Below are 80,955 nucleotides of genomic sequence, written 5' to 3'. Positions count from 1 at the left end.
CAGCTCGCCACTTTCGCAACCAGCCGCCGAATCCGTTTCAGCGAAGCCTTCGATTATGCACCGACTTTTCAATCAGCGTCAACTTCGAAGAAGCTTTTTTCACCCAACCAACTCGCAATCAGCTCCGAAGAACCCATCGCTTCAAACACTTTGCAGTGACTGTCAGCCGAGCCCTCAATTATGCACAGTTTTTAGCACTTCGAGCAAGGAGGAGAAGACTTTTTGTCGGATGGCCTGACGCCACCAGTAGCCTCTGCACACAAGACAACAAAAAGCCCGGGAATCCCGGGCTTTGGTCTGCAATGCGTTGCCAGAAACCGATCAGCTCTTCACTTCGAGCTGGTTGTCGACAGAGGTCACGCCTTGCACGGCCTTTGCAATCTCCTCGGCGCGCGCCTTGGCAGCCGCCGTCGGTGCGGGTCCCCTCAGGCTTACAGCGCCGCCCTTGGTGTCGACGTTGATCTTGATGGCGCTCAAATCCGGATCCTTCGCCAGACCTGCGGACACAGAGGCCGTGATAGCGGCATCGTCCACCGTCGCGCTCACTGCGGCGCCTGCCTCCTTCGCCGCTTCCTTCACGTTCGCCATGCCATCCTTCACTTCGGTGGTCGTCCCGGAGGCATCGACCTTGGCTTTGGCTTCCTTGACAGCTTCGCCCGTCTTGGCAGCAGCTGTCTGCGCGGCCTGTTCGGTCCTGGCGACGGCGCTGTCGAGCTTCTCGCCAGCACTGCGACTGTCCGACTTGTCGCACGCGGCTAGCGCAAATGCTGCTGTAGCGGCGAGCACAACAAGCAATGCGCGCTGATGCGGCATACCGATGGATGGGGGGTGTTGCTCTTGCTTGCTCATGGAGCCTCTCCTTGTCGATCTCGACGGATCGCTGCGTCAATCGCGCTCAAATGAAAAAAGAGGCTGCACGCGCCCGTCAACGGGCACATGCGACCCCTCGTCCCGTCACAGCTTGTCGGCACCGGTCTTGATGGCGTCCTTGGCCTTTTCCTTCACGTCGCCATAGGTCTTCTGCACCTTGCCGGCGGCCTGATCAGCCGCGCCTTCGCCCTGGAGCTTCTCATTGCCCACCACCTTGCCGGCAGCTTCCTTGACTTTGCCCTTGGCCTCTTCAACCCGTCCTGCCACTTGGTCCTTGTTCATGTCGCTTTCCTTCCTGCGTAGGTGAAATATGTGAGCCGGGATGACTCACTGACTTCAATCTAAGTTGCTGCTGGCAGCAACGAACGCCGCCGGAAGCCCGAAGCGGTGTAGGACAACAAGGCTCAGGCGGTGACGATCCATCCTTCAAGCGCGTCGAAAGCCTGCGGCAACCCGAATCCTGGCCCGGCACTGCTGGCGCGCTGCAACCCCCACGCAGCCTGCAAGAGGCAAAGCACGGCGTCGATGCCGTCGCCACGGGCATCGGCCACCAATTCGGTCCGTTGCCCGGCGTGGACGGCCAGTCGCAAACCAAGCCGGCTTGTACCGACTTCGAGCGCGGCGAGCAGGTCGGTGCGCGCCGCAAGGCGCTCGGGCGTCTGCTTGGCCAGGTCGTCGCTCTTGTAGCTGCGCCGTGCGATCAGCTCGCGCGCCAGCAGACCTGGATAGGCCTCCAGCGCGACACGGTCGTCGCGGTCGCCCGCGTGCAGCCCGGGAATGCGCGCGCCGGACGCCAGCAGGCGAGGCACGCCGGCGTGGAGCATGTAGGCCACAGGCGGGTTCACCCATTTCATCGACGGGCTGGAACCCGCAGGCCCATCGGCGGCGCGGTGCGCAAACTTGCTGCCCACAGGCCGGCCCGCACAGAAGGCGGCGAAGGTGTCGCGGATCTCCGCACGGCTCAAGCCGGCGTAGTGCGCCATCAGCGGCGCCCATTGCGTCGGCCAGCCCAGGTGTTCGACCAGTTCTCGAGGCAGGCTGAACGGGAAGTCGAAGCCGCCGACCCAGGTGGGCGTGGCGCACAACCAATCGCCCCACGCATCGAGCGTGTCGAAGCGTTGCACACTGGTCAGAACGACGCGCTGGGCATCGGCAATTTCGCCAACGGCCACCACGATGGGTTTGCGCCGCGTCGGTGCGCTCGAGAAATCGCAGCCGAACAGCACCACGGCATCAGCCCAGTGCCAGCGCCACCACGCCAGCGGCGATGAACAACGCACCCATCACACGCAGGAACCGGTCGCCCTCGCGCAGCAGGTGACCGCCAATCAACGCCGCGAACAGCATCGACACCTCGCGCGCCGGCGCGACGTGGGAGATGGGCGCCTGCTGCACCGCATAGAGCACCAGCACGTAAGACACGGGGCTGACCGCCGCCACCAGCAGCGCGTACTTCCACTGTTCGCGCCACATGCGCGCGGTGGTCGCGCGGTCCTTCAACGCGACAGGCGCCAGCAACACCATGCGCACCAGATTGCCGAAATAGTCGAGAAGGATCGGCGACATGGCCAGGAACTTGACGGCGTAACTGTCCGCGACGGTGTACGCCGCAATGAAGCCGCCGGTGAGCACACCGTAACGAATGCCCTTGTGCACGCGCTCGCGTTGCACCGGGTCCTGCGCCTTGCGCCAAAGCTTCGGGCCGCCGGCGACGAGGAACACACCGATCACCACGCCTGCGATGCCCGCCACGCCGAAGAGGCTGATCTTCTCGCCGAGAAAGAGCACCGCCACCAGCGACGACAGCAAGGGCCCCGAGCCGCGCGCGAGCGGGTAGACCACGGTCAGGTCCGACCGACGGTAGCCGCGCAGCAGCACGATGAAATAGAAGATGTGCAGCACGCCGCTGAGCACCACGAAGCCCCACTCTGTCAGACCCCAGCCCGGCACCACGTTCCAGCCCAGCGTGATCCCCACGGGCGCCCAGATGAGCATGTTGAACACGCTGGTCTGGAAGCTGAAGCGCGCGTCGCCGTTCGCCTTCTTGGCGGCGATGTTCCAGCCGGCGTGAATGACCCCGGCAAGCAGGATCAGCGCGAATGCGGAGAGCGGCACCCCTGGATCAGTGGCGGCCGACGATGGCAGCGGTGGCCATCAGTTCCTCGAGCAAGGCCAAGGAAACCTTGCCCGAGACCTTGTACGGGTCGAGTTCGGGCTTCTCTGAATACTTGAGCAGCGTCGAGGCATTGAGCTTCGACAGGTTGACCTGCCCCATGGTCCATCCACCGAAGCGGCGTTCGGAGATTTCTTCGTAGTGCAGCAACACCACGTCCTTGTGGCGCACGTCGCGCTGGATGTGGCCGTAGAGGTCGCTGATGGCGTCGCGCCCGCCTTCGATGGCCTGGAGGAAAGTGCCCGCACCGTAGCAGAGGATACCGGTGATGCCGCATGCCGGGTTGTGCGTGCGCGATTTCGCGAGGATCGCATCGATGGCCGCAGGGCTGGTATCGACGGCACGGCTGGCGTAGAGAAGTCGGACCAGCATGATCAGTTCTTTCTCGGCATGAGGGACAGGAATTCGCGGCGCAGGCTCGGGTCTTTCAGGAACACGCCGCGCATCACGGAATTGATCATCTTGCTGTCCATTTCCTTCACGCCGCGCCAGGCCATGCAGAAATGTTCGGCTTCCATCACGAGTGCAAGGCCGTCGGGCCGCGTCTTTTCCTGAATCAGGTCGGCGAGCTGCACGATCGCCTCTTCCTGGATCTGCGGCCGCCCCATGACCCATTCGGCAAGCCGCGCGTACTTCGACAGGCCGATCACGTTGGTGTGCTCGTTGGGCATCACGCCGATCCAGAGCTTGCCGATGATCGGGCAGAAGTGATGCGAGCAGGCGCTGCGCACCGTGATTGGGCCGACGATCATCAGCTCGTTCAGGTGCTCCGCGTTGGGAAACTCGGTGAGCGCGGGCGGCGGCACATATCGGCCGCGGAACACCTCGTTCACGTACATCTTGGCGACGCGGCGCGCGGTGTTGTCGGTGTTGTGGTCGTTCACGACGTCGATGACGAGGCTTTCGAGCACGCCCTTCATCTTGACCTCGACCTCGTCGAGCAGCGCCTCCAGCTCGCCCGGTTCGATGAACTCGGCGATGTTGTCGTTGGCATTGAAGCGCTTGCGCGCCGCATTCAGACGCTCACGGATCTTGACGGAGACGGGGGTGCCCTCGTCATCGTTTTTTCGATCGGGGAGCGGTTCGACGTCGGTTTTCCTCAGCATGGCGGGGATCGTACCAGTGAATGACTCGAGAGGATTCCGGCTGCAACGCGCGCCCCCTCTCGGAGCAATGCTATCAATTAAGTAGCGTGAAATCAGCGACCAACGGCAGATGGTCGGACATGCGGGCCCAGATCGGCCCGCGCGGCACCGCGCAGGCCAGCGGCGTCAGCTTGCGTCCGTAGACGAAGTCGAGCTGCGCCACCGGCAGGCGCGAGGGATAGGTGAGCGTGCGCGGGCCGCGCAGGTCGCTGGCGTCGCGCAGCCCCATGGCATTCATGGCGTAGCGCATGCGCGCACCCCAGTCGTTGAAGTCGCCCGCCACCACGATGGCCTGGTCGGGCGGCACTTCGCGGTCGATGAACTCGCGCAGGCGGGCGATCTGCCGCACCCGGCTGCCCTTGATGAGCCCCAGGTGCACCACGATGGCATGCACGGGTTGCCCTTCCACCTCGATCACCACGTGCAGCAGGCCACGCTGCTCGAAGCGGTGGTCGGAAATGTCCTGGTGGCTGGTGCGAATCACCGGCCAGCGCGTGAGCAACGCATTGCCGTGCTCGCCGTGGCGGGTGACGGCATTGGTCTCGTAGACGGCGGTGTAGCCCTCGGGTGCAAGAAAGTCCGCCTGCGGCATCTCCGGCCAGCGCGCGAAACGCACCGCAGCCTGCCGGTTCATCTTGCGCACTTCCTGCAAGCAGACGATGTCGGCGTCGAGCTGCTCGATGGCATGGCCGAGGTTGTGGATCTCGAGCCTGCGCGCGGGCCCGATGCCCTGCACACCCTTGTGGATGTTGTAGGTCGCGACCCGGAGGGTATTTGCTGCTGCTGCGGGCTGGTTCATTGCACAAATTCTGGCAGCAACAGAATGGCTTCGGCGTTCGACGGGGAAAAACAGGCTTCGGCCGCCTCCCGGTACGGCAACCAGCGCCAGTCGGTGTGCTCGCGCGGCGCGAGCGTGGGGGTCAGGCGTTCGGGCACGCAGAGGCCGAACAGGTGCTCGGTGTTGCGCGTCACGCCGGGCGCATAGCGGGCGCGCCATTGCGGATAGATCTCGTAGACGTTGCGCAGTTGCCAGTCGAGCAGTTGCGGGGCCAGCACCGTGCCCTCGCCGCATTGGAAGCCGGTTTCCTCGGCCACCTCGCGCGCCGCGGTGAGCGCCAGCGGTTCGTCCGCTACATCCTTGCTGCCGGTGACCGACTGCCAGAAGTCGGTCTCGGCATCCGCACGCCGGATCAGCAGCACATCGAGCGCCGGCGTATGAATGACGACCAGCACCGACTCCGGGATCTTCCAGGGCCGGGGGCTGGTCGTCATGGCCGCATCAGACGGGTTGGGGCGTGTTGCGCAGCTTGATGTGCAGTTCGCGCAGCTGCTTCTCGTCGACGGGGCTGGGGGCCTGCGTCAGCAGGTCTTGCGCGCGCTGGGTCTTGGGGAAGGCGATCACGTCGCGGATCGACTCGGCACCGGTCATCAGCATGACGAGGCGGTCCAGCCCGATGGCGATGCCGCCATGCGGGGGCGCGCCGTACTGCAGCGCGTCCAGCAGGAAGCCGAACTTGAGCTGCGCGTCCTCGGCGCTGATCTTCAGCGCGCGGAACACCTTGCTCTGCACTTCCTCGCGGTGGATACGCACCGAACCGCCGCCCATCTCGATGCCGTTGAGCACCATGTCGTAGGCCTTGGCGATGCACTTCTCGGGCGCGGTGTCCATGAGGTCTTCATGGCCGTCCTTCGGTGCGGTGAACGGGTGGTGCACGGCCGACCAGCGCTGGCCGTCCTCGTCGAACTCGAACATCGGGAAGTCGACCACCCACAGCGGTGCCCAGCGGTCGTCGAACAGGCCGCTCTTCTTGCCGAAGGGGCTGTGGCCGATCTTCACGCGCAGCGCGCCGATGGCGTCGTTGACGACCTTTTCCTTGTCGGCGCCGAAGAACAGGATGTCGCCGTTGCGCGCACCCGTGCGGGCAATGATCTCGGCCAGCGTGGCGTCGTCCAGGTTCTTCACGATCGGGCTCTGCAGGCCTTCACGGCCGGCCGCAGCGTCGTTGACCTTGATGTAGGCCAGGCCCTTGGCGCCGTAGATCTTGACGAATTCCTGGTACGCGTCGATTTCACCGCGCGACATGCCGCCCTCGGCACCGCCGCCGGGCACGCGCAGCGCGACGACACGGCCGCCGACCATGGTGGCGGCGTTCGAGAACACCTTGAACTCGACGCGTTTCATCAGCTCTGTGAGCTCGGTGAATTCGAGCTTCACGCGCAGGTCGGGCTTGTCCGAGCCGTACTTGAACATCGCGTCGCCGTACGTCATGGTCGGGAACACCGGCAGGTCGATGCCCGCGGCGTTACGGAACACATTGCGGATCATGCCTTCGAACATCTCGCGGATTTCTTCTTCGGCGAGGAACGAAGTCTCGATGTCGATCTGCGTGAATTCGGGCTGGCGGTCGGCGCGCAGGTCTTCGTCGCGGAAGCACTTCACGATCTGGTAGTAGCGGTCGTACCCAGCCACCATCAGCAGCTGCTTGAACAGCTGGGGCGACTGCGGCAGCGCGAAGAAGCTGCCGTCGTGCACGCGGCTGGGCACGAGGTAGTCGCGCGCGCCTTCGGGCGTGGACTTGCCCAGCATCGGCGTCTCGATGTCGATGAAGCCGTTGGCATCGAGGAACTTGCGCGTTTCCATCGTCACCTTGTAGCGCAGCATCATGTTGCGTTGCATGGCCGGGCGGCGCAGGTCGAGCACGCGGTGCGTGAGGCGGGTGGTTTCCGACAGGTTGTCGTCGTCCAGCAGGAACGGAGGCGTGACCGAGGGGTTCAGCACCTTCAATTCGTGGCACAGCACTTCGATCTTGCCGCTCTTGAGGCTGTCGTTGGTGGTGCCTTCGGGGCGCGAGCGCACCAGGCCCGTGATCTGCACGCAGAACTCGTTGCGCAGGTTTTCGGCCACGGCGAACGTGGAGGCGCGATCGGGGTCGCACACCACCTGCACGTAGCCTTCGCGGTCACGCACGTCGATGAAGATCACGCCGCCGTGGTCGCGGCGACGGTTGACCCAGCCGCACAGGGTGACGGTTTGGCCCAGCAGGGCTTCGGTCACGAGACCGCAATAGTGAGTACGCATGGCCATGGAGATGACTTCCGGCGCCGTCGTGGCGCGTTCGTTTTTATGAGTTGGATGGCTTGATGGGCAAGGCGGCGGGACCGCCCGGGACGACCACACCCATCGAGACGATGTACTTGAGCGCTTCGTCCACGCTCATCTGGAGTTCGATGCAGTCGCTGCGCTTGAGCATCACGAAGTACCCGCCCGTGGGGTTGGGCGTGGTCGGCACGTAGACGCCGAGGTAGTCGCCGCCGCCCAGGTGCTCGACCACGTCGGCGCCGGGCGTGCCGGTGACGAAGGCGATGGTCCAGGCCCCTTCACGCGGCCATTGCACCAGCACCGCCGTGCGAAAGGCGTTGCCGTTCTCGGAGAACAGCGTGTCCGAGACCTGCTTGACGCTCGAATAGATCGAGCGCACCACCGGAATGCGCCGCACCACGGCGTCGCCCCAACCCAGCAGGCGCTTGCCCACGAAGTTGCTGGCGACGGCGCCGACCACCAGCAGGATCGCCAGCGTGAGCAGCACGCCGAGGCCGCGGATGTTGTTGTCGTAGAGCCAGCGCTGCCAGGCCCCGGGGAGCACCCAGAGCGTCTGGTCCAGCGTGTCGATGATCCACTTCAGCACCGCCAGGGTGATGAACAGCGGAACGATCACCAGCAAGCCGGAGAACAACCATTTGCGCAGGGCGAGCATGGCGGTCGGGGTACCTGGTTCAGTCGCCGCTCTTGGCGGCAGGTGCCGGCGCGGGGGCCGGTGCGGCGGGCGCGGGGGCCGCTGCAGGCGCCGGGCTCGGCGCGGCGCCGGCGGAAGACGACTCGCCGGACTTGGCGCTGTCGCTCGACACGGGCGCAGTGGCCGGCTCGGCCTTCTTGCCGCCGCCGTCGCGGAAATCGGTCACGTACCAGCCCGAGCCCTTGAGCTGGAAGCCGGCGGCCGTGACCTGTTTTTCGAATGCGCTCGCGCCGCACGCCGGGCACACCGTCAGCGGCGCGTCGGACATCTTCTGCAAAGCGTCTTTGGCAAAGCCGCAGGCGCTGCACTTGTAGGCGTAAATGGGCATGGGATTGGGTTCAAAAAAGCGGCGCAGCTGCCGCTCGCAAAGCCCTCGATTATAGGGCCGCCCCCGTCAAAGGGCGTCCCGACCGAGGGCCGGGCCCCTGCTTCAGGCCGGCTCCGTCGCCAACGGACGGTGCGGCGTGTGCGTGTTGGCCACCCATTGCGGCATCAGCGAGCCGGCGACCATGCCCACGAAGGCACACAACACCCCCGCCAGCTGGGCCGGGAACACGCCGCCCCAGGGCAGCGCCAGGAACAGCAGCCACACACCGATGCCCAGGACGATCGAGGCGATGGCACCTTGCGTGGTGGCTCGGCGCCAGTACAGCCCGCACACCAGCGGCACGAAAGCCCCCACCAGCGGCACCTGGTAGGCGCCCGACACCAGTTCGTAGATCGGCGTTCCCTGCATGCGAATGGCGTAGGCCAGCACCGCGGCGCTGAACACGAGCACCGTGATGCGCATCGTCAGGAGGTTCTGCCGGTCGGTGCCGGCGGGGCGGAACTGGCGCCAGATGTTCTCGGTGAAGGTGACGCTGGGCGCGAGCAAGGTGGCCGAGGCAGTCGACTTGATGGCCGAAAGCAGCGCACCGAAGAACAGCACCTGCATCACGAAAGGCATCTTCTGCAGCACCAGCGTGGGCAGCACCTTCTGCGGATCTTCCTTCAGCAGCACGGCCACCTCCTCCGGCATGATCAGCAGCGCGCTGGCCACCAGGAACATCGGCACGAAGGCAAACAGGATGTACGCCACGCCGCCGATCACCGGCCCGCGCTGGGCCGCCTTCACGCTGTTGGCAGACATCACGCGCTGGAACACGTCCTGCTGCGGAATGGAGCCCAGCATCATCGTGATGGCGGCCGCGAAGAAGAACACCATGTCGTGCAGATTGGGCTCCGGCCAGAACTTGAAGAGGTCCTTGCTGACCGCAAAGGCCACCACCTTGTCGGCCCCGCCGGCCATGTTGCCCGCGAACACCGCGATGACGGCCAGGCCGGTCACCAGGATGATCATCTGCATGAAGTCGGTCACCGCCACCGACCACATGCCGCCGAACAGGGTGTAGGCCAGGATCGAGACCACCCCGATCACCATGCCCATCGGGATGCCGATGGCACCGGCCGACAGCAGGTTGAACACCAGCCCCAGCGCCGTGACCTGCGCCGACACCCAGCCCAGGTAGCTCAGCATGATGATCAGCGAACAGGCCACCTCCACGGTGCGGCCATAGCGCTCGCGGTAATAGTCGCTGATGGTCAGCAGCGTCATGCGGTAAAGCTTGCCCGCGAAGAAAAGGCCCACCAGGATCAGGCAGGTGCCCGCGCCGAACGGGTCTTCGACCACGCCGTTGAGCCCGCCTTCGATGAACTTGGCCGGAATGCCGAGCACCGTTTCGGAGCCGAACCAAGTCGCGAACGTGGTCGTCACGATCATGAAGAGCGGCAGGTGCCGCCCGGCAATGGCGAAGTCGGTGGTGTTCTTCACCCGCTTGGCCGCGTAGAGGCCGATGGCGATGGTGACCAGCAGATAGACGATGACCAGCGTCAACAACACGGCGAAAACTCCTCTAGAACAGACTCACACGCACCAGCAACTGCATGGCCAGCAACCCCAATACAAAACCTATGCCACCGTAGACGATGGTCTGGAGCAACCTGTTGGTGCGTTTTTGCTCGGCCAGCAGTTCGAGCAGCTCGCGGCGGTTGTCGGCGGGGCGATTTTCCAGGAAATCGTGCAGCAGTCGCGGAAACTGGGGCAGCAGCTTCGCGTAGCGCGGCGCCTCGGCCCTGAGCTGCTGCAGCAGCTTCTTGGGCCCGATCTGGTCGACCATCCACTTTTCCAGGAAGGGCTTGGCCGTGGCCCAGAGATCGAGATCGGGGTCGATGTTGCGCCCGAGGCCCTCGATGTTGAGCAGCGTCTTCTGCAGCAGCACCAGCTGGGGCTGGATCTCCACATGGAACCGGCGCGAGGTCTGGAACAAGCGCATCAGCACCATGCCCAGCGAAAGCTCCTTCAGCGGCCGGTCGAAGTACGGCTCGCACACGGTACGAATGGCGGCCTCCAGCTCGTCGATGCGGGTGCCCACGGGCACCCAGCCGCTTTCCAGGTGCAGCTCGGCCACGCGCTTGTAGTCGCGCCGGAAGAAGGCCACGAAGTTCTGCGCAAGGTATTCCTTGTCCGACTCGGTCAGCGTGCCGATGATCCCGAAGTCCAGCGAGATGTAGCGCCCGAAGGTCTCGGGCTCCAGGCTCACCTGGATGTTCCCCGGATGCATGTCGGCGTGGAAGAAGCCGTCGCGGAACACCTGCGTGAAGAAGATCGTGACGCCGTCGCGCGCCAGCTTGGGAATGTCGACGCCGGCCGCGCGCAGGCGGTCCATCTGCGCGATGGGCACGCCCTTCATGCGCTCCATCACCATGACCTCGGGGTGGCAGAAGTCCCAGAACATCTCCGGAATCATCACGAGGTCGAGCGAGGCCATGTTGCGGCGCAGCTGGGCCGCATTGGCGGCTTCGCGCACCAGGTCGAGCTCGTCGTGCAGGTACTTGTCGAACTCGCCCACCACCTCGCGCGGCTTCAGGCGCTTGCCGTCGGCCGACAGGCCCTCGACCCAGCCGGCCATCATGGCCATGAGCGCCAGGTCCTTTTCGATCACGCCGCGCATGTTGGGGCGCAGCACCTTCACCGCCACTTCGCGCACCTCGCCCTGGTTGGTGCGGATGGTCGCGAAGTGGACCTGAGCGATCGAGGCACTGGCGATGGGAATTTCGTCGAACTGGACGAACACGTCGCTCACCGGACGGCGGAAGGCGCGCTCGATGGTCGCGATGGCCACGGCCGAGGGGAACGGCGGCACGCGGTCCTGGAGGAACGCGAGCTCGTCGGCGATGTCGGGCGGCAGCAGGTCGCGGCGGGTCGACAGCACCTGGCCGAACTTCACGAAGATGGGGCCAAGCCGCTCGAGCGCCTCGCGCAGCCGCTGGCCGCGCGGCGCGTCGAGGTTGCGTCCGACGGAGACGATGCGTGCCACCACGCGCAGCCAGGGCTTCTGGAAGCTCGTGAGCACGAGCTCGTCGAGGCCGTAGCGCAGCGCGATCCAGACGATGAACAGCCCGCGGTAGAAGCGCCTCATTCGGCCGTGCCCGCCGAGCCGGCCTTCGCGTTGCGGTCGCCGACGAACTGCCGCAGCGCGCCCGCGACGCGACGCACGCCGTTGCCCAGCGTGTGCGCGGGCACGTCGCCGATCACGCGGGCGAGATCGTCCTCGACGTCCCAGCGCACATGGTCGACCAGCCAGTTGACCTCTGCGGCCAGCTGCACGTCGCCGATGATCTGCACGGAAGGCTTGTCGCCGCGCAGCGTGGCACGGGCGATGTCGAAGGGGGAGTCGTCGGTGACGGTCAGCGTGAGCTCGGGCACCGAGCCTGCAGGCGCCAGGTCGAGCAGGCCGGCAGGCGTGGCCACCAGTTCCATGGTGACGAAGCGCCATTGGAAGCGCACCACCCGCCCCTGCTGCCGCAGCAAACGCTGCTGCGCCTCGGGCTCCTGCTGCAGCACATGGTTCAGGAACAGGACGACGCGGTGCTGTATTTCGTGAACCGCCCAATCCGGGGGCTGAAGGCGCTCGCCGACGCGATTGAGAAGGTCGCCGAGAAAAGAAAATGGGGACGATGGTATGGCCATGTCCCCATTATCCCGTCTGTGCCGCGGCCCTGCGACGGCCACGGCTCAGGTTTTTCTTACTGCAGCGCCTGCACGCCCGCCACCAGCCAGCCGCCGTTGCCGCTCGTGGGCTTGGTCATGTTCCAGACTTCCCGGAACGGACCCGGGCCGGTCGATGCGTCTTCACGGATCATGCCGGAGAACTCCACGCTGGCCATGTAGGCCTCGGGCAGCTCTTCGATGCCGAGCAGCTTGGCGTCGAGCATCACGACTTCGGTCTTGTTGGAGACACCACCAGTGTGGCCGGCACGGTCGGCCAGTTGCGTGCGGATTTCCTCGACCATGCTGTCGGTCATCATGGAACGCAGCATCGACACGTCGGCGCGGTCCCAGGCGTCCTGGAGCGTCACGAAGTTGCGCTTGGCAGCCCCGAGGAAGCCGTCGACGTCGAAGCCCGCGGGAATACCCCAGGACTGCGAACCGCCGAGTGCGGAACCGATCATGCTGCCGCCGGCTGCGGCGCCCGCTGCCGAGAGGCTGCTGCCGTGCGGTGCGTCATTCGAGGGCGTGGCGTCGAACGACGTTGCATTGCGCTCCCAGGGACGCGCCGATGCGTCGTTGCCGACGTTGGCCGGGCTGTATTGCGCCGGGGCGCTGGCGTTGCCCGGGCCGGCACCTGCGCCCTGGAACGCGAAGCCACCCTGGCGGCTGGCGCCCGAAGCTTGCGAGCGCGCCTTGAACATGCGCCATGCCATCACGCCGGCCAGCACCAGCAGGCCGATCAACAGGATGTTGCCGAAGCCGGCGCCCAGGCCCAGCGAACTGGCGAGCCATGCGAGGCCCAGGCCGGCCGCGAGACCGCCGAGCATCGCGCCCCACGGACGCTTCGGTGCCGCGGCCGCGGGTGCGGGCGTTGCAGGCTTGGCTGCCGCGTTGTTCGCGTTCTGCTGCGCCGGCGCTGCCGGCGGCGTGGCCTGGCGTTGCGTCACGTTGGACGACTGGCGCCCGAACGACTTGCCACCGCCCATGCGAGCAGCCTCGGCCTGGACACTGCCAAGAACCAAAGCTGCCGCCAAAAACAAGGTACCCAAACTCTTCATGTCGTCTCCTCTCGAGCGAAAGATTCGCCTCATCAGCATTTGATTCCAACATGGAGGGCAGCAATGCCACCCGTCATGTTGTGATAGTCCACATGTCCGAAACCGCCCTCTTTCATGAGGGTCTTGAGCTCCTCTTGCGAGGGGTGCATCCGGATGGATTCGGCCAGGTAGCGATAGCTGGCGTCGTCACCGGCCACGAGCTTGCCCAGGCGCGGCAGCACGTTGAAGGAATACCAGTCGTACGCCTTCGCGAGCGGCTTGGCGACCTTGGAGAACTCCAGCACGAGCAGCTTGCCGCCCGGCTTGATCACGCGGTTCATTTCCTTGAGCGCGGCGTCCTTGTGCGTCATGTTGCGCAGGCCGAAGGCCACCGTCACCACGTCGAAGTGGTTGTCGGGAAAGGGGAGCTTTTCCGCGTCGCAGACCGTGGTGGGGAGCGAGACGCCGGCGTCGAGCAGGCGGTCGCGCCCGGTGCGCAGCATGGCCTCGTTGATGTCGGTGTGCACGACCTGGCCGGTGGCGCCGACCTTCTTTGCGAAGGCGAGCGCAAGGTCGCCGGTGCCGCCCGCGATGTCGAGGACGCGCGAGCCTTCACCCACGTTCGCGACCATAACGGTGTAGGCCTTCCAGGCGCGGTGCAGGCCGGCCGACATCAGGTCGTTCATGATGTCGTAGCGGGAAGCGACCGAATCGAAGACACCGCGAACGCGGCGGGCCTTCTCGCTTTCGTCGACTGTTTCGAAGCCGAAGTGTGTGGTACTCATGCGACCGATGTTAGGCCGGAAGCCTTCACATCAAGCCGACGACCCCGCGGGCACGGCGGGCATTCGTTGCTTTTTTTGTCCCGCCCTTCCTGGGCGTAGGGCTATGGCGCCAGTCGCTGTACCGGGGTTTCGCGCGATTTCGCGGCCTCAGTGGCTGCTGCAGGCGGAGCCGCCCTTGTCGATCATCGGTGCGTCGCGCGCGATGCCCGCCTCGGCCAGGCGGCGCTCGTAGGTGGCCCACAGCTCGGCCTGCTTCGCGCCCAGTTCGTAGAGCAGGTCCCACGAGTAGATACCGGTGTTGTGGCCGTCGCTGAAGGTGGGCTGCACCGCGTAGTTGCCGACCGCCTCGAGGTCGACGAGCTCCACATCGCGCTTGCCGGTCTGCAGGATCTCCTGGCCCGGCCCGTGGCCCTGCACCTCGGCCGACGGGGAACAGATGCGCATCAGCTCGAACGGAATGCGAAAACTCGCACCGTCGGAGAAGGCCACTTCGAGCACGCGCGACTGGCCGTGCACGGTGATCGATTGCGGCGTCGGTGCGCCCGGTTTCAAGCCTGCCATCGGAAACTCCTTCAGAAAGGCCCGCGAGCCAAGCGCTCGATCATCGCAGCCTCGGCGGCGGGCAGGCACTCGGCGATCGCGGCCTCTTTCGCGGCATTGCGCTCGCGCTGCACCGGCGCCCACACCGAACCCGGGAAATGGCTGTCGTCCGCAAAGCGCGCAATCACATGCCAATGCAGATGAGCCACCATGTTGCCGAGTGCGGCGATGTTCATCTTGGTCGGTTTCAGGCGTTCGCGCAGGCACTGCTCGACCACCACCACCGCCTCCATGCACAACGCGCGGTCGGCTGCGTCGAGGTCGGAGAACTCCGGCGCATGGTCGCGCCACACCACGCGATAGAAAGCCGGAAAGCCCGCCTCCTCCGCATGGATGACGCGCAGCTTCGCGCCCTCGAACACCAGGCGGCCACCGGCGCCTTCGCAGAGCACGCACCCTTGCATCCTGGTCACACCAGCACCCGCTCGATCCCGCCCTGGTTGGCAGCGGCCACGTACGTCGGCATCCAGTCGGCGCCGAGGAGCTTGTTGGCCATCTCGACCACGATGTAGTCTGCTTCGAGCAGGCCGTTGTTCAGGTCGTTGCCGTAGCGCGAGAGGCCCTGCAGGCAGCTCGGGCAGCTGGTGAGGATCTTCACGTTGTCCTTCTCGCCGACGGCACCGGCGTCGCGCAACGCGGCCTCGCCCTTCTTGAGCTCCTCTTCCTTGCGAAAGCGGATCTGCGTCGAGATGTCCGGCCGCGACACGCCCAGCGTGCCCGACTCGCCGCAGCAGCGGTCGTTCTTGAGCACGTTGTCGCCGACCAGCGCCTTCACCGTCTTCATCGGGTCCTGCAGCTTCATGGGCGAATGGCAGGGGTCGTGGTACAGGTAGCCGCCACCACCGGCACCGGCCAGGATGATGCCCTTTTCGAGCAGGTACTCGTGGATGTCGATGATCCGGCACCCCGGGAAGATCTTGTCGAACTGGTAGCCCTGCAGCTGGTCGTAGCAGGTGCCGCAGCTCACCACCACCGTCTTGATGTCCAGGTAGTTGAGCGTGTTGGCCACCCGGTGGAAGAGCACGCGGTTGTCGGTGATCATCTTCTCGGCCTTGTCGAACTGGCCGCTGCCCCGCTGCGGATAACCGCAGCAGAGATAGCCTGGCGGCAGCACCGTTTGCACGCCCGCGTGCCAGAGCATCGCCTGCGTGGCCAGGCCGACCTGCGAGAACAGCCGCTCCGAGCCGCAACCCGGAAAGTAGAAGACCGCTTCGGTCTCCGAGGTCGTCGCCTTCGGATTGCGGATGATCGGCACGTAGTCCGCATCCTCGATGTCGAGCAGCGCGCGCGCCGTCTGCTTCGGCAGGTTGCCCGGCATCTTCTTGTTGATGAAGTGGATTACCTGCTCCTTGATCGGCGCCGGACCCAGCGTGGCCGGGGGCGCGCCGGTCTGCTTCTTCGCCAGGCCGCGCAGCAGGTCGTTGGCCAGGCGCTGCGCCTTGAAGCCCACGCCCACCATGCCCGCGCGCACCGCCTTGATGGTCTGCGGGTTGGTCGCGTTCAGGAAGAACATTGCGGCCGCGTTGCCCGGCCGGAAGCTCTTCTGGCCCATCTTGCGCAGCAGGTTGCGCATGTTCATCGACACGTCGCCGAAGTCGATCTTCACCGGGCACGGCGTCAGGCACTTGTGGCACACGGTGCAGTGGTCGGCCACGTCCTCGAACTCTTCCCAGTGCTTGATGCTGATGCCGCGCCGGGTCTGCTCTTCGTAGAGGAAGGCCTCCACCAGCAGCGAGGTCGCGAGGATCTTGTTGCGCGGGCTGTACAGCAGGTTGGCGCGCGGCACGTGCGTGGCGCACACCGGCTTGCACTTGCCGCAGCGCAGGCAGTCCTTCACGCTGTCGGCAATGGCGCCGATGTCGCTCTGCTGCATGATCAGCGACTCGTGGCCCATCAGGCCGAAGCTCGGCGTGTAGGCGTTGGTCAGGTCGGCATGCAGCGTGACGGCCTCACCCGCCGGCGCGCGCAGCAGCTTGCCCTTGTTGAAGCGGCCTTCGGGGTCGACCCGGGCCTTGTATTCGGTGAACGGGCGCAGCTCTTCGTCGGTCAGGAACTCGAGCTTGGTGATGCCGATGCCGTGCTCGCCCGAGATCACGCCGTCCAGGCTGCGCGCCAGCGCCATGATGCGCACCACCGCGGCATGCGCGGTCTGCAGCATGTCGTAGTTGTCGCTGTTCACGGGGATGTTGGTGTGCACGTTGCCGTCGCCCGCATGCATGTGCAGCGCGACCCACACGCGGCCCTTGAGCACGCGCTGGTGGATGGCCGTGCACTCGGCCAGGATCGGCGCGAACTCGGCGCCCGAGAAAATCTCCTGCAGCGGCTGGCGCAGCTGGGTCTTCCAGCTTGCGCGCAGCGAATGGTCCTGCAGCTGCACGAACTGCGCATCGACGTTCTGCAGCCAGCCGGCCCAGAGCGCGCGCACCTCGTGCACCAGCGCCACGGCCTGCGCCACGCGGTCTTCCAGCAGCTCGGCCGCCGGGATCTCGTGCGCGTCGTCTGTCTTGCCCAGCGGCAGGTTGCCGCGCGTGAGGAAAGTTTCGAGCGCGTCGGTGAGCGCAAGCTTGTTCTGCAGCGACAGCTCGATGTTGATGCGCTCGATGCCGTCGCTGTACTCGGCCATGCGCGGCAGCGGAATCACCACGTCCTCGTTGATCTTGAAGGCGTTGGTGTGCTTGCTGATGGCGGCCGTGCGCTTGCGGTCGAGCCAGAATTTCTTGCGCGCCTCGGGGCTGATGGCCACGAAGCCTTCGCCGCTGCGCGAGTTGGCGATGCGCACCACTTCCGAGGTGACGCGGGCCACATCGTCGGCGCTGTCGCCCGCAATGTCGCCGAACAGCACCATCTTCGGCAGGCCGCCGTGCTTCTTCGACTTGGTGGCGTAGCCCACCGCCTTCAGGTAGCGGTCGTCCAGGTGCTCCAGGCCGGCCAGCAGCACGCCCGAGCGCTTCTGCTCGGCGAACATGAAGTCCTTGATCTCGACGATGCTGGGCACCGCGTCCTTGGCGTTGCCGAAAAATTCGAGGCACACGGTGCGCGTGTGCGCGGGCATCTTGTGCACCACCCAGCGGCAGCTGGTGATGAGGCCGTCGCAGCCTTCCTTCTGGATGCCCGGCAGGCCCGAGAGGAACTTGTCGGTCACATCCTTGCCGAGGCCCTCCTTGCGGAAGCTGCGGCCCGGAATGTCGAGGCGCTCGGTGCGCAATTTGGTCTTGCCGTCGGCGGCGTAGTACTGCAGCTCGAACACGGCGCTCTCGGCGTCGTGGATCTTGCCGAGGTTGTGGCCGATGCGCGTGACCTCGAGCCACTCGGCCTGCGGCGTCACCATGCGCCACGAGGCGAGGTTGTCCAGCGCCGTGCCCCACAGCACGGCCTTCTTGCCGCCCGCGTTCATGGCCACGTTGCCGCCGACGCACGAGGCCTCTGCCGAGGTCGGGTCGACCGCGAACACGAAGCCAGCGCGCTCCGCCGCGTCGGCGACGCGCTGCGTGACCACGCCGGCCTCGGTCCAGATGGTGGGCACGGGGTCGGCCAGTCCCGGCAGCGGCATGTGCTCGACCTCGGTCATCGCCTCGAGCTTCTCGGTGTTGATGACCACGCTGTTCCAGGTCAGCGGAATCGCGCCGCCGGTGTAGCCGGTGCCGCCGCCGCGCGGAATGATGGTCAGGCCCAGCTCGATGCAGCCCTTGACCAGCAGGGCCATCTCGGCCTCGGTGTCGGGGCACAGCACCACGAAGGGGTATTCCACGCGCCAGTCGGTGGCGTCCGTCACGTGCGACACGCGCGACAGGCCGTCGAACTTGATGTTGTCCTTGGCCGTGAGGCGGCGCAGCACGCGCGTGGCCTTGCGGCGCAGGGCGGCGACGTCGCGGAAGTTGGTGTCGAAGGCAGAAACGGCGTCGCCCACGAGGCGGGTGAGCTCGCCCACGAACTGGTCGCGCGTCAGGTCGCTGTCGGGGGTGCGGCGCTTCTGGACTTCGCCCAGGCGGTGCTTCAGGGCTTCGACCAGCTGGCCGCGGCGGCGCGGGTTGTCGAGCAGGTCGTCGACCAGGTAGGGATTGCGCTGGACCACCCAGATGTCGCCCAGCACCTCGTAGAGCATGCGGGCCGATCGGCCGGTGCGGCGCTCGGCCCGCAGGGTCTGCAGCAGTTCCCAGCCGCGTTCGCCCAGCAGGCGAATCACGATCTCTCGGTCGGAGAAGCTGGTGTAGTTGTACGGGATCTCGCGCAGTCGGACAGGCTCTGCGGCCTGTGCCAACAGCGTGTTCAACGCGGTCGGAGCATTCATCGGGTGGGGCGCCTCGGCCGGGCGCTGCGCACCCATAGCCGGGCTGGGGATTTTAGGGCAGGCCTCGGGGTCTTGCCTCGGGCGGGGCGCTTGCCCTTGTGCCAGGGGCGCCGGCGGGGAGTTGATGCCGCCGCCCTCACCCCGACCCTCTCCCCAAAGGGACAGGGGGCAAGTCAGGGGCTCAGAACAGCACGCGGCTGCGAATCGTCCCGTTCACCTTTGCCAGCTTCTCCAGCGCGAGGTCGGAAGAAGCAGCCTCGATGTCCATCACCACATACCCGACCTTCTCGTTCGTCTGCAGGAACTGGGAGGCGATGTTGATGTGGTTGTCCGAGAAGATCTTGTTGATCTCCGACAGCACGCCCGGCACGTTGCGGTGCACATGCAGCAGCCGGTGCTTGCCCGGGTGCGCCGGCAGCGCCACCTCGGGGAAGTTGACGGACGAGGTCGAGGTGCCGTTGTCGCTGTACTTGACCAGCTTTTCAGCCACTTCCAGCCCGATGTTGGCCTGCGCCTCCATGGTCGAGCCGCCGATGTGGGGCGTCAGGATCACGTTGTCCAGCCCGCGCAGGGGCGACAGGAACTCGTCCTTGTTGCTGCGCGGCTCCACCGGGAACACGTCGATGGCGGCGCCCAGAAGCTTCTTGGCCTTCAGGGCGTCGGCCAGCGCGTCGATCTCGACCACCGTGCCGCGCGACGCGTTGATCAGGATGGAACCCGCCTTCATGGCCGCGATTTCGGCCGCGCCGATCATCCATTGCGTGGCCTGCGTCTCGGGCACGTGCAGCGTCACGATGTCGCTCTGCCCCAGCAGCTGGTGCAGGTCGCGCACCTGGCGCGCGTTGCCCAGCGGCAGCTTGGTGACCACGTCGTAGAAGGCCACGTGCATGCCCAGCGCCTCGGCCAGGACCGACAGCTGCGCGCCGATCGAGCCGTAGCCCACGATGCCCAGCGTCTTGCCGCGGATCTCGAAGGCGTTGTCGGCCGACTTGAGCCAGCCGCCGCGGTGCGCCACCGCGCTCTTCTCGGGCACGCCGCGCAGCAGCAGGATGGCCTCGGCCAGCACCAGCTCGGCCACGGAGCGGGTGTTCGAATACGGGGCGTTGAACACCGCCACACCGTGCTCGCGGGCGGCTTCCAGGTCGACCTGGTTGGTGCCGATGCAGAAGCACCCGGCTGCCACCAGCTTGTGGGCGGCGGCGAACACCTCGGCGGTGAGTTGCGTGCGCGAGCGAATGCCCAGAAAGTGCACGTCGGCGATCTTGGCCTTCAGTTCCGCGTCGGGCAGCGCGCCCGGCAGCGACTCGATGTTGGTGTAGCCGGCGGCGCGCAGCACCTCCAGCGCCGAGGGGTGGATGCCCTCGAGCAAGAGGAACTTGATCCTGCTTTTGTCGAGGGAAGTTTTGCTGCTCATGGCGGTCTCGCGGAAGCCCCGGCCGTGGCGACAAGCTGGGCCAAAAAAGGGAGGGCGATGCTAGCATGGTGCGCTGCACCATGCAGGGCCGCGGGCCGCCCCGGGCTTGATGCAAACAGGGCCAAAGGGGTTTCCCCGATTGGAAGAAACCCGTGGTCCGTGCGCCAATGTGACGCGGCTGTGTCACGCACATGCCCTAGCATCCGCGCTTTCTCTTTTTCCCTTCAGGAGTCTTCATGCGATTCAAGACGCTCGCGCTGGCATCGGCGCTGGCCGCGACCACGCTGTTCAACGTGGCACACGCCCAGACCGAAATCCAGTGGTGGCATTCCATGACCGCCGTCAACAACGAGTGGGTCAACGACCTGGCCAAGCAGTTCAACGAGAGCCAGAAGGAATACAAGATCGTCCCGACCTTCAAGGGCACGTACGACGAATCCATGACGGCCTCCATCGCGGCCTTCCGCGCCGGCAACGCACCGCACATCCTGCAGGTGTTCGAAGTGGGCACCGCCACCATGATGGCCAGCAAGGGCGCGATCATTCCCGTCGGCCAGGTCATGAAGGACGCCGGCGAGAAGTTCGACCCGGCCGCCTACATCCCCGCCGTGGCCGGTTACTACACCGCCCCCAACGGCCAGATGCTGAGCTTCCCGTTCAACAGCTCGACCACCATCTTCTATTTCAACAAGGACGCCTTCAAGGCGGCCGGCCTGCCCACCGACAAGGCCCCCTCGACCTGGCCCGAAGTGGTGGCCGCGGCCGCCAAGCTCAAGGCCAGCGGCCACAAGTGCCCGTTCACCACCGCCTGGCAGAACTGGACGCAGGTCGAGAGCTTCTCGGCCTGGCACAACGTGGAATTCGCGAGCAAGGCCAACGGCCTGCAGGGCCTGGACGCACGGCTGAAGGTGAATTCGCCGCTGCACCAGCGCCACATCGAGAACCTGGCCAGCATGGCCAAGCAGGGCCTGTTCGTCTACAAGGGCCGCGGCAACGTGCCTGAAGCCTCGTTCGTGTCGGGCGAGTGCGCCATGATCAACACGTCGTCGGGCTTCTACGGCAACGTGGCCAAGAACGCCAAGTTCGCCTACGGCCTGGCTCCCCTGCCCTACTACCCGGACGTGCCCGGCGCACCGCAGAACACCGTGATCGGCGGCGCCAGCCTGTGGGTCATGTCGGGCAAGAAGGCCGCCGAATACAAGGGCGTGGCCAAGTTCTTCAGCTTCATCTCGACGCCTGAAGTGCAGTCCGCCAGCCACAAGCGCACGGGCTACCTGCCCGTGACCACGGCGTCGTACAAGCTCACCGAAGACTCGGGTTTCTACAAGCAGAATCCCGGCACCGACGTGGCCGTGACGCAGATGATCCGCAAGGTCACCGACAAGAGCCGCGGCATCCGCCTGGGCAACTACGTGCAGATCCGCGCCATCGAGGACGAAGAGCTGGAACAGGTCTGGAGCGGCAAGAAAACGGCCAAGGAAGCCCTGGACGCCATCGTGACCCGCGGCAACGAGCAGCTCGAACGCTTCCAGAAGGCAAACAAAAGCTAACGATTGAAGTTCGGGCCTCCGTGTCCGGCTAATATCGCCCGCCCGCGTCCACTCTTGTAGAAGAGTGGACCCGGCGGGATTTTTTACGTAGAGGGGTACGAGGGGCTCATGGAAAAACGCGTCTTCTTTCGCTCGGGCTGGTTGCCCTGGCTGCTGCTGACACCGCAAATGGCGGTGATCCTGGTGTTTTTCTTCTGGCCGGCGGGGCAGGCCGTGCTGCAGTCGCTGCAGCAGCAAGACGCGTTCGGCACATCGGTCGAGTTCGTCGGGTTCGACAACTTCAGGCACTTGTGGGGCGACTCGAGCTACGCCGAGTCGTTCAAGACGACGGCCGTGTTCTCGGTGCTGGTGGCCAGCATCGGCATCAGCCTGTCGCTCGTGCTGGCCGTGTTCGCCGACCGCATCACGCGCGGCGGCACCTTCTACAAGACCATGCTGATCGTGCCGTACGCCGTGGCGCCGGCCGTGGCGGCCGTGCTGTGGGTCTTCATGTTCTCGCCCTCGCTGGGCGTGGTGGCCTATGCGCTGGGCAAGATCGGCATCAACTGGAACCACCTGCTCGACTCCGGCCACGCCATGACGCTGATCGTCATGGCCTCGGTGTGGAAGCAGATTTCCTACAACTTCCTGTTCTTCCTGGCCGGCCTGCAGTCGATTCCGAAGTCGCTGATCGAGGCCGCCGCCATCGACGGCGCGCGCCCGTGGCGCCGGTTCTGGACGGTGCAGTTCCCGCTGCTGTCGCCCACCACGTTCTTCCTGCTGGTGATCAACGTGGTCTACGCCTTCTTCGACACCTTCGCGATCGTCGATGCGGCCACCCAGGGCGGCCCGGGCCAGGACACCACCATCCTGGTCTACAAGGTCTACCACGACGGCTTCAAGAGCCTGGACCTCGGCGGTTCGGCCGCCCAGTCGGTCGTGCTGATGGTGATCGTGGTGGCGTTGACCATCATCCAGTTCCGCTACGTCGAGAAGAAGGTTCAGTACTGAAGATGAAACAACAACAGAAAACCCCAACCGGCGGAGCGCGACATGGTTGAAAGACGCGGCACACAGGGCATCCTGGCCCATGTGGTGATGATCCTCGGCGTCCTGATCGTCGCCTTCCCGCTGTACCTGGCGTTCGTGGCTTCCACGCACACCGCGCAGGAGATCGTGCAGGCGCCCATGCCGCTGCTGCCCGGCTCGAACATGATCGACAGCTACAAGGGCGCGCTCTTCGGGCGCGAGAACAGCGCGGGCTCCAACGCCCCGGTGGCGCACATGATGTGGGTGAGCTTCGTGACGGCCATGGTGATCGCCATCGGCAAGATCTCGATCTCGCTGCTGTCGGCCTTCGCCATCGTGTATTTCCGCTTCCCGTTCAAGAAGATCTGCTTCTGGGCCATCTTCGTGACGCTGATGCTGCCGGTGGAGGTGCGCATCCTGCCGACCTACAAGGTGCTGTCGGACCTGAACATGCTGAATTCGTACGCGGGCCTGACGGTGCCGCTGATCGCGTCGGCCACGGCGACCTTCCTGTTCCGCCAGTTCTTCCTGACCGTGCCGGACGAGCTCACCGAAGCCTCTCGCATGGACGGCGCGAGCCCCATGCGCTTTTTCTTCGATGTGCTGCTGCCGTTGTCGAAGACCTCGATTGCGGCGCTGTTCGTGATCCAGTTCATCTACGGCTGGAACCAGTACCTGTGGCCGCTGCTCGCGACCACGAGCGAAGACATGTACCCCGTGGTGGTCGGCATCAAGCGAATGATTGCCGGCGGCGACGGGCAGAACGAATGGAACGTCGTGATGGCCACCGCCATTCTCGCGATGCTGCCACCCGCGCTGGTGGTGATCCTGATGCAAAAGTGGTTCGTCAAGGGCCTCGTGGACACTGAAAAATAACTATGGCTGCTCTCTCTCTTCGCAACGTCATCAAGCGCTACGGCCACGGGCCCAAAGCCAACCAGGTCATCCACGGCGTGAGCGCCGAGATCGCCGACCATGAATTCATCGTGATCGTGGGCCCCTCGGGCTGCGGCAAGTCGACGCTGCTGCGCATGGTGGCCGGCCTGGAAGAAATTTCCGCCGGCGAGATTGCCATCGGCAACAAGGTCGTCAACCAGCTCGAACCCTCCGAGCGCGACATCGCCATGGTGTTCCAGAACTACGCGCTCTACCCGCACATGAGCGTGTTCGCGAACATGGCCTACGGCCTGAAGATCGCCAAGGTGCCGGTGCCCGAGATCAAGGTGCGGGTCGACAAGGCCGCCAAGATCCTCGAACTCGGCCACCTGCTGGAGCGCAAGCCGCGCGAACTCTCCGGCGGCCAGCGCCAGCGCGTGGCCATGGGCCGCGCCATCGTGCGCCAGCCGCAGGTGTTCCTGTTCGACGAACCGCTGTCCAACCTGGACGCCAAGCTGCGCGCGCAGACCCGCCTGGAAATCCAGAAGCTGCACCGCGAGCTCGGCATCACCTCGCTGTTCGTCACGCACGACCAGGTCGAGGCCATGACGCTGGCGCAGCGCATCATCGTGATGAACGGCGGCGTGATGGACCAGTTCGCCACGCCCGAGGAGGTGTACAACCGCCCCGCCACCACCTTCGTGGCCAGCTTCATCGGCTCGCCGCCGATGAACCTGCTCAGGCAGGCGCCGGGCGTGCGCCCGGGCCAGATCCTGGGCATCCGCCCCGAGCACATGAAGCTCGACGAAAGCGGCTGGACGGTGCAGGTCGAGCAGGTCGAGCTGCTAGGCGCCGAGCGCCTGGTGTACGGGCGCATCGGCGAGGAACAGATCATCATGCGCACCGACGAGGGCGACCGTCCGCCGGTGCCGGGCGACACCGTGAAGATCGCGGCGCGCGAAGAAAAGCTGCACTGGTTCGACGCCGGTTCGGGCAAGCGCGCGGACTGAGCCATGGCTTTGTCTACACCCTGGCCCTACCCCCGCTGGGTCGCGCACCGCGGCGCCGGCAAGCTGGCGCCCGAGAACACGCTGGCGGCCTTCAGGCTCGGCGCCTCGCACGGCTACCGCATGTTCGAGTGCGACGCCAAGCTCAGCGCCGATGGCGTGCCGTTCCTGATGCATGACGACAAGCTCGATCGCACCACCGGCGCCAAGGGCACCGGCGGGGCCCAACCCTGGAGCGCGCTGTCGCAACTGGATGCGGGCAGTTGGCACTCGCCCGGCTACGCGGGCGAGCCCTTGCCCACGCTGGAGAACCTCGCACGCTTCTGCCTGGCGAACGACCATCTGCTCAACATCGAGATCAAGCCCACGCCCGGCACCGAGCGCCAGACCGGCGAAGTGGTCGCGCAGCAGGCCGCGCAGTGGTGGCAAGGCGCGGCCGTCCCGCCGCTGCTGACCTCCTTCAAGGTCGAGTCGCTCGAAGGCGCGCAGGCCGCGCAACCCGAGTTGCCGCGCGGGCTGCTGCTCGACACCCTGTGGGCCGGCTGGCTCGAAGCCGCGCAACGACTGGGCTGCGTGGCCATCGTGTGCAAGCACACGCTGTGGGACGCGGCCGTGGTCGCGCTGGTGCACGGCGCGGGCATGCGCGCACTGAGCTACACCGTCAACGAGGAGGCGCACGCGCAGCGGCTCATCACGCTGGGCACCGACGGCATCATCACCGACCGGGTCGACCTCTTCAGCCCGGCAGGCTGAGGCACACGTCTCTTACAGGCGCTTACCTCATGGCCGCTTCTATGATGCGGCCATGAAACGGACCTCTCGCCTGGCGAGCTACTGCCTCGCCGCCCTGCTGGCCCTGTCGATGTGCGGCCTTGCGCTGGCCCAGCCCGACGCCAGCATGAACGCCGGCAGCGGCAACCCCAACAACGCAGCCAACACAGCCACGGTGGCGCCCCCGGCGCCCACGGTGGCGGAATTGCGCACGCAGTTCAACAAGATCACGACCGAGGCGGCCCGCGGCGACGGCACCGACGAGGACGCGCGCAAGCAGCTCGGGCTGATCAACGACATCGGCGCGCAGGCCGACAAGTTCGTGGCCGCACGCACCAGCGACCTCGCCGACCTCAATGCACGGCTGGGCGAACTCGGCAACGCCCCCGGCGCCGGCGCCACCGAAGACCCCGACATCACCCGCCAGCGCGCCAGCCTGACCAAGGAACGCAATGCGCTCGACGCGGACATCCGGCTCGCCAAGCTGCTGTCCATCGACGTGCGCCAGCGCGGCGCAGACCTCGTCGCGCAGCGGCGCGAACTGTTCGAGGCCCAGCTCACCGAGCGCGCGGCCTCGCCGCTCACCGGCGCCTTCTGGACCGCCCTGCGAGAGGCCTGGCCCGACGACATGGAGCGGCTGCAGGCCATGGGCTCGGCGCTCGACGACGGCTTTGCGCAGGCCCTGGCGCCCGCGTCGCGCACGCTGGTGATCGCCACGCTGGTCGGCGCGCTGCTGCTCGCTTTCGGGGGCATCTGGGGTGCCGAGCACGCGCTCACGCGCCTGGCGATGCGGGTGCTGCCTGCCGGACGGCTGCGGCGCTCGTTGCTGGTGATTGCCATCGTGGCGAGCCACATTCTGCTGGTGGCAGTGGCCGCGCACGGCTTCGTGGAGGTACTCAAGGCCCACGCCACATGGGACGCGCAGGCGCGCAAGGCGCTGCAGTCGACCGCGCAGGCGCTGACGTTCATGGCCTTCGTCATCGGACTGGGCCGCGCGCTGCTGGCCACCTCCCGCCCTTCGTGGCGGTTGCCGCCCATTCCGGACGCCACGGCCAGCAAGCTCGCCGTGCTGCCGTGGCTGGTGGCGCTGGTGGCGGCGCTGGCCTGGACGCCGGCCGAGATCAATGCGCTGGTCGACGCCAGCTTTGCAGCCGTGGTGGCCACGCACGTGCTGACGGCGCTCGTCCTCACCGCGCTGGTAGGCACCGTGATCTACCGGCTCAAGGCGCTGCGCGCCAACGCGCCGGAGGCCGGACTGCCCGAGCGGCCGATGTGGGTCGGCCTGCTGGTCGCGCTGATCGGCGTGCTGATGATCGCCATCTGGGTGCTGGTGGCCCTGGGCTATGTGGCGCTGGGCAGCTTCCTGGCCTCGCAGCTGACCTGGACCGGCATCGTGGCCGCGGCCTTCTACGTGCTGTTCAAGTTCGCCGACGACGTGTTCACGGCCGTGGTGTCGTCGCGCAGCGCCTTCGGCCAGAAGCTGCAGAAAAGCTTCGGGCTCGCGCCGCAGACGCTGGACCAGGCGGCTACGGTGCTCTCGGGCATCAGCCGGGTGGCGCTGTTCGTGTACATGCTGATCGCGCTGGCCGCGCCCCTGGGCACTTCGCCGGGCGAGGTATTCCAGCGCAGCGGCAAGCTGGGCTCCGGCGTGAAGGTGGGCGAATTCCAGCTGGTGCCGGGCGCCATCCTGAGCGCCCTTGCGGTGGCGGTGATCGGGTTCATCGTGCTGCGGGTGTTCAAGCGCTGGCTCGAACGCAGCTACCTGCCCAACACGCAGCTCGAGCCGGGCATGCAGAGCTCCATCACCACGCTGCTGGGCTACGTGGGCGGCATTCTGGTGGTTGCCTTCACGCTCTCGGCGATGGGCATCGGCATCGAGCGCATCGCGTGGGTGGCGAGCGCACTGTCGGTGGGCATCGGCTTCGGCCTGCAGGCGATCGTGCAGAACTTCATCTCGGGCCTGATCCTGCTGGCCGAACAGCCGGTGAAGGTGGGCGACTGGGTGGTGCTGGGCACAGCCGAGGGGGACGTGCGGCGCATCAACGTGCGGGCCACGGAAATCGTGCTGGGCGACCGTTCGACGCTGATCGTGCCGAACTCGGAGTTCATCACCAAGACCGTGCGCAACATGACGCTGTCCAACGCCGAGGGCCGCGTCCTGATCCGCCTGCCGATGCCCTTGACCACCGACGCGCAGCGCGTGCGCGAACTGATCCTCACAGCCTGCAGGGCGCACGAAGGCGTGCTAGAAACGCCGGCGCCCTCGCTCACCCTCGAAGGCATCGAGAACGGGCTGCTGATCTTCCAGGCCATCGCCTACGTGGCGAGCCCCCGGCTGGCGGGCGGCGTGCGCAGCGACCTGCTGTTCGTGATCCTCGACGAGCTGAAGAAGGCCTCGCTGCCGCTGGCGGTTCCGACGATGGTGATGGCGGCGACAGCGGCTGCACCGGAGCCGCTGGCCACGCCCACCGTGCCTTCTTCGACGGCGTCTCCGATTCCGGGCGTGCAAGGTTGAAAGGCGGCGCTGAAGCCGTGGGCGCATCTGGGGCCCTTGTCGTGCGCGCCATGCACGTGCACGACCTCGACGCGGTGCTGGCGATCCAGCTGGCCTGCTACGGCGCGGGGTTCGTGGAGGACGGCGCGTTGATCGCGCGCCGTCTCGCGGCCGCACCGCACACGGGCTGGGTGGTGGAACACGGGGAACACGGGGGTGGGGTGCGGGCCTATCTGACGGGCTACCCGTCGGTGGTGGGCAAGCTGACGCCGCTGCACGGCGAGTTCGAGGTGGCCGCCGCGGCCGATACGCTGTACCTGCACGACCTGGCCGTGCACCCCGAAGCCTCGGGGCTGGGCCTCGGGCCGCGGCTGGTGCGCCATGCCTGGGCCCATGCGGCGCAGGCCGGCTGGCGGCATTCGACGCTGGTGTCGGTGCAGTCTTCGGTGGGTTTCTGGCTGCGCCAGGGCTACGGAGCCGGGCAACCCGCCGGCCCCGACCAGCAGGCCCGGCTCGCCACCTACCCTGGCGATCCGGTCTACATGGTCCGGGCGCTGGACTGAGCGGCTGTCAGCGGCGCCAGCCGCGCATCGCCAGCCACTGCACCGTGCCGCAGACCGCCACCAGCACGGCATAGGTCGCCATCGTCCCGTCGCGACCGGACACCACGAGACCGGCCACCGACACGACCACCCCGGCCAGGAAGGTGAATGCGCATTGCACCCACCAGCGCGGCACGCCGGCGCGCCGCCCGCCCAGGAAACGCCCGGCCAAGGCCAGCACCAGGGCCAGGAAAGCCGCGGGTGCCACAAAATTGAGCAGGTGATTCAGGAGGGCCAGAAGGTCCATCGGGAGGGGGTATGCATGCGTCGGGTCATGCGGGCAGTGTTATGGCTGTCATAGGGAAAGCCATTTGTCCCTGCGCAAGCCAGGCGCGGCTGCTGATTTTATAATCACGCGCATGTCAGTCTGGGCTCTCGGCTTGAACCACACGACCGCGCCGCTTGATCTGCGCGGTCGTTTCGCGTTCGCGCTCGATCAGATCGCCCCCACGCTGCAGAGTTTGCGCAGCTCTTTCGGCACCGGCCGCCACCCCCAGGTCGAAGCCGCGATCATCTCCACCTGCAACCGCACCGAGATCTACTGTGCCTCGGAGCACATCGCGCTCGACCACACCTTCGGCTGGCTGGCGCAAAGCGGCGGCGTGGCCCCGGCCCTGCTGCGCTCGCATGCCTACACCCTGCATGACGACGAGGCTGCGCGCCATGCCTTCCGCGTGGCCAGCGGGCTCGACTCCATGGTGCTGGGCGAGGCGCAGATCCTCGGCCAGATGAAGGACGCCGTGCGCGCCGCCGAAACCGCCGGCGCGCTCGGCAGCACGCTCAACCAGCTGTTCCAGCGCTCGTTCGCCGTGGCGAAAGAGGTGCGCACCGCCACCGAGATCGGCGCCCACTCCATCAGCATGGCCGCCGCCGCGGTGCGCCTGGCCGGCCAGCTCTTCGAAGACCTGCGCAAGACGCGCGTGCTGTTCGTCGGCGCCGGCGAAATGATCGACCTCGCGGCCACGCACTTCGCGGCCAGGGAACCCAAGTCGATCGCCATTGCCAACCGCACGCTCGAACGCGGCGAAAAGCTGGCCTCGCGTTTCGGCGGCGAAGCCATGCGGCTGGCCGACCTGCCCGCGCGGCTGGCCGAGTTCGACATCGTCGTGAGCTGCACCGCCAGCACGCTGCCGATCATCGGCCTGGGTGCCGTGGAGCGCGCGCTCAAGGCGCGAAAGCACCGCCCGATGTTCATGGTCGACCTGGCCGTGCCGCGCGACATCGAGCCCGAAGTGAAGGCCCTCGAAGACATCTACCTCTACACGGTGGACGACCTCGCCCAGGTCGTGCAGCAGGGCCAGGCGAATCGCCAGGCCGCCGTGGCGCAGGCCGAAGTCATCATCGACGCGGGCGTGCAGAGCTTCATGCACTGGCTGGACCAGCGCGGCACCGTGCCGCTGATCCAGCAGCTCAACGCGCAGACCGACGAATGGCGCGCCGCCGAGCTGGCGCGCGCCCGCAAGCTGCTGGCCAAGGGCGAATCGGTCGAAGCCGTGCTCGAAGCCATGTCGCGCGGGCTCACGCAAAAAATGATGCATGGCGCCATGGCCGAGCTGCACGCGGGCGACGCCGCCTCGCGCGAGCAGACGGCGCAGACCATCTCGCGCCTGTTCCTGCGCAAAGAGCGTTAGCGACGCGGGCCACCGCGCGGCCCCGTGGCCGCAGCTTCCTTGCGCCCTGCAATCGCACGGCCGCAACCCCTCATTTTTCCGAGTCCCCTTCCGCCGTGAAATCCTTTCTGCGCCATCAACTCGAACGCTACGTCCAGCGCCTGGGCGAACTCGACTTCCTGCTCTCGCGCGAGGACATCATGAGCGACATGGCGCAGTACCGCACCATCTCGCGAGAGCACGCCGAGATCACGCAGATCGCCGGCCGCTACGAGCGCTACAGGCAGCGCGAGGCCGACATCGCCGGTGCGAAGGAGATGCTCGACGACCCCGACATGGCCGAGATGGCGAAGGAAGAAATTTCAGGCGCCGAGCCCGAGCTGCTCCAGCTCGAAGAGGAGCTGCAGCGCCTGCTGCTGCCCAAGGACCCGGACGACGCGCGCAACGCCTTCATGGAAATCCGCGCCGGCACCGGCGGCGACGAGTCCGCCCTGTTCGCGGGCGACCTGCTGCGCATGTACACGCGCTACTGCGAGCGCGCCGGCCTGCGCTGCGAGGTCGTGAGCGAGAGCGCGAGCGAGCTCGGCGGCTACAAGGAAGTGGTGATCCGCATCGTCGGCGACGACGTCTTCGGCAAGCTGCGCTTCGAGTCCGGCGGCCACCGCGTGCAGCGCGTGCCGGCCACCGAGACGCAAGGCCGCATCCACACCAGCGCCTGCACCGTCGCCGTGCTGGCCGAGCCCGACGAGACCGTGGCGGTCCAGATCAACCCGGCCGACCTGCGCATCGACACCTATCGCGCGAGCGGCGCGGGCGGGCAGCACATCAACAAGACCGACTCGGCCGTGCGCATCACGCACATCCCGACCGGCATCGTGGCCGAGTGCCAGGACGACCGCAGCCAGCACCGCAACAAGGCCAAGGCGCTGCAGGTGCTGTCGGCGCGCATCCAGGAAAAGGACCGCAGCGAGCGCGCCGCCAAGGACGCGGCCATGCGCAAGGGGCTCATCGGCAGCGGCGACCGCTCCGACCGCATTCGCACGTACAACTTTCCGCAGGGGCGGCTCACCGACCACCGCATCAACCTCACGCTCTACAAGCTGCTGTCCATCATGGAAGGCGACCTGGGCGACGTGCTGGACGCGCTGCGCGCCGCGCGCGAGGCCGAGCAGCTGGCCGAGCTGGAATCGAGCCTGCCGGCGTGATGGGCACCGAAAACCCGTTGCCCTCGACCGTGGCGCAGGCGCTCGCGGCGGGCGTCGCGCTGGGCGTGGACCGGCTCGACGCACAGCTGCTGCTGCTGCACGCCCTGGGCCGCGCCCCGCACGACCGCGCCTGGCTGCTCGCGCACGACACCGATGCGATGCCCGGTGCCGCGTGGTCCGCGCTGGCCGCGCAGCTGTCGCGCCGCCTGGCGGGCGAGCCGGTGGCCTACCTGCTGGGCGAAAAGGAATTCCACGGCCTCGACCTGCGGGTCGATGCGCGCGTGCTGGTGCCCCGCCCGGACACCGAGACACTGGTCGAATGGGCCCTGCAGTGCCTCGAAGGCCGCGCCGCGCCGCGCGTGCTCGACCTGGGCACGGGAAGCGGCGCGATCGCGCTGGCCCTGCAGCACGCCCGCCCCGACGCACAGGTCGATGCGGTCGAAGCCAGCGCCGACGCGCTTGCGGTGGCGCTGGCCAATGCCCGGCGCCTCGGCCTGCCGGTGCGCTTCGCCCAGGCGAACTGGCTCGATGGCGCGGGCAGCGGGTACACGGTCATCGCCAGCAACCCGCCGTACATCGCCGCTGGCGACCCGCACCTGCCCGCCTTGCGCCACGAGCCGGTTTCCGCGCTGGTGGCGGGGGCCGACGGCCTCGACGACATCCGCCGGATCGTGCAGCACGCCCCCGATCACCTCGCACAAGACGGCTGGCTGCTGCTCGAACACGGCCACGACCAGGCCCCGGCGGTGCGGCAGCTGCTCGCCGGGCGCGGTTTTGCCGACGTGCAAAGCCGCGACGACCTTGCCGGCATCCCGCGCTGCTCAGGCGGAATCTGGCGCGCGGTGAAATAATCCCCTCAGCCCACTTTTCAGGAGTTCCCCATGTCCGACGCTCAGCAACGCATCGACGATCTCGTCAAAACCAACGAACTCGTGCTCTTCATGAAGGGGAATGCGAGTTTCCCGATGTGCGGTTTCTCGGGCCGCGCCATCCAGATCCTGAAGGCGGTCGGCGTCGACACCAAGGCGCTCAAGACCGTCAACGTGCTCGAAGACGACGGCATCCGCCAGGGCATCAAGGAATACAGCAACTGGCCCACCATTCCGCAGCTGTACGTGAAGGGCGAGTTCATCGGCGGCTCGGACATCATGATGGAGATGTACGAATCCGGTGAGCTGCAGCAAGTGGTGAACGGCAGCCCCGCCTGATTTCACGAGGACTGCAATGAGCCACGATCACGGCCATTCGCACACTCACGACGACCATCCGGTCGATTCGGCCGAACCGGCCTGGAAGCACGACGGCGTGCGCGTGGTCGCGGCCAACCAGCTCGACGTCAATACCGCGCAGACGCCCGGCATGAACCGGGCGGCGGCCATCAACTTCGCGCGCGTCGGCGCACAGAAGCTGTGGGCCGGCACGGTGACCATCCACGCCGATGCCAAGACCGGCGCCCACCACCACGGCCACCTCGAATCGGTGATCTACGTGGTGCGCGGCCGGGCCCGCATGCGCTGGGGCGAGAAGCTCGAGTTCACGGCAGAGGCCGGACCCGGCGATTTCATCTACGTGCCGCCCTTCGTGCCGCACCAGGAAATCAACGCGAGCGCGACGGAGTCGCTGGAATGCGTGTTGTGCCGCAGCGATGGCGAAGCGGTGGCTGTGAACCTCGACATCGAACCCGTCGAAAAGCCCGAATCGGTGCTGTGGGTCGACCCCACGCACCCGCACGGCGGCGTCTGAGCGCTTTTCCGGGGCCGAGTCATGGCACCATGGCGCTCTTCGCCGTGCCACCATGAACCTGACCCAAAGCCTGCTCATCATCGTCTTGCTGATCGCGTTGAGCGCGTTCTTCTCCCTCGCCGAAATCACGCTGGCCGCCTCGCGCCGCCTGCGCCTGCGCCAGATGGCCGACGAAGGCGACCCGCGGGCGGAAAAGGTGCTGCGCGTGCAGGAGCAGCCAGGCCACTACTTCACCGTGGTGCAGATCGGCCTGAACGCCGTGGCCATCCTCGGCGGCGTGGTCGGCGAAGGCTCGCTCAGCCCCTACTTCGCGGTGTTCTTCGAGCGCTGGTTGAGCGTCGAGGCCTCCGCCAACGTCGCGTTCCTGTGCTCGTTCGTCATCGTGATCGCGGTGTTCCTGGTGTTTGCCGACCTGTTCCCCAAGCGCCTGGGCATGAGCAATCCCGAACAGCTCGCGGTGCGCATGGTCGGGCCGATGCAGGTGCTCATCACCACCTTCAAGCCGCTGGTGTGGTTCTTCACCCGCTCGACCGACATGCTCTTCAAGCTGCTGGGCATGCCACTGGTTCGCGACGACAAGATCACCTCGGCCGACATCCTGGCCATGACCGAGGCCGGCGCACGTGCGGGCGTGCTCGCGGTGCGCGAGCAGCAGGTGATCGCCAATGTGTTCGAGCTGGAGACGCGCCTGGTGAGCAGTGTGATGACGGCCCGCGAGAGCATCGCCTGGTTCCTGCACGACGACCCCGAGTCAGTGCTGCGTGCGCGCATCGTGGCCGAGCCCTTCTCGGCGTATCCGGTGTGCGACGGCGACATCGACCACGTGCTGGGCTATGTCGACGCAAAGGACATGTTCCAGCGCGTGCTCAGCGGCCAGCCGCTGGCCTTCGACCAGGGGCTGCCGCTGCACAAGGCGCTGGTCATTCCCGACCGGCTCTCGTTGACCGAGGTGCTCGAGCAGTTCCAGCAGGCGCATGAAGACTTCGCGATCATCGTCAACGAGTACAGCCTGGTGGTGGGCGTGATCACGCTCAACGACGTGATGAGCACGGTGATGGGCGACCTGGTGACGATGCCCGACGAAGAGCAGATCGTGCGGCGTGACGAGAACTCATGGCTCATCGACGGCATCACGCCCATCCAGGACGTGCAGCGCGCGCTGCACATCGACGAGTTGCCGCATTCGGAGGAATACGAAACGCTCGCGGGCTTCCTGATGGTGATGCTGCGCCGCGTGCCCAAGCGCACCGACAACGTGACATGGGGCGGCTACACCTTCGAGGTGATGGACGTGGACAGCTACCGCATCGACCAGGTGATGGTCACGAAGGGCTCGGGCACAGCGAAGGCGCCGGCCGCCTGACGGGCGCTACAGGTTTCAGGCCGCCGAGCGGTCCTTGTCTTTCTCGCGCTCGCGGTCCTTGTCGTTGAACGCCCAGAGCCGCTGGTTCGCGAAGACCGCGTTCGGGTACGGCGACTTGCCACGGCTGCCGTTGTAGCGGCCCAGCGTCATGTAGAGGTCGCCGTTCTCGCGGTCGAGGTAGTGGCGCAGGATCACGCAGCCGAAGCGCAGGTTGGTCTGCATGTGAAAGAGCTTGGCCGAATCGCTGTCGCCGATCACGCGCGTCCAGAACGGCATGACCTGCATGTAGCCGCGCGCCCCGGCGCTCGACACCGCGAACTTGCGGAAGTTGCTCTCGACCTGAACCAGCCCGAGCACCAGGCTCACCTCCAGCCCGGAGCGCTTGGCCTCGTACCACGCGGTTTGCAGGAACTCGATGCGCGAGGGCGCATCGGCCACCTTCTTCTTGAGCCGTTCGCTCATCTCGCCGAGCCAGCGCAGGTACGCCAGGCGAGCCTCGGTGTTCGCAAACTGGGGAACCGGGGGCGCCTTGTTGTGGATGGCCGAACTCAGCGCGGTGCGCACCGAGTCGATGAGCGGCTCCTCGATCTGCGCGCCGGCCAGGGCGGTCTGTGGCAGCGACAGCACCGTCAGGGCGCCCGCGCTCACGGCGCCGCCCAGGCACTGGCGCCGCGAGAGGCCGCCCTCAAGGCTCATGCAGCGAGCTTGCCGGTGATGAAGTCGGCGATGCCGGCCGACGGCACCTTGGTGGCTGCCGTGTCGCGGCGGTGCTGGTATTCGAGCTGGCCCTCTTTCAGGCCGCGGTCGGAGATGACCACTCGATGCGGCACACCGATGAGTTCCCAGTCGGCGAACATCGCGCCGGGGCGCTCGCCGCGGTCGTCGAGCAGCACGTCGACGCCCTTGGCGAGCAGCTCTTCGTAAAGCGCCTCGGCGGCGGTCTTGACCTCCGCGCTGCGGTCCATGCCGATCGGGCAGACCACCACGGTGAAGGGCGCGATGGCGTCGGGCCAGATGATGCCGCGCTCATCGTGGTTCTGCTCGATGGCGGCGGCAGGCAGGCGCGTGATGCCGATGCCGTAGCAGCCCATCTCGAGGAACTGCGGCTTGCCGCCTTCGTCGAGATAGGTGGCATTCATGTCCTTGCTGTACTTGGTGCCGAGCACGAACACATGGCCCACTTCGATGCCGCGCTCGATGGCCAGCACGCCCTTGCCGTCGGGCGAGGCGTCGCCGGCGACCACGTTGCGCAGGTCGGCCACGAGTTCGGGCTCGGGCAGGTCGCGGCCCCAGTTGACGCCGGTCATGTGGAAGTCGACCTCGTTGGCGCCCGTGATCCAGTCGGCCATGACGGCCACCTCGCGGTCGGCCACGAGCTTCACGGGCTTCTTGAGGTTCAGCGGGCCCAGGTAGCCGGGCTTGCAGCCGAAATGCTCGTCGATTTCGGCCAGGTTGGCGAAGCGGAAGCCCTTGTCCAGGCCCGGCAGCTTGCCGACCTTGATCTCGTTCATCTCGTGGTCGCCGCGCAGCAGCAGCAACCAGACCTGCGCGCCCTTGATGTTGCCGGCGGCGTCGACGACGTCGGTGGCCAGCACGAGCGACTTCACGGTGGTGGACAGCGGCACGCCGAGCAGCGCGGCGACGTCTTCGCAGGTGCTCTTGGCCGGCGTGGCGGTCTTCTCAAGCGCCTTGGCGGCGGCGGGGCGCGGGCCGGCCGGTGCCAGCGCCTCGGCTTTTTCCATGTTGGCGGCGTAGTTGCTGTCGGGGCAGTAGACGATGGCGTCCTCGCCCGTCGCGGCGATCACCTGGAACTCTTCGCTCAGGTCGCCCCCGATGGCGCCGCTGTCGGCAGCCACGGCGCGGTAGCGCAGGCCGAAGCGATCGAAGATGTTGCGGTAGGCCTGCGCCATGACCTGGTAGCTGGCCTTGGCGGCGTCGAGGTCGCGGTCGAAGCTGTACGCGTCCTTCATGATGAATTCGCGCCCGCGCATGAGGCCGAAGCGCGGACGGCGCTCGTCGCGGAACTTGGTCTGGATCTGGTAGAAATTCCTGGGCAGCTGCTTGTAGCTGCGGATTTCCTGGCGCGCGATGTCGGTCACCACCTCTTCGCTGGTGGGCTGGATCACGAAGTCGCGGTCATGCCGGTCCTTGATGCGCAGCAGCTCGGGGCCCATCTTCTCGAAGCGGCCGGTCTCTTGCCAGAACTCGGCCGGCTGCACGACGGGCATCGCCATCTCGACGGCACCGGCGCGGTTCATTTCCTCGCGCACGATGGCCTCGACCTTTCGGATCACGCGCAGGCCCATGGGCATGTACGTGTAGATGCCCGTGCCGAGCTTCTTGATCATGCCGGCACGCGTCATGAGCCGGTGGCTCGCGACCTCGGCGTCAGCGGGCGCTTCCTTGAGGGTGGAGACAAAAAATCGGGAAGCTTTCATCGGGATCGTTCGGATGGATTCGCTGGACTCGAAAGTGGGAAGTGGGGGACTGCTCCCCCGGAGAGACCCTGAGAGCCTGGCATCGGCAGCTTGCCGGGGACACCCCGGCATGCATAATCGACTCAGTTCAAAAATTGGGGTTTGATTATGCTCGACCGGGACGGCTTCAGGCCCAACGTCGGCATCATCCTGCTCAACCAGAGAAACCAGGTTTTCTGGGGCAAGCGCATACGTACGCATTCCTGGCAGTTTCCGCAAGGCGGCATAGACCGCGGCGAAAGTCCCGAGCAAGCCATGTTCCGGGAACTGCACGAGGAGGTGGGTCTCCATCCGGAGCATGTGCGCATCGTTGCCCGTACCCGTGACTGGTTGCGCTACGAGGTGCCGGATCGGTTCATCCGCCGTGACGCACGGGGCCACTACAAAGGCCAGAAGCAAATCTGGTATTTGCTGCAACTTGTCGGTCACGACTGGGATCTGAACCTGCGTGCCACCGACCATCCCGAATTCGACGCTTGGCGCTGGCACGACTATTGGGTGCCGCTCGACGTGGTCGTCGAGTTCAAGCGCGGCGTCTACGAGATGGCGCTCACCGAGCTTGCTCGCTACCTGCCACGGCAGGATTTCCGAAATCGCTTCCTGCGCAGCAACGTGCGCGCTCGAGAGTTCGAGCGCCATTCGCTGGACGCCGGGGCGCCCCCCGGACTGGACCTGCCGCCCGGCGGCAGTTTCGATCCGCATCCCGACATTCCTTCCGCGAGCGATGAACCTCCTTCCCACCACAAAGCGCCCTTCCTTCCGACGCAACGCTGAACGGGTGCTTCTGCTTGCCTGCTTCGGCATCCTGGCTGGATGCGCATCGGGTCAATACGACACGGACAACCCCGATTGGGCCCAGTCGGGCATGCCGCTGCCGCCCAAGCGCTACGGCACCGAGAAAGAGTGGCAAGAAACCGCCGTGCCGCCGCCGCCGGCTTTCAGCGAAAACCGCCTGCTGCACATCCAGATGCCGCCGTACATGAGCCTGACCTTCGGTGTAGACCCCAGCACGATCGTCATCACGGACGACGGCATCGTGCGCTACGTGGTGGTGGCGCACAACCGCAGCGGAAGTGCAGTCAATGCCTTCTACGAGGGTGTGCGCTGTTCGACAGCCGAAATGAAGAGCTATGCGCGCTTCAACAACGGCATCTGGCAAGAGACAGCGGCGCCGGAGTGGAAGCAGATCAACGCCATGAACTCCAGCTACACCCGTGCGCTGTCTACCCAGGCACTGTGCCGCGGCAATGCGCCGCGCTCCTCGGTGGGAGAAATGGTCCAGAACATCCGCAACCCGATTCGGGAAGTGCAGTAAACCGCGCTGCGCCGCGTCAATGAAAACGGGGCGTCGCGCCCCGTTGTCGTTTTCAGCTCGGCATCAGCACCATGTTGTCGCGGTGGACCATTTCAGGTTCGGCGACATAGCCCAGCAAACGCTCGAATTCGGCCGAGGGCTTGCGGCAGAGCAGGCGCGCTTCCACGCTCGAATAGTTGGCCAGGCCCCGAGCCAGCTCGACGCCGTCGACATCGCGCACCGCGATCACGTCGCCGCGCGAGAACTCTCCCGACACGCTGGTCATGCCGATCGGCAACAGGCTCTTGCCTTCGGCGCGCACCTTGGCTGCGGCCCCCGCATCGACGACGACGGCGCCGCGCAGTTGCAGATGGTCGGCCATCCAGCGCTTGCGGGCCTGGTGCTTGGCAGTTTGCGCCACCAGCAGCGTGCCGATGGACTCGCCGCGCGACAGGCGCAGCAGCGCGTCGGGCTCGCGGCCCCAGGCGATGACAGTGGAAGCGCCCGAACCGGCAGCGCGCTTGGCCGCGAGGATCTTGGTGATCATGCCGCCGCGGCCGATGCTGGAACCCGCACCACCGGCCATCGCCTCGAGCGCTGGATCGCCGGCGGCGGCCTCGTGCACGAACTTCGCGTCAGGGTCCTTGCGCGGATCGGCGGTGTACAAACCCTTCTGGTCCGTCAGGATCACCAGCGCGTCAGCCTCGACCAGGTTGGCCACGAGCGCACCGAGCGTGTCGTTGTCGCCGAACTTGATCTCGTCGTTCACGACCGTGTCGTTCTCATTGATGACGGGCACGACCCCCAGCTTGAGCAAGGTGACCAGCGTCGAGCGGGCATTGAGGTAGCGCTCGCGATCGGCCAGGTCGGCGTGGGTCAGCAGCACCTGCGCGCTGCCGATTTCGTTCTCGCGCAGCTTGGTCTCGTACATCTGGGCCAGGCCCATCTGCCCGACGGCTGCTGCCGCCTGCAGCTCGTTGATTTCGTGCGGCCGCGTGCGCCAGCCAAGCCGCTTCATGCCCTCGGCAATCGCGCCGCTCGACACCATGACGACCTCGCGCCCGTCGCGCACCAGCGCCGCCAGTTGCCGGCACCATTCACCGATGGCCGCCTCGTCGAGACCACGGCCCTCGTTGGTCACGAGGCTGGAGCCCACCTTGACGACGATTCGGCGGGCATCCCGCAAGGCAGTGGATCCGGAGTTCGTGGTCATTTCTGGCAGTGCGATCTTGAATGCTGCGAGTTGTGCTGCGGTCTGTCACTGGGCAGCATCAGAGGGGCGATGCTGTGTTGTCGCTCAGGCGCTCTCGGGCGGCAACGGCGTGAAGCGCGGATCGACGACGACCGGCACCTGTTCGGCCAAATGCTGCGCCTTGACCTGCTGATAGACAGCCTGCACCAGGTGCTCGCAGCCTTCGCGCGTGAGTGCCGAGATTTCGAACACGGGCCCCTTGAAGCGCAGACGCTTCACGACGTCCTTGACCCGCGCCTGGCGCTCTTCGAGCGGCACCATGTCGAGCTTGTTGAGCACGAGCCAGCGCGGCTTTTCGTAGAGTGCGGCGTCGTACTTCTTGAGTTCGCCGACGATGGCCTTGGCCTGGGCGACCGGGTCGACAGCGTCGTCGAACGGCGCCATGTCGATCACGTGCAGCAGAAGGCGCGTGCGCTGCAGGTGGCGCAGGAAGAGATGGCCGAGGCCGGCGCCTTCGGCAGCACCTTCGATCAGGCCGGGAAGGTCGGCCACGACGAAGCTCTGTTCCGGACCGACGCGCACCACGCCAAGGTTGGGGTGCAGCGTGGTGAAGGGGTAGTCCGCAATGCGCGGGCGTGCATTGGAGATGGCGCTGATCAGCGTCGACTTGCCGGCATTCGGCATGCCGAGCAGACCGACGTCGGCCAACACCTTCAGTTCGAGCTTGACACTGCGCTTCTCGCCAGGCCACCCAGGCGTCTTCTGACGCGGTGCGCGGTTGATGGCACTCTTGAAACGCATGTTGCCAAAGCCACCATCGCCGCCCTTGGCGATGGTGATGACTTCGCCTTCCTCCAGCAGCTCGAACAGGACCTCGCCCGTTTCCGCGTCGGAGATGATCGTGCCGACCGGCATCTTGAGCGTGATGTCGTCACCGGCGGCGCCGAACATGTCGGAGCCCATGCCGTGCTCTCCGCGCTTGGCCTCGTGGCGGCGCGAATAGCGGAAGTCGACGAGCGTGTTCAGGTTCGAATCGGCCACTGCGAAGACGTGGCCGCCGCGGCCGCCGTCACCGCCATTGGGGCCGCCGAATTCCTTGTACTTCTCATGACGGAACGACACGCAGCCGTTGCCGCCATCGCCGGCAGCGATGTCGATGAAGGCTTCGTCGACGAACTTCATGGGATGTCCAGTTTACAAATGAAGAAGCCCCGGCAATGCGGGGCCTCGGGTGATCGAAATGACTGCGAGGCTTACGCCGCGGGAGTCACGTTGACCGTGTGCTTGTTCAATGCACCCTTGAAACCGAACGACACATGGCCGTCGACCAGGGCGAACAGCGTGTGGTCCTTGCCCAGACCGACGTTCACGCCGGGGTGGAACTTGGTGCCGCGCTGGCGCACGATGATCGAGCCTGCGCTGATCAGTTCGCCGCCGAACGTCTTCACGCCGAGCATCTTGGGCTTGGAATCGCGCCCGTTTCGCGTTGAGCCGCCGCCTTTTTTCTGTGCCATGGAATGTGCTCCTTAGCCGGCGATCGCGCCGATTTGCAGTTCGGTGAACTGCTGGCGATGGCCTTGACGTTTCTGATAGTGCTTGCGACGGCGCATCTTGAAGATGCCAACCTTGTCGTGCTTACCGTGCGACAGTACCGTGACTGTCACCGTTGCGCCGGACACCAGGGGCGTGCCAACCTTGATTTCAGCGCCGTTTCCGACAGCCAGAACCTGATCGATCACGATTTCCTGGCCTACGTCCGCAGCAATCTGTTCTACTTTAATTTTTTCGCCGGAAGCAACGCGATATTGCTTGCCGCCGGTTTTTATGACCGCGTACATGTAAACCTCTTAGAAATTGAGTCCCCACGGCGAATTCCGCAGAGCCCAAGATTATAGCGCGGTTTGCACTCGCCGCCCAGCCACAGGCCCGGCAGCATGGGGAAGCCACGGTGGCTCCCTATAATTTGGCATTTCCGGCCCTCCCTTCATAGAAGGGGGCCGCCATCATTTCCAGCAGCGCCCCGCGCCCACGCTTTGCCAGTTCCCGCCGCCGACACCTCCCCCACCGCCACTGTGCTGGACCTGATTGCAGGCGACATGGTCGAAGTCGACCGTGTGATTGCCCACCGCCTCGACACGGGCGTGCCGCTGGTCAGCCAAGTCTCGAAATACATCATCTCCGCGGGCGGCAAGCGCCTGCGGCCTGCGCTTTTGCTGCTGATGTCGGGGGCGCTGGGCTACACCGGCGAGCAACGCTTCAACCTGGCGGCCGTGGTGGAGTTCATTCACACGGCCACCCTGTTGCATGACGACGTGGTCGACGAGTCGACCCTTCGGCGCGGCCGGGCGACAGCCAATGAGTCCTTCGGCAACCCAGCGAGCGTGCTGGTCGGCGACTTCCTCTATTCGCGCGCTTTCCAGATGATGCTGGACGCCGACAACATGCGCGTGATGCAAATCCTGGCCGAGGCCACCAACATCATTGCCGAGGGCGAGGTGCTCCAGCTGATGAACATGCACGACGCGTCGCTGGACGAAGAGGCCTATCTGCGCGTGATCCGCTCGAAGACCGCCAAGCTTTTCGAAGCCAGCACCCGGCTCGCCGCCGTGCTCGCAGGCGCCTCTGCAGACACGGAGCAGGCATGCGCCACCTACGGCCAGGCGCTGGGTACCGCTTTCCAGGTGATCGACGACGTGCTCGACTACGCGGGCGATGCCCAGGAAACCGGGAAGAACGTGGGCGATGACCTGCGCGAAGGCAAGACCACGCTCCCACTCATCTTCGCGATGCAGCGCGGCACCCCTGCGCAGAGTGCACTGGTTCGTGCAGCCATCGAGGCTGGCGACACCGCCCAACTGGGAAAAATCGTCGAAATCGTTCGCGAAACCGGGGCGCTGGATGCCTCGCGCGCAGCCGCCGCCGCCGAGGCACAACGCGCGATTCACGCATTGAAAGACTTTCCGTCCAATTTGTACGCTTCAGGTTTGCTACAATTGGCGGCTCAGTTGCTTGAGCGACGTACCTGAACACCTCACTGAGTTGGCATCTAGGGCGATTACTTTTTTCTTGCAACCATCGGGGTGTAGCTTAGCCTGGTAGAGCGCTACGTTCGGGACGTAGAGGCCGGAGGTTCGAATCCTCTCACCCCGACCAGCCTTTGGCTGGCATAAATAAATGGCCGCGCCTGTTGCTGTATGGCGATTTACAGCGCAGGAGTGTTCAGCGATGATCGTGAAGCATTTTTTCACATCTTTTGCATTCGCTGAATGGCCGCTGCCGAACTTCCCGTCAAAGAACCTGCGCAGATTGCGCTCCCAGGGCTCGCACGTGCTCTGGTTTCGGCCGGCAAGCTTCCCGCCAAGTCCGCTGAGGACATTTATCAGAAGTCGCTGAGCGGGCGCACCAGCTTCATCGCCGAGCTCACCGGCTCTGGCGCCGTCTCGGCGGCCGATCTGGCCCACACGCTCTCGAGCGCCTTCGGCGCTCCGCTTCTCGACCTCGATGCGATCGATCCGCAGCGCCTGCCCAAGGACCTGCTCGACGTCAAGCTGTGCCACGCGTACCGCATCGTCGTCCTGAGCAAGCGCAACAATCGTCTGATTGTTGCAACAGCCGACCCGTCGGACCAGCAAGCGGCGGAAAAGATCAAGTTCGCATCCCAGATGGGCGTCGACTGGGTCATTGCGGAATACGACAAGCTTTCTCGAATGATCGAAGCCGCTGCAGTGAGCGCGGCGGAGACCATCAACAACATTGTCGGCAGCGAGTTCGAGTTCGACGAAGTCACTTCCGAAACTTCGAGCGAAGCCTCCGATCAGGCGATTGCCGAAGTCGAAGACGCGCCGGTCGTACGCTTTCTTCACAAGATGCTGCTCGACGCGATCGGCATGCGGGCGTCGGACATCCACTTCGAGCCGTACGAGCACCAGTACCGCGTGCGGTTCCGGATCGACGGCGAGCTGCGCGAAATCGCCAGCCCGCCCACCGTCATCAAGGACAAGCTGGCGTCGCGCATCAAGGTCATCTCGCGGCTCGACATCTCCGAGAAGCGCGTGCCGCAAGACGGCCGCATGAAGCTCAAGATCGGCCCTGACCGCGTCATCGACTTTCGCGTGAGCACCCTGCCCACGCTGTTCGGCGAAAAGATCGTCATCCGTATTCTTGACCCCAGCAGCGCTCGCCTGGGCATCGATGCGCTGGGCTATGACGCAGACGAAAAGGCGCGCCTCCTTCACGCCATCGGCCGCCCCTACGGAATGGTGCTGGTGACCGGCCCCACGGGCTCAGGCAAGACGGTGTCGCTGTACACCTGCCTGAACCTGCTGAATCAGCCGGGCGTGAACATCGCGACCGCGGAAGACCCCTCGGAAATCAACCTGCCCGGCGTCAACCAGGTCAACGTGAACGAAAAGGCGGGGCTCACCTTCGCGGCCGCGCTGCGCGCCTTCCTGCGCCAGGATCCGGACATCATCATGGTCGGCGAAATCCGCGACCTGGAAACTGCGGACATCTCGATCAAGGCCGCGCAAACAGGCCACCTGGTGCTATCCACGCTGCACACCAACGACGCGCCGACCACGCTCACGCGGATGCGCAACATGGGCATCGCGCCATTCAATATTGCGTCCAGCGTGATCCTGATCACTGCGCAGCGCCTGGCCAGGCGGCTGTGCACCGTGTGCCGCGTGCCCACCGAAGTGCCGCGCGAAGCGCTGCTCGAAGCCGGATTCCAGCAAGAACAGCTGGACGGAACGTGGAAGCCCTATCGCCCCGTCGGCTGCTCCGCATGCAGCGGCGGCTACAAGGGGCGCGTGGGCATCTATCAGGTGATGCCGATCACGGAGGCGATCCAGGAAATCATCCTGCGCGACGGCAGCGCGCTCGACATCGCCCAGCAGTCCGAGGCCGAAGGCGTGCGCTCGCTGCGCCAGTCGGGGTTGCGCAAAGTCATGCAAGGTCTCACTTCGCTCGAAGAAGTGGTCGCCTGCACCAACCTGTAACGAACACACCGAGAAACCGGAGATCGAATGGCAACAGTGGCATCCCCCCGCTCCAAGCCCACGCACAAGGAGTTTGTCTTCGAGTGGGAGGGCAAGGACCGCAATGGCAAGATGGTGCGCGGCGAACTTCGGGCCGCCGGCGAGAACCAGGTGCAGGCGGCGTTGCGCCGCCAAGGCGTGCTTGCGTCGAAGATCAAGAAGCGCCGGATGCGCTCGGGCAAGGCCATCAAGCCCAAGGACATCGCGATCTTCACGCGCCAGCTGGCAACGATGATGAAGGCCGGCGTGCCGTTGATGCAGTCCTTCGACATCGTTGGACGCGGCAACGCGAACGCCAGCGTGGCCAAGCTGCTCAACGACATTCGCACCGACGTGGAAACCGGCACTTCGCTGTCGGCGGCCTTCCGGAAGTTTCCGAAGTACTTCGACAACCTTTACTGCAACCTGGTGGAAGCCGGCGAAGCCGCCGGTATTCTGGAAGACCTGCTGGACCGCCTTGCCACGTACATGGAAAAGACCGAGGCGATCAAGTCCAAGATCAAGTCGGCGCTGATGTACCCGACCTCCGTGGTCGTCGTGGCCTTCGTGGTGGTGGCCATCATCATGATCTTTGTGATTCCGGCGTTCAAGCAGGTGTTCACTTCTTTCGGCGCCGACCTGCCTGCGCCCACGCTGTTCGTGATGGCCATCAGCGAATTCTTCGTCTCGTACTGGTGGCTGATCTTCGGCGGCATCGGCGGAGGCCTCTACTTCTTCATCCAGGCGTGGAAACGCAATGAGCGTTTCCAGAAGGTCATGGACCGCGTCCTGTTGCGCATTCCCATCTTCGGCACATTGATCGAAAAATCGTGCGTGGCCCGCTGGACGCGAACGTTGGCAACCATGTTCGCCGCCGGCGTCCCCTTGGTCGAAGCCCTCGACTCGGTGGGCGGGGCCTCGGGCAACAGCGTCTACGGCGACGCCACGGCGAAGATCCAGCAGGAGGTTTCCACCGGCACCAGCCTCACCGCGGCCATGACCAATGCCAACCTCTTTCCCTCGATGGTCATCCAGATGACCGCCATCGGCGAAGAGTCCGGATCCATCGACCACATGCTGGGCAAGGCGGCCGACTTCTACGAGTCCGAGGTGGACGACATGGTCGCGGGCCTGTCGAGCCTGATGGAGCCCATCATCATCGTGTTCCTGGGCACAATCATCGGCGGCATCGTGGTCTCGATGTACCTGCCCATCTTCAAGCTCGGCCAGGTCGTCTGATGCTCGTGTCGAGGGAATTCGACACCGCGTTCGCCGGTGTGCTGGGGCTATTGATCGGCAGTTTCCTCAACGTCGTCATCTACCGCACGCCGGTGATGATGTACCGCGACTGGCTCGCCGACGCCGTCGCGAACCTCATGTCGTCGAAGGATGCCCCCTCGCTGTGGTCGCTGGCCTTCGGCTCGAAGGTCGCGCCCCCCGCCGGGCTGGAGGTCGCGGCCGACAGGGCCGCGGCGGTCATCGAAGCGCAGTCCCCTTTCGACCTGGCGCGTCCCGCCTCGCGCTGCGGCGCCTGCGGCCACAGGATCCGCTGGTACCAGAACATCCCCGTGCTGAGCTACCTGGTGCTGCGTGGCCGCTGCGGCGCCTGCAGGACCGCCATCAGCCCGCGCTACCCGCTGGTCGAGCTCGTCACGGGCGCCCTGTTCGCCCTGTGCGCCTGGCGCTTCGGTGTCACGCCCGCGGGCGCGCTCTGGGCCGCATTCGGCGCCTTGCTGGTCTGCCAGTTCCTGATCGATTTCGACACCCAGTTCCTGCCCGATTCGCTCAACTACCCCCTGCTGTGGCTTGGCCTGATCGGCGCGGCGGCGGGCTGGACCGGGGTGCCTTTGAGTTCAGCCGTCTGGGGCGCCGTGTTCGGCTACCTGAGCCTGTGGCTTGTGTACCATGCCTTTCGCCTGGTCACGGGCAAGGAGGGCATGGGCTATGGAGACTTCAAGCTGCTGGCTGCGCTGGGCGCCTGGCTCGGCGCCGACTACCTCATTGCGATCATCCTCGTCTCTTCGCTGGTGGGCGCCGTGATCGGTGTGACGCTGCGCGTGGCAGGCAAGCTGGCGCACAAGGACATCCCGATCGCCTTCGGCCCCTTCCTGGCCGGCGCGGGCCTCATCTGTCTGGTGGCGGGCCCGGAGGTCGTGAGGCAATGGATTCCGTTCGCCTTCCCCCTGGGCGCGTGGGTCCGTTGACGCCGGCCATGGTGCGGCGCATCGGCCTGACCGGCGGCATCGGCAGCGGCAAGAGCACGGTGGCCGGCCTGCTGGTGCGACAGGGCGCCGTGCTGGTGGACACCGACGCCATTGCGCGTGCCATCGCGCAGCCCGGGGGCGTCGCGATGCCTGCGCTGGAGGCCGACTTCGGCCCCGGCGTCATCGCCCCGGACGGCGGCCTCGACAGGGCCGCAATGCGCCGGATCGTGTTCGCCGATGCCAGCGCCAAGCGTCGCCTGGAAGCCATCCTGCACCCCCTCATCGGCACCGAAACCGAGCGCCAGGCCGCGGCGGCCGGTCACGATGCGGTGGTGGTCTTCGACGTTCCCCTGCTGGTCGAATCGGGCCGCTGGCGCACCCTCGTCGACCGGGTGCTGGTGGTCGACGCCACCGAGGAAACGCAAATGAAACGCGTGGTCGCACGCTCAGGCTGGGCACCGGAAGCCGTCGAGGCAGTCATAGCCCAGCAGGCCCCGCGCAAGGCGCGCAGGGCGGCCGCGGACGCGGTCATTTACAACGAGTCCCTGACCCTGGAGCAACTCGGGGCGCAGGTGTGGGGTCTCTGGGAACGTTGGGTTGCGGCGGGCACGCGATAATTTGGCATTGACGCCGCAGCGGCGACACGACGGTCACGTCAAACGGCGCACGCCTTAGCGCCCCTCACGATGCTTTTCAATTCGTATCCCTTCATCTTCGTTTTCTTTCCGCTGGTCCTGATCGGTTTCTTCCTGATCGGCGCGCGCAGTCCCCGAGCGGCGGCGGGTTTCCTGGCACTGGCCTCGCTCTTCTTCTACGGCTGGTGGAGCGTCAAGGCGCTGCCCCTGCTGCTGGGGTCGATCTGCATCAACTACTGGTTCGGACTGCGACTCACCCCCTCCCCGAGCCGGGAAGACAAGCACCGCAAGGCCCTGCTGATCATTGCGCTGGTGGTCAACCTCGGGGTGCTGGCGGTCTTCAAGTACGCCAACTTCTTCCTGGAAAACATCGATGCCGGCCTGGCCGCCGCCGGCTTCGCGCAGATCGATCTGGTGCACATCGTGCTGCCGATCGGCATTTCGTTCTACACGTTCACCCAGATCGCCTTCCTGGTCGACTGCTGGCAGGGCAAGGTGCAAGAGCGCAGCTTCGTCCACTATGCGCTGTTCGTGACCTATTTCCCGCACCTGATCGCGGGCCCGGTGCTGCATCACGCGCAGATGATGCCGCAGTTCAACAACCCGGCCACCTACAAATTCAACGCCAACCACATGGCGCTGGGGCTGGGCATCTTCGTCTTCGGCCTGGCCAAGAAGATGCTCATCGCCGACCCGCTGGGGCAGTACGCCGACATGATGTTCAAGGGCGTGCACGAAGGCGTTCTGCCCTCGCTGTACACCGCGTGGTTCGGCGTGCTGGCCTATACGCTGCAGATCTATTTCGACTTCTCGGGCTACTCGGACATGGCAGTCGGCCTGTCGCTGTGCGTGGGCGTGCAGCTGCCGCTCAACTTCCGCTCGCCCTACAAGTCGACCAACATGATCGAGTTCTGGCGCCGCTGGCACATCTCGCTGTCGACCTTCCTGCGCGACTATCTCTACGTGCCGCTGGGCGGCAACCGCAAGGGGCCGGCGCGCCGCTACATCAATCTTTTCCTGACGATGCTGCTGGGCGGCCTGTGGCACGGTGCTGCCTGGACCTTCGTGATCTGGGGTGCGCTGCACGGCGCGTTCCTGATGGTCAACCACTTCTGGAACGCCAAGGTGCGCCGCGGCAAGACCGGCAGCTCGGTGGCGGGCCGCGTGGTCGGCTGGTTCATCACCTTCCTGTGCGTCATGATCGCCTGGGTGGTGTTCCGCGCCGACAGCATGACGGCCGCCATCGAGATCTACAAGGGCATGCTGGGCCTGCATGGCGCGCCGGTTTCGGCTTTCAGCGAATTCCGCGTGCCGTTCCGCAAGCCCGAGTTCTTCCAGACCCTCCTGGTGGGCCTGGTGATCTGCCTGGCGCTTCCGCCCACCATCACGCTCGACCGCTGGATTCCCAACGTCGCGGGCCTGGCCGGACGGCCTCACCTGCAGCGCGTGGCCACCTGGGTCACCGGGCTGGGATGCGTCTATCTTTTTGGCCTGTGCGTGTCGAAGTTCGGCAACTACAGCCCGTTCCTCTATTTCCAGTTCTGACATGGAAGACACGACATCGGCCAAGACCTGGCTTCGCATCTTCGCCGCAGGTTTCCTGGTGTGCTGCGCGTTGCTGGTCGTCAGCTTGTTCACTCCCATTCCCTATGGCGACCTGACCCGGATCGGGCGCATCTCCGAACGCGAGTTCGGCTGGCACGCGCCGCCCCCGCCCATTCCGGACGCGGACGTCAAGACCTGGCCCATCAACGAATCCGACGTCCTGGTGATCGGCGACAGCTTCTCGGTGCGCTACGCCTGGCAGGCGTCCCTCGTGGGCGCGGGCTACAAGCTCACGACCACCCACTGGGACAACCTGGGCGGCGTGGTGTGCGGCGACTTCTCGGGATGGCTCGAGAAATCCGGCTTCAAGGGCAAGGTGGTGATCATCGAGAGCATCGAGCGCCTGCTCGAAGACCGCATCGAGAAATCCGAAGGCTGCAAGACGATGACGCACGCCTTCAAGCCCACGCCGCCGCCCTTCGAGAACCCGGCCAAGCCCGCACCCGGCTTCCAGCTGAATTGGGACGCCGAACTGCTCAGCGGCTGGTACACGTACCGCAACACCAAGGCCATCCTGCGCTCCGACAGCTGGACCAACACGCCCGAGCGCTGGGGCCCGCTGATCGATGCGCGCGTGGTACCCGACGGCTGCAAGCAGTTCAGCCACCACGCCTGCGACAAGCTGCTGATGACCGCCGAAGACCGGGTCAACGCCCCGCTGTCGGTCAAGTCCGCGCGCTTCATGAAGAACTTCGAGGACACGGCCGCGCCGTACAAGGTCCTGTGGATGGTGGTCCCCAACAAGAGCACGGTGTATTTGCAACAAAACCATGCCGACGAATTCAGGGCCGCGTTCAACCCGCAGAATATCGGGCCGGACCTTTTCGAGCTGGCGCAACAGCACCGCTTCAAGGTCATGGACCTTTTCCCCGCCAACGAGACCCATGTCTCGACCCGGGGTTACATTCTTTTCGGTCAGCGTATGCTGGAGGCTGTGCGCCAGGTGCTGCCCGCACCGCCTGCCAGACCGCAATGAGCTCGAACCTGACGTGAAAAAACGATACGCGTGATCCTCTACGAGTACCCCTTCAACGAGCGCATCCGCACCTACCTGCGGCTGGAGCACCTGTTTCGCCGGCTCGGCGAGCTGGTGCCCTCTGAATCGCCGCTGTCCCATCACTTCGCCCTGATCACGATCTTCGAGATCATGGACGTCGCCGCGCGGGCCGACCTCAAGGCCGATGTGCTGCGCGACCTGGACAAGCACAAGAACGTCTTCAACAGCTACCGCGGCAATCCGGCCATCGCCGAGGCCGTGCTCGACCAGGTCGTCGGCCAGCTCGAGCGCAACTTCACGACGCTCAACGGCGTGTCCGGCAAGGCCGGCCAGGCGCTCACGGAGAACGAGTGGCTCATGAGCATTCGCAGCCGTGCCGGTATTCCGGGCGGCACCTGCGAGTTCGACCTGCCGGCCTACTACGCCTGGCAGCATCGCCCCGCCAAGGACCGCCGCGCCGACCTCGAACGCTGGTCGAACACCCTGTCCCCGCTGGCCTCGTCGATCTACCTGCTGCTCAAGCTCCTGCGCGATGCCGATGTGCCCTACAAGGTCATCGCCACCCACGGCCAGTTCCAGCAGAACCTGCCGCAGGGCCGCAGCTTCCAGCTGCTGCGTTTGCGCATCGACCCGCGGCTGGGGTTGGTTCCCGAAATCAGCGGCAACCGTCTCATGGTGTCGGTGCGCCTCATGCGCCACGACAAGGACGACCGCCTGCACCAAAGCTCGGACGACGCGCCCTTCGAGCTGACCCTCTGCGCATGAACGCCGCGGCGGGAAGCATGAAGGCAAGCCAATGAGCAAGCTGAACGCGAACGGCGAGCGCATCGTGCGCTGCCCCACGTGCGGTGGCGACAGCATCTACGCGCCGAGCAATGCCTACCGGCCGTTCTGCAGCGCGCGCTGCAAGGGCGTCGACCTCGGCGCCTGGGCCAGCGAGGAGTTCCGCATGCCGGCCGAGGCGCCACCCGACGACGACCCCTTCGGCGATCCGAAGATCCAGTAGCAGCCGCCAGGCGCGGGCTACTTGCCGTCCGTTCCCTCGTCCAGCAGCGCGGGGTCGATGTACGTCGCGAAGCTGCGCGCATACCGCGGCCGCAGATGCCCGATGTCCTTGTAGGCCGGCGAGCCGTCGTCCGGCATGCTGCGGATGCACTGGCCGTCCGCGCACAAGGTGTCGAACGGCGCGATGACCTGCGCCCCATTGGCTTCGGCCACCTGTTTCAGCCGCGCATTGAACTGCGCCTGGTCCTGCGGCATCGGCGCTTTCAGCTGCCCGCTGGCGGCCGTCATGCCGCCGAGCCGGCTGCCCTGGATCTGCCTGAGCGGATCGAAATCCATGCCGACCGGATTGCCGAGCACCAGGTAGACCTTCTTGTGCGCCGACAGGCGCTTGAGCACTTCGCCCAGCGACTTCAGCGACAGGTCCACGCCGTCACCGCCGAGGAACGGGTGCACCGCCTTGTTGTCGTCCACGAAGTAGTTCACCGTGGGCCCGGCACCGGTGAAGTAGCAGCTCCAGCAGGCCCCGATCACCACCGAATCGATCTCCGGCTTGAGCGCCAGGTCGAGCACCGCCGCGCGCCGCTCGTCGCAGCTAGTGTCGCTGCCGCTGAACAGCCCCGGCACCGGCGGGCAGGAGCCCTTGGTCGCGAAGTAGACGGTGCGGGCCTTGCCGGGCTGCGTGCGCATCAGCTCGAGCGCGCGCGGCGCGTACTGCTCGACGTGACTGTCGCCGATCAGCAGCACGTTGTGCCTGCCGCTGCCGGCGCGATAGACGAATTGCCCGCCCAGCGCGGACTCCTCGAAGCCGCCGTAGTAGTTGTCTTCGCGCGTGGCATCGGCCACCGCCTGCAGTGCCGGGCTGTGGTTGCGCGGCAGCGGCGTGCCCAGGAACACCAGCACGCCGGCCAGCGCCAGCGCCGCGCCGCCGCCCGCCAGGCCGCGCAGCATGCCCTGCGACAGATGCAGCTTCACGAAGCGCTCCAGGAAGCGGTAGGTGGCCCAGGCCAGGACGACGGACGCCACCACCATCGCGATGCGCATCTGCAGCGAAGGCTCGCCGCCCGCGACGATGCGCGCGTACGACAGCAGCGGCCAGTGCCACAGGTACAGCGGGTAGCTGATCAGGCCGATCCACACCATCACCCGGTTCGACAGCAGGTAGCGGTTGAGCACGCCGTTCGGTCCCGCCGCGATGCAGCTCACCGCGCCCAGCACAGGCAGCAGCGCCCACCAGCCCGGAAACGCCTTGGTGCTGCGCGTCATGAAGAGCCCCAGCACGATCAGACCCACGCCGGCCACCGACTGCACATGCTTCGTCCAGGCACGCGAATCCGCGGTGCCCGCCGGCGCACCTGCGGCCTGCAGACGCATGGCCGCCAGCAGCCCGCCGGCCATCAGTTCCCATGCGCGCGACAGCGGCGAATAGAACGCGGCCGCGCGGTGCGGCTGCACCGTGAGCACGTTGACCAGGAAGGAGATCGCGGCCACGGCCAGCGTCACCCGAAGAATCGGCCAGCGCTTGCGCCAGGCCAGGCCCAGCAGCAGCGGCCAGAAGATGTAGAACTGCTCCTCGATGCCCAGCGACCACAGGTGCAGCAGCGGCTTGGTCTCCGCCGTGGCGTCGAAGTAGCCGGCTTCGCCCAGGAAAACCAGGTTGGCGAAGAAGGCGGCCCCGCCGGTGGTCTGCTTGCCCAGCTGGGAGAACTCGCCCGGCAGCAGCACGTACCAGCCGAAGGCCAGCGTGGCCAGCAGCACCAGCACCAGCGCGGGAAAGATCCGCCGGATGCGCCGCGCATAGAAGTCGCGGTAGCTGAAGTCGCCCGCGGCCAGGCTCTGCAGCAGGATGGTCGTGATCAGGAAGCCCGAGATCACGAAGAAGATGTCGACCCCGATGAAGCCGCCCGGCAGCAGGCTCGGAAACGCGTGATACGCCAGCACCGAGCCCACCGCGATGGCGCGCAGGCCGTCAATGTCCGGGCGGTACTTGGGATGCATGGCTCGCGAAGGCGCGATCAGCGCGCCGGCTGTGGCGCGGCGACAGGCGCTGCGCGCACCGTCCGGTCGAAGTAGCTGGCCTCTTCCCGCGTATAGCGCGGGCGCAGGTGGTCGGCGTCCTTGTACGCGGGCGCGCCGTCGGGCAGCGTGCGCAGGCACTGGTCGTCCTTGCACAGCACCGCCATCGCATCGATGGGTTCGGCGCCGGCGGCCAGCGCAATCGCGCGCAACCGGTCGTTGAGCTGCTTCTGGTCGGCCGGCAGCGGCGCGGTCGGCGTCGAGCGCGTGGCTTCCATGTGCGTGAGACGGCTGCCCTCGATCAGGCGCTTGGGCTCGAACTCGGGACCGCCCGGGTTGTCGAGCAGCAGGTAGACCTTCTTGTGCCGTGCCAGCTCGCGCAGCGTGAACTCCATCGAAGCCAGGGCGCGCTCGATGCCGTCGCCGCCCTGGAACGGATGGACCTTGTTGTCGGCGTCGCGGAAGTAGTAAGCCAAGGCACCCTGCCCCACGAAGTAGCAGTTCCAGCAGCCGCCGATCACCACCGAATCGACCTGCGGCCCCAGCGCGTAGGCCAGCATGGCGTCGCGCCGCTCGGCGCAGCCGATGTTCTTGTCCGCATGCACACCCGGTACGGCCGGACATGCGCCCTGGGTGGCGAACCAGGCCGACGTGTCCGCGGGCATGGCCAGCGTGCGCGCCAGTTCCATCACGCGGGGCGCGTACTGCTGGATGTGGCTGTCACCCAGGAGCAGCACCCGCTTCGGCCCGCCCCCGACCTTGTAGATCAGCTGCTCGCCGATCTGGTCGAGCTTGAAGCCGTGGTAATAGTCGGCGTCCAGCGTGGCATTGGCCACGACCTGCAGCCGGGCGCTGTTGTTGCGCGGCTCGGGCAGGCCGAAGAAGATCGCGGCGCCTGCCACGGCCACCAGCACCATGCCGCCGCCCAGCAGCTTGAGCGTGCCGGTGCCGGGACGGTTTCGCGCGAAGCGCTCCACGAAGCGGTAGGTGGCCCAGGCGAGCAGCACGCTCGCCACCATCGCGCCCGCGCGGTAGACCGGCGACGGATGCAGCGGGTCGGCCTCCACGATGCGCACGAACGCCAGCAGCGGCCAGTGCCACAGGTACAGCGGGTAGCTGATGAGCCCGATCCACACCATCACCCGGTTGGACAGCAGGTACTTGTTCAGCACGCCCGCGGGGCCGGCGGCAATGCAGCTCACCGCGCCCAGCGTGGGCAGCAACGCCCACCAGCCAGGGAACGCCTTGTTGCTGCGGATCATCACCAGCCCCAGCACGATCAGCCCCACGCCCAGCACCGACTGCGCATGGCTGCGCCATGCGTTCGGGGCCGGCGGTTTCAGCCGCATGCAGGCCAGGATGCCGCCCACCATCAGCTCCCAGAAGCGCGAAGCCGGCGAATAGAACGACGCCGCCGGCAGCGGATGCACCGTGGCCACGTTGATCACCAGCGACACCGCCGCCACGGCCAGCACCACGCGCACGATCGGCCAGCGCTTGCGCCACGCGAGCCCCAGCAGCAGCGGCCAGAAGATGTAGAACTGTTCCTCGATGCCCAGCGACCACAGGTGCAGCAGCGGCTTGGTCTCGGCGGCCGTGTCGAAGTAGCCCGACTCGCTCCAGAACACCAGGTTGGCAACGAAGGCCGAGCCGCCCACGGTCTGCTTGCCCAGCTCCGCGAACTCGTCGGACAGCAGCAGGTACCAGCCGGCGGCCAGCGTGGCCAGCAGCACCACGATCAGCGCCGGAAAGATCCGCCGGATGCGCCGTGCGTAGAAGTCGCGGTAGCTGAAATCGCCCGCCGCGAGGCTTTGGAGAATGATGGTCGTGATCAGGAAGCCCGAGATCACGAAGAAGATGTCCACCCCGATGAAACCGCCCATCAACGCCGTCGGAAAGGCGTGATACAGCACCACCGAGCCCACCGCGAGCGCGCGCAGGCCGTCGATGTCCGGACGGTACTTGGGATGCATCAATCAGTCGGTCGGCGCAACCACCGGCGGCGCCACGAACGGCAGGCCGCGCTCCTCGCACAGCCACTGCAGCACGGGGAATGCGCCGGGCAACACCGGGCTCACCGCCAGCGGCAACTGCTGCCAGGCCATCTGCTGGCCTTCGCGCATCTCGAAGTCGCCGCTCCACGCCGTCACCTTGCACCAGTGCAGGCGCACCAGCGCATGCGGGTAGTCGTGCTCGGTGACCTTCCAGACCTCGGCGCCCTCGATGGTGATGCCGAGCTCTTCCTGCAGCTCGCGCCGCAGTGCCTGCTCGACCGTTTCACCCGTCTCGATCTTCCCGCCGGGAAACTCCCAGAAGCCCGCGTAGGCCTTGCCTTCGGGACGGGTCGAGAGCAGCAGCGCGTCGTCGTCCAGGCGGATCAGCACGCCGACTGCGACTTCAGTGTGCTTGCGCGAGGCTGGGGCGGCCTGGCTCACGCGGCGCTCCGCCCGGCGGCACGGCCGGCGTAGTCGCGCGCGAACTGGTAGGCCACGCGGCCGCTGCGCGAACCGCGCTCCAGCGCCCACACCAGCGCCTCGGCCCGCGCCGCCTCGATGGCGGCCGGCGTGACGTCGAACGAAGACAGCCACTGGGCCACGATCGCCAGGTACTCTTTCTGGCTGAAGGGATAGAAGCTCACCCAGAGGCCGAAGCGCTCCGACAGCGAGATCTTTTCCTCGATCACCTCGCCGGGATGGACTTCGCCATCGTCGGTGTGGGTGTACGACAGGTTGTCCTTCATGTACTCGGGCAGCAGGTGGCGCCGGTTGCTGGTCGCGTAGATCAGCACATTGGGCGTCGAAGCGGCAATCGAGCCGTCCAGGATCGACTTCAGCGCCTTGTAGCCCGGCTCGCCCTCGTCGAAGCTCAGGTCGTCGCTGAACACGATGAACTTCTCGGGCCGCTGCGAGACCACCTCGACGATGTCGGGCAGGTCGACCAGCTCGGCCTTGTCCACCTCGATCAGGCGCAGGCCCTGCGGCGCATAGGTCTGCAGGCAGGCGCGAATGAGCGACGACTTGCCCGTGCCGCGCGCGCCCGTCAGCAGCACGTTGTTGGCCGGCTTGCCTTCGACGAACTGCTGCGTGTTGCGCGCGATCTTTTCCTTCTGGACGTCGATTTCCTTGAGTGAATCGAGCGACATCGCGGCCACGTGGCGCACCGGCTCCAGCACGCCATGGCCGGAGTTGCGGCGGCGGTAGCGCCAGGCGATGGAGGCGTTCCAGTCGGCCGGCGCCGACAGCGGCTGGGGCAGGACCGATTCGATGCGGGTAATGAGCTGCTCTGCGCGCTCGATCAGCCTCTGGAATTGCTCGTTCATCGACGCCCGCCCGACCGCCCGAAGCGCGTTGAACGCCCCCCCGGGGGGCAGCGACCACACGAAGTGCGCAGCGTGGGGGTCATCATGATCTGTAGTCGGCGTTGATGGTCACGTACTCGTGGCTCAGGTCGCAGGTCCACACGGTTTCGCTGGCGTTGCCGCGGCCCAGGCCGATGCGCACCGTGATCTCGCTCTGCTTCATCACGCGCTGGCCGTCTTCCTCGCGGTACGACGGGTGGCGCCCGCCCTTCACGGCCACGTGCACATCGTCCAGGAACAGGTCGATGCCGGTCTGGTCGAGGTCGGCGATGCCCGCATAGCCGACCGCCGCCAGGATGCGGCCCAGGTTCGGGTCGCTGGCAAAGAAGGCGGTCTTCACCAGCGGCGAATGCGCCACGGCGTACGCCACTTGCCTGCATTCGCCCGCGTCGCGCCCACCTTCGACCTGGATGGTGATGAACTTGGTCGCGCCTTCGCCGTCGCGCACGATGGCCTGCGCCAGTTGGCGGGCCACGTTCTGCATGGCGGCAACGAGCGCCTTGCCGTCGGCCGAGTCGAGCGAGGTGATGGGGGCGTGCGCCGCCTTCTGCGTGGCAATGACCACGAACGAGTCGTTGGTCGAGGTGTCGCCGTCGATGGTCACGCGGTTGAACGAGGCGTCGGCCAGCAGCGTGGCCAGCGGCTGGATCAGCGACGGGTCGATCTTCGCGTCGGTGGCCATGAAGCCCAGCATGGTCGCCATGTTCGGGCGGATCATGCCGGCGCCCTTGCTGATGCCGGTGATGGTGACCGTCGCGCCGCCGACCTGCACCTGCTGGCTGAACGCCTTGGGGATCGTGTCGGTGGTCATGATGCCTTCGGCGGCACGGGCCCAATGATTTTCCGATGCGTCGGCCAGCGCGGCCGGCAGGCCGGCTTCGATGCGATCGACCGGCAGCGGCTCCATGATCACGCCGGTCGAGAACGGCAGGATCTGCTCGGGCGCGATGTCCAGGTGGCGCGCCAGCGCGATGCAGGTGGAGCGCGTACGCATCAGCCCGTCTTCGCCCGTGCCGGCGTTGGCGTTGCCGGTGTTGATCACCATCGCGCGAATGCCGTAGCTGGCGGCCAGGTGGGCGCGGCAGACCTGCACCGGCGCGGCGCAGAAGCGGTTCTGGGTGAACACCCCGCCGACCGCCGAGCCTTCGTCGATCAGCACGACCGTCAGGTCCTTGCGGTTGGCCTTGCGCACGCCCGCTTCGGCCACGCCGATGCGGACGCCGGGCACCGCGAACAAGGCGGCGGGATCAGGGGCGGACAGGTTCACAGGCATGAAGGGTTCTCTTCGGAAGTTACGGGGTCAGGAGAGCTTGCCGTGGCACTGCTTGAATTTCTTGCCACTGCCGCAGGGGCACGGGTCGTTGCGACCGACGCGGCCGAAGGCCGCAGCTTCGGCGCTGATTGCGCCCGCACCGGCGGCCGAGAGGCGGCGCTGGCTTTCCTCGTCGACACGCACCTCGACCTCGCCGGTCTCGGTGGGCGCGGTGTAGGTGATGTTGGCGACGTTCTCGGCGCGGCTTTCGAGCGCTTCGGCGGCTTCCTCGAGCTGTTCGCCCGACTGCACGCGCACCGTCATCAGCTGGCGCGTGACTTCGTTCTTCACCGAGTCGAGCAACTGGCCGAAGAGCTCGAAGGCTTCGCGCTTGTATTCCTGCTTGGGCTGCTTCTGCGCATAGCCGCGCAGGTGGATGCCCTGGCGCAGGTAGTCGAGCGAGGCCAGGTGTTCGCGCCAGTGGGTGTCGATGCTCTGCAGCAGCACCATGCGTTCGAACTGGGTGAAGTTTTCCTGGCCGATCAGCGCCAGCTTGGCGTCGAAGGTCTCGTTGGCGTGCGCCAGCACCTTCTCGACGATGTCTTCGTCGGCGATGGCGTCCGCGGCTTCCACTTCCTTCTTGAGCGGCATGTCCAGGCCCCACTCGTTGGCGAGGCTCTTCTCCAGGCCGGCCAGGTCCCACTGCTCTTCCACGGATTCGCGCGGCACGTACTGGCGCACGAGGTCGGTGAAGCAGCCTTCGCGCAGCGCCGCGATCTGCGCCGTGAGATCGCGCGCGTCGAGGATGTCGTTGCGCTGCTGGTAGATCACCTTTCGCTGGTCGTTCGACACGTCGTCGTACTCGAGCAGCTGCTTGCGGATGTCGAAGTTGCGCGCCTCGACCTTGCGCTGCGCGCTCTCGATGCTGCGCGTGACGATGCCCGCTTCGATGGCTTCGCCGTCGGGCATCTTCAGGCGGTCCATGATCGCCTTCACGCGGTCGCCCGCGAAGATGCGCATCAGCGGATCGTCCAGGCTCAGGTAGAAGCGCGACGAGCCCGGGTCGCCCTGGCGGCCCGAACGCCCGCGCAGCTGGTTGTCGATGCGGCGCGACTCGTGGCGTTCGGTCGCGATGATGCGCAGGCCGCCCAGCGACTTCACGAACTCGTGGTCCTTGACCCACTCGGCGCGGATGTGCGCAATGTCGGCTTCCTTGGCGGCCTCGTCGCGGCCTTCGTCGTTCTCGACCGCCTCGATCATCTTCTCGATGTTGCCGCCCAGCACGATGTCGGTGCCGCGCCCGGCCATGTTGGTCGCGATGGTGATCATCTTCGTGCGGCCGGCCTGCGCCACGATGTCGGCTTCGCGGGCGTGCTGCTTGGCGTTCAGCACCTGGTGCGGCAGGCCCGCCTTGGTGAGCAGCGCGTCGATGATTTCGGAGTTCTCGATGGACGAAGTGCCCACCAGCACCGGCTGGCCGCGCTCGTAGCACTCGCGAATGTCCTGGATGGCGGCCTCGTACTTCTCGCGCGTCGTCTTGTAGACGCGGTCGAGCTGGTCGTCGCGCTTGCTGACGCGGTTCGGCGGAATGATCATGGTCTCCAGACCATAGATTTCCTGGAACTCGTAGGCCTCGGTGTCTGCCGTGCCGGTCATGCCGGCGAGCTTGCCGTACAGGCGGAAGTAGTTCTGGAAGGTGATCGAGGCCATCGTCTGGTTCTCGGCCTGGATCTCCACGCCTTCCTTGGCTTCCACGGCCTGGTGCAGGCCGTCGCTCCAGCGGCGGCCTGTCATCAGTCGGCCGGTGAACTCGTCGACGATGGTGACTTCGCCGTCCTGCACCACGTAGTGCTGGTCGCGGTGGTACAGGTGGCGCGCACGCAATGCCGCATTCAGGTGATGCATCAGCGTGATGTTGGCCGGGTCGTAGAGCGAGGCGCCCTCGGGCAGCAGCTTGAACTCGCCCAGGATGCGTTCGGCGTTCTCGTGGCCGTCTTCGGTCAGGAACACCTGGTGCGTCTTCTCGTCGACCGTGAAGTCGCCGGGCACCGTGACGCCTTCGCCGGTGCGCGGGTCGGCTTCGCCTTCCTGCTTGGTCAGCAGCGGCACCACCTTGTTGATGGCCAGGTACAGGTCGGTGTGGTCTTCGGCCTGGCCGCTGATGATCAGCGGGGTGCGGGCTTCGTCGATCAGGATCGAGTCCACCTCGTCGACGATGGCGTAGTTCAGCACGCGCTGGACCCGGTCGCCGGGCTCGTAGACCATGTTGTCGCGCAGGTAGTCGAAGCCGTACTCGTTGTTGGTGCCGTACGTGATGTCGCTGGCGTAGGCGGCCTGCTTTTCCTCGCGCGGCATCTGCGGCAGGTTGATGCCCACCGAAAGACCCAGGAAGTTGTACAGGCGGCCCATCCAGGTCGCGTCGCGGTTGGCCAGGTAGTCGTTCACCGTGACCACGTGCACGCCCTGGCCGGACAGCGCATTCAGGTACACCGGCAGCGTGGCGGTCAGCGTCTTGCCTTCGCCGGTGCGCATTTCGGAGATCTTGCCGTTGTGCAGCGCCATGCCGCCGAGCAACTGCACGTCGAAGTGCCGCATCTTCATGATGCGCTTGGAGCCCTCGCGCACGACGGCGAAGGCTTCGGGCAGCAGGGCGTCGAGGCTTTCGCCCTTGGCGACGCGGTCCTTGAACTCCTGCGTCTTGGCACGCAGCCCGTCGTCTGTGAGCTTCTCGAACTCGGGTTCGAGCGCATTGATGCGTTCCACCGTCTTGCGATACTGCTTGAGGAGCCGATCGTTGCGACTGCCGAAAATCTGGGTCAGGAAGTTGGTTGCCATGGGTGGAGATGGACGGGCACCTGAGACGACAGGCACTTCGACCGGATTCCCTAAGATATGGTGAAAGCAGTTGGGCGCGCTTTCCGTGAAAGCAAGCGGCCCTTTTTCCGGCGCGAACGTCGGCAAACCGGGCATTTTAGCTGTCTTGTTTCTAACCCCTGGATTACCCATGTATCGCCGCACGCCCCCTCCCATCTCGCTGCAGCAGGCAGCGGAAGGTTCGCCCACCCTGGGCAGCCTGATGGCGCGCGCCCGCGACACCGCCGAGCGGCTGAAAGCCGTGGAAGGGCTGATCCCGCCGGCCATGCGCGCGGCCATCCAGCCCGGTCCGGCAGAAGGCGACGTCTGGTGCCTGCTGGTCAAGGGCAGCGCCGCGGCCGCCAAGCTGCGCCAGCTGTCGCCGATGCTGGTGACCCGGCTGAAGAACCGGGGCTGGGACGTGGCGACGATCCGGATCAAGGTGCACACCGGGCGCTGAACACCAGGCGCCGATGCGATTGTGGCGTCTTATTTTTGATTTTTTGTCTGGAAGTAGATAATATTTCCAAATGACACTTTCCCATGCCCCCGCGGACGCGCGGCTCCTGCTGCTCGACAAACACCAGGTCGACGCCCTCCTCTCCCCCGACGACGTGCTCCAGGCCGTGCGCGAGGCCTTCGTGCTGCAAAGCGAGCGCGAAGGCCGCGTCTTCCCGGTGGTGCGCGAGCCGCTCGCCACGGGCGGCGTGTTCGGCATCAAGTCCGGCGACGTGCAAGCCCAGGGCCTGCTCGGCTTCAAGGCGGCAGGCTTCTGGCCCGCCAACCGCGGGCGTGGCGGCGAGCCGCACCAGGCAACGATCCTGCTGATCGACCCCGCCACCGGCCGGCCGCTGTGCGTCATCGATGGCAACACGGTGACCACGGTTCGCACGGGCGCGGCCGGCGGTCTGGGCCTGCAACAGCTCGCACGGCCCGACAGCACGCGGCTGTGCCTGTTCGGCACCGGCGTGCAGGCGCGCATCCAGCTCGACTTCGCGCTGCGCCTGATGCCCTCGCTGCGCGAGGTTCTTTATGTGGGCGTGGACGGCCGGCGCAACACCGCGTTCGAGGCGCAATTTGCCGACCGCTGCAACATCGCCCCCGCGACCGAGCGCAACAGCGCCGTCGCGCACAGCGACATCGTGATCACCGCCACGCCGGGCGGTGGCGCGCTGTTCGACCTCGACGCCGTGCAACCCGGCACGCACCTGAATTGCGTGGGCGCCGACACGAAGGGCAAGCGCGAACTGCCCGAGGGCCTGCTGTCGTTGTCGAGCGTGCGCCTGGTGGTCGACGACCGCACGCAGGCACTGCAGATCGGCGAAACCCAATGGGCGCCCGGCACGCAGAGCACCGAGCTCGGCGACCTGCTGAGCGGCAAGACGCCCTTCGTGCGCGCGCCGGGCGACATCACCGTCTTCGACATGACCGGCCTCGCGCTGCAGGACCTCACGGTCGCGCGCCGGCTCCACGTGCGCGCGACGGAAACCGGCACCGGCACGCGCATCGCGTGGCCCTGGTAGCGGTTGTCAGGCGGCGCCGGCGGCCGTGCCGCCGAACAGCTCCGTCATGAACTGCGTCGACTTCAGTCCCGTGCCGGTCAGCAGCGCGACCGTGGTCTCGCCGGCCCGGATGTCGCCGCGCTGCGCCAGCACGTCGATGGCCGCCGCGGCGGAGGCCGACGTCGGCTCCGCATAGAGACCGCTCGCCGCCAGCTGGCGCACCGCCGCTGCAATCTGTGCCTCGGTCAGCGCCACCGTCTTGCCGTTCGTTTCGCGCAGCGCCTGCAGTATTTCGCGCAGCCGCACGGGGCGCTTGATCGCCGTGCCTTCGGCGATCGTGGGCTGCACGAGGCGCTCCACCAGCGTGTCGACGCCGGCCGTGAAGCTCGCATCGACAGGAGAGCAGTTCAACGGCTGCGCCACGAAGATGCGCGGCAGCTTGCTGATCTGCCCCGCCGCCAGCAGCTCCTTGAAGCCGATCCAGCAGCCGAGCACATTGCTGCCCGCGCCGGTCGGGATCACCACGTTGTCGGGCGCGACGAAGCCCAGGTCTTCCCACAGCTCGTAGGCCAGCGTCTTCGTGCCCTGCAGAAAGAACGGGTGCCAGTTGTGGCTCGCATAGAAGATCGACGCCGACTGGCGCACCGCCTCGTATTCCGACTCCTCGCGAGGCCCCGGCACCAGCTGCACCTGCGCGCCGAAGGCCCTGATCTGCGCCACCTTCGGCGCGGGTGTGTAGCTCGGCGCGAGCACCTTCACCCGCATGCCCGCCGCCGCGCCGGCTGCGGCGATGGCCGCGCCGCCGTTGCCCGAGCTGTCTTCCAGCACCGCGTCGACACCGATCTGGCGCAGGAACGACATCATCACGGCCGCGCCGCGATCCTTGAAGCTGCAGGTCGGGTTGAACCACTCGAGCTTGAAGTACGGCTCGAGCGCGCCCCAGCGCTTCTGCACCAGCGGCGTGCAGCCTTCGCCCATGCTCGCAGGCCGCTCGATGACCACGGGCAGCGCCGCGCGGTAGCGCCACAGCGAGCGGGTGCGCGAATCGATGTCGTCGCGCCCGATGCCGGGCAGCGGCGTGACCAGCATGGGGTTGCCGTCGTCCGAGCGCCAGCGGCGTTCGGACAGTTCATGGTGCCTGCCGGTGCGGGGATCGACATAGCGGGCGCGTTCTTTCTGGGTCATTCGCGGCTCCTGGAGAAATCCGGACGATTTGGAAGGACTGGATAATACATCCAACACTAGACTTTTCGTATATTCTGGATGCTTCGTACAGAGCTGGATACATTGGGCGACATGAAAAAGCCGTCGAACAAGCACGTTCTGGAAACGCTGCGCCACCTGGCCCAGGGCCTGGGCGAAACCTTTGCACCCTTCTGCGAGGTGGTAGTGCACGACCTCGGCAACCCGAAGAACGCGATCTACGCCATCGAGAACAGCCTGAGCGGGCGCGAGGTCGGCCAGTCGGTCACCGAGCTGGGCCTGGCGCGCATCCGCGACCCGGAATTTCCGGCGGTGATTGCGAACTACGCCAACACCTTTCCCGACGGGCGCAAGGTCAAGAGCACCTCCATCGGCATCAAGGACGAGAGCGGCGAGTACGTGGCCGCGCTGTGCCTGAACGTCGACCTCACGCTGTTCCAGAGCTTCCAGGGCGCGATTGCGCAGTTCACGCGCATCGACGACAAGGACGTGCACGAGCACCTGGACACGGGCGGCGCCCATTCGGAGCGCATCCATGCGCGCATCGACGAGTTCGCGGCCGCGCGCGCCACGACCTCGCGCTCGCTAAAGCCGGCCGACCGCAAGCAGCTGGTGCAGGAGCTGAAGAAGGCGGGCCTGCTCGAAGTGCGCCGGGGCGCGGAGATTGCCGCGGCGCACATGGGCGTGTCGCGCGCCACCGTGTACAGCGACGCGAAGTAGCCGAGTCAGGCGGGGCGGTCGGGCCAACTCGGATCGCTGGCCGCGTTGGCGGTCAGCATCAGCAACACGTGCGCATCGGGCGCGACGTCGTTGCTCTCGCGCAGCTGCCGCAGTGCGGCCAGGCCGCCGGCCGCGCACAGCTCGGCGCTGACGCCGGCCGCCGTGAGCAGGCTGCGCGCCTCGCGGGCCTGGTCGTCGTTCACGACGACGGCACCGCCGCCCGTCGCGGTGGCCGCCTGCCACTGCAGGTAGGTGACGGTGGCGCCCGCGGTGGAAAGCTGCGCGGTGTGCCCCGGGTAGCTGCCATTGACGGCCCCCCCTGCCAGCACGCGCGACAGGCGCGGGAACGGCTCCACCAGCCAGAGCCTGGGCAGGCGCGCAATGCGCCCCGCGGCCAGCAGGTCGCGAAAGCCCGCGTAGATGCCCCAGGCCAGGTCGCCGCGCCCGGTGGGAATCACGATGTGGTCCGGCAAGCCGCCGTCCGCCAGGCATTCCAGCGCGATGGGCTTGTAGCCTTCGATGGCCAGCGGCGCGCTGCCCAGCGCTGGCAGGCGGTAGTTGGTCAGCGCGAAGTAGCCGGGGTGCTGCGCACGTTCGCGCACGAAGGCCCAGCGGGCCGCGTTGTGGGCAAACTCGTAGCGCCGCGCGCCCAGTGCATCAAGCTGGCGCGCATAGGTGGCCGGCATGCCTTCGTAGGTGGCCACCTCGCAGCCCAGGCCCGCGGCCCAGGCATAGTGCGCCGCCGACACCGCCGCGTTGCCCGAGGAGGCCAGCACCAGCGTGTGGGCGTCGAAGTCCAGCGCCTGCGCCACGCCCACGGCGGTCATCCGGTCCTTGTGCGAGCCGGTCGGGTTGCACGACTCGTCCTTCAACGCCAGCCGCGCCACGCCGAACTGCCGCGCCAGTTCGGGCATGTCCTGCAGCGGCGTGCGGCCTTCGCCCAGCGTAAGGCCAGCGCTGTAGGGCAGCGGCACCGCCTCGCCGCCGTCGGGCAGGTAGCTGGCGCGCAAGGCCACGTGAAAGCCGGCGTGCCGGCAGGCCGGACAGCCGTCGTGCGTCAGCGTGACCGGGTAGAGCGCATCGCAGCGCAAGCACTGCAGCCCGCGCAGGTGCGGGTTGCGCAGCGGCTTGGGCGTTCGGTCCCGCACCAACCCCAGGGTGTTTCCCGAAGGGTGCGTGTAGACATCCGGGGGAGGGACGGCGAACTTGAAGTCCAGAACGGGCGATGTCATCACGGCGGTCAGTGCAATGGAGGCGGAGCCAAATTTTATGCACCAGCGAATAAATCAGGCAGTCCTGGCGGGCCGCCCGATCACAAACTTGCAGTTGCGCATTGCCGAATGCGTGGCTTTGGCAGCCTGCAAGTTCACGTGGTCGCAGCCGCGATCACTTCCACGTGAACTCGTGGTTCAGCCCGATGACGAAGCCGCGCGTGCCCTGCATGCCCTGGAGCCGGGTGCGCGACGTGCTCACGTCCACGCTGATCAGCGGCGTCAGGCTGAAGCGCCCGCCGATGCGCGAGGTCCACGCGTTCGACGCGCGATTGCGCTCGGCGATGAGCGAGACGGTGTCGTTCAGCGCCCACTCCACGGCCGCGCCCACGCGCGAGGTGCGCACACCGGTGCCGGTGGCCCAGTCGGCGCCGACATTGGCATGGACCTGCAGGCTGTCGAGCGGCCGCCAGGTCACCGGCACGACGAACTGTCCGCCCGCGCGGCCGCCGCGCTTCAGGTCGAACACCGCGCCCATCGACACCGCCGCGCTCAGCGACGCGTCGGGCGCCTGGCCGTAGAAATTCCACTTGAGCTGCGGCCCGCCGCTGACCGAATGAAGGCCGTCCACCGAGGCGCGGTCGAAGTTCAGGCCCAGCTCGACCGCGCCGACCCGGCATGCGGGCCCGAAGTGAAACCCCGTGACGGGCTCCACGCCCGTGCGGCCCCACCAGGTTTCGTACTGGCACTGGCCCGCGTCGAGCATGCTGGCGTCGTCCACGTCGAAATGCCCCGAGGCTCGCGCGCCGGTACCGATGCCCAGGCCCAGAAGCAGGCAGCAAGACGCAAGCATCCGGCCGCATGACGGCCGGGTCGTCGTTCTTTGGCTGCTGTTGTTCTTCATCGCGCGCATCCCGGAGGCCCTCGACCCATTCTAGGGACGCGGAAAGTCGGCGCCATGACGCGCCGCAAGGGACCACCAGCGTCAGATCTCGAACTGCGGCTGCAGCTCGCGGATGCGCTTGATGGCCACGCCGGCCGCGGCCGTGCGCGTTTCCACGCCCAGCTTCACGTACACCCGCTCCAGGTGTTTCTTGGCCGTGGCCGGACTGCTGCCCAGGATCTCGCCGATGTCCTTGTTGGTCTTGCCCTTGACCACCCAGTACAGCACCTCGGCCTCGCGCGCGGTGAGCTTCAGGCTCAGGCTCATCGCCTCGATCACGCCGGTGTCGGACACCTCGCGCATGATGATCATCCACTCGTCGCCGTCGTCGTCGCTGCTGGTCTGCTGGTGCAGCCGCAGCGTGAGGCTGCCCGCACCCTGCGCGATCGACAGCGCCGGCGGCTCGATGCCGCGCTGCCGCGCATCGGGGGTGTGGCGGCGCAGCCATTCGAGCACCGCGGGCGGGGTCTCGGGGGCGCGCGTTTCGCAGTAGCGCTGCAGCAGGTCGCGCGCCAGCGCCGTCTGCCAGATCAGCCGCCCCTCGGGCAGGCGCACGGTGATGCTCGCGTAGCCGAAGGCGTCCAGCGCGTTGCGCGCCTGGCCGGCCTGCCGCGCGTCCTGCCGCGCGCGGCGCGCGCCCTGCAGGTGCACGTTCATGCGCGCCAGCACTTCCTTGGGCTTGATGGGCTTGGTGACGTAGTCCACACCGCCCGCCTCCAGCGCCGCCACGAGGTGCTCGGTTTCGGTCAGGCCGGTCATGAACACGATGGGAATGTGCGCCGTGGCCGCGTCGGCCTTGAGCCGGCGCGCCACCTCGAAGCCGTCGATGCCCGGCATCATCGCGTCGAGCAGCACGATGTCGGGCCGCGCCTGCGCGGCGCGCTGCAGCGCCTGCTCGCCGTTGGTGGCAATGAGCACGGTGTAGCCCGATTCGTCCAGCGCGTCGTGCAGCACCGCGAGGTTGTCGGGCACGTCGTCGACGATCAGCACCAGGTCGCTGTTGGCGCCCTGCTGCTCGCGCAATGTCCGGGCGAGGGGCGAGGTGTCCATGGGGGGTGGCGTCTGGATCGGGGTCATGCGGCGCTTTCAACGGCGGCGGCGAGCGCGCGGCTCATGGCTTCGAACTGGAACTGGCGCGCCAGCACGCGCTGGGCCTCGGACCAGCCCGCGCATTCGGGCTGCGCCGCGTCGATGGCGTCGAGCTGGTTCATGATGCCGCGGAAATAGCCCAGGCTCACCGCTTCTTCCAGCGCACGCAGGCGTTCCAGCGAGGGGGCCTGCAGCGCGCGCGGCGCCACCGGCGCGGGCTTGGCGGCCGCGTCGGTCCACTGCAGCCCGAGCCGGCGTTCGAGCCAGTCGAGCAGCTCGGTGTGACGCACCGGCTTGACGAAGAAATCTTCCGGCGCAATGGCCACGTCGTTGTCCAGCCCCTTGTCGAAGGCGTTGGCCGAGACGATGGCCACCGAGGCGTCGGTCAGCCCGAGCTTGCGCGCGCGGCGGATGGTTTCCCAGCCGTCGATGCCCGGCATCGCGAGGTCGACGAACATCGCGTCGGGCCGGTAGCCCGCGGCGATCAGGTCCAGCGCGTCGTGCCCGCTGGCCGCGCTGCGCAGCTCGAAGCCCAGCGGCGCGAGCACATGGCCCAGCAGGTCGCGGTCGGCCTCCTCGTTGTCGACCACCAGCAGGCGGCGGCGCGCGCCTTCGTAGCCGCGCCGCGCGCGCTGCTGCACCTGCACCGGGCGGTTCGCGCCCGCCACGGTGTCGTGCACGCGCGGGAGGAACAACCGCACGCAGAAAAGCGAGCCCACGCCCGGCGTGCTGCTGACCTTCATCTCGCCGCCCATCAGGTCGGTCAGCATCTTGGCGATGGTCAGCCCGAGCCCCGCGCCCGGCGCCGACGACGCGCCGGCGGAATTGCCGCGCGCAAAGGGCTCGAAGATGCGCTCGATCTCCTCGGCCGGCATGCCAGGGCCGGTGTCCTCGATCTCGACCGACGCGAACTCGCGCGCATAGGCCAGCCGCAGCGTGACCTGCCCCGCCGCCGTGAACTTGATCGCGTTGCCCAGCAGGTTGATGAGGATCTGGCACACGCGCTTCTCGTCCGCGCGCACCACCTCGGGCAAGGGGCCCGCGGCCTCGAAGCGAAACTGCAGCCCCTTCTCCGCCGCCTGCAGCTCGAACATGTCGGCCAGTTCGCGCAGCGTGTCGGCAAAACGCATCGGCTGTGCATGCAGCGTGAGCTTGCCGGCCTCGATGTGCGCAATGGCCAGCGTGCCTTCGATGAGCGACAGCAGGTGTTCGCCGCCGCGCTTGATGACCGCCACCGCCTGCTGGCGGTGCGGCGGCACCGAGTGGTCTTCGCCCATCAGCTGCGCATAGCCCAGGATGCTGTTGAGCGGCGTGCGCAGCTCGTGGCTGATGGCGCTGATGTAGCGGCTCTTGGCCTGGTTGGCCTGGTCGGCGGCCTGCTTGGCCTGCTCGGCCGCGAGCTTGGCGTGCTCCGCGATCTCGCGCGCCTCGTCGGCCGCCTGCTTGGCGGCCTGCAGCGCGCGGTCGGTCTCGCGGTGCAGCTCTATTTCGCGCACCAGCAGGTGCGTCTGGCGGTTCGACTCTTCCTGCGCCACCTTGCGGCTCTGGTGCGCCAGCACCAGCCACCACGCCACGATGCCCGCGATGACCAGCAGCGCCATGTAGGCCTTCAGGAAACCCGAGCGCAGCGACAGCTTCTGCACGCCGGCCAGCGCCGCGGCCACGTCGGCCTGCGAGGCCAGTTCGAGCGCGCCCTCGCCGAACGCGCGCAGCTCCTGCTGGTAGAGCACGCCGAACACCACGGCCAGCAGCGGCACGATGACCAGCATCAGCAGCAGGAAGTGCCCCAGGCCGGTGTCCAGGTAGCGCCAGCTGCGCCGCGGCAACAACCAGCGCAGCACCGCCGACCACTGCGACGACAGGCTCGCATGCGGCTTGCACAGGTCGCCGCAGCGCGCGTCGAGCGTGCAGCACAGCGAGCAGATCGCGCCCTGGTAGGCCGGGCAATGGGCCATGTCGGGCCCCTCGTACTCGCGCTCGCAGATCACGCAGTGCTGCACCTTCAGCCGCTGGTAGCTGCCGGTTTCCACGCGCGCCCAGCGCACCGCGCGCGGGCCCTCGGCGGGCGCGAAGGGGACTGCGCCATGGGCCTCGTCGGAGCCGCGCGCCAGGTAGTACTTGCCGCCCGTGGCCCAGGCGAGCAGGGGCGAGGCGACCAGCGCCGTGCCCAGCGCGATCAGCGCCGAGAACGCCTGCGCCAGCGGGCCGAACACACCCAGGTGTGACGTGATCGACAGCACCGAGGCCAGCGCCATCGCGCCCACGCCCACCGGGTTGATGTCCCACAGGTGCGCGCGCTTGAACTCGATGCCCGGCGGCGACAGGCCCAGCGGCTTGTTGATGACCAGGTCGGCCACCACCGCCATCATCCAGGCGATGGCGATGTTGGCGAACAGGCCCAGCACGTCGCCCAGCGCCTCGAACACGTTCATCTCCATCAGCATGAAGGCGATGAGCGCGTTGAACACCACCCACACCACGCGCCCCGGGTGGCTGTGCGCCACGCGCGAGAAGAAGTTGCTCCAGGCCAGCGAGCCGGCGTAGGCATTGGTCACGTTGATCTTGAGCTGCGAGATCACCACGAACAGCGCCGTGGCCGCCACCGCCCAGCCGTAGTTCGGAAACACGTACTCGTAGGCCGCCAGGTACATCTGGTTCGGGTCGACCGCCCGATCGGCCGGCACCATGTGCGTGAGCGCCAGGTAGGCCAGCAGCGCGCCGCCCAGCATCTTGCACACCCCCAGCACCACCCAGCCCGGTCCGCCGGCCAGCACCCCGGCCCACCAGCGCCCCGCTGTCGCCTTGGTGCGCGCGGGCATGAAGCGCAGGTAGTCGGCCTGCTCGCCCATCTGCGTGATGAGCGCGATGCCGACCGTGAGGGCTGCGCCAAACAGGTGCAAGTTGAAGCCTTGCGTTCCAGATCTGACACCGTTGTAGTGCGTTATGCCTGCAAACGCACCAGGATCGCGCACCAACACATAGCCGAAGGGCACCACCAGCATCAGCAGCCACAGCGGCTGCGTCCACAACTGCAGCCGGCTGATGGCCGAGACCCCGTGCGTGACCAGCGGAATCACCACCAGCGCGCACACCAGGTAGCCCCAGACCGGGGGAATGCCCAGCGCCAGCTCCAGCGCATAGGCCATCACGGCCGCTTCGAGCGCGAAGAAGATGAAGGTGAAGCTCGCATAGATCAGCGAGGTGAGCGTGGAGCCGATGTAGCCGAAGCCCGCGCCGCGCGTGAGCAGGTCCATGTCGACGCCGTAGCGCGCCGCGTACACGCTGATCGGCAGGCCCGCCAGAAAGATGATGAGCCCGGTCGCCAGGATCGCCCAGAAGGCGTTGGCGAAGCCGTACTGCACCAGCAGCGTGGCGCCCACCGCCTCCAGGATCAGGAACGACGCTGCCCCGAAGGCCGTGTTGGCCACCCGCCATTCGGACCACTTGCGAAAGCGCTGCGGCGTGTAGCGCAGGGCGTAGTCTTCCAGCGTTTCGCTGGCCACCCAGCTGTTGTAGTCGCGCCGGACCTTGACGATGCGCTGGGGAGCGTCGTCTGGGATGGCGGCTGTGTCAGTGGGATTCACACCGTTTCGGTGCATCTTTCGTGCCATCCGTACGACTTTTGGCGAACAGGGCACGACTGTTGCAAAGAAGCTTGCTTGCCCATAATGGCCGCCTCCCCCAGCCACCCGATGCCGATCCCATGGAACTGACCCCGCGCGAAAAAGACAAGCTGCTGATCTTCACCGCGGCGCTGCTGGCCGAACGCCGCAAGGCCCGCGGTTTGAAGCTCAACTACCCCGAAGCCATCGCCCTGATTTCCGCCGCCGTGATGGAAGGCGCCCGCGACGGCAGGAGCGTGGCCGAGCTCATGAGCGACGGGCGCGCCGTGCTCACGCGCGCCGACGTGATGGACGGCATCGCCGAGATGATCCCGGACATCCAGGTCGAGGCCACCTTCCCGGACGGCACCAAGCTCGTGACCGTCCACCAGCCGATCGTCTGAACCTCCGCCAAAAAGAAGAAAGACCTTTTCATGCGCCTCGCCCACACCCTCAAGACCCTCCCCCTGCTCGCCACCCTGCTGCTGCCTTTCGCAGCCAGCGCCCACGTCGGTGTCGACGGCGGCATGCACCACGGGTTCACCACCGGCTTCCTGCACCCGCTGACCGGCGCCGACCACCTGGCCGCCATGGTCGCGGTCGGCTTCTGGAGCGCCCTGGCCGCGCGCCGCGCCTGGCCCGACCTGCTGTGGGCGCCGCTCGCCTTCGCCGGCATGCTGCTGGTGGGCGCGTTGATGGGCCTGGCCGGCGTGCAGTTGCCGGCGGTCGAGCCGATGATCGCGGCTTCGCTGCTGGTGCTGGGCCTGCTGGTGGTCACGCGCGTGCACCTGCCGGCCGGCGTCGCGATGGCGGTCGTCGGCGTGTTCGCCGTGTTCCACGGCGTGGCGCACGGTTACGAACTGGCCAGCGAACAGGGCGCGGCCCTCACGCTGGCCGGCATGGTCGGCGCCACGGTGCTGCTGCACGGCGCGGGCATCGCGCTCGGCTGGTCGCTGCGCCATGCCAACGCCTGGCTGCCGCGCGTGGCCGGTGCCGCGGTGGTAGGCCTGGGTGCCACGCTGCTGGCCCAGGCCATCTGAGGCCGGCCATGATCCCCGGCGAACTCCTCACCGACGACGGCGAGCACACGCTCAACCCCGGCCGCCGCACCCTCACGCTGGTGGTGCAGAACACCGCCGACCGGCCGATCCAGGTCGGCTCGCACTACCACTTCGCCGAGACCAACGGCGCACTGGGCTTCGACCGCGAGGCCGCGCGCGGCATGCGGCTGAACATCGCCTCGGGCGCCGCGGTGCGCTTCGAGCCGGGCCAGCAGCGCACGGTCGAACTGGTCGACTACTCGGGCGATCGCATCGTCTACGGCTTTCGCGGCCTCGTTCAAGGAAAGCTCTGATGGCGACCATTTCAAGGCGTGCCTACGCCGAAATCTTCGGCCCCACCGTGGGTGACCGCGTGCGCCTGGCGGACACCGAACTCCTGATCGAGGTCGAGGCCGACTACACCCTGCGTGCCGGCGGCTACGGCGAAGAGGTGAAGTTCGGCGGCGGCAAGACCATCCGCGACGGGATGGCGCAATCGCAGCGCACCAGGGCGCAAGGCGCGGTCGACACCGTGCTGACCAACGCGCTCATCCTGGACCACTGGGGCATCGTCAAGGCCGACATCGGCCTGAAGGACGGCCGCATCGCCGCCATCGGCAAGGCCGGCAACCCCGACGTGCAACCGGGCGTGGACATCGTCATCGGCCCGGGCACCGAGATCATCAGCTGCGAAGGCAACATCGTCACGGCCGGCGGCATCGACAGCCACATCCACTTCATCTGCCCGCAGCAGATCGAGGAGGCCCTGTCCTCCGGCGTCACCACCATGCTCGGCGGCGGCACCGGCCCGGCCACCGGCACCTTCGCCACCACCGCCACGCCCGGCCCCTGGCACATCGAGCGCATGCTGCAGGCGGCCGACGCGTTCCCGATGAACCTGGGCTTCCTGGGCAAGGGCAACGCCAGCCTGCCCGACCCGCTGCACGAGCAGATCGACGCCGGCGTCATCGGCCTGAAGCTGCACGAAGACTGGGGCACCACGCCGGCAGCCATCAGCAACTGCCTGGACGTGGCCGACGCCACCGACACGCAGGTGGCCATCCACAGCGACACGCTCAACGAGTCGGGCTTTGTCGAGAACACGATTGCCGCCGTGGGCGGGCGCGCCATCTGCGCCTTCCACACCGAAGGCGCGGGCGGCGGGCATGCGCCCGACATCCTGCGCGTGGTGGGCGAGGCCAACTTCCTGCCGTCGTCGACCAACCCCACGATGCCCTACACCGTGAACACGCTCGACGAACACGTCGACATGCTCATGGTGTGCCACCACCTGGACGCCGGCATCGCCGAGGACCTGGCCTTTGCCGAGTCGCGCATCCGCAAGGAAACCATCGCCGCCGAAGACGTGCTGCACGACCTGGGCGCCATCAGCATGTTCAGCTCCGACAGCCAGGCCATGGGCCGCGTCGGCGAGGTGATCATCCGCACCTGGCAGACCGCGCACAAGATGAAGGTTCAGCGCGGCACGCTGCCCGAAGACAGCGAACGCAACGACAACTTCCGCGCCAGGCGCTACGTCGCCAAGTACACGATCAACCCGGCCATTGCGCACGGCATCGCGCACGAGGTCGGCTCGCTCGAGGTCGGCAAGTGGGCCGACATCGTGATCTGGAAGCCCGCATTCTTCGGCGTGAAGCCCTTCACCATCCTGAAGGGCGGCACCATCGCCATGGCGGCGATGGGCGACCCCAGCGCATCGATCCCGACGCCGCAACCGGTGCACTTCCGCCCGATGTTCGGCGCCTACGGCGGCTCGCTCGCAAAGAGTTCGCTGACCTTCGTGTCGCAGGCCGGCCTGGCCTCGGGCATCAAGGAGCGCTACGGCCTGGCCAAGCACCTGAGCGCGGTGAAGAACATCCGCGGCGTGCGCAAGCACCACATGGTGCACAACGGCTACGCGCCGAAGATGGAGATCGACGCGCAGACCTACGCGGTGCGCGCCGACGGGCACCTGCTGACCTGCGAGCCCGCAAAGCTGCTGCCGATGGCGCAGCGGTATTTCCTGTTCTGAATGTCAGAGGTCACGCGGCGCGAGGTGATCGCGAATCCATTGCGCGAAGGACGCTTCATCGGTGTCCCCTGCCGCAAGGCCGAGCGTCTTCAGCACGCAGTCCTCATCGGATGCGAGAAGCTCGAATCCGTTGAGGGCCAGGAAGGTTTCCATGGCCACGAACGCGGTTCGCTTGTTGCCGTCCACGAACGGGTGATTGCGGGCAATGCCGAAGGCGTAGCTCGCGGCCAGCGTTGCGGCATCGGGAGACTCGTACGTCGCCCGGTTCTGTGGTCGCCCCATGGCGGATGCGAGCATTCCTTCGTCGCGCACACCGCCCGGTCCCCCATGCTCTGCGAGTTGTTCTTCATGCACCAACTGGATCATCTGGAGGTTCAGCCAGACCCAGCGCTGGTTGGCAGCGCTCACTTGGCAAGTTCGCGCAGGACGTTGCGCCGCTTCTTCATGACGCGGCGCGCGGCTTCCATCTGGCGCTCGAACTCGTCGTCGTACGGCGTGATCGTCACCCCGCCGTTGGCGGCCTGCGTGAGGTAGACCGTGTCGCCCTTGCCCACGTTCATGCTCGCCAGGACTTCCTTGGGCAGGATGACCCCGACCGAATTGCCGATCTGAGTCAATTTGAGGGCGGACATGGGACGCTCCGTTGAACAGAAGTTATAACAAGCGTTATATTAGCCCGCCTTATTTGGAGCCGCAAGCCACCATGCTCACCGCCAACAAACTCATGCCCCAGGGCCGCGGCCTTGCACCCGTGCTGCTCAAGCGCGCCGCCACCATCGAGCTCGACTGGGACGTGCGCCAGAAAAGCCGTTTCGACGCCACCGATTCGCAGGCCCGCCAGATCGGCGTGTTCCTGCCGCGCGGCACGGCGGTGCGGGGCGGTGACGTGCTGGTGGCGGAAGACGGTTCGCTGGTGCGCGTGATCGCGGCGCCGCAGCCCGTGCTGCGCATCACGCACTGCACCGCCCACGGCACGCCCTTCGACCTGACGCGCGCGGCCTACCACCTGGGCAACCGGCATGTGCCGATCGAGCTCAAGCCCGACCACCTGAAGATCGAGCCCGACCATGTGCTGGCCGACATGCTGCGTTCGATGCACCTGATCGTGGTGGCGGTCGACGAAGCCTTCGAGCCCGAGGGCGGCGCGTATGGGTCGCACGGCGGCGGTCACAGCCATGACCACGGGCACGACCATGCGCCATCGCATGGCAGCAGCAAAGGGCCGAAGCCGCTCGTGCTCGCACCGGAACTGCTCGACGACCATGGCCATTCGCACGGCCATGACCACCACGGTCACTCGCACTGAACCAGAGCGGCGTACCACTGACATGTCCGACCCAGCCGGCGCCCACAGCCTCCTGCAGCTCATCTGGCTGGCCTCCCCCGCCCTGCCCGTGGGCGGTTTCTCGTATTCGGAAGGCGTCGAGGCGGCCGTCGAATGGGCTGGCATCGACTCGGAAGCCAAGGCTGCCGAGTGGCTCTCGGACCAGTTGCACCTGAGCTTTGCGCGCGGCGACCTCGCCCTGTTCGCGCAGGCCGTTGCAGCCTGGCGCGCCAACGACATGCCGCGCGTGCGCGAACTCAACCAGTGGGTCATGACCACCCGCGAATCGGCCGAATTCTTCCTGCAGGCCGAACAGATGGGCCGCTCCTTCGTCGAGTGGCTCAAGCTGCACCATGCCGACACGGCCGAAGTCTTTGCCGGCCTGCCCGCGAGCTACCCCGTGGCCTTCGCCTTCGCGGTGAGCCGCACCGGCGCCAGCGTGCACGACGGCTGCCTGGCCTTCGCCTTCGGCTGGGCCGAGAACATGGTCGGCGCCGCCGTCAAGGCCGTGCCACTGGGCCAGAGCGCGGGCCAGCGCATCCTGGGGCGGCTGTCGCAAGAAATACCCGCCGCCGTCGCCCGCGCCATGGCCCTGGGCGACGACGACCGCCAGGCCTTCGCCCCCCTGCTGGCCGTGCTCTCGGCCCGCCACGAAACACAATATTCCCGCCTCTTCCGAAGCTGAACCGAGCCCACCCGCCATGACCTCCGCCCTGCACCACATCCCGAATCGCACCAAGAGACTGCCCCCGCTGCGCGTGGGCATCGGCGGCCCGGTCGGCTCCGGCAAGACCACGCTGCTCGAAATGCTCTGCAAGGCGATGCGCGACAAGTACGACCTGATCGCCATCACCAACGACATCTACACCAAGGAAGACCAGCGCCTGCTGACCGTGGCCGGCGCGCTGCCGGCCGAGCGCATCATGGGCGTGGAAACCGGCGGCTGCCCGCACACCGCCATTCGCGAAGATGCATCGATCAACCTCGAGGCGATCGACCGCATGCTCGAAGACTTTCCGGACGCCGACATCGTGTTCGTCGAGTCCGGGGGCGACAACCTGGCAGCCACGTTCAGCCCGGAGCTGTCGGACCTCACCATCTACGTGATCGACGTGGCGGCCGGCGAGAAGATCCCGCGCAAGGGCGGCCCTGGCATCACCAAGAGCGACCTCTTCGTGATCAACAAGACCGACCTGGCACCCTACGTGGGCGCCAACCTCGACGTGATGGAGCAGGACACGCAGCGCATGCGCCGCCAGCGTCCCTACGTGATGACCAACCTCAAGACCCACACCGGCGTGGCCGAGGTGGTGGCGTTCATCGAAGCGCGAGGCATGCTCGCCGAAGGCTGAGCCTGCCGGGGGTCAGGGCAGGCCGAGGTAGATGCGCAGGTCGTCCTTCACCGTGCCCGCCGAGGCCACCGCCGTGCGCAGCCGTGCCTCGCTCACGCCGAACCATTGGGTCCAGTAGTCGACCTCCTTGAGGTCGGTGACATCGATGCGTTCATCGTCCTGGGGAATGCGGATCTCGGTGTCTTCGCGCATCGTCTTCTCCTGAAGAACTGAAGGTGATTAAGGGGTTGGGCAGGCAGGAAACGCAGTTTCCATGGCCGCCGCGCCGCGCCAGCCGGACGATTCCGACGCGCCGTGCAGGACATGGCCTCGCCCTCCGTGCCACCGACAAAAGCTTCCGCCAGCCGTTGGCGGCGCCGTCCTGCAAGCCGCCCGGATGCTTCGATGTTTGAATTTGGGCAACCTCTTTCAATACGGAGAAGCAACATGGAGCCTCACCACCAGCGACTGCTGAGTGTTGGCGTACCGGGCCTGAACGACGTGCTTGGCGGCGGACTGGAGCCCAACCGCCTGTACCTGCTCGAAGGCACCCCGGGCGCGGGCAAGACGACGATCGCCATGCAGTTCCTGCTCGAAGGCGCACGCCTCGGCGAATCGGTGCTGTACGTCACGCTGTCGGAAACCGAGACCGAGCTGCGCGGGGTGGCTGCCTCGCACGGCTGGGACGTGTCGCCCATCCATGTGCGCGAGATGCTGCCCACGCAGGACAGCCTGCAGCCCGACGAGCAGTACACGATGTTCCACCCCTCGGAGGTGGAGCTCAGCGAGACCACGCTGCGCATCCTGAGCGACGTGGAAGCCCTCAAGCCCTCGCGCATCGTGTTCGATTCGCTGTCCGAGCTGCGGTTGCTCTCGGGCACGTCGCTGCGCTACCGGCGGCAGATCCTGGCGCTCAAGCAATTCTTCGCGGGGCGCCAGTGCACGGTGCTGCTGCTCGACGACATGACCGCCACCGAGCACGACCTGCAGGTGCAGAGCATCGCGCACGCGGTCGTGCGGCTGGAGCAGTCGAACTCCGACTACGGCGCGTCGCGCCGCCGCCTGCTGGTCGTGAAGTACCGCGGGCAGTCGTTTCGCGGCGGCTACCACGACTACAAGATCCACCGCGGCGGCCTGCAGGTGTTCCCGCGCCTGGTGGCGGCCGAGCACGTGGCGGACACGACGCTCACCAAGCTGCCCAGCGGCATCGGGGAACTCGACGCACTGCTCGGCGGCGGGCTTGAGAAGGGCACCAGCACCCTGCTGGTCGGCGCGCCCGGCACCGGCAAGTCGTCGGTGGCGGTGCAGTTCGCCATCGCGGCCGCCCAGCGCGGCGAATCGGCGGCGCTCTTCATCTTCGACGAGAGCGTCAACACCCTGCGCGCGCGCTGCACCGGCCTGGGCATGACGCTGGAGCCCCACCTGGAGTCGGGCCGGATCCGCATCAAGCAGGTCGACCCGGCGGAGCTTTCTCCCGGCGAGCTGGTGCACGAGATCCGCGTGGCGGTGACCCAGCACGGCGCGAAGGTGGTCGTCATCGACAGCCTGAACGGCTACCTGAACGCGATGCCCGACGAGCGCTTCCTGATCGTGCAGCTGCACGAACTGCTCACCTACCTGGGCCAGTCCGGCGTGGCCACCATCCTTGTCGGCGCGCAGCACGGGCTGATCGGCATGCAGATGCAGACGCCGGTGGACGCGAGCTACCTGGCGGACGCCGTGGTGCTGCTGCGCTACTTCGAAGCCGAAGGCGAGGTGCGCCAGGCCATCTCGGTGCTCAAGAAGCGCGGCGGCGCGCATGAGCGCTCCATCCGCGCCTTCTCGATGGACAGCGAGGGCCTGAACGTGGGCGAGCCGCTGCGCCATTTCCGCGGCATCCTGACCGGCGTGCCGGTGCCGGTCGACGGCGTCGCCACGCCTTCGCCGTGACGGACACCCTCCCCCTCCAGAACCCGCAGTTGCGCGTTCTGATGAGAACGGCCACGACGCGGGACGCCGTCATGGCCTCCGCCGTGCTCTCGAGCGCCAGCATCGAGACCCAGGTGTGCGCCGATCTGCCGGAACTGCTGCGCGCGGTCGGCGAAGGCGCGGGGGCATTGCTGGTGTCCGAGGAAATGCTCTCGGGCAGCAGCGCCTCGGAGCTCGCCGCCGCGGTGGCCGCCCAGCCGCCGTGGTCCGACCTGCCGGTGCTGATCCTGGCGCGGCAGGGCGCCGATTCGCGCGCCATTTCCACCGCCATGGAAGGCATGGCCAATGTCACCGTGCTGGAGCGCCCGATCCGCGTGGCGTCGCTGGTGAGTGCGCTGCGCAGCGCGCTGCGTGCGCGGCGCCGCCAGTACGAACTGCGCCGCATCCTGGAAGACCTCAACGAGGCCGACAAGCGCAAGACCGAATTCCTCGCGACCCTGGCGCACGAGCTGCGCAACCCGATGGCCCCGCTGAGCACCGCGCTGGCCATCCTGAAGCGCAAGGCGCTGACGCCGGAGACCGCCCTGCCCTACTACGAGCTCATGGACCGCCAGCTGGAGCACATGGTGCGGCTCGTGAGCGACCTGATGGAGGTCTCGCGCATCACGCGCGGCAAGATCGAACTGCAGCCCGCGGAGCTGGCGCTCAACCAAGTGATCCGCGGCGCCGTGGAGCTCAGCCGCCCGCTGATGGACGCCGGCAAGCACACGCTCTCGCTGCACATCGCCGACGCCTCGCTGGCGGTGGAAGGCGACGGCGTGCGCCTGACGCAGGTGTTCTCCAACCTGCTGAACAACGCCGCCAAGTACACCCCCGAGGGCGGGCGCATCGATGTCTTCGTCGAGCGCGGCGACCACGGCCACGCGGTGGTACGGGTGAAGGACAGCGGCGCGGGCATTCCGGCCGCGATGCTCGGCGCCATCTTCGACATGTTCGTGCAGGTGAGCGACACCGCGCGGGCCGCGCAGGGCGGCCTGGGCATCGGCCTCACCCTGGTGAAGAGCCTGGTGGAACTGCACGGCGGCACGGTCGTCGCGAAGAGCGAGGGTGCGAACCAGGGCAGCGAATTCATCGTCTCGCTCCCGCTGCTCGAGCACGGGGTGCGGGCCGGTGCCAAGGCCCGCGCGTCGCAGGAGACCATCGCCGCGAAGCACCGCATCCTGGTGGTGGACGACAACCGCGATGCCGCGGAGTCGCTCTCGGCGCTGCTGGGGCTGCTGGGTGCGCAAACCGCCGTGGCGTTCAGCGGCGCGGACGCGCTGGAACAGGCCGAGCAGTTCAACCCGTCGTTCGGCATCCTGGACATCGGCATGCCGGGCATGGACGGCTGCGAGCTGGCGCGCCGGCTTCGGGCCCACCCGAGACTGCACGGCATGGGGCTGATCGCGCTCACGGGCTGGGGTCAGGCCGACGACCGGCTGCGCATCGCGCGGGCGGGCTTCGACCACCACCTGCTGAAGCCGGTCGATGTGGAGGCGCTGTCGGCCGCGCTGCACAAGCTCGCGCAGCGCGGGGCGGGCTGAAGCGACGCGGCGCCGCTGAAGCGGCGCGCCCGCTCAGAGTTCGCTGCCGTCGCGCAGCTGCCGGGCCTTGTACACGAGCCGCACGCTGGCGCGGCGCGGGTCGCTGACCTGCTGCACGTAGACGTCGGTGTCGTTGCTCACCCAGGCGGCGTAGGCGCTGCCGGGGTCGCGCGAGGCGAGTTCGGCGCCGAACACACCGCGGCCCCATTGCACGAGCGCCGCGAAAGCCGAAGCGCCGCTGTCCGGCATGGCCTGAGCCGTGGCCACGTACTCGACGCGACGCAACTCCGAGGCGGCAAAGAAGAAGGTCGGCTCGAACAGCAGCCCGGCCATCTCGACCGGTGCGCCGTGCCAGCTGCCGACCAGGCCGCCGCTCAGGCGCTGGGGCCGTTGCACGCGTTCGGCGGCAGGCAATGCGGCCTGCAGCGCCTCGGCCGACATGCCCAGACGCACACCCGCAGGCAGCGCCTGCGCATGCGGCGCGCCCGCTGCGAGAAGGGCCGCGCTCGCGGCAAGCGCACGAAGAAGGGTCAGGGGAGCGTAGAGGCGCACGTTCGGCATCGGGGAAAAAGCGGCGGAACCATGGGACCGCGAGTATGACGCGGAGTTCCGTGGCGCCGCTTTTTCCAGGGCCTTGCGATGCATCACTCCTCGACGAAAGCCTCTTCCCGCTTGGCCTTCACCGACGGCAGCAGCACGATGACCAGCAGCAACCCGGCCACCACCAGCAGCCCCGCGGACAGCGGCCGCGTGACGAACACGCTCCAGTCGCCGCGCGACAGCAGCAGCGCGCGGCGCAGGTTCTCTTCCATCATCGGCCCCAGGATGAAGCCCAGCAGCAGCGGCGCAGGCTCGCATTTCAGCTTCAGGAAGGCGTAGCCCACGATGCCGAAGATCGCGACCATCCACACGTCGAAGGTGTTGTTGTTCTCCGAGTACACGCCCACCGCGCAGAACAGCACGATCGACGGAAAGAGCCACTTGTAGGGGATGGTCAGCAGCTTGATCCAGATGCCGATCATCGGCAGGTTCAGCACGATGAGCATCAGGTTGCCGATCCACATCGAGGCGATCAGGCCCCAGAACAGCTCGGGGTTGCTGGTCATCACCTGCGGGCCGGGCTGGATGTTGTGGATCGTCATGGCACCCACCATCAGCGCCATCACCGCGTTGGGCGGAATGCCCAGCGTCAGCAGCGG

79 protein-coding genes and 1 tRNA gene are annotated in these 80,955 nt (G+C 66.8%); 37 read left to right on the top strand and 43 right to left on the bottom strand.

Annotated elements, in window-relative coordinates:
* Nucleotides 1-321: 321 nt before the first annotated feature.
* The 20 genes from AC1DJH_RS31165 to serA all read right to left on the bottom strand — a co-directional run bounded on the left by AC1DJH_RS31165 (nt 322) and on the right by serA (nt 20,136).
* Nucleotides 322-849, bottom strand: coding sequence for a BON domain-containing protein (locus AC1DJH_RS31165; protein WP_478188349.1), 528 nt, complete (start codon nt 847-849; stop codon nt 322-324).
* A gap of 105 nt (nt 850-954) precedes the next feature.
* Complete coding sequence (locus AC1DJH_RS31160; RefSeq protein WP_472125423.1) at nt 955-1,152, bottom strand: CsbD family protein; 198 nt, start codon at nt 1,150-1,152, stop codon at nt 955-957.
* A gap of 122 nt (nt 1,153-1,274) precedes the next feature.
* On the bottom strand, nt 1,275-2,099 hold the full coding sequence (locus AC1DJH_RS31155) for a DUF429 domain-containing protein (RefSeq protein ID WP_478188348.1): 825 nt from the start codon (nt 2,097-2,099) through the stop codon (nt 1,275-1,277).
* Between the two features lie 4 nt (nt 2,100-2,103).
* Nucleotides 2,104-2,985: an EamA family transporter gene (locus tag AC1DJH_RS31150; protein WP_472125417.1), complete on the bottom strand. Its 882-nt coding sequence runs from the start codon at nt 2,983-2,985 to the stop codon at nt 2,104-2,106.
* Nucleotides 2,986-2,992: 7 nt separating this feature from the next.
* The gene (locus AC1DJH_RS31145; RefSeq protein WP_472125414.1) at nt 2,993-3,415 is read right to left on the bottom strand and encodes a BLUF domain-containing protein; all 423 of its coding nucleotides are present in this window, start codon (nt 3,413-3,415) and stop codon (nt 2,993-2,995) included.
* A gap of 2 nt (nt 3,416-3,417) precedes the next feature.
* Nucleotides 3,418-4,149, bottom strand: coding sequence for a GTP cyclohydrolase I (gene folE, locus AC1DJH_RS31140; RefSeq protein ID WP_478188347.1), 732 nt, complete (start codon nt 4,147-4,149; stop codon nt 3,418-3,420).
* A 73-nt stretch (nt 4,150-4,222) separates the two neighbouring features.
* Nucleotides 4,223-4,987 (bottom strand): endonuclease/exonuclease/phosphatase family protein, encoded by a 765-nt coding sequence (locus AC1DJH_RS31135; protein ID WP_478188346.1) that lies wholly within the window; start codon nt 4,985-4,987, stop codon nt 4,223-4,225.
* A complete protein-coding gene (gene nudB / locus AC1DJH_RS31130) occupies nt 4,984-5,460 on the bottom strand; it encodes a dihydroneopterin triphosphate diphosphatase (RefSeq protein ID WP_478188345.1) in 477 nt (158 codons plus the stop codon). The genes AC1DJH_RS31135 and nudB overlap by 4 nt, the downstream gene beginning before the upstream one ends.
* A gap of 7 nt (nt 5,461-5,467) precedes the next feature.
* Complete coding sequence (gene aspS, locus AC1DJH_RS31125) at nt 5,468-7,273, bottom strand: aspartate--tRNA ligase (RefSeq protein ID WP_472125406.1); 1,806 nt, start codon at nt 7,271-7,273, stop codon at nt 5,468-5,470.
* Between the two features lie 37 nt (nt 7,274-7,310).
* Nucleotides 7,311-7,943 carry a DUF502 domain-containing protein gene (locus tag AC1DJH_RS31120; RefSeq protein WP_435437267.1) on the bottom strand — a complete coding sequence of 211 codons (633 nt, stop codon included), beginning with the start codon at nt 7,941-7,943 and terminating at the stop codon, nt 7,311-7,313.
* A 19-nt stretch (nt 7,944-7,962) separates the two neighbouring features.
* The gene (locus tag AC1DJH_RS31115) at nt 7,963-8,310 is read right to left on the bottom strand and encodes an FmdB family zinc ribbon protein (RefSeq protein WP_478188344.1); all 348 of its coding nucleotides are present in this window, start codon (nt 8,308-8,310) and stop codon (nt 7,963-7,965) included.
* Between the two features lie 102 nt (nt 8,311-8,412).
* Nucleotides 8,413-9,861 carry a high affinity choline transporter 1 gene (locus AC1DJH_RS31110; RefSeq protein WP_478188343.1) on the bottom strand — a complete coding sequence of 483 codons (1,449 nt, stop codon included), beginning with the start codon at nt 9,859-9,861 and terminating at the stop codon, nt 8,413-8,415.
* A gap of 13 nt (nt 9,862-9,874) precedes the next feature.
* The gene (gene ubiB, locus AC1DJH_RS31105; RefSeq protein ID WP_478188342.1) at nt 9,875-11,440 is read right to left on the bottom strand and encodes a ubiquinone biosynthesis regulatory protein kinase UbiB; all 1,566 of its coding nucleotides are present in this window, start codon (nt 11,438-11,440) and stop codon (nt 9,875-9,877) included.
* A complete protein-coding gene (locus tag AC1DJH_RS31100; protein WP_478188341.1) occupies nt 11,437-11,991 on the bottom strand; it encodes a ubiquinone biosynthesis accessory factor UbiJ in 555 nt (184 codons plus the stop codon). Before AC1DJH_RS31100 ends, ubiB begins: the two co-directional genes overlap by 4 nt.
* Nucleotides 11,992-12,047: 56 nt before the next feature.
* Nucleotides 12,048-13,070, bottom strand: coding sequence for a Tim44 domain-containing protein (locus AC1DJH_RS31095; RefSeq protein ID WP_472125391.1), 1,023 nt, complete (start codon nt 13,068-13,070; stop codon nt 12,048-12,050).
* A 32-nt stretch (nt 13,071-13,102) separates the two neighbouring features.
* Nucleotides 13,103-13,834: a bifunctional demethylmenaquinone methyltransferase/2-methoxy-6-polyprenyl-1,4-benzoquinol methylase UbiE gene (gene ubiE / locus AC1DJH_RS31090; protein ID WP_435437261.1), complete on the bottom strand. Its 732-nt coding sequence runs from the start codon at nt 13,832-13,834 to the stop codon at nt 13,103-13,105.
* Between the two features lie 147 nt (nt 13,835-13,981).
* Nucleotides 13,982-14,395, bottom strand: a complete 414-nt coding sequence (locus AC1DJH_RS31085; protein ID WP_435437260.1) for a gamma-butyrobetaine hydroxylase family protein — start codon at nt 14,393-14,395, stop codon at nt 13,982-13,984.
* A gap of 11 nt (nt 14,396-14,406) precedes the next feature.
* Nucleotides 14,407-14,838, bottom strand: coding sequence for an HIT family protein (locus AC1DJH_RS31080; protein WP_478188353.1), 432 nt, complete (start codon nt 14,836-14,838; stop codon nt 14,407-14,409).
* A 5-nt stretch (nt 14,839-14,843) separates the two neighbouring features.
* Nucleotides 14,844-18,722, bottom strand: coding sequence for a DUF3683 domain-containing protein (locus AC1DJH_RS31075; protein WP_478188340.1), 3,879 nt, complete (start codon nt 18,720-18,722; stop codon nt 14,844-14,846).
* 181 nt (nt 18,723-18,903) lie between these two features.
* Nucleotides 18,904-20,136, bottom strand: a complete 1,233-nt coding sequence (gene serA, locus AC1DJH_RS31070) for a phosphoglycerate dehydrogenase (RefSeq protein WP_435485247.1) — start codon at nt 20,134-20,136, stop codon at nt 18,904-18,906.
* Between the two features lie 236 nt (nt 20,137-20,372).
* Here serA and ugpB point away from each other — a divergent pair, with 236 nt between their 5' ends.
* The 7 genes from ugpB to AC1DJH_RS31035 all read left to right on the top strand — a co-directional run bounded on the left by ugpB (nt 20,373) and on the right by AC1DJH_RS31035 (nt 28,405).
* Complete coding sequence (gene ugpB, locus AC1DJH_RS31065) at nt 20,373-21,686, top strand: sn-glycerol-3-phosphate ABC transporter substrate-binding protein UgpB (RefSeq protein ID WP_435437257.1); 1,314 nt, start codon at nt 20,373-20,375, stop codon at nt 21,684-21,686.
* 108 nt (nt 21,687-21,794) lie between these two features.
* Nucleotides 21,795-22,676 carry a sn-glycerol-3-phosphate ABC transporter permease UgpA gene (gene ugpA / locus AC1DJH_RS31060; RefSeq protein ID WP_478188339.1) on the top strand — a complete coding sequence of 294 codons (882 nt, stop codon included), beginning with the start codon at nt 21,795-21,797 and terminating at the stop codon, nt 22,674-22,676.
* Between the two features lie 42 nt (nt 22,677-22,718).
* Nucleotides 22,719-23,570 carry a sn-glycerol-3-phosphate ABC transporter permease UgpE gene (ugpE, locus tag AC1DJH_RS31055; RefSeq protein WP_435437255.1) on the top strand — a complete coding sequence of 284 codons (852 nt, stop codon included), beginning with the start codon at nt 22,719-22,721 and terminating at the stop codon, nt 23,568-23,570.
* Nucleotides 23,571-23,572: 2 nt separating this feature from the next.
* Nucleotides 23,573-24,580: a sn-glycerol-3-phosphate ABC transporter ATP-binding protein UgpC gene (gene ugpC / locus AC1DJH_RS31050; RefSeq protein WP_435437254.1), complete on the top strand. Its 1,008-nt coding sequence runs from the start codon at nt 23,573-23,575 to the stop codon at nt 24,578-24,580.
* Between the two features lie 3 nt (nt 24,581-24,583).
* Nucleotides 24,584-25,330, top strand: a complete 747-nt coding sequence (gene ugpQ / locus AC1DJH_RS31045; RefSeq protein WP_478188338.1) for a glycerophosphodiester phosphodiesterase — start codon at nt 24,584-24,586, stop codon at nt 25,328-25,330.
* 52 nt (nt 25,331-25,382) lie between these two features.
* On the top strand, nt 25,383-27,863 hold the full coding sequence (locus AC1DJH_RS31040) for a DUF3772 domain-containing protein (RefSeq protein WP_478188337.1): 2,481 nt from the start codon (nt 25,383-25,385) through the stop codon (nt 27,861-27,863).
* A 50-nt stretch (nt 27,864-27,913) separates the two neighbouring features.
* Nucleotides 27,914-28,405 (top strand): GNAT family N-acetyltransferase, encoded by a 492-nt coding sequence (locus AC1DJH_RS31035; RefSeq protein WP_478188352.1) that lies wholly within the window; start codon nt 27,914-27,916, stop codon nt 28,403-28,405.
* A gap of 7 nt (nt 28,406-28,412) precedes the next feature.
* Here AC1DJH_RS31035 and AC1DJH_RS31030 read toward each other — a convergent pair whose 3' ends face one another.
* Nucleotides 28,413-28,691 carry a hypothetical protein gene (locus tag AC1DJH_RS31030; protein ID WP_478188336.1) on the bottom strand — a complete coding sequence of 93 codons (279 nt, stop codon included), beginning with the start codon at nt 28,689-28,691 and terminating at the stop codon, nt 28,413-28,415.
* Nucleotides 28,692-28,803: 112 nt separating this feature from the next.
* Here AC1DJH_RS31030 and hemA point away from each other — a divergent pair, with 112 nt between their 5' ends.
* The 6 genes from hemA to paeA all read left to right on the top strand — a co-directional run bounded on the left by hemA (nt 28,804) and on the right by paeA (nt 34,365).
* The gene (gene hemA / locus AC1DJH_RS31025) at nt 28,804-30,075 is read left to right on the top strand and encodes a glutamyl-tRNA reductase (RefSeq protein WP_472125372.1); all 1,272 of its coding nucleotides are present in this window, start codon (nt 28,804-28,806) and stop codon (nt 30,073-30,075) included.
* A 95-nt stretch (nt 30,076-30,170) separates the two neighbouring features.
* On the top strand, nt 30,171-31,259 hold the full coding sequence (gene prfA, locus AC1DJH_RS31020) for a peptide chain release factor 1 (protein ID WP_478188335.1): 1,089 nt from the start codon (nt 30,171-30,173) through the stop codon (nt 31,257-31,259).
* Nucleotides 31,259-32,110: a peptide chain release factor N(5)-glutamine methyltransferase gene (gene prmC, locus AC1DJH_RS31015; RefSeq protein ID WP_478188351.1), complete on the top strand. Its 852-nt coding sequence runs from the start codon at nt 31,259-31,261 to the stop codon at nt 32,108-32,110. The genes prfA and prmC overlap by 1 nt, the downstream gene beginning before the upstream one ends.
* A gap of 30 nt (nt 32,111-32,140) precedes the next feature.
* Nucleotides 32,141-32,467, top strand: a complete 327-nt coding sequence (grxD, locus tag AC1DJH_RS31010; protein WP_093134857.1) for a Grx4 family monothiol glutaredoxin — start codon at nt 32,141-32,143, stop codon at nt 32,465-32,467.
* Between the two features lie 16 nt (nt 32,468-32,483).
* Nucleotides 32,484-33,002: a cupin domain-containing protein gene (locus tag AC1DJH_RS31005; protein ID WP_435437246.1), complete on the top strand. Its 519-nt coding sequence runs from the start codon at nt 32,484-32,486 to the stop codon at nt 33,000-33,002.
* Between the two features lie 52 nt (nt 33,003-33,054).
* Nucleotides 33,055-34,365, top strand: coding sequence for a polyamine export protein PaeA (gene paeA, locus AC1DJH_RS31000; protein WP_478188334.1), 1,311 nt, complete (start codon nt 33,055-33,057; stop codon nt 34,363-34,365).
* 15 nt (nt 34,366-34,380) lie between these two features.
* On the opposite strand, the gene AC1DJH_RS30995 is transcribed toward paeA, so the two are convergent.
* Together AC1DJH_RS30995 and AC1DJH_RS30990 are read right to left on the bottom strand one after the other, a co-directional pair.
* Nucleotides 34,381-35,061, bottom strand: coding sequence for a lytic transglycosylase domain-containing protein (locus tag AC1DJH_RS30995; protein WP_478188333.1), 681 nt, complete (start codon nt 35,059-35,061; stop codon nt 34,381-34,383).
* Entirely contained in the window at nt 35,058-36,803 is a 1,746-nt protein-coding gene (locus AC1DJH_RS30990) for a proline--tRNA ligase (protein ID WP_478188332.1), read from the bottom strand. Before AC1DJH_RS30990 ends, AC1DJH_RS30995 begins: the two co-directional genes overlap by 4 nt.
* A 147-nt stretch (nt 36,804-36,950) precedes the next feature.
* On the opposite strand from AC1DJH_RS30990, the gene AC1DJH_RS30985 reads away from it, so the two are divergent.
* A complete protein-coding gene (locus AC1DJH_RS30985; protein WP_435437289.1) occupies nt 36,951-37,616 on the top strand; it encodes an RNA pyrophosphohydrolase in 666 nt (221 codons plus the stop codon).
* Nucleotides 37,567-38,157, top strand: coding sequence for a CNP1-like family protein (locus AC1DJH_RS30980; protein ID WP_478188331.1), 591 nt, complete (start codon nt 37,567-37,569; stop codon nt 38,155-38,157). The genes AC1DJH_RS30985 and AC1DJH_RS30980 overlap by 50 nt, the downstream gene beginning before the upstream one ends.
* Nucleotides 38,158-38,209: 52 nt before the next feature.
* On the opposite strand, the gene proB is transcribed toward AC1DJH_RS30980, so the two are convergent.
* From proB to rplU, 4 genes are all read right to left on the bottom strand, one after another.
* Complete coding sequence (gene proB, locus AC1DJH_RS30975; protein ID WP_435485233.1) at nt 38,210-39,349, bottom strand: glutamate 5-kinase; 1,140 nt, start codon at nt 39,347-39,349, stop codon at nt 38,210-38,212.
* An 84-nt stretch (nt 39,350-39,433) separates the two neighbouring features.
* Nucleotides 39,434-40,510 (bottom strand): Obg family GTPase CgtA, encoded by a 1,077-nt coding sequence (gene cgtA, locus AC1DJH_RS30970; RefSeq protein ID WP_478188330.1) that lies wholly within the window; start codon nt 40,508-40,510, stop codon nt 39,434-39,436.
* Nucleotides 40,511-40,581: 71 nt separating this feature from the next.
* Complete coding sequence (rpmA, locus tag AC1DJH_RS30965; protein WP_435437239.1) at nt 40,582-40,842, bottom strand: 50S ribosomal protein L27; 261 nt, start codon at nt 40,840-40,842, stop codon at nt 40,582-40,584.
* Nucleotides 40,843-40,854: 12 nt separating this feature from the next.
* Nucleotides 40,855-41,166, bottom strand: coding sequence for a 50S ribosomal protein L21 (rplU, locus tag AC1DJH_RS30960; protein WP_042578903.1), 312 nt, complete (start codon nt 41,164-41,166; stop codon nt 40,855-40,857).
* A gap of 195 nt (nt 41,167-41,361) precedes the next feature.
* Between rplU and AC1DJH_RS30955 the strand changes: the two genes are divergently transcribed.
* The 10 genes from AC1DJH_RS30955 (at nt 41,362) to AC1DJH_RS30910 (ending at nt 50,793) form a co-directional block, all read left to right on the top strand.
* Complete coding sequence (locus tag AC1DJH_RS30955) at nt 41,362-42,354, top strand: polyprenyl synthetase family protein (RefSeq protein ID WP_435485231.1); 993 nt, start codon at nt 41,362-41,364, stop codon at nt 42,352-42,354.
* Between the two features lie 50 nt (nt 42,355-42,404).
* Nucleotides 42,405-42,481, top strand: a tRNA-Pro gene (locus tag AC1DJH_RS30950).
* Nucleotides 42,482-42,594: 113 nt separating this feature from the next.
* Nucleotides 42,595-44,328 carry a type IV-A pilus assembly ATPase PilB gene (gene pilB, locus AC1DJH_RS30945; protein ID WP_472125349.1) on the top strand — a complete coding sequence of 578 codons (1,734 nt, stop codon included), beginning with the start codon at nt 42,595-42,597 and terminating at the stop codon, nt 44,326-44,328.
* 27 nt (nt 44,329-44,355) lie between these two features.
* Nucleotides 44,356-45,585: a type II secretion system F family protein gene (locus AC1DJH_RS30940; protein WP_472125346.1), complete on the top strand. Its 1,230-nt coding sequence runs from the start codon at nt 44,356-44,358 to the stop codon at nt 45,583-45,585.
* A complete protein-coding gene (locus AC1DJH_RS30935) occupies nt 45,585-46,550 on the top strand; it encodes a prepilin peptidase (RefSeq protein WP_478188329.1) in 966 nt (321 codons plus the stop codon). Before AC1DJH_RS30940 ends, AC1DJH_RS30935 begins: the two co-directional genes overlap by 1 nt.
* An 8-nt stretch (nt 46,551-46,558) precedes the next feature.
* The gene (coaE, locus tag AC1DJH_RS30930) at nt 46,559-47,167 is read left to right on the top strand and encodes a dephospho-CoA kinase (protein WP_478188350.1); all 609 of its coding nucleotides are present in this window, start codon (nt 46,559-46,561) and stop codon (nt 47,165-47,167) included.
* A gap of 69 nt (nt 47,168-47,236) precedes the next feature.
* Nucleotides 47,237-48,730 carry an MBOAT family O-acyltransferase gene (locus tag AC1DJH_RS30925; protein WP_478188328.1) on the top strand — a complete coding sequence of 498 codons (1,494 nt, stop codon included), beginning with the start codon at nt 47,237-47,239 and terminating at the stop codon, nt 48,728-48,730.
* A 1-nt stretch (nt 48,731) separates the two neighbouring features.
* Nucleotides 48,732-49,766, top strand: a complete 1,035-nt coding sequence (locus AC1DJH_RS30920) for a hypothetical protein (RefSeq protein WP_478188327.1) — start codon at nt 48,732-48,734, stop codon at nt 49,764-49,766.
* 30 nt (nt 49,767-49,796) lie between these two features.
* Nucleotides 49,797-50,552: a cell division protein ZapD gene (gene zapD, locus AC1DJH_RS30915; RefSeq protein WP_435485227.1), complete on the top strand. Its 756-nt coding sequence runs from the start codon at nt 49,797-49,799 to the stop codon at nt 50,550-50,552.
* A 31-nt stretch (nt 50,553-50,583) separates the two neighbouring features.
* Nucleotides 50,584-50,793: a DNA gyrase inhibitor YacG gene (locus tag AC1DJH_RS30910; protein ID WP_472125334.1), complete on the top strand. Its 210-nt coding sequence runs from the start codon at nt 50,584-50,586 to the stop codon at nt 50,791-50,793.
* A gap of 17 nt (nt 50,794-50,810) precedes the next feature.
* Here the strand turns inward: AC1DJH_RS30910 and AC1DJH_RS30905 are convergent, their stop codons facing one another.
* The 6 genes from AC1DJH_RS30905 to secA all read right to left on the bottom strand — a co-directional run bounded on the left by AC1DJH_RS30905 (nt 50,811) and on the right by secA (nt 60,250).
* A complete protein-coding gene (locus tag AC1DJH_RS30905; RefSeq protein WP_478188326.1) occupies nt 50,811-52,787 on the bottom strand; it encodes an acyltransferase family protein in 1,977 nt (658 codons plus the stop codon).
* 17 nt (nt 52,788-52,804) lie between these two features.
* Complete coding sequence (locus AC1DJH_RS30900) at nt 52,805-54,778, bottom strand: acyltransferase family protein (protein WP_478188325.1); 1,974 nt, start codon at nt 54,776-54,778, stop codon at nt 52,805-52,807.
* A gap of 3 nt (nt 54,779-54,781) precedes the next feature.
* The gene (locus AC1DJH_RS30895) at nt 54,782-55,240 is read right to left on the bottom strand and encodes an NUDIX domain-containing protein (RefSeq protein ID WP_478188324.1); all 459 of its coding nucleotides are present in this window, start codon (nt 55,238-55,240) and stop codon (nt 54,782-54,784) included.
* Nucleotides 55,237-56,124 (bottom strand): ATP-binding protein, encoded by an 888-nt coding sequence (locus AC1DJH_RS30890; protein ID WP_472125323.1) that lies wholly within the window; start codon nt 56,122-56,124, stop codon nt 55,237-55,239. The genes AC1DJH_RS30895 and AC1DJH_RS30890 overlap by 4 nt, the downstream gene beginning before the upstream one ends.
* A gap of 82 nt (nt 56,125-56,206) precedes the next feature.
* A complete protein-coding gene (gene argJ / locus AC1DJH_RS30885) occupies nt 56,207-57,436 on the bottom strand; it encodes a bifunctional glutamate N-acetyltransferase/amino-acid acetyltransferase ArgJ (protein ID WP_478188323.1) in 1,230 nt (409 codons plus the stop codon).
* Between the two features lie 27 nt (nt 57,437-57,463).
* Nucleotides 57,464-60,250, bottom strand: a complete 2,787-nt coding sequence (secA, locus tag AC1DJH_RS30880) for a preprotein translocase subunit SecA (protein ID WP_478188322.1) — start codon at nt 60,248-60,250, stop codon at nt 57,464-57,466.
* A gap of 169 nt (nt 60,251-60,419) precedes the next feature.
* Here secA and AC1DJH_RS30875 point away from each other — a divergent pair, with 169 nt between their 5' ends.
* Both AC1DJH_RS30875 and AC1DJH_RS30870 read left to right on the top strand, forming a co-directional pair.
* Nucleotides 60,420-60,728, top strand: a complete 309-nt coding sequence (locus AC1DJH_RS30875) for a hypothetical protein (RefSeq protein WP_435485219.1) — start codon at nt 60,420-60,422, stop codon at nt 60,726-60,728.
* 70 nt (nt 60,729-60,798) lie between these two features.
* On the top strand, nt 60,799-61,791 hold the full coding sequence (locus AC1DJH_RS30870) for an ornithine cyclodeaminase family protein (protein ID WP_478188321.1): 993 nt from the start codon (nt 60,799-60,801) through the stop codon (nt 61,789-61,791).
* Nucleotides 61,792-61,797: 6 nt separating this feature from the next.
* On the opposite strand, the gene AC1DJH_RS30865 is transcribed toward AC1DJH_RS30870, so the two are convergent.
* Nucleotides 61,798-62,955 (bottom strand): threonine synthase, encoded by a 1,158-nt coding sequence (locus AC1DJH_RS30865; RefSeq protein WP_478188320.1) that lies wholly within the window; start codon nt 62,953-62,955, stop codon nt 61,798-61,800.
* A gap of 111 nt (nt 62,956-63,066) precedes the next feature.
* Here AC1DJH_RS30865 and AC1DJH_RS30860 point away from each other — a divergent pair, with 111 nt between their 5' ends.
* Complete coding sequence (locus AC1DJH_RS30860; RefSeq protein WP_472125312.1) at nt 63,067-63,693, top strand: helix-turn-helix transcriptional regulator; 627 nt, start codon at nt 63,067-63,069, stop codon at nt 63,691-63,693.
* A 5-nt stretch (nt 63,694-63,698) separates the two neighbouring features.
* Here AC1DJH_RS30860 and AC1DJH_RS30855 read toward each other — a convergent pair whose 3' ends face one another.
* The 4 genes from AC1DJH_RS30855 to AC1DJH_RS30840 form a co-directional block, all read right to left on the bottom strand.
* Nucleotides 63,699-64,925, bottom strand: a complete 1,227-nt coding sequence (locus tag AC1DJH_RS30855; RefSeq protein WP_478188319.1) for a threonine synthase — start codon at nt 64,923-64,925, stop codon at nt 63,699-63,701.
* A gap of 154 nt (nt 64,926-65,079) precedes the next feature.
* The gene (locus tag AC1DJH_RS30850; RefSeq protein ID WP_478188318.1) at nt 65,080-65,757 is read right to left on the bottom strand and encodes a hypothetical protein; all 678 of its coding nucleotides are present in this window, start codon (nt 65,755-65,757) and stop codon (nt 65,080-65,082) included.
* A gap of 132 nt (nt 65,758-65,889) precedes the next feature.
* Entirely contained in the window at nt 65,890-66,897 is a 1,008-nt protein-coding gene (locus AC1DJH_RS30845; RefSeq protein ID WP_435485213.1) for a response regulator transcription factor, read from the bottom strand.
* 23 nt (nt 66,898-66,920) lie between these two features.
* A complete protein-coding gene (locus AC1DJH_RS30840) occupies nt 66,921-70,535 on the bottom strand; it encodes a hybrid sensor histidine kinase/response regulator (protein ID WP_478188317.1) in 3,615 nt (1,204 codons plus the stop codon).
* Nucleotides 70,536-70,639: 104 nt separating this feature from the next.
* Here AC1DJH_RS30840 and AC1DJH_RS30835 point away from each other — a divergent pair, with 104 nt between their 5' ends.
* The 4 genes from AC1DJH_RS30835 to ureC are packed head-to-tail and all read left to right on the top strand — an operon-like array spanning nt 70,640 to nt 73,610.
* Nucleotides 70,640-70,942: an urease subunit gamma gene (locus AC1DJH_RS30835; protein WP_108137189.1), complete on the top strand. Its 303-nt coding sequence runs from the start codon at nt 70,640-70,642 to the stop codon at nt 70,940-70,942.
* Nucleotides 70,943-70,972: 30 nt separating this feature from the next.
* Nucleotides 70,973-71,578, top strand: coding sequence for a HupE/UreJ family protein (locus AC1DJH_RS30830; protein ID WP_478188316.1), 606 nt, complete (start codon nt 70,973-70,975; stop codon nt 71,576-71,578).
* An 8-nt stretch (nt 71,579-71,586) separates the two neighbouring features.
* On the top strand, nt 71,587-71,892 hold the full coding sequence (locus AC1DJH_RS30825) for an urease subunit beta (protein ID WP_435437213.1): 306 nt from the start codon (nt 71,587-71,589) through the stop codon (nt 71,890-71,892).
* Nucleotides 71,892-73,610, top strand: coding sequence for an urease subunit alpha (ureC, locus tag AC1DJH_RS30820; RefSeq protein WP_478188315.1), 1,719 nt, complete (start codon nt 71,892-71,894; stop codon nt 73,608-73,610). Before AC1DJH_RS30825 ends, ureC begins: the two co-directional genes overlap by 1 nt.
* 3 nt (nt 73,611-73,613) lie before the next feature.
* Here ureC and AC1DJH_RS30815 read toward each other — a convergent pair whose 3' ends face one another.
* Together AC1DJH_RS30815 and AC1DJH_RS30810 are read right to left on the bottom strand one after the other, a co-directional pair.
* Nucleotides 73,614-74,018, bottom strand: a complete 405-nt coding sequence (locus tag AC1DJH_RS30815; protein WP_478188314.1) for a type II toxin-antitoxin system death-on-curing family toxin — start codon at nt 74,016-74,018, stop codon at nt 73,614-73,616.
* Nucleotides 74,015-74,242, bottom strand: a complete 228-nt coding sequence (locus AC1DJH_RS30810) for an AbrB/MazE/SpoVT family DNA-binding domain-containing protein (RefSeq protein ID WP_215249659.1) — start codon at nt 74,240-74,242, stop codon at nt 74,015-74,017. The genes AC1DJH_RS30815 and AC1DJH_RS30810 overlap by 4 nt, the downstream gene beginning before the upstream one ends.
* 71 nt (nt 74,243-74,313) lie before the next feature.
* Here AC1DJH_RS30810 and ureE point away from each other — a divergent pair, with 71 nt between their 5' ends.
* The 3 genes from ureE to ureG are packed head-to-tail and all read left to right on the top strand — an operon-like array spanning nt 74,314 to nt 76,286.
* Nucleotides 74,314-74,916, top strand: a complete 603-nt coding sequence (ureE, locus tag AC1DJH_RS30805; RefSeq protein WP_478188313.1) for an urease accessory protein UreE — start codon at nt 74,314-74,316, stop codon at nt 74,914-74,916.
* A 22-nt stretch (nt 74,917-74,938) separates the two neighbouring features.
* A complete protein-coding gene (locus AC1DJH_RS30800) occupies nt 74,939-75,619 on the top strand; it encodes an urease accessory protein UreF (protein ID WP_478188312.1) in 681 nt (226 codons plus the stop codon).
* A 16-nt stretch (nt 75,620-75,635) separates the two neighbouring features.
* A complete protein-coding gene (gene ureG / locus AC1DJH_RS30795; protein ID WP_472123755.1) occupies nt 75,636-76,286 on the top strand; it encodes an urease accessory protein UreG in 651 nt (216 codons plus the stop codon).
* A 12-nt stretch (nt 76,287-76,298) separates the two neighbouring features.
* Here the strand turns inward: ureG and AC1DJH_RS30790 are convergent, their stop codons facing one another.
* Nucleotides 76,299-76,478 (bottom strand): DUF3606 domain-containing protein, encoded by a 180-nt coding sequence (locus AC1DJH_RS30790; RefSeq protein WP_435496972.1) that lies wholly within the window; start codon nt 76,476-76,478, stop codon nt 76,299-76,301.
* 234 nt (nt 76,479-76,712) lie between these two features.
* On the opposite strand from AC1DJH_RS30790, the gene AC1DJH_RS30785 reads away from it, so the two are divergent.
* Together AC1DJH_RS30785 and AC1DJH_RS30780 are read left to right on the top strand one after the other, a co-directional pair.
* On the top strand, nt 76,713-78,194 hold the full coding sequence (locus AC1DJH_RS30785; protein WP_478188311.1) for an ATPase domain-containing protein: 1,482 nt from the start codon (nt 76,713-76,715) through the stop codon (nt 78,192-78,194).
* Between the two features lie 71 nt (nt 78,195-78,265).
* Nucleotides 78,266-79,756 carry a hybrid sensor histidine kinase/response regulator gene (locus tag AC1DJH_RS30780; protein ID WP_478188310.1) on the top strand — a complete coding sequence of 497 codons (1,491 nt, stop codon included), beginning with the start codon at nt 78,266-78,268 and terminating at the stop codon, nt 79,754-79,756.
* 33 nt (nt 79,757-79,789) lie between these two features.
* On the opposite strand, the gene AC1DJH_RS30775 is transcribed toward AC1DJH_RS30780, so the two are convergent.
* Both AC1DJH_RS30775 and AC1DJH_RS30770 read right to left on the bottom strand, forming a co-directional pair.
* On the bottom strand, nt 79,790-80,317 hold the full coding sequence (locus AC1DJH_RS30775; RefSeq protein ID WP_478188309.1) for a hypothetical protein: 528 nt from the start codon (nt 80,315-80,317) through the stop codon (nt 79,790-79,792).
* Between the two features lie 83 nt (nt 80,318-80,400).
* On the bottom strand, nt 80,401-80,955 hold a 555-nt coding region (locus AC1DJH_RS30770; protein WP_478188308.1), incomplete at its 5' end, for a tripartite tricarboxylate transporter permease.

This window comes from Variovorax sp. 10N412 (assembly GCF_056394985.1).
Note: the sequence above shows the minus strand (reverse complement) of the source record. Positions and strands in the feature narration are given on the sequence as shown.

Excerpts from the sequence above, each read along its gene's own strand:
- AC1DJH_RS31165 (WP_478188349.1), bottom strand. The coding sequence starts at position 849 with ATGAGCAAGCAAGAGCAACACCCCCCATCCATCGGTATGCCGCATCAG.
- AC1DJH_RS31160 (WP_472125423.1), bottom strand. The coding sequence starts at position 1,152 with ATGAACAAGGACCAAGTGGCAGGACGGGTTGAAGAGGCCAAGGGCAAA.
- AC1DJH_RS31145 (WP_472125414.1), bottom strand. The coding sequence starts at position 3,415 with ATGCTGGTCCGACTTCTCTACGCCAGCCGTGCCGTCGATACCAGCCCT.
- folE (WP_478188347.1), bottom strand. The coding sequence starts at position 4,149 with ATGCTGAGGAAAACCGACGTCGAACCGCTCCCCGATCGAAAAAACGAT.
- AC1DJH_RS31135 (WP_478188346.1), bottom strand. The coding sequence starts at position 4,987 with ATGAACCAGCCCGCAGCAGCAGCAAATACCCTCCGGGTCGCGACCTAC.
- nudB (WP_478188345.1), bottom strand. The coding sequence starts at position 5,460 with ATGACGACCAGCCCCCGGCCCTGGAAGATCCCGGAGTCGGTGCTGGTC.
- aspS (WP_472125406.1), bottom strand. The coding sequence starts at position 7,273 with ATGGCCATGCGTACTCACTATTGCGGTCTCGTGACCGAAGCCCTGCTG.
- AC1DJH_RS31120 (WP_435437267.1), bottom strand. The coding sequence starts at position 7,943 with ATGCTCGCCCTGCGCAAATGGTTGTTCTCCGGCTTGCTGGTGATCGTT.
- AC1DJH_RS31115 (WP_478188344.1), bottom strand. The coding sequence starts at position 8,310 with ATGCCCATTTACGCCTACAAGTGCAGCGCCTGCGGCTTTGCCAAAGAC.
- ubiB (WP_478188342.1), bottom strand. The coding sequence starts at position 11,440 with ATGAGGCGCTTCTACCGCGGGCTGTTCATCGTCTGGATCGCGCTGCGC.
- AC1DJH_RS31100 (WP_478188341.1), bottom strand. The coding sequence starts at position 11,991 with ATGGCCATACCATCGTCCCCATTTTCTTTTCTCGGCGACCTTCTCAAT.
- AC1DJH_RS31095 (WP_472125391.1), bottom strand. The coding sequence starts at position 13,070 with ATGAAGAGTTTGGGTACCTTGTTTTTGGCGGCAGCTTTGGTTCTTGGC.
- ubiE (WP_435437261.1), bottom strand. The coding sequence starts at position 13,834 with ATGAGTACCACACACTTCGGCTTCGAAACAGTCGACGAAAGCGAGAAG.
- AC1DJH_RS31085 (WP_435437260.1), bottom strand. The coding sequence starts at position 14,395 with ATGGCAGGCTTGAAACCGGGCGCACCGACGCCGCAATCGATCACCGTG.
- AC1DJH_RS31080 (WP_478188353.1), bottom strand. The coding sequence starts at position 14,838 with ATGCAAGGGTGCGTGCTCTGCGAAGGCGCCGGTGGCCGCCTGGTGTTC.
- AC1DJH_RS31075 (WP_478188340.1), bottom strand. The coding sequence starts at position 18,722 with ATGAATGCTCCGACCGCGTTGAACACGCTGTTGGCACAGGCCGCAGAG.
- serA (WP_435485247.1), bottom strand. The coding sequence starts at position 20,136 with ATGAGCAGCAAAACTTCCCTCGACAAAAGCAGGATCAAGTTCCTCTTG.
- ugpB (WP_435437257.1), top strand. The coding sequence starts at position 20,373 with ATGCGATTCAAGACGCTCGCGCTGGCATCGGCGCTGGCCGCGACCACG.
- ugpA (WP_478188339.1), top strand. The coding sequence starts at position 21,795 with ATGGAAAAACGCGTCTTCTTTCGCTCGGGCTGGTTGCCCTGGCTGCTG.
- ugpE (WP_435437255.1), top strand. The coding sequence starts at position 22,719 with ATGGTTGAAAGACGCGGCACACAGGGCATCCTGGCCCATGTGGTGATG.
- ugpC (WP_435437254.1), top strand. The coding sequence starts at position 23,573 with ATGGCTGCTCTCTCTCTTCGCAACGTCATCAAGCGCTACGGCCACGGG.
- ugpQ (WP_478188338.1), top strand. The coding sequence starts at position 24,584 with ATGGCTTTGTCTACACCCTGGCCCTACCCCCGCTGGGTCGCGCACCGC.
- AC1DJH_RS31040 (WP_478188337.1), top strand. The coding sequence starts at position 25,383 with ATGAAACGGACCTCTCGCCTGGCGAGCTACTGCCTCGCCGCCCTGCTG.
- AC1DJH_RS31035 (WP_478188352.1), top strand. The coding sequence starts at position 27,914 with ATGCACGTGCACGACCTCGACGCGGTGCTGGCGATCCAGCTGGCCTGC.
- AC1DJH_RS31030 (WP_478188336.1), bottom strand. The coding sequence starts at position 28,691 with ATGGACCTTCTGGCCCTCCTGAATCACCTGCTCAATTTTGTGGCACCC.
- hemA (WP_472125372.1), top strand. The coding sequence starts at position 28,804 with ATGTCAGTCTGGGCTCTCGGCTTGAACCACACGACCGCGCCGCTTGAT.
- prmC (WP_478188351.1), top strand. The coding sequence starts at position 31,259 with ATGGGCACCGAAAACCCGTTGCCCTCGACCGTGGCGCAGGCGCTCGCG.
- grxD (WP_093134857.1), top strand. The coding sequence starts at position 32,141 with ATGTCCGACGCTCAGCAACGCATCGACGATCTCGTCAAAACCAACGAA.
- AC1DJH_RS31005 (WP_435437246.1), top strand. The coding sequence starts at position 32,484 with ATGAGCCACGATCACGGCCATTCGCACACTCACGACGACCATCCGGTC.
- paeA (WP_478188334.1), top strand. The coding sequence starts at position 33,055 with ATGAACCTGACCCAAAGCCTGCTCATCATCGTCTTGCTGATCGCGTTG.
- AC1DJH_RS30995 (WP_478188333.1), bottom strand. The coding sequence starts at position 35,061 with ATGAGCCTTGAGGGCGGCCTCTCGCGGCGCCAGTGCCTGGGCGGCGCC.
- AC1DJH_RS30990 (WP_478188332.1), bottom strand. The coding sequence starts at position 36,803 with ATGAAAGCTTCCCGATTTTTTGTCTCCACCCTCAAGGAAGCGCCCGCT.
- AC1DJH_RS30985 (WP_435437289.1), top strand. The coding sequence starts at position 36,951 with ATGCTCGACCGGGACGGCTTCAGGCCCAACGTCGGCATCATCCTGCTC.
- AC1DJH_RS30980 (WP_478188331.1), top strand. The coding sequence starts at position 37,567 with ATGAACCTCCTTCCCACCACAAAGCGCCCTTCCTTCCGACGCAACGCT.
- proB (WP_435485233.1), bottom strand. The coding sequence starts at position 39,349 with ATGACCACGAACTCCGGATCCACTGCCTTGCGGGATGCCCGCCGAATC.
- cgtA (WP_478188330.1), bottom strand. The coding sequence starts at position 40,510 with ATGAAGTTCGTCGACGAAGCCTTCATCGACATCGCTGCCGGCGATGGC.
- rpmA (WP_435437239.1), bottom strand. The coding sequence starts at position 40,842 with ATGGCACAGAAAAAAGGCGGCGGCTCAACGCGAAACGGGCGCGATTCC.
- rplU (WP_042578903.1), bottom strand. The coding sequence starts at position 41,166 with ATGTACGCGGTCATAAAAACCGGCGGCAAGCAATATCGCGTTGCTTCC.
- pilB (WP_472125349.1), top strand. The coding sequence starts at position 42,595 with ATGGCCGCTGCCGAACTTCCCGTCAAAGAACCTGCGCAGATTGCGCTC.
- AC1DJH_RS30940 (WP_472125346.1), top strand. The coding sequence starts at position 44,356 with ATGGCAACAGTGGCATCCCCCCGCTCCAAGCCCACGCACAAGGAGTTT.
- AC1DJH_RS30935 (WP_478188329.1), top strand. The coding sequence starts at position 45,585 with ATGCTCGTGTCGAGGGAATTCGACACCGCGTTCGCCGGTGTGCTGGGG.
- coaE (WP_478188350.1), top strand. The coding sequence starts at position 46,559 with ATGGTGCGGCGCATCGGCCTGACCGGCGGCATCGGCAGCGGCAAGAGC.
- AC1DJH_RS30925 (WP_478188328.1), top strand. The coding sequence starts at position 47,237 with ATGCTTTTCAATTCGTATCCCTTCATCTTCGTTTTCTTTCCGCTGGTC.
- AC1DJH_RS30920 (WP_478188327.1), top strand. The coding sequence starts at position 48,732 with ATGGAAGACACGACATCGGCCAAGACCTGGCTTCGCATCTTCGCCGCA.
- AC1DJH_RS30910 (WP_472125334.1), top strand. The coding sequence starts at position 50,584 with ATGAGCAAGCTGAACGCGAACGGCGAGCGCATCGTGCGCTGCCCCACG.
- AC1DJH_RS30905 (WP_478188326.1), bottom strand. The coding sequence starts at position 52,787 with ATGCATCCCAAGTACCGCCCGGACATTGACGGCCTGCGCGCCATCGCG.
- AC1DJH_RS30900 (WP_478188325.1), bottom strand. The coding sequence starts at position 54,778 with ATGCATCCCAAGTACCGTCCGGACATCGACGGCCTGCGCGCGCTCGCG.
- AC1DJH_RS30890 (WP_472125323.1), bottom strand. The coding sequence starts at position 56,124 with ATGAACGAGCAATTCCAGAGGCTGATCGAGCGCGCAGAGCAGCTCATT.
- argJ (WP_478188323.1), bottom strand. The coding sequence starts at position 57,436 with ATGCCTGTGAACCTGTCCGCCCCTGATCCCGCCGCCTTGTTCGCGGTG.
- secA (WP_478188322.1), bottom strand. The coding sequence starts at position 60,250 with ATGGCAACCAACTTCCTGACCCAGATTTTCGGCAGTCGCAACGATCGG.
- AC1DJH_RS30875 (WP_435485219.1), top strand. The coding sequence starts at position 60,420 with ATGTATCGCCGCACGCCCCCTCCCATCTCGCTGCAGCAGGCAGCGGAA.
- AC1DJH_RS30870 (WP_478188321.1), top strand. The coding sequence starts at position 60,799 with ATGACACTTTCCCATGCCCCCGCGGACGCGCGGCTCCTGCTGCTCGAC.
- AC1DJH_RS30865 (WP_478188320.1), bottom strand. The coding sequence starts at position 62,955 with ATGACCCAGAAAGAACGCGCCCGCTATGTCGATCCCCGCACCGGCAGG.
- AC1DJH_RS30860 (WP_472125312.1), top strand. The coding sequence starts at position 63,067 with ATGAAAAAGCCGTCGAACAAGCACGTTCTGGAAACGCTGCGCCACCTG.
- AC1DJH_RS30855 (WP_478188319.1), bottom strand. The coding sequence starts at position 64,925 with ATGACATCGCCCGTTCTGGACTTCAAGTTCGCCGTCCCTCCCCCGGAT.
- AC1DJH_RS30850 (WP_478188318.1), bottom strand. The coding sequence starts at position 65,757 with ATGCTTGCGTCTTGCTGCCTGCTTCTGGGCCTGGGCATCGGTACCGGC.
- AC1DJH_RS30845 (WP_435485213.1), bottom strand. The coding sequence starts at position 66,897 with ATGGACACCTCGCCCCTCGCCCGGACATTGCGCGAGCAGCAGGGCGCC.
- AC1DJH_RS30840 (WP_478188317.1), bottom strand. The coding sequence starts at position 70,535 with ATGCACCGAAACGGTGTGAATCCCACTGACACAGCCGCCATCCCAGAC.
- AC1DJH_RS30835 (WP_108137189.1), top strand. The coding sequence starts at position 70,640 with ATGGAACTGACCCCGCGCGAAAAAGACAAGCTGCTGATCTTCACCGCG.
- AC1DJH_RS30830 (WP_478188316.1), top strand. The coding sequence starts at position 70,973 with ATGCGCCTCGCCCACACCCTCAAGACCCTCCCCCTGCTCGCCACCCTG.
- AC1DJH_RS30825 (WP_435437213.1), top strand. The coding sequence starts at position 71,587 with ATGATCCCCGGCGAACTCCTCACCGACGACGGCGAGCACACGCTCAAC.
- ureC (WP_478188315.1), top strand. The coding sequence starts at position 71,892 with ATGGCGACCATTTCAAGGCGTGCCTACGCCGAAATCTTCGGCCCCACC.
- AC1DJH_RS30810 (WP_215249659.1), bottom strand. The coding sequence starts at position 74,242 with ATGTCCGCCCTCAAATTGACTCAGATCGGCAATTCGGTCGGGGTCATC.
- ureE (WP_478188313.1), top strand. The coding sequence starts at position 74,314 with ATGCTCACCGCCAACAAACTCATGCCCCAGGGCCGCGGCCTTGCACCC.
- AC1DJH_RS30800 (WP_478188312.1), top strand. The coding sequence starts at position 74,939 with ATGTCCGACCCAGCCGGCGCCCACAGCCTCCTGCAGCTCATCTGGCTG.
- ureG (WP_472123755.1), top strand. The coding sequence starts at position 75,636 with ATGACCTCCGCCCTGCACCACATCCCGAATCGCACCAAGAGACTGCCC.
- AC1DJH_RS30790 (WP_435496972.1), bottom strand. The coding sequence starts at position 76,478 with ATGCGCGAAGACACCGAGATCCGCATTCCCCAGGACGATGAACGCATC.
- AC1DJH_RS30785 (WP_478188311.1), top strand. The coding sequence starts at position 76,713 with ATGGAGCCTCACCACCAGCGACTGCTGAGTGTTGGCGTACCGGGCCTG.
- AC1DJH_RS30780 (WP_478188310.1), top strand. The coding sequence starts at position 78,266 with ATGGCCTCCGCCGTGCTCTCGAGCGCCAGCATCGAGACCCAGGTGTGC.
- AC1DJH_RS30775 (WP_478188309.1), bottom strand. The coding sequence starts at position 80,317 with ATGCCGAACGTGCGCCTCTACGCTCCCCTGACCCTTCTTCGTGCGCTT.